The organism is Xanthomonas hyacinthi, from assembly GCF_009769165.1.
Taxonomy (GTDB): Bacteria; Pseudomonadota; Gammaproteobacteria; order Xanthomonadales; family Xanthomonadaceae; genus Xanthomonas_A; species Xanthomonas_A hyacinthi.
In genome coordinates this window covers 3,004,611-3,119,627 of sequence record NZ_CP043476.1, presented here as the reverse complement: position 1 = coordinate 3,119,627, position 115,017 = coordinate 3,004,611, and the positions used below count along the sequence as shown (strand labels likewise).

The 115,017-nt window shown below is 69.6% G+C and carries 94 protein-coding genes, 1 other RNA gene, 3 pseudogenes and 2 riboswitches (2 of these 100 running past the window's edge); of the genes and pseudogenes, 24 read left to right on the top strand and 74 right to left on the bottom strand.

What is annotated here, in order from left to right; all coding sequences use genetic code 11:
* The 18 genes from tkt to FZ025_RS13585 all read right to left on the bottom strand — a co-directional run.
* Positions 1-1,325: the 5' portion of a transketolase gene (gene tkt, locus FZ025_RS13670; RefSeq protein ID WP_046980603.1), read on the bottom strand. Its footprint begins 676 nt before the window's first position; the window shows 1,325 of its 2,001 coding nt (coding positions 1-1,325); the start codon lies at positions 1,323-1,325; the stop codon falls past the left edge of the window.
* A 167-nt stretch (positions 1,326-1,492) separates the two neighbouring features.
* The gene (locus FZ025_RS13665) at positions 1,493-2,788 is read right to left on the bottom strand and encodes a dicarboxylate/amino acid:cation symporter (protein ID WP_046980604.1); all 1,296 of its coding nucleotides are present in this window, start codon (positions 2,786-2,788) and stop codon (positions 1,493-1,495) included.
* A gap of 118 nt (positions 2,789-2,906) precedes the next feature.
* Complete coding sequence (locus FZ025_RS13660) at positions 2,907-4,634, bottom strand: BatD family protein (protein WP_046980612.1); 1,728 nt, start codon at positions 4,632-4,634, stop codon at positions 2,907-2,909.
* A 47-nt stretch (positions 4,635-4,681) separates the two neighbouring features.
* Positions 4,682-6,496, bottom strand: a complete 1,815-nt coding sequence (locus tag FZ025_RS13655) for a VWA domain-containing protein (RefSeq protein WP_046980605.1) — start codon at positions 6,494-6,496, stop codon at positions 4,682-4,684.
* Entirely contained in the window at positions 6,493-7,524 is a 1,032-nt protein-coding gene (locus tag FZ025_RS13650) for a vWA domain-containing protein (protein WP_046980606.1), read from the bottom strand. The genes FZ025_RS13655 and FZ025_RS13650 overlap by 4 nt, the downstream gene beginning before the upstream one ends.
* Positions 7,521-7,976, bottom strand: coding sequence for a DUF4381 family protein (locus FZ025_RS13645; protein ID WP_046980607.1), 456 nt, complete (start codon positions 7,974-7,976; stop codon positions 7,521-7,523). The genes FZ025_RS13650 and FZ025_RS13645 overlap by 4 nt, the downstream gene beginning before the upstream one ends.
* A complete protein-coding gene (locus FZ025_RS13640; RefSeq protein WP_046980613.1) occupies positions 7,973-8,902 on the bottom strand; it encodes a DUF58 domain-containing protein in 930 nt (309 codons plus the stop codon). Before FZ025_RS13640 ends, FZ025_RS13645 begins: the two co-directional genes overlap by 4 nt.
* Before the next feature lie 122 nt (positions 8,903-9,024).
* Positions 9,025-10,044, bottom strand: coding sequence for an AAA family ATPase (locus FZ025_RS13635; protein WP_046980608.1), 1,020 nt, complete (start codon positions 10,042-10,044; stop codon positions 9,025-9,027).
* Positions 10,045-10,383: 339 nt separating this feature from the next.
* The gene (thiL, locus tag FZ025_RS13630; protein WP_104558222.1) at positions 10,384-11,361 is read right to left on the bottom strand and encodes a thiamine-phosphate kinase; all 978 of its coding nucleotides are present in this window, start codon (positions 11,359-11,361) and stop codon (positions 10,384-10,386) included.
* Positions 11,362-11,515: 154 nt separating this feature from the next.
* Positions 11,516-11,983 (bottom strand): transcription antitermination factor NusB, encoded by a 468-nt coding sequence (nusB, locus tag FZ025_RS13625; protein WP_046979541.1) that lies wholly within the window; start codon positions 11,981-11,983, stop codon positions 11,516-11,518.
* Positions 11,980-12,447, bottom strand: a complete 468-nt coding sequence (gene ribH / locus FZ025_RS13620) for a 6,7-dimethyl-8-ribityllumazine synthase (RefSeq protein ID WP_046979540.1) — start codon at positions 12,445-12,447, stop codon at positions 11,980-11,982. The genes nusB and ribH overlap by 4 nt, the downstream gene beginning before the upstream one ends.
* Before the next feature lie 103 nt (positions 12,448-12,550).
* A complete protein-coding gene (gene ribB / locus FZ025_RS13615; RefSeq protein ID WP_046979545.1) occupies positions 12,551-13,714 on the bottom strand; it encodes a 3,4-dihydroxy-2-butanone-4-phosphate synthase in 1,164 nt (387 codons plus the stop codon).
* 94 nt (positions 13,715-13,808) lie between these two features.
* Positions 13,809-14,408: a riboflavin synthase gene (locus FZ025_RS13610; RefSeq protein ID WP_046979539.1), complete on the bottom strand. Its 600-nt coding sequence runs from the start codon at positions 14,406-14,408 to the stop codon at positions 13,809-13,811.
* Between the two features lie 78 nt (positions 14,409-14,486).
* A riboswitch (FMN riboswitch) is annotated at positions 14,487-14,663 on the bottom strand.
* A gap of 145 nt (positions 14,664-14,808) precedes the next feature.
* Positions 14,809-15,927, bottom strand: coding sequence for a bifunctional diaminohydroxyphosphoribosylaminopyrimidine deaminase/5-amino-6-(5-phosphoribosylamino)uracil reductase RibD (gene ribD, locus FZ025_RS13605; protein WP_046979538.1), 1,119 nt, complete (start codon positions 15,925-15,927; stop codon positions 14,809-14,811).
* Positions 15,924-16,415: a GNAT family N-acetyltransferase gene (locus FZ025_RS13600; RefSeq protein ID WP_046979537.1), complete on the bottom strand. Its 492-nt coding sequence runs from the start codon at positions 16,413-16,415 to the stop codon at positions 15,924-15,926. Before FZ025_RS13600 ends, ribD begins: the two co-directional genes overlap by 4 nt.
* Before the next feature lie 7 nt (positions 16,416-16,422).
* Positions 16,423-16,953: a transcriptional regulator NrdR gene (nrdR, locus tag FZ025_RS13595; protein ID WP_046979536.1), complete on the bottom strand. Its 531-nt coding sequence runs from the start codon at positions 16,951-16,953 to the stop codon at positions 16,423-16,425.
* A gap of 103 nt (positions 16,954-17,056) precedes the next feature.
* Positions 17,057-18,325: a serine hydroxymethyltransferase gene (gene glyA / locus FZ025_RS13590; protein ID WP_046979535.1), complete on the bottom strand. Its 1,269-nt coding sequence runs from the start codon at positions 18,323-18,325 to the stop codon at positions 17,057-17,059.
* Positions 18,326-18,449: 124 nt separating this feature from the next.
* Entirely contained in the window at positions 18,450-18,914 is a 465-nt protein-coding gene (locus tag FZ025_RS13585) for an RcnB family protein (RefSeq protein WP_046979534.1), read from the bottom strand.
* Positions 18,915-19,143: 229 nt separating this feature from the next.
* On the opposite strand from FZ025_RS13585, the gene ettA reads away from it, so the two are divergent.
* Positions 19,144-20,805 (top strand): energy-dependent translational throttle protein EttA, encoded by a 1,662-nt coding sequence (ettA, locus tag FZ025_RS13580; RefSeq protein ID WP_046979533.1) that lies wholly within the window; start codon positions 19,144-19,146, stop codon positions 20,803-20,805.
* Positions 20,806-20,921: 116 nt separating this feature from the next.
* Here the strand turns inward: ettA and FZ025_RS13575 are convergent, their stop codons facing one another.
* The 6 genes from FZ025_RS13575 to olsF all read right to left on the bottom strand — a co-directional run bounded on the left by FZ025_RS13575 (position 20,922) and on the right by olsF (position 29,499).
* The gene (locus tag FZ025_RS13575; protein WP_046979532.1) at positions 20,922-21,971 is read right to left on the bottom strand and encodes a hypothetical protein; all 1,050 of its coding nucleotides are present in this window, start codon (positions 21,969-21,971) and stop codon (positions 20,922-20,924) included.
* A gap of 61 nt (positions 21,972-22,032) precedes the next feature.
* Positions 22,033-22,683 carry a hypothetical protein gene (locus tag FZ025_RS13570; RefSeq protein ID WP_046979531.1) on the bottom strand — a complete coding sequence of 217 codons (651 nt, stop codon included), beginning with the start codon at positions 22,681-22,683 and terminating at the stop codon, positions 22,033-22,035.
* Between the two features lie 311 nt (positions 22,684-22,994).
* A complete protein-coding gene (locus tag FZ025_RS13565; RefSeq protein WP_104558217.1) occupies positions 22,995-25,844 on the bottom strand; it encodes a serine/threonine-protein kinase in 2,850 nt (949 codons plus the stop codon).
* Between the two features lie 3 nt (positions 25,845-25,847).
* On the bottom strand, positions 25,848-26,444 hold the full coding sequence (locus FZ025_RS13560; protein WP_244292379.1) for an ECF-type sigma factor: 597 nt from the start codon (positions 26,442-26,444) through the stop codon (positions 25,848-25,850).
* Between the two features lie 530 nt (positions 26,445-26,974).
* Positions 26,975-27,784: a UDP-2,3-diacylglucosamine diphosphatase gene (locus FZ025_RS13550; RefSeq protein ID WP_046979527.1), complete on the bottom strand. Its 810-nt coding sequence runs from the start codon at positions 27,782-27,784 to the stop codon at positions 26,975-26,977.
* Positions 27,781-29,499 (bottom strand): bifunctional ornithine lipid synthase OlsF, encoded by a 1,719-nt coding sequence (olsF, locus tag FZ025_RS13545; protein ID WP_208803648.1) that lies wholly within the window; start codon positions 29,497-29,499, stop codon positions 27,781-27,783. Before olsF ends, FZ025_RS13550 begins: the two co-directional genes overlap by 4 nt.
* Before the next feature lie 205 nt (positions 29,500-29,704).
* Between olsF and metK the strand changes: the two genes are divergently transcribed.
* Positions 29,705-30,916, top strand: a complete 1,212-nt coding sequence (gene metK, locus FZ025_RS13540) for a methionine adenosyltransferase (RefSeq protein ID WP_046979526.1) — start codon at positions 29,705-29,707, stop codon at positions 30,914-30,916.
* 242 nt (positions 30,917-31,158) lie between these two features.
* Here metK and FZ025_RS13535 read toward each other — a convergent pair whose 3' ends face one another.
* The 5 genes from FZ025_RS13535 to ppc all read right to left on the bottom strand — a co-directional run bounded on the left by FZ025_RS13535 (position 31,159) and on the right by ppc (position 39,158).
* Entirely contained in the window at positions 31,159-32,403 is a 1,245-nt protein-coding gene (locus FZ025_RS13535; protein WP_046979543.1) for a histidine-type phosphatase, read from the bottom strand.
* A gap of 359 nt (positions 32,404-32,762) precedes the next feature.
* Positions 32,763-34,703, bottom strand: a complete 1,941-nt coding sequence (locus FZ025_RS13530; protein WP_046979525.1) for a lipase family alpha/beta hydrolase — start codon at positions 34,701-34,703, stop codon at positions 32,763-32,765.
* Positions 34,703-35,704 carry an Lnb N-terminal periplasmic domain-containing protein gene (locus FZ025_RS13525; RefSeq protein ID WP_046979542.1) on the bottom strand — a complete coding sequence of 334 codons (1,002 nt, stop codon included), beginning with the start codon at positions 35,702-35,704 and terminating at the stop codon, positions 34,703-34,705. The genes FZ025_RS13530 and FZ025_RS13525 overlap by 1 nt, the downstream gene beginning before the upstream one ends.
* Before the next feature lie 80 nt (positions 35,705-35,784).
* Positions 35,785-36,351: a TetR/AcrR family transcriptional regulator gene (locus FZ025_RS13520; protein WP_046979524.1), complete on the bottom strand. Its 567-nt coding sequence runs from the start codon at positions 36,349-36,351 to the stop codon at positions 35,785-35,787.
* An 89-nt stretch (positions 36,352-36,440) separates the two neighbouring features.
* Positions 36,441-39,158 (bottom strand): phosphoenolpyruvate carboxylase, encoded by a 2,718-nt coding sequence (gene ppc, locus FZ025_RS13515; protein WP_104558215.1) that lies wholly within the window; start codon positions 39,156-39,158, stop codon positions 36,441-36,443.
* 356 nt (positions 39,159-39,514) lie between these two features.
* Positions 39,515-39,613: riboswitch (S-adenosyl-L-homocysteine riboswitch) on the top strand.
* 35 nt (positions 39,614-39,648) lie between these two features.
* On the opposite strand from ppc, the gene ahcY reads away from it, so the two are divergent.
* The 3 genes from ahcY to FZ025_RS13500 all read left to right on the top strand — a co-directional run bounded on the left by ahcY (position 39,649) and on the right by FZ025_RS13500 (position 42,423).
* Entirely contained in the window at positions 39,649-41,094 is a 1,446-nt protein-coding gene (ahcY, locus tag FZ025_RS13510; protein WP_104558213.1) for an adenosylhomocysteinase, read from the top strand.
* 232 nt (positions 41,095-41,326) lie between these two features.
* On the top strand, positions 41,327-41,941 hold the full coding sequence (locus tag FZ025_RS13505) for a LysE family translocator (RefSeq protein ID WP_046982063.1): 615 nt from the start codon (positions 41,327-41,329) through the stop codon (positions 41,939-41,941).
* Between the two features lie 77 nt (positions 41,942-42,018).
* Positions 42,019-42,423 (top strand): hypothetical protein, encoded by a 405-nt coding sequence (locus tag FZ025_RS13500; protein ID WP_104558211.1) that lies wholly within the window; start codon positions 42,019-42,021, stop codon positions 42,421-42,423.
* A gap of 44 nt (positions 42,424-42,467) precedes the next feature.
* Here the strand turns inward: FZ025_RS13500 and FZ025_RS13495 are convergent, their stop codons facing one another.
* Both FZ025_RS13495 and FZ025_RS13490 read right to left on the bottom strand, forming a co-directional pair.
* A complete protein-coding gene (locus FZ025_RS13495) occupies positions 42,468-43,025 on the bottom strand; it encodes a DUF3228 family protein (protein WP_104558209.1) in 558 nt (185 codons plus the stop codon).
* 266 nt (positions 43,026-43,291) lie between these two features.
* Positions 43,292-44,202: pseudogene (locus FZ025_RS13490) on the bottom strand (M14 family metallopeptidase); the annotation flags it as partial.
* 229 nt (positions 44,203-44,431) lie between these two features.
* On the opposite strand from FZ025_RS13490, the pseudogene FZ025_RS13485 reads away from it, so the two are divergent.
* From FZ025_RS13485 to FZ025_RS13475, 3 genes and pseudogenes are all read left to right on the top strand, one after another.
* A pseudogene (locus FZ025_RS13485) lies at positions 44,432-44,717 on the top strand (alpha-amylase); the annotation flags it as partial.
* Between the two features lie 80 nt (positions 44,718-44,797).
* Positions 44,798-45,622 (top strand): methylenetetrahydrofolate reductase [NAD(P)H], encoded by an 825-nt coding sequence (metF, locus tag FZ025_RS13480; protein ID WP_046979237.1) that lies wholly within the window; start codon positions 44,798-44,800, stop codon positions 45,620-45,622.
* A gap of 528 nt (positions 45,623-46,150) precedes the next feature.
* Positions 46,151-46,792, top strand: a complete 642-nt coding sequence (locus FZ025_RS13475; RefSeq protein ID WP_046979236.1) for a DUF4124 domain-containing protein — start codon at positions 46,151-46,153, stop codon at positions 46,790-46,792.
* A 224-nt stretch (positions 46,793-47,016) separates the two neighbouring features.
* On the opposite strand, the gene FZ025_RS13470 is transcribed toward FZ025_RS13475, so the two are convergent.
* The 4 genes from FZ025_RS13470 to FZ025_RS13455 form a co-directional block, all read right to left on the bottom strand.
* Positions 47,017-47,979, bottom strand: a complete 963-nt coding sequence (locus FZ025_RS13470) for a Nudix family hydrolase (RefSeq protein WP_046979235.1) — start codon at positions 47,977-47,979, stop codon at positions 47,017-47,019.
* Between the two features lie 221 nt (positions 47,980-48,200).
* Positions 48,201-48,575: a VOC family protein gene (locus tag FZ025_RS13465; protein WP_046979239.1), complete on the bottom strand. Its 375-nt coding sequence runs from the start codon at positions 48,573-48,575 to the stop codon at positions 48,201-48,203.
* Positions 48,576-48,860: 285 nt separating this feature from the next.
* Positions 48,861-51,599: a preprotein translocase subunit SecA gene (secA, locus tag FZ025_RS13460; RefSeq protein WP_046979234.1), complete on the bottom strand. Its 2,739-nt coding sequence runs from the start codon at positions 51,597-51,599 to the stop codon at positions 48,861-48,863.
* Positions 51,600-51,769: 170 nt separating this feature from the next.
* On the bottom strand, positions 51,770-52,717 hold the full coding sequence (locus FZ025_RS13455; protein ID WP_046979233.1) for a peptidoglycan DD-metalloendopeptidase family protein: 948 nt from the start codon (positions 52,715-52,717) through the stop codon (positions 51,770-51,772).
* A 10-nt stretch (positions 52,718-52,727) separates the two neighbouring features.
* Between FZ025_RS13455 and FZ025_RS13450 the strand changes: the two genes are divergently transcribed.
* Positions 52,728-53,204 (top strand): DciA family protein, encoded by a 477-nt coding sequence (locus FZ025_RS13450; RefSeq protein ID WP_046979232.1) that lies wholly within the window; start codon positions 52,728-52,730, stop codon positions 53,202-53,204.
* Between the two features lie 147 nt (positions 53,205-53,351).
* On the opposite strand, the gene lpxC is transcribed toward FZ025_RS13450, so the two are convergent.
* From lpxC to FZ025_RS13375, 15 genes are all read right to left on the bottom strand, one after another.
* The gene (gene lpxC / locus FZ025_RS13445) at positions 53,352-54,263 is read right to left on the bottom strand and encodes a UDP-3-O-acyl-N-acetylglucosamine deacetylase (RefSeq protein ID WP_046979231.1); all 912 of its coding nucleotides are present in this window, start codon (positions 54,261-54,263) and stop codon (positions 53,352-53,354) included.
* Positions 54,264-54,640: 377 nt separating this feature from the next.
* Complete coding sequence (gene ftsZ, locus FZ025_RS13440) at positions 54,641-55,861, bottom strand: cell division protein FtsZ (RefSeq protein WP_046979230.1); 1,221 nt, start codon at positions 55,859-55,861, stop codon at positions 54,641-54,643.
* A 303-nt stretch (positions 55,862-56,164) separates the two neighbouring features.
* Positions 56,165-57,400, bottom strand: a complete 1,236-nt coding sequence (ftsA, locus tag FZ025_RS13435) for a cell division protein FtsA (RefSeq protein WP_003465508.1) — start codon at positions 57,398-57,400, stop codon at positions 56,165-56,167.
* Positions 57,397-58,239 carry a cell division protein FtsQ/DivIB gene (locus tag FZ025_RS13430; RefSeq protein ID WP_046979229.1) on the bottom strand — a complete coding sequence of 281 codons (843 nt, stop codon included), beginning with the start codon at positions 58,237-58,239 and terminating at the stop codon, positions 57,397-57,399. Before FZ025_RS13430 ends, ftsA begins: the two co-directional genes overlap by 4 nt.
* 121 nt (positions 58,240-58,360) lie before the next feature.
* Complete coding sequence (locus FZ025_RS13425; RefSeq protein ID WP_046979228.1) at positions 58,361-59,320, bottom strand: D-alanine--D-alanine ligase; 960 nt, start codon at positions 59,318-59,320, stop codon at positions 58,361-58,363.
* Positions 59,317-60,753, bottom strand: coding sequence for a UDP-N-acetylmuramate--L-alanine ligase (gene murC, locus FZ025_RS13420; protein WP_046979227.1), 1,437 nt, complete (start codon positions 60,751-60,753; stop codon positions 59,317-59,319). Before murC ends, FZ025_RS13425 begins: the two co-directional genes overlap by 4 nt.
* Positions 60,750-62,045, bottom strand: coding sequence for an undecaprenyldiphospho-muramoylpentapeptide beta-N-acetylglucosaminyltransferase (murG, locus tag FZ025_RS13415; protein ID WP_046979226.1), 1,296 nt, complete (start codon positions 62,043-62,045; stop codon positions 60,750-60,752). Before murG ends, murC begins: the two co-directional genes overlap by 4 nt.
* Complete coding sequence (ftsW, locus tag FZ025_RS13410) at positions 62,042-63,361, bottom strand: putative lipid II flippase FtsW (RefSeq protein ID WP_046979225.1); 1,320 nt, start codon at positions 63,359-63,361, stop codon at positions 62,042-62,044. The genes murG and ftsW overlap by 4 nt, the downstream gene beginning before the upstream one ends.
* Positions 63,361-64,446, bottom strand: coding sequence for a phospho-N-acetylmuramoyl-pentapeptide-transferase (gene mraY / locus FZ025_RS13405; protein WP_046979224.1), 1,086 nt, complete (start codon positions 64,444-64,446; stop codon positions 63,361-63,363). Before mraY ends, ftsW begins: the two co-directional genes overlap by 1 nt.
* Positions 64,436-65,974: a UDP-N-acetylmuramoyl-tripeptide--D-alanyl-D-alanine ligase gene (locus tag FZ025_RS13400; protein ID WP_046979223.1), complete on the bottom strand. Its 1,539-nt coding sequence runs from the start codon at positions 65,972-65,974 to the stop codon at positions 64,436-64,438. The genes mraY and FZ025_RS13400 overlap by 11 nt, the downstream gene beginning before the upstream one ends.
* Positions 65,971-67,479 (bottom strand): UDP-N-acetylmuramoyl-L-alanyl-D-glutamate--2,6-diaminopimelate ligase, encoded by a 1,509-nt coding sequence (locus tag FZ025_RS13395; RefSeq protein ID WP_046979222.1) that lies wholly within the window; start codon positions 67,477-67,479, stop codon positions 65,971-65,973. The genes FZ025_RS13400 and FZ025_RS13395 overlap by 4 nt, the downstream gene beginning before the upstream one ends.
* Positions 67,476-69,344, bottom strand: a complete 1,869-nt coding sequence (locus FZ025_RS13390) for a peptidoglycan D,D-transpeptidase FtsI family protein (RefSeq protein WP_104558207.1) — start codon at positions 69,342-69,344, stop codon at positions 67,476-67,478. Before FZ025_RS13390 ends, FZ025_RS13395 begins: the two co-directional genes overlap by 4 nt.
* Positions 69,341-69,604 carry a cell division protein FtsL gene (gene ftsL, locus FZ025_RS13385; RefSeq protein ID WP_009576670.1) on the bottom strand — a complete coding sequence of 88 codons (264 nt, stop codon included), beginning with the start codon at positions 69,602-69,604 and terminating at the stop codon, positions 69,341-69,343. Before ftsL ends, FZ025_RS13390 begins: the two co-directional genes overlap by 4 nt.
* On the bottom strand, positions 69,601-70,713 hold the full coding sequence (rsmH, locus tag FZ025_RS13380) for a 16S rRNA (cytosine(1402)-N(4))-methyltransferase RsmH (protein ID WP_104558205.1): 1,113 nt from the start codon (positions 70,711-70,713) through the stop codon (positions 69,601-69,603). The genes ftsL and rsmH overlap by 4 nt, the downstream gene beginning before the upstream one ends.
* A 14-nt stretch (positions 70,714-70,727) precedes the next feature.
* Positions 70,728-71,129, bottom strand: a complete 402-nt coding sequence (locus FZ025_RS13375) for a division/cell wall cluster transcriptional repressor MraZ (protein WP_003466125.1) — start codon at positions 71,127-71,129, stop codon at positions 70,728-70,730.
* Positions 71,130-71,502: 373 nt separating this feature from the next.
* Between FZ025_RS13375 and FZ025_RS13370 the strand changes: the two genes are divergently transcribed.
* The 4 genes from FZ025_RS13370 to FZ025_RS13355 all read left to right on the top strand — a co-directional run bounded on the left by FZ025_RS13370 (position 71,503) and on the right by FZ025_RS13355 (position 73,597).
* Complete coding sequence (locus FZ025_RS13370) at positions 71,503-72,294, top strand: NRDE family protein (protein ID WP_104558203.1); 792 nt, start codon at positions 71,503-71,505, stop codon at positions 72,292-72,294.
* Between the two features lie 97 nt (positions 72,295-72,391).
* Positions 72,392-72,758: RNase P RNA component class A (rnpB, locus tag FZ025_RS13365), an RNA gene on the top strand.
* Positions 72,759-72,905: 147 nt separating this feature from the next.
* Positions 72,906-73,136 (top strand): DUF4160 domain-containing protein, encoded by a 231-nt coding sequence (locus tag FZ025_RS13360; protein WP_046977346.1) that lies wholly within the window; start codon positions 72,906-72,908, stop codon positions 73,134-73,136.
* Positions 73,133-73,597: a DUF2442 domain-containing protein gene (locus tag FZ025_RS13355; RefSeq protein ID WP_046977345.1), complete on the top strand. Its 465-nt coding sequence runs from the start codon at positions 73,133-73,135 to the stop codon at positions 73,595-73,597. The genes FZ025_RS13360 and FZ025_RS13355 overlap by 4 nt, the downstream gene beginning before the upstream one ends.
* 77 nt (positions 73,598-73,674) lie before the next feature.
* Here FZ025_RS13355 and rsmI read toward each other — a convergent pair whose 3' ends face one another.
* Positions 73,675-74,499, bottom strand: coding sequence for a 16S rRNA (cytidine(1402)-2'-O)-methyltransferase (rsmI, locus tag FZ025_RS13350; protein WP_046977344.1), 825 nt, complete (start codon positions 74,497-74,499; stop codon positions 73,675-73,677).
* A gap of 81 nt (positions 74,500-74,580) precedes the next feature.
* Here rsmI and FZ025_RS13345 point away from each other — a divergent pair, with 81 nt between their 5' ends.
* Genes FZ025_RS13345 through FZ025_RS13330 form a run of 4 tightly spaced genes read left to right on the top strand, consistent with a single transcriptional unit; the run spans position 74,581 to position 78,415 of the window.
* On the top strand, positions 74,581-76,308 hold the full coding sequence (locus FZ025_RS13345; RefSeq protein WP_046977343.1) for a penicillin-binding protein activator: 1,728 nt from the start codon (positions 74,581-74,583) through the stop codon (positions 76,306-76,308).
* The gene (locus tag FZ025_RS13340; RefSeq protein WP_046977342.1) at positions 76,298-76,666 is read left to right on the top strand and encodes a YraN family protein; all 369 of its coding nucleotides are present in this window, start codon (positions 76,298-76,300) and stop codon (positions 76,664-76,666) included. Before FZ025_RS13345 ends, FZ025_RS13340 begins: the two co-directional genes overlap by 11 nt.
* Position 76,667: 1 nt before the next feature.
* Entirely contained in the window at positions 76,668-77,033 is a 366-nt protein-coding gene (locus FZ025_RS13335) for a metal-dependent hydrolase (RefSeq protein ID WP_046977341.1), read from the top strand.
* Entirely contained in the window at positions 77,030-78,415 is a 1,386-nt protein-coding gene (locus FZ025_RS13330) for an FAD-binding oxidoreductase (RefSeq protein WP_046977340.1), read from the top strand. The genes FZ025_RS13335 and FZ025_RS13330 overlap by 4 nt, the downstream gene beginning before the upstream one ends.
* 281 nt (positions 78,416-78,696) lie before the next feature.
* Here FZ025_RS13330 and FZ025_RS22430 read toward each other — a convergent pair whose 3' ends face one another.
* The 15 genes from FZ025_RS22430 to FZ025_RS13255 all read right to left on the bottom strand — a co-directional run bounded on the left by FZ025_RS22430 (position 78,697) and on the right by FZ025_RS13255 (position 96,511).
* Positions 78,697-79,674 carry a hypothetical protein gene (locus tag FZ025_RS22430; RefSeq protein ID WP_244292378.1) on the bottom strand — a complete coding sequence of 326 codons (978 nt, stop codon included), beginning with the start codon at positions 79,672-79,674 and terminating at the stop codon, positions 78,697-78,699.
* A 40-nt stretch (positions 79,675-79,714) separates the two neighbouring features.
* On the bottom strand, positions 79,715-80,122 hold the full coding sequence (locus tag FZ025_RS13320; RefSeq protein WP_053057104.1) for a hypothetical protein: 408 nt from the start codon (positions 80,120-80,122) through the stop codon (positions 79,715-79,717).
* A 379-nt stretch (positions 80,123-80,501) separates the two neighbouring features.
* On the bottom strand, positions 80,502-81,230 hold the full coding sequence (locus FZ025_RS13315) for a response regulator (RefSeq protein WP_104558201.1): 729 nt from the start codon (positions 81,228-81,230) through the stop codon (positions 80,502-80,504).
* Positions 81,220-83,910, bottom strand: coding sequence for a sensor histidine kinase (locus tag FZ025_RS13310; protein ID WP_104558199.1), 2,691 nt, complete (start codon positions 83,908-83,910; stop codon positions 81,220-81,222). The genes FZ025_RS13315 and FZ025_RS13310 overlap by 11 nt, the downstream gene beginning before the upstream one ends.
* 73 nt (positions 83,911-83,983) lie before the next feature.
* On the bottom strand, positions 83,984-84,625 hold the full coding sequence (gene kdpC, locus FZ025_RS13305; protein WP_046977659.1) for a potassium-transporting ATPase subunit KdpC: 642 nt from the start codon (positions 84,623-84,625) through the stop codon (positions 83,984-83,986).
* A 41-nt stretch (positions 84,626-84,666) separates the two neighbouring features.
* Entirely contained in the window at positions 84,667-86,727 is a 2,061-nt protein-coding gene (kdpB, locus tag FZ025_RS13300; protein ID WP_104558197.1) for a potassium-transporting ATPase subunit KdpB, read from the bottom strand.
* Between the two features lie 10 nt (positions 86,728-86,737).
* Positions 86,738-88,579, bottom strand: a complete 1,842-nt coding sequence (gene kdpA, locus FZ025_RS13295) for a potassium-transporting ATPase subunit KdpA (protein ID WP_046977661.1) — start codon at positions 88,577-88,579, stop codon at positions 86,738-86,740.
* Between the two features lie 16 nt (positions 88,580-88,595).
* On the bottom strand, positions 88,596-88,688 hold the full coding sequence (locus FZ025_RS13290) for a potassium-transporting ATPase subunit F (protein ID WP_046977662.1): 93 nt from the start codon (positions 88,686-88,688) through the stop codon (positions 88,596-88,598).
* 17 nt (positions 88,689-88,705) lie between these two features.
* On the bottom strand, positions 88,706-89,434 hold the full coding sequence (locus FZ025_RS13285; RefSeq protein ID WP_046977663.1) for a TorF family putative porin: 729 nt from the start codon (positions 89,432-89,434) through the stop codon (positions 88,706-88,708).
* Positions 89,435-89,615: 181 nt separating this feature from the next.
* Complete coding sequence (locus tag FZ025_RS13280) at positions 89,616-91,193, bottom strand: CocE/NonD family hydrolase (protein WP_046977664.1); 1,578 nt, start codon at positions 91,191-91,193, stop codon at positions 89,616-89,618.
* 387 nt (positions 91,194-91,580) lie between these two features.
* The gene (locus FZ025_RS13275; RefSeq protein ID WP_386269842.1) at positions 91,581-93,350 is read right to left on the bottom strand and encodes a type IV pilus secretin PilQ; all 1,770 of its coding nucleotides are present in this window, start codon (positions 93,348-93,350) and stop codon (positions 91,581-91,583) included.
* Positions 93,351-93,472: 122 nt separating this feature from the next.
* Positions 93,473-93,997: a pilus assembly protein PilP gene (locus FZ025_RS13270; protein ID WP_386269840.1), complete on the bottom strand. Its 525-nt coding sequence runs from the start codon at positions 93,995-93,997 to the stop codon at positions 93,473-93,475.
* 11 nt (positions 93,998-94,008) lie between these two features.
* A complete protein-coding gene (locus FZ025_RS13265; protein WP_046977666.1) occupies positions 94,009-94,683 on the bottom strand; it encodes a type IV pilus inner membrane component PilO in 675 nt (224 codons plus the stop codon).
* Entirely contained in the window at positions 94,680-95,453 is a 774-nt protein-coding gene (locus tag FZ025_RS13260; RefSeq protein WP_046977667.1) for a PilN domain-containing protein, read from the bottom strand. Before FZ025_RS13260 ends, FZ025_RS13265 begins: the two co-directional genes overlap by 4 nt.
* On the bottom strand, positions 95,453-96,511 hold the full coding sequence (locus tag FZ025_RS13255; protein ID WP_104558193.1) for a pilus assembly protein PilM: 1,059 nt from the start codon (positions 96,509-96,511) through the stop codon (positions 95,453-95,455). The genes FZ025_RS13260 and FZ025_RS13255 overlap by 1 nt, the downstream gene beginning before the upstream one ends.
* A 217-nt stretch (positions 96,512-96,728) precedes the next feature.
* Between FZ025_RS13255 and FZ025_RS13250 the strand changes: the two genes are divergently transcribed.
* The 4 genes and pseudogenes from FZ025_RS13250 to FZ025_RS13235 all read left to right on the top strand — a co-directional run bounded on the left by FZ025_RS13250 (position 96,729) and on the right by FZ025_RS13235 (position 100,754).
* A complete protein-coding gene (locus tag FZ025_RS13250) occupies positions 96,729-99,161 on the top strand; it encodes a penicillin-binding protein 1A (RefSeq protein ID WP_104558191.1) in 2,433 nt (810 codons plus the stop codon).
* A 192-nt stretch (positions 99,162-99,353) separates the two neighbouring features.
* Positions 99,354-100,001, top strand: a complete 648-nt coding sequence (locus FZ025_RS13245) for a hypothetical protein (RefSeq protein WP_046977670.1) — start codon at positions 99,354-99,356, stop codon at positions 99,999-100,001.
* Between the two features lie 59 nt (positions 100,002-100,060).
* Positions 100,061-100,252: pseudogene (locus tag FZ025_RS22935) on the top strand (hypothetical protein); the annotation flags it as partial.
* A gap of 100 nt (positions 100,253-100,352) precedes the next feature.
* Complete coding sequence (locus FZ025_RS13235) at positions 100,353-100,754, top strand: hypothetical protein (RefSeq protein WP_146093510.1); 402 nt, start codon at positions 100,353-100,355, stop codon at positions 100,752-100,754.
* A gap of 170 nt (positions 100,755-100,924) precedes the next feature.
* Here FZ025_RS13235 and FZ025_RS13230 read toward each other — a convergent pair whose 3' ends face one another.
* The 8 genes from FZ025_RS13230 to gmk all read right to left on the bottom strand — a co-directional run bounded on the left by FZ025_RS13230 (position 100,925) and on the right by gmk (position 110,141).
* Entirely contained in the window at positions 100,925-102,214 is a 1,290-nt protein-coding gene (locus tag FZ025_RS13230) for a citrate synthase (protein ID WP_046977671.1), read from the bottom strand.
* Between the two features lie 295 nt (positions 102,215-102,509).
* A complete protein-coding gene (locus tag FZ025_RS13225; RefSeq protein WP_046977672.1) occupies positions 102,510-102,752 on the bottom strand; it encodes a type B 50S ribosomal protein L31 in 243 nt (80 codons plus the stop codon).
* 164 nt (positions 102,753-102,916) lie between these two features.
* Positions 102,917-103,855 carry a nucleoside hydrolase gene (locus FZ025_RS13220; protein WP_104558187.1) on the bottom strand — a complete coding sequence of 313 codons (939 nt, stop codon included), beginning with the start codon at positions 103,853-103,855 and terminating at the stop codon, positions 102,917-102,919.
* A gap of 138 nt (positions 103,856-103,993) precedes the next feature.
* Complete coding sequence (recG, locus tag FZ025_RS13215; RefSeq protein WP_104558185.1) at positions 103,994-106,150, bottom strand: ATP-dependent DNA helicase RecG; 2,157 nt, start codon at positions 106,148-106,150, stop codon at positions 103,994-103,996.
* A gap of 9 nt (positions 106,151-106,159) precedes the next feature.
* Positions 106,160-106,543 (bottom strand): RidA family protein, encoded by a 384-nt coding sequence (locus FZ025_RS13210; RefSeq protein ID WP_046980890.1) that lies wholly within the window; start codon positions 106,541-106,543, stop codon positions 106,160-106,162.
* Between the two features lie 281 nt (positions 106,544-106,824).
* Positions 106,825-108,996, bottom strand: coding sequence for a RelA/SpoT family protein (locus tag FZ025_RS13205; protein WP_104558183.1), 2,172 nt, complete (start codon positions 108,994-108,996; stop codon positions 106,825-106,827).
* 103 nt (positions 108,997-109,099) lie between these two features.
* Complete coding sequence (rpoZ, locus tag FZ025_RS13200) at positions 109,100-109,399, bottom strand: DNA-directed RNA polymerase subunit omega (RefSeq protein ID WP_003470812.1); 300 nt, start codon at positions 109,397-109,399, stop codon at positions 109,100-109,102.
* A gap of 112 nt (positions 109,400-109,511) precedes the next feature.
* On the bottom strand, positions 109,512-110,141 hold the full coding sequence (gene gmk, locus FZ025_RS13195) for a guanylate kinase (RefSeq protein WP_046980815.1): 630 nt from the start codon (positions 110,139-110,141) through the stop codon (positions 109,512-109,514).
* 403 nt (positions 110,142-110,544) lie between these two features.
* On the opposite strand from gmk, the gene FZ025_RS13190 reads away from it, so the two are divergent.
* The 3 genes from FZ025_RS13190 to FZ025_RS13180 all read left to right on the top strand — a co-directional run.
* A complete protein-coding gene (locus FZ025_RS13190) occupies positions 110,545-111,090 on the top strand; it encodes an RNA polymerase sigma factor (protein ID WP_046980814.1) in 546 nt (181 codons plus the stop codon).
* A 110-nt stretch (positions 111,091-111,200) separates the two neighbouring features.
* Positions 111,201-112,250, top strand: a complete 1,050-nt coding sequence (locus FZ025_RS13185) for a FecR family protein (RefSeq protein WP_104558181.1) — start codon at positions 111,201-111,203, stop codon at positions 112,248-112,250.
* Positions 112,251-112,389: 139 nt separating this feature from the next.
* On the top strand, positions 112,390-115,017 hold the 5' portion of the coding sequence (locus tag FZ025_RS13180) for a TonB-dependent receptor (RefSeq protein ID WP_046981348.1). 522 nt of this gene lie beyond the right edge of the window; only the first 2,628 of its 3,150 coding nucleotides appear in the window; it begins with the start codon at positions 112,390-112,392; its stop codon lies off the right edge, out of view.

Below are 115,017 nucleotides of genomic sequence, written 5' to 3'. Positions count from 1 at the left end.
TCGCTGAACACCAGGAAGGTGGCGTCGAACGGGATGAAGCCGCCGTGCAACGCAAGACCATTCGCGATCGCGGTCATGCCGAACTCGCGCACGCCGTAGTACACGTAGTTGGCGTTCGGGTCGTCAGTGGCGACCGACTTGCTGGCCTTCCACAGGGTCAGGTTGGAATGCGCCAGGTCGGCCGAACCGCCGATCAGTTCCGGCAGCAGCGGCGCGAACGCTTCGATCGCCATCTGCGAAGCCTTGCGCGAGGCGATGGTCTGCGCCTCGCTTGCCTGCTTGGCGATGTAGGCATCGGCCTGGGCGATGAAGCCGTCCGGCAGCTCGCCGTGCGAGCGGCGGGTCAGCTCCGCGGCCGCGGCCGGGTATTGCCTGGCGTACTTGTCGAACGCCTGCTCCCACTCGGCCTGGCGCAGCGTGCCGGCGCCACCGGCGCGCCAGCCGTCGTAGATCTCCTGCGGGATCTCGAACGGGCCGTACGGCCAGTCCAGCGCCTTGCGCGCGCCTTCCAGCTCTTCCTTGCCCAGCGGCGCGCCGTGCGCGGATTCCTTGCCGGCCTTGCTCGGGGCACCGAAGCCGATGGTGGTGCGGCAGCAGATCAGGGTCGGCTTGTCGCTCTCGCCGATCGCGGCCTCGATCGCGGCCTTGATCGCGTCGGCATCCTGGCCGTCGACATCGCGCAGCACGTGCCAGCCATAGGCCTCGAAGCGCGCCGGGGTGTTGTCGCTGAACCAGCCGGCGGTGTTGCCGTCGATGGAGATATGGTTGTTGTCCCAGAACGCGACCAGCTTGCCCAGGCCCCAGGTGCCGGCCAGCGAGGCGGCCTCGTGCGAGATGCCTTCCATCATGCAACCGTCGCCCATGAACACCCAGGTGCGGTGATCGACGATCTGGTGCTCGGGGCGGTTGTAGCGCTGCGCCAGCAGCTTCTCGGCCAGCGCGAAACCGACCGCGTTGGCGAAGCCCTGGCCGAGCGGACCGGTGGTGGTCTCCACGCCCGGGGTTTCGCTGCGCTCGGGGTGGCCGGCGGTCCTGCTGTGCAACTGGCGGAAACGCTTCAGCTCGGCCAGCGGCAGCTCGTAGCCGGACAGGTGCAGCAGCGCGTACTGCAGCATCGAACCGTGGCCGTTGGAGAGCACGAAGCGGTCGCGGTTGAACCACTGCGGATTGTTCGGATTGTGGCTGAGGAAATCGTTCCACAGCACTTCGGCGATGTCGGCCATGCCCATCGGCATGCCGGGATGGCCGGACTTGGCAGCCTCGACCGCGTCGGCGGCGAGGAAACGGATCGCGTTGGCGAGCTGGCGGCGGGTAGGCGTCGTCATGAGGGTTCTGTTGGAAGCGGGCGCGGGGCGTCGGGTTCGCCATTGTCCCACAGGCGCGGGACTCGGGACTCGGGACTCGCAACAGGCTGGCGGCCACGGATCCCGATCGCCTATCGCATTAACCACATACCCCAAACGGTCACGGATAGCGCTTCACGAGTCCCGAGTCACGAGTCCCGCCCACCTTCCTCGCCCTTCGCCACCAACGTGGTCAACGCCAGATCGCCGGTCACGTTCAGCGCCGTGCGGCACATGTCCAGGAAATGGTTGACGCCCAGGATCATGCCGATGCCGACCGGGTCCACCCCGACCATCGCGCAGATCAGCGCCACCACCGGCAGCGAGCCGGACGGCACGCCGGCGGTGCCGATGCCGCCGAGGATGCACACCAGCATCACCATGAACTGCTGCGCGATGCTCAGTTCCACGCCGAAGAACTGGGCGAGGAAGATCACGGTGACGCCTTCGAACAGCGCGGTGCCGTTCTGGTTGGCGGTGGCGCCGACCGTCAGCACGAAGCGCGAGACCTTGTTCGGCAGGCCCATCTCGTCGGCCACGCGCAGCGCGGTGGGCAAGGTGGCGTTGCTGGAGGCGGTGGAGAACGCCATCACCGTGGCCTCACGGGTGGCGCGGAAGAACCACAGCGGCGAGCGCCCGGCGAAGCGCACCGCCAGCCCGTAGGTCACCACCATGTGCAGGCCCAGCGCCAGCACCACCACGCCGACGTAGGCGCCGAGCCGGACCAGCAGTTCGAAGCCGAACAGCGCGGCCAGGTTGAACATGAAACAGGCCACCGCGTACGGCGCCAGGCGGATCACCAGCCCGATCAGGGTCATCGAGATCTCGAAGATGCCCTCGATGCCGCGCCGCAGCGTGGCCACCTTGGCCTCGTCGCTGAGCACCATGCCCACGCCGAACATCACCGCGAAGAACATCAGCGACAGGATCGCGCCGTTGCTGGAGGCGGCGGCGACCACATTGTCGGGCACGATCGACAACAGCATGTCCATGCCGCGCGGCTGCTGCTTGCTCTGGTCGACGATCTGCGCGGTGCGCTCCACGTTCTGCTGCAACAGCTGCTGCGCCAGTTCGCGGTCCACGCCCATGCCCGGCTTGAGCAGGTTGACCAGGACCAGGCCGAGCAGCACCGCGATGCCGGACAGCACCACCGTATAGCCCAGCGTCTTCCAGCCGATCCGGCCCAGCGCGCGGATGTCGCCCATCTCGGAAATGCCCATCACCAGCGCCGAGAACAGCAGCGGCACGATCAGCATGAAGATCAGATTGAGGAACAGCTTGGACAACGGCGTGGTCAGGTACTTGGTCAGCGCCTGCACCCAGGCCGCATCGCCGCCCACGCTCAGGTGCACGGCCAGGCCGAACACCAGCCCGAAGACGAAGCCGATCGCCATCTTCCAATGCAACGGCATGCCGGTCTTGGCCTTCACGGGGGTGTCGGTCATGGCGTGCGCCTTGCGAGGGGAAACGGCGAGCTTAACAAACCCCTACCGGCGGGCCGCAAGCCCGCATCGCCCGGCGAGTGACCTGCAGGCGTCGCCAATCAGGGCCGCGACGACGTCCTCACGCGTCGCGCGGATACAGCGGCGGCAGGTCGTCGCTCGCCTTCTTGCGTTGCACGCCACCGCGCCAGTGCGGCCCGGCCCAGAACGCGGCGCGCAGCGCGGCACGCGCGCCGGGCACGTCGCCTTCGCCGCCCCAGCGTGCGCGCTGCAGGCGCAGCACCGCCTCGCGTTGCGCCGGGTCGTCCAGGCGGGTCAGCAGCCCGTCGAGGTCGGCGACGCCGGCCTGCGCGCACAGGATCGCGGCGACCTCGTCCAGGCCGCCGCCGTCCAGCGCCTTGCGCAGGTCGGGCAGGCCGTAGCGCGCGCGCGGCGCAGCCGGTGCCGAGGCTGGAACGGGGTACGCGGCCGTCGGCACATGCGAACCGCGGCCGCGGCGCCAGGCCCAGACCAGCGTGGCGAGCCACAACAGTGCGAACAGCGCGGCGAGCGCCATCCATAGCGGCACCGAACCGAGCCATCCGGGCACCGCGTGGGTCGACGTCGCCGCATTGCCGGCCGGGGCCGCCGCATCCACGCTCGGCACCGGCGCGCTGGCCGGGGCCGCGGGCGCGGCGGGCACGCCGCGTCCGGGCAGCACCTGCAGGGTCAGATCGGGCAACGTGGCCTCACGCGCGGTGCCGGTGGCCACGTCCCACCACGGCACGCGCAGCCCGCTGACCCGCAACGGCCCCGCGGTTTGCGGCACGATCGAGTAGCGCCGGGTGATCTTCAGTTGCGGGCTGCCATCGACGAACGTCTCGTCGAACTGCGGCGGCTCGGCGAATACCTGCGCGCCATCGACGCTCGGCGTCGGCAGCTCCGGGAACTGCGCCTGGGTGGCGCCGCGCGCGCTGGCCTCGACCACGATGTCGGCCGCCTCGCCCACCGCCGCGCGCTGCGGCGTGGCGGTGTAGCGCAGCCGCAGGTCGTGCAGCGGCAGCCACGGCTGCGGCGCATTGGCCGGTTGCGCGCGCACCTGCAGGGTCTGCGCCGCGCTGCGCGCGCTGAGGTCGCCGCCGCGGCCGAAATAATCGTCGAAGAAGCCGCTGGGGCCGCGCCCGCGAAAGCGCGCGCCGGGCAGGGTCAACGGCCCGCTGCGCTCGGGCACCAGTAGGAAACGGCGCTCGACGATGGTGAACATGCGCCCGTCGATCTCGCGCCGGCTCTGGATGTCGTCGCCGATGCGCTGCAGCGCGGCGCCGGCCGGCGGATCCAGGTCCAGTTCGCCCGAACTCAACGACACGCCCAGGTACAGCCGCACCACCACGCCGACGCTCTGCTGCACGTACGGCTGCGCGTCGTCGGCCACGGTCTGCACCAATACGTCGGCATTGCCGAGTTGCGCCGGATCGCCGGCGCGGGTGCTGCCGGCCGGCGCCGCGGCGGCCGCGGCGACCTGCAGCCGCAGCGGCGCGGTGCGCTCGTTGCCCACGTGCAGCGACGGGATTTCCAGCGTGCCGGTGGCGCGCGGGGTCAGCGCCACGCCGAACAGCGACTTGGCCGCGACCTGGCCGTTGACCATCTGCATCTGCCGGCTGTTGACCGCGTCGCTGAGCGCGAACTGCGCGCGCAGCGGCGCGTACTCCGGCGCCGCCAGGCCCTGGTCGGTCTCGATGTTGAGGGTGACGCTCTCGCCGGCGCCGATGCTGTCGCGGTCCAGCCAGGCGCGGGTGGCGGCCGACGCCGGCAGCGCCAGCGCGGCCAGCAGCGCCAGCGTTGCCCACCGCGCCAGCCTTGCCGACCGCATCTGCGCGGCGCACCCGCATCCGCGCCAGCGGCGTTGCTTGCGTTCGATCATGGTCCTTCCCGCTGCCTGCGTTCGTGTTCGAGCTTGAATTTGGCGCGCAGCAGGTTGCCCGGATCGTCCGGCACGCGCCGCAGCCAGGCCTCCACCGCCTGCCGCTGCTCGCGCTGCTGCGGAGTTTCCGCGGCAGCGGCGGCGGCGCGTGCGGCCGCCTGCTTGCCCGCCGTGCCCTGCTGCGCCATCGCCTGCTGCATCTGCTGGCGCTGCGCCGCGTCGGCCTGCTGCTGCGCCTGCGCATCGCCCGGCTTCGGTGGCCCTGGCGGCGACGCATCCTTCTCCTTGGACCCCGCCTGCGACTGCGCATTCTTCTGGCCCGGCTGGCCTTGCGCATCCGCCGGCGCCGGCGCCTTGGCCTGGGCCGGGTCCTGGCCCTTGGGCCCGCCGCCGGCGCCCGGCTGCGACTGGCCCTTCTGGTTCTGCTGCGCTTGGTCCTTGCCCTGCTGTCCCGGCTTGTTCTGCGCGGAGTCGTTCTGCCCGGACTGGCGCTTGCGCGCGGCATCGACCGCGGCGCGGTTGGCGCGCGCATCGGCCATCTGCGGATGCTGTCGCAACGCCTTGTCGTAGGCGTCGATCGCCTCGTCGTAGCGGCCCTGGCGGGCCAGCGCATTGCCCAGGTTGTACCAGCCCTGGTCGCTGTCGATGCCTTCGAACTGGTGCTGCGCGGCGGCGAAATCGCCCTTGCGGTAGGCCTGCACGCCCGCGTCCAGACGCTGCTGGCGCACCTGGTCGGGACGCCGCCACCAATCGCCGCCGACCGCCTCGGCGGCCGCCGCATGCGCCGGCAGCGGCATCGCCAACGGCAGCAGCAACAGCAGCAGCACGGCGCCGCCAGCGCGGCGGCGGAACGCGGACAGGGCCAGCAGCAACAGCGGCGGCAGCAGCCAGTAGCCCTGATCCAGCCAGACCCGGCCGCTGTGCTCGCCGGCGGCCGTCGCGTCCTGCTGCTGCGCCGGTTGCAGCACGCCCAACTCGCGCAGATCGGCATCGGTGGGCGCCAGCGTGGCATAGCGGCCGCTGCCGGCGGCGGCCAGCGCGCGCAGCGACGCCGCATCCAGCTGCGCGTGGCCGACCCCGCCCTGGCCATCGCGATAGGCCGCGCCCTGCGCGCTTCCCAGTCCCAGCACCGACACCCGGTAGCCCTGCCCGGCCGCGCGCGCCGCGGCCTGCCGCGCTGGCGCATCGGCCTGGTCGCTGAGCAGCAGGATGTCACCGCGGGTGAACCCGGCCTGGCGCAGCAGCTGTGCCGCCCAATCGATGGCCAGATCGGTACGCTGTCCAGGCGCCGGCATCACCTGCGGCGACAGCGCGTCCAGGAACAAGGCGACGTTGGCCGCGTCATCGGTCAACGGCGCGACGGTATAGGGTTCGCCGGCGTAGGCCAGCAGCGCCACTTCGCCGCCGGCGCGCTCGCGCAGCAGCGTCGCCAGCTTGGCCCGCGCCTGCAGCAGCCGCGACGGCGGCAGGTCGCCGGCCTCGATCCGCGGCGACAGGTCCAGCGCGATCACCAGCGGCGTGCGCGACTGCCACAGCGGCTGCTGTTCCTGGCGCCAGCTCGGCCCGGCCAGCGCCACGACCGCCAGCAGGTAGCCGAGCGCGGCCAGCCACAACCCGGACAGCGATTGCCGCCCATCCTCCTTCGCCAGCAGATGCGGCAGCAGGTGCGCGTCCACCGCGTGCCGCCACACGTTGCGGCGCCGGCGCCGGCGCAGCCAGCTCCAGCCCAGCAACGGCAGCAACGCCAACGCCCACAGCCACTGCGGACGCAGCAGATGCAACGTCTCCAGGAAACCGAGCACCGCGTTCATTGCCGCCTCCAAGGCCACACGAAGGCGATCAGTCCCAGCAGCAGCGCCGCGCCCAGCGGCCACGCATAGCGCTCGATCCGCGGACGCACCGCCGGACCGGCCGAACGCACCGGTTCCAGGCGCTCCAGCTCGGCATAGATCGAGACCAACTGGTCGGTGTCGCGGGCGCGGAAGAAACGCCCGCCGGTGTCCTGCGCGATCTTGCGCAAGGTGTCCTCGTCGACCTGGTCGTCGCCGCCGCCACCGGGCATCGGCAAGCCGAACAGCGAATAGCCGCCGGTGCCGCCGAAGGCGATGGTGTAGACGCGCACCTGCTCGGCCTTGGCCAGTTCCGCGGCCTTGGCCGGTTCCAGCACGCCGGCGGTGTTGACCCCATCGGTGAGCACGATCAGCACCCGGTCGCCCTGCGGCTGCTCGCGCAGGCGCTTGACCGACAGCGCGATCGCGTCGCCGAGCGCGGTCTCGCGCCCGGCCAGGCCGACCACGCTGTCGCGCAGCTGGTCGCGCACCGTCGCCAGGTCGGCGGTCAGCGGGGTCAGCGCATACGCCTGCTGGCCGAACACCAGCAGGCCGATGCGGTCGCCGTCGCGGCGGTCGAGGAAGTCGGCCAGCACCGCCTTGGCCGCGGTCAAGCGGCCCACCACGCGCCCGCCCAGGGTCATGTCCGGCTCGCTCATGCTGCCGGACAGGTCCACCGCCAGCATCAGCTGCCGTGCCTGCTGCGGCGGCGAGATCGGCTCGCCCAGCTGCAGCGGCCGCGCCGCCGCACCGCACAGGCAGAACCAGGCCAGCCAGGTCAGCCACAGGCCGACCCGCCACAGGCCACCGCGCGCCGGCGCTGCGGCCACCGCCTGCAGCTGCGCGGCATACGGCACGCGCAGGGCCGGCGCGCTGCCGCGCTGCGCCGGCAGCAGCCGCCCCGCCAGCAGCGGCAACGGCGTCGCCAGCCACATCCACGGCCAGGCGAAGCCGGCGAGCAGGTCGCTGAGGCTTTGCCAGTGCTGCGAGAGCATGCTCATCGCGATCATCCCCGGCGCCCGTCCATCAGCTCGAGGAAGCGGCGCCGCGCCAGCGGCAGCAAGGCTTGCAGCTGCGCATGGTCCAGTTCGCGCCGATAGCCGCCGTCGAGCAGCACCCGGCCCGGACCGACGGAGAACTCCTGGCGCTTGCCGCCGTCGAGGAAGTGCAGCCATGGCTCGCCCTGCAACGCGGCGGCGGCCGGGTCGCGGCGCCGCGCCGCGCGGCGCAGCAGCTCCGACACCGCGGCCACCTGCGCGGGCGCAGCGCCGCGGCCGAGCGCGGCATCGAACTGGCGCTGCCAACGGCGCCGCCGTGCGCGCCGCCAGGCCCACAGGCCGAGCGCGATGCCCAGCGCCAGCAGCAGCGCCGCGCCCAGCAGCCACCAGCCCGGCGCCGGCGGCCACCACGGCGGCGCCGGCGGCAGATGCACGTCGCGCAGCGGCAGTTGTTGCGGCGTCATCGCGGCGCGCTCCCGCCCGGCGCCGGCAGCAGCCAGGATTCGCTGCTCGCATCGCTGCGCAGCACGCGCACCTGCACGCCGCGGCCGGGCAGTTCGGCCGCCAGGGCCTCCAGCGGCGCGACGAACTGTTCATGCCAGCGCTGCTGCGCGCCGGCCGCCTGCAGGTCGATGTCCACCCGGCGGCCGCCGGCCCAGAACGGCAGCGCCGCGCGCGGCGGCTGCAGTTCCAGCGCGTCGGCCAGCAACAGCAGGACCACGTCGTTGTGCAGCGCCAGCCCGGCCCAGCGCGTCGCCGGAATCGCGTGCGCGCTGGCCGGGTCGGCAAGCACCACCAGCCGCGAGCCGGGCCGCAGCAGCTTGGCCGCGTGCTCCAGCGCCACGCCGAGGCCGGCATCGTCCTGCGGCGGCTGCGCATACCAGCGCGCCAGCGCGTCGAGCACGCGCAACGCGCCGCGCGGTCCGGCCGCCGGCGGTACCGGCGCCTCGCTGCGGCTGCCGCGCAAGGCGGCGAGGCGATCGCCCTGGCGCTGCGCGGTCCACGCCGCCACCGCACCGGCACGCGCGGCCTGCACCGACTTGAAACGCACGCGGGTGCCGAAATACAGCGTCGGCGCGGTATCGGCCACGATCAGGCTGAGCCGCTCGCGCTCGGCCTGGAACAGCTTGGTATGGGTGCGCCCGCTGCGCGCGGTGAGCCGCCAGTCGATATGGCGCACGTCGTCGCCGGCCACGTATTCGCGCGACTCGGCGTATTCCATGCCGCGCCCGCGCAATGCCGCCGGCGCGCTGCCGCTGAGGCCGTGACGTCCGCGCCGCGGCGGCGGCACCCGCGCCACGCTCGCGCGCAGCGCCACCAGCTCGGCCAGGGTCGGGCGCACGCCGTCGCCGCCGCTCGCGGCGTCGGCGCGTGGCGTCGGCGGAGGCATCGCCTGTACCGCCATCGTCGCTTACCTCGCCTGCGGCACGCTGCCGCAGGCTGGCCGCACAGCGGCGCGACACGCCGGCGTGCTGCGGCGCTGCGGCCGCCCGGATTGGCGCTGCCGCTCGCTCAAGGCGGCGGCACCTTGTCCAGCAGCGCGGCGACCAGACGATCGCCATCCCAGCCCTCGGCCGTGGCTTCGTAGCTGGGCAGCACGCGATGGCGCAGCACGTCCGGCGCGACCGCGCGCACGTCGTCCGGGGTCACGAAGTCGCGCCCGGCCAGCCAGGCACGTGCGCGCGCGCAGCGCTCCAGCGCGATCGAGCCGCGCGGGCTGGCGCCCCAGGCGATGCGCCGCGCCAGCGCCGGGTCGTAGCCGCTGGCGTCGCGCGAGGCCAGCACCAGTTCGATCAGGTAGCGCTCCAGCGGCGGCGCCATGTGCAGCGACAGCAGCGCACGCCGCGCGGCGAACACGTCCTCCAGCGGCAGGCGCGGTGGCGCGGCCTCGCCGTGGTCCAGGGTCTCGCGCGCACGCTCGCGCGCCAGGCGCAGGATCTCGGCCTCGGCGGCCGCCTCCGGATAGCCGATCCGCACGTGCATCAGGAAGCGGTCCAGCTGCGCTTCCGGCAGCGGGAAGGTGCCTTCCTGCTCGATCGGGTTCTGCGTCGCCATCACCAGGAACAGCTTCGGCAGCGCATAGGTATGCCGGCCGACCGTGACCTGGCGCTCGCCCATGGCTTCCAGCAACGCCGACTGCACCTTGGCCGGCGCGCGGTTGATCTCGTCGGCGAGCAGGATCGGATGGAAGATCGGCCCGGGCAGGAACTCGAAGCGGCTTTCCTGCGGCCGCCACACCTCGGTGCCGGTCAAATCGGCCGGCAACAGGTCCGGGGTGAACTGGACACGGGCGAAATCCGCTTCCAGCCGCGACGCCAGCGCGCGGATCGCGGTGGTCTTGGCCAGGCCGGGGGCGCCTTCGACCAGCAGGTGGCCATCGGCGAGCAGCGCGATCAGCAGGCGTTCCACCAGCGCGGACTGGCCGACGATGGTTTCCGACAGGCCGTCGCGCAGGGCCAGGAAGGCCGCGTGCAGGCGCTGCTGCTCGGACGCGGCGGGATGAAGGTCGAAGCTCGAGGGCGTGGTGTTCATGCGCCGAGTTTGACCCATCGGCGATGAAATGGTTCTGCGCGCCGCGCGCCAGGTGTCAGGAAATTCAGATTGTCGTCAGCGGCGCCCCGACCTAGGGCGTGTCATCCATTCCCGTGTGGGCCGGGGTGCCGTGTGCGGCGCCCAGCCTGCCACGCCGCCACGCACCACCACCTGGGCGCCGGACACGGCAACCTGGCCTCCGGTGGGCATCGGCCAGCGGCCGGGCAGGTTCGAGCAGATGGCGTGCTGCAACAGTCCGGCCGAGAAGCCACGGCGACCGTGCATCCGCAGCGACGCGTAGATCGCCGGTTCCCGGCCACGCCGGTCTCGCCGTTTCCGCTAGCCGGCGAAAAAATGCTCGTAGCCGCGCCGCGGCGGTTGCCAGGGCTGGCCGTGCGCATCGCGCACGACGATGCCGCCACCGGCGACGATGCGACCGATCGGCGTGGCTTCCTCGCCGATCGCCTGCAACGCCTGCACGATGGCCGCGCGCTGCGCCGGCGCGGCGGTGAAGCACAGTTCGTAGTCGTCGCCGCCGCCCAGTTGCCAGGCGTGCACCTGTGCGGCGCTCGCCTGTGCCGGCGCGGCGGCGGCCGGCAGCGCAGCCAGCCACAGTTCGGCGCCGACGCCGCTGCGCACGCAGATGTGCTCCAGGTCGGCCAGCAGGCCGTCGGAGATGTCCACGCAGGCGTGCGCCAGCCCGCGCAGGCGCAGCCCGGCCTGCACCCGCGGTATCGGCCGCAGCAGGCGCTGGCGCAGATGCTCGTGGATCGGATCGGCGACGACACGGGCCACGTCCAGGCGCCCGGCCTGCCACAGCGCCAGCGCCGCGGCGGCCTCGCCCGGACGGCCGCTGACCCAGATCTCGTCGCCCGGCTGCGCGCCGTCGCGGCGCAGCGCGGTGCCGGGCGCCACGCTGCCGATCGCGGTGACCGACAGTGACAGCGGCCCGCGCGTGGTGTCGCCGCCGGCCAGCACGATGGCGTGCGCGTCGGCCAGCGCGAAGAAGCCGTCGGCGAAGGCGTCGACCCAGCCCGCATCCTCGTGCGGCAACGACAGCGACAGCGTGCACCAGCGCGGCTGCGCGCCCATCGCGGCGAGGTCGGACAGGTTCACCGCCAGGGTCTTCCAGCCCACGTCGGCAGGCGCTGTCTCAAGCGGAAAGTGCACGCCGGCATTGAGCGTATCGGTGGTGATCGCCAGCTGCTCGCCCGGCGGCGGCTGCAGCAGCGCCGCATCGTCGCCGATGCCCAGCGGTACGTCCGCGTGCGTCCCGATCCGGGCACGCAGGCGATCGATCAGATCGAATTCGGGCATTGGGGGGGCCGGGAATGGGGAATCGAGAAAGGGGAATGGTAAGAGCGAGGGCAACAGCCGGGGCGTCAACGCTCGCAGGGGCATTCGCCGCGGCTGTAGCTTCTAGCTTCTAGCTCTTGCCATTCCCCATTCCCTGCTCCCCATTCCCAGCCTTTCAGCCACCCGACTCGACCGTGCGCCACTCCAGCGCGGCGCGATCGAGCACGCCGTTGACGTAGGTGTGGCCGTGTTCGGAGCCGAAGCGCTTGGCGGTCTCGATGGCTTCGTTGATCACCACGCGGTACGGCACGTCGTGGCGGTGCAGCAGTTCGTAGGCGGCCAGGCGCAGTACCGCGCGCTCGATCGCGTCCACTTCCTCGACCGTGCGGTCCAGGTAGCCGACCAGCGCCGCGTCCAGTTCGGCGCGGTGCTTGAGCACGCCTTCGACCAGGTTCTCGAAATAGACCAGGTCGGCGAGCTCGTGCGCCTGCTCGTGCGCGAACTGCGCGATCACGTGCGGTGCGGTGCCACCGGCGATCTGCCAGGCATAGATCGCCTGCAGCGCACGCCGGCGCGCGCGCGAACGCAGCACCGGATCGACGCCGTCGCGGCGGATGTGCCTGTGGCCAGCGGACTTGTTCATGGCAGCAGCTCCAGCAGATTGACCATTTCCAGCGCGGTCAGCGCTGCTTCCTCGCCCTTGTTGCCATGGCTGCCGCCGGCGCGCGCCTCGGCGTCCTCGACCTGCTCCACCGCCAGCACGCCGTTGAGCACCGGGATGCGGAAGTCCAGCGACACCCGCAGCAGGCCTGCGGCGCAGCCATCGGCCACGTGTTCGTAATGGCGGGTGTCGCCGCGGATCACGCAGCCCAGCGCGATGATCGCCACGTGCCGGCCGGCGGCGGCCAGGCGCGCGGCGGCCAGCGGCAGTTCCCAGGCGCCGGGCACGCGGATCACGTCCACCACCTCGTCGGCGATGCCGTTGCCGGACAGGCTCGCGCGCGCGCCGGCGACCAGCACGTCGGTGATGCGCGCGTTCCAGCGGCTGGCGATGATCGCGAAACGGGCCGCGGCAGGAGCACGGAGGTCGCCTTCGTAGTGGGTCATGGCGGTGGCGGGTTCAGGGGGTGGGAGAGTTTAGCAGGCGGCGTGTTGGGGACTCGGGACTCGCAAGAGCTTAAGACGCCGATCGCCGAGCAGCGCACGCGAGTCAGCCTTTTCCGAATCCCGCTCGCTCTTCGACAGCCGCAGGCTGGCCATCCCGAATCGCGAATCCCGGCTCCAACTCCACATGCTCCACCACTTCCAGCCCGAACCCGGCCAGGCCGATCTGGCGGCGCGGGGTGCCCAGCACGCGCAGCTTGCCCAGGCCCAGGTCGGCCAGGATCTGGCTGCCGGCGCCGTTGCGCCGCCACTGCCCCACGTCCTTGCTGTTGGCGGCCACGTCCGGCTGCTTGCGCAGCCGCGCCAGCAGCGCCTGGCTGTCGCGCGGCGCCGACAGCACCACCATGACCCCGTTGTCGGCCGCGGCGATCGCGCGCAGCGCGTCGCTGGCGGCCACGCCGAAATCGTCGCGGCGCCAGTGCAGCAGGTCGGCCAGCGGGTTCTCCACCTGCACCCGCACCAGGGTCGGCGTGGCCGCGTCCGGGATGCCGCGGACCAGCGCGAAATGCAGGTCGTGGGCGATGCGGTCGCGGTAGGTGACCAGGGTGAAGCCGCCGAATTCGGTCTCGATGCTGCGCTCGTCGATGCGCTCGACGGTGTGCTCGGTGGCCAGGCGGTAGGCGATCAGGTCGGCGATCGAGCCCATCTTCAGCCCATGCAGGCGCGCGAATTCCTCCAGCTGCGGGCGCCGCGCCATGCTGCCGTCGGGATTGAGCACCTCCACCAGCACCCCGGCCGGCTCCAGCCCGGCCAGCAGTGGCAGGTCGCCGGCGGCCTCGGTGTGGCCGGCGCGGGTCAGCACGCCGCCGGGCTGGGCGATCAGCGGGAAGATGTGGCCGGGCTGGCTCAGGTCGTGCGGCTTGGCGTCCGGCTTGACCGCGGTACGCACGGTATGCGCGCGGTCGTAGGCGGAGATGCCGGTGGTGACGCCCTCGGCGGCCTCGATGCTGACGGTGAAGTTGGTGTGGAACTGCGCGGTGTTGTGCTGGACCATCGGCGCCAGCCCGAGTTGCGTGCAACGCTCGCGGGTCAGCGACAGGCACACCAGGCCGCGCGCATGGGTGACCATGAAATTGATGTCCGAGGGCTTGACCAGCTCGGCGGCCATGATCAGGTCGCCCTCGTTCTCGCGGTCCTCGTCGTCGACGATGACCACCATGCGGCCGGCGCGGATTTCCTCCAGCAGCTCGGGGACGGGGGTGAAGTTCAGGCCAGGGGTGGTGGATGGCGACATGAAGGGACTCGCAGAAGACGGAGGGCGCCGCGCGCGGCGGCGATGACGGCGTGCCTCGGGCGCGGCGGACTCAGTCCTGGCGGCCGTGCAGCAGGCGTTCGACGTAGCGCGCGACCAGGTCGATCTCCAGGTTCACCGCCGCACCGACCGCGGTGCGCGCGAACGCGGTGTGCGCCACCGTGTGCGGGATCAGCGCCACCTCGAAGCCGGCAGCGTCGACGGCGTTGACGGTCAGGCTGACCCCGTCCACGCAGATCGAGCCTTTCTTGGCGATGTAGCGCAGCAGCGCCGGCGGCGCGGCGAAGCGCCAGCGCTGCGCGCGCGCGTCGTCGTGGATCGACAGCACCGTGCCGAGGCCATCGACATGGCCGCTGACCAGATGCCCGCCGAGCCGGTCGCTGGGGCGCATCGCCCGCTCCAGGTTCAGCGCCGCGCCTTCGGCGAGCGCGCCGAGCGTGGTCAGGGCCAGGGTTTCGGTGGATGCGTCGGCCTGGAACGCGGCCGCGTCGAAGGCGACGACGGTCAGGCACACGCCGTTGACCGCGATGCTCTCGCCGAGCCGCACGTCGGCGAACGGCAGGCTGCCGGTGGCGAAGCTGAAGCGGATATCGCCGCCCTGCGGCTGGCGCGCGGCCAGGCGGCCAACGCCTTCGATGATGCCGGTGAACATAAACGTTTCTCGCAAAAATGGTGAGCGAAAAACGCCACAAGGCAAACAGGCGCGCGCGCAGCCGCGAGGCTGCGCGAAGGCCGTCTTCTTTCATCCGGACTATACCGTCGGCTCCGGCATCGCACCGGATCTGCTGACCTTGCGCATCCGAATCCGCACCTGCGTGCCGGTTCCGACTACCCAAGCGCTCGCGGGCTCGCACGCTCGCGCATGCATACCGCCGGTGGGGAATCGCACCCCGCCCTGAAGACGTTCGTGGTTGCCGGCGAACCGGCGTGCGCATTCTAGCAGGGCGCGGCACGGCACCCGCTGCGGCCGGGCGCGCCACCGGTGGGACGTAGCGTCGCGGCGAAGGCGGCAACCTTGCGCCGTGGCGGCAGCGCGTGGCCGCCTGCTGCGGCTACGCGGCGTCCGCCGCGGCCGGGCGCAGCAGCAGGCGCAGGTCGTCGCCGACCTGGCGCGTCTCCAGCAATTGCAGCGGCACCCGCTGCGCCATCGTGTCGATGCCCAGCCCGGCCAGCAGCGGGCGCCCGCCATCGCCGAGCAGCAACGGCGCCAGGTAGACCAGTAGTTCGTCGACCAGGCCGGCGCGCAGCAGCGCGCCGCTCAGGGTCGCGCCGGCCTCGACCTGCACCTCGTTGATGCCGCGCGCGGCCAGCAGGCGCAGTACCTCCTCCAGGTCGAAGCGGCCCGCCTGCAATGCGACTGCAGCGAACTCGACCCCCGGCAGCGATGGCGGCGCCACGCCCGGCGCGTGCAGGTACAGGGTCGGCGCCGCGCCATCGCGCACCTTCGCCTGCTGCAGCGTGCGCAGCTGCGCGTCGAGCACCACGCGCAGCGGCGCCACGACCTCGGCGGCGGCGTCCAGGCGCACGCTCAGCGATGGATCGTCGGCCAGCACGGTGCCGGCGCCGCTGAGGATGGCCCCGGCGCGCGCGCGCCAGCGCTGCACGTCCTGGCGCGCGGCCGCACCGGTGATCCACTTCGATTCGCCGCTGGCCAGCGCGGTGCGCCCGTCCAGGCTGGCGCCGAGCTTGACCCGCAGCCACGGCCGGCCGCGCTCCACCCGCGCCAGGAAGCCGCGGTTCAGCGCCCGCGCCTGCGCCTGCATCAGCCCCGAGCCGACCGCGATGCCGGCCTCGCGCAGCAGCGCGAAGCCGCCGCCGTTGACCTGTGGAAACGGGTCGGCCATCGCCGCCACCACCCGCGCCACCCCGGCCTCGATCAGCGCCAGCGCGCACGGCGGGGTGCGCCCATAGTGCGCGCACGGCTCCAGGGTCACGTAGGCGCTGGCGCCGCGCGCGCGCGCGCCGGCGGCGCGCAGCGCGAACACCTCCGCATGCGGGCCGCCGGCACGCTGGTGGAAGCCCTCGCCCACCACCTCGCCGTCGCGCACGATCACGCAGCCGACCATCGGATTGGGACGCGTGGTGTAGGCCCCGCGCTCGGCCAGGCGCAGCGCCTGCGCCATGTGCCGATGGTCGTCGGCGGAGAAATCGCTCATGACGTCCGCGCTCATGCGGTCTGCGCCCGTGCCGCCAGCGCGCCGGCGTCGATGCGCATCACCGTCACCTGCAGCGGCCCCAGCGGCAGCTGCACATGCGGTTGCCAACCCAGGCCCTGGTAGTACGGCACCAGCCGCGGTTCGCAATACAGATACAGATACCCCACCTGCAGCCGCGCCGCGGCCTGCACGCAATGCGCGACCAGTTGCGCGCCGACGCCGCCGCTGCGCGCCTGCGGGCGCACGTACAGCGTCGCCAGCCACGGCGAGAACTGGCGGATGCGCGCATCGTCGTTCTGCAGCAGGCTGACCGAACCGAGCCAGTCGTCGCCATCCAGCGCGATCCAGCTGGTCGGGATGCGGCTGTCGCAGCGATGGCTGCGCAGGTCGGCCTCGGCCTCGACCGCGCTCCACTCCGGCAGCAGTTCGCCGAAGGCCTGCAGGTGTTCGCGGGCCAGCGCCGGGATGTGCTGCGGCGCCTCGGCCAGGCAGACGATACGCATGCGGCGCTCAGCGCTTGCCGGACTTGTCGGCCGGCTTGTCGGCGCGGACCAGCTCCAGCAGCGGCAACTGCTCGCTGCCCACCGGCAGCTCGCGCTCGAGCTTCTCGATCTCCTCGCGGAAATCGGCCACGTCCTGGAAGCTGCGGTACACCGAGGCGAAGCGCACGTAGCCGACATGGTCGAGCTTGCGCAGCTCGGCCATCACGTATTCGCCGACCCGGATCGACGGCAGTTCGCGCTCGCCGGACATGCGCAGCTGGTGCACCACCGCGCGCACCGCCGCCTCGATCTGCTCCTCGGCCACCGGCCGCTTCTGCAGCGCGCGATCGAAACTGGTGCGCAGCTTGCGCGCATCGAAGGCCTCGCGGCCGCCGTCGCTCTTGATCACCGTCGGCAGCTTCAGCTCGATCGTCTCCAGCGTGCTGAACCGCTCGCCGCAGGCCTCGCACTCGCGGCGGCGACGGATCGTCGCGCCGTCCTCGGACACCCGCGAATCGATCACGCGGGTGTCGGTGTGCTGGCAGAAGGGGCAATGCATTCAGAGCGCCGGGAATAGGGAAACGGGAATGGGGAATGGGAACGTCAACAGCGCCAGCTTAGCGCTTCTGACCATTCCCGATTCACCATTCCCCATTCCCGTTTCAGCCATACACCGGATACTTCCTGCACTGCGCGGTCGCCGCCTCGCGCACGCGGGCGATGACCGCGGCGTCGGCGGGGGCGTCGAGCACGTCGGCGATCCAGTGGGCCAGGTCGATGCTGTCCTGCTCCAGGTAGCCGCGGGTGGTGATGGCCGGGGTGCCCAGGCGCAGGCCGGAGGTCACGAATGGCGAACGCGGGTCGTTGGGCACCGCGTTCTTGTTGACCGTGATGTGGGCCTTGCCCAGCGCCGCTTCCGCGTCCTTGCCGGACACGTCCTTGCCGATCATGTCGACCAGCATCAGGTGGTTCTCGGTGCCGCCGGAGACGATCTTGTAGCCGCGCGCGATCAGGGTCCTGGCCATCGCCTGCGCGTTCTTCACCACCTGCTGCTGGTAGTCCTTGAACTGCGGCTCCAGCGCTTCCTTGAACGCCACCGCCTTGGCCGCGATCACGTGCATCAGCGGACCGCCCTGGATGCCCGGGAACACGATCGACTGCAGCTTCTTGACCAGCTCCTCGCTGGCGCCCTTGGCCAGGATGATGCCGCCGCGCGGACCGCGCAGGGTCTTGTGGGTGGTCGAGGTGACCACGTGCGCGTGCGCCAGCGGGCTCGGATACACGCCGGCGGCGACCAGCCCGGCCACGTGCGCCATGTCCACGAACAGCACCGCGCCGACCTGGTCGGCGATGGCGCGGAAGCGCGCCCAGTCGATCTTCTGCGAATACGCCGAGAACCCGGCCACGACCATCTTCGGCTTGTGCTCCAGCGCCAGCCGCTCGACCTCGTCGTAGTCGATCAGGCCGTGCTCGTTGACGCCGTACTGCACCGCGTTGAACAGCTTGCCGGAGACGTTGACCTTGGCGCCGTGGGTCAGGTGGCCGCCGTGGGCCAGCGACATGCCCAGGATGGTGTCGCCGGGCTGCAGCAGCGCCAGGTACACCGCCTGATTGGCCTGCGAACCCGAGTGCGGCTGCACGTTCGCGTACATGTCGTCGTAAGGCGGGGCACCGAACAGCTGCTTGACCCGGTCGATCGCCAGCTGCTCGGCGATGTCGACGAATTCGCAGCCGCCGTAGTAGCGCTTGCCCGGGTAGCCCTCGGCGTACTTGTTGGTCAGCTGGCTGCCCTGGGCTTCCATCACCAGGGGGCTGCAGTAGTTCTCGCTGGCGATCAGCTCGACGTGGTCTTCCTGGCGGGCGGCTTCGGCGGCGATGGCCTGGGCCAGTTCGGGATCGTAGGTTTCGATGCGGGCGTCGCGCGGGAACATCGGGTCTCCGGGGGCATGGACAAAAGGCAGACCGCTAGTTTAAGCCCCGCGCAGGGCCGGCGGCGAACCAGAACCACGACGGCCTCCCGCAGGAGGCCGTCGCGGCGTGCCATGCGGCCCGGATTCAGCGGCCGTTGAGCACCAGGTCGGCGATGATGCCGGTGGCGATGGCGACCATCAGCAGGTTGCCGCGGTCGTCGCGCACCCAGCGGTAGCCGTACGGCGGGCGCCGCACCTGGTAGCGGTCGTAGTCGTAGACCACGTAGTTGGGACCGTAATAGGGCTGGCCGCGTGCCCACGGCGGCGGACCCGGAGGACCCGGGCGGTAGTCGACGACGTCCGGACGGCCGCGGTAGCCGTCGCGATAACCCTGGCTGTAGTAGCGGCGGTCGTCATGGCGCTCGCGCTCGCGCCAGTAGCGGTCGCGACCGCGGTCGCGCCGGTCGTAGTCGCGCCGCTCGTGATCGCGGTCGTGCCAGCCGCGCGGGTCGCGGTCGTCCCAACCGTCGCGGGCGTAAGCCGCAGGCGCCATGAAACCCAGCGCCAGCAGAGACGAAAGGGCAAGGGTGGCAATGCGTTCGGTCTTCATGGGAACTCCGTCACTTTTTTGGTGTCACGACTGCATTAATGCGCCTTGCGTCTGAACCGCTTCCTGCTGGAACCGGTTACGTATTCAGCTTGCCAAACCGGATTAAGGGGGCGTTAACCAACACCCGCCGGGAACGGCTGAATGGCCTTCCCGCTATACTGTTGCGCATCCCTTTTCTGCTGCCGTCCGACCGCCCCGGTTGGGCGCCGGCATGCGCTACGGAGCCCCCATGTCGCAATACATCTACACCATGAACGGCGTCAGCAAGACGGTGCCGCCGAAGCGCCAGATCATCAAGGACATCTCGCTGTCGTTCTTCCCCGGCGCCAAGATCGGCCTGCTCGGCCTCAACGGTGCCGGCAAGTCGACGGTGCTGAAGATCATGGCCGGCGTGGACACCGATTTCAGCGGCGAAGCGCGCCCGCAGCCGGGCATCAAGGTCGGCTACCTGGCGCAGGAGCCGGAGCTGGACCCGGCCAAGAGCGTGCGCGAAGCGGTCGAGGAAGGCGTGGGCGAGGTGCTGCAGGCGCAGGCCGCGCTGGACAAGATCTACGAGGCCTATGCCGAGGAAGGCGCCGACTTCGACAAGCTCGCCACCGAGCAGCAGCGGCTGGAGGCGATCCTCGCCGCCGGCGATGCGCACCTGCTCGAGCAGCAGCTGGAAGTGGCCGCCGACGCGCTGCGCCTGCCGCCGTGGGACGCGCTGATCGGCCCACTGTCGGGCGGCGAGAAGCGTCGCGTGGCGCTGTGCCGGCTGCTGCTGCAGAAGCCGGACATGCTGCTGCTCGACGAACCGACCAACCATCTGGACGCCGAGTCGGTGGAGTGGCTGGAGCAGTTCCTGGCGCGCTATACCGGCACCGTGGTGGCGGTGACCCATGATCGCTACTTCCTCGACAACGCCGCCGAGTGGATCCTGGAACTGGACCGCGGCCGCGGCATTCCGTGGAAGGGCAACTACACCGACTGGCTGATGCAGAAGGAAGAGCGCCTGAAGCAGGAAGACAACCAGGAGAAGTCGCGGCAGAAGGCGATCCAGAAGGAACTGGAATGGTCGCGGCAGAACGCCAAGGGCGGCCGCACCAAGGGCAAGGCGCGCCTGGCGCGGCTGGAAGAGCTGCAGTCGGTCGATTACCAGCGCCGCAACGAGACCAACGAGATCTTCATTCCGCCGGGCGAGCGCCTGGGCAACGCGGTGCTCGAGTTCAAGCACGTCACCAAGAAGTTCGGCGACCGCCTGCTGATCGACGACCTCAGCTTCCTGGTGCCGTCCGGCGCCATCGTCGGCATCATCGGTCCCAACGGCGCCGGCAAGTCGACGCTGTTCAAGATGATCATCGGCAAGGAGACCCCGGACGCGGGCGAGATCGTGCTCGGGCCGACGGTGAAGCTGGCCTACGTGGACCAGAGCCGCGACAAGCTGGAGGGCAACCACAACGTGTTCCAGGAAGTCTCCGGCGGCCTGGACATCCTCAACATCAACGGCGTGGAGATCCAGTCGCGCGCCTACCTGGGCCGCTTCAACTTCAAGGGCCAGGACCAGCAGAAGCTGGTCGGCAGCCTGTCCGGCGGCGAGCGCGGCCGCCTGCACATGGCCAAGACCCTGCTGCAGGGCGGCAATGTGCTGCTGCTCGACGAACCGTCCAACGACCTGGACATCGAGACGCTGCGTGCGCTGGAAGACGCGCTGCTGGAATTCCCCGGCAACACCTTCGTGATTTCGCACGACCGCTGGTTCCTGGACCGCATCGCGACCCACATCCTGGCGTTCGAAGGCGACTCGCACGTGGAGTTCTTCCAGGGCAACTACCGCGAGTACGAGGCCGACAAGCGGCGGCGCATGGGCGACGACGCCGGCCCGAAGCGGCTGCGCTTCAAGGCGCTGAAGTAGGCTGACGGCAACGCCGCCCACCGCTTCCGGATCGGGCGTGAAAGCAAAGGGTGGGCGCCTGCCGTGCCCACCCTGCGTCTACTGCCCGGGCCAGGTCCGTCGTGGCCGCAATGCGCTCACGGCAATCCCAGGTCGCGTTTGAGTGCAGCCGATGGAGGTGGGCCGGCAACATGGACGACGCGGCCCGATGCATCGGCCTGCAGCCATGTCGGTGCGCCCTGGCTATCGCTCCCCGACCAATGGGAAATGCCGATCAAGCGCGCGCCGCGCGCGTTGGACTGGGGAGTGATCCCGATCCGGGGATCGGCCTTGACCGTGTACTTCGTGACAGGCGCACGCGTTGCGCAAGCGTTGTACTGCGCGACGTTGCCGGGCGCGCAGTGCGTGCCGCTCTGGCGCGTACTGCAGGTTCCGTTGTAGCAAGAGGTCTCGTAGGTAGGCGCCTGTGTGGCACAACTTTGGTACACCATGACCGTACCGGGGATGCAGGTCATCTCCGTCTCTGCCTCGGCCTGACCAGCCACGGAGAAACCGCTGTCGGCCGGACCGCCGATCGTGGCCTCGACGATAGTCCCATCGATTCCTTCGCCAGCGAGCCGGTCCTCCAACATGGCGTCGTAGCCCCCGCCCGAACTCATCCACATCGCACGCACCAGCGATCCCTTGCCGTCGACGATGAATGGTTCGAGGTTCCATACCTTGAGCGGCAGATAGACATAGGTGCGACCACCGATCTCGCGCAGGCTGGCCGAACCCGACGACCGCGAGACCTTGCTGTTCGCCTCCCCTACCCGCACGGCTTCCGCGATCGCCGGCATCAGCCTGGACTGCAATTGCTGCACCCGTGCAGTCTGCGCAGGCGCGCGGACCGCGCTTTTCTCCGCTTTCAGACTTGCCTTGACGTGACTTGGCCCGGCCGAAACTTCCAGCGTGGCGCCCTCATGGCCAGCCAGCTCGAAACCAAGCCGCAGCACGGAACGGTCGCTGTGGAAATCGGCCTGCCAGTCGCATGGGGTCGTCGCGCAAACCTGCTTGCGGCCGCCTCCTTGCAACAGGAAGACTTGCGCGCCGACCGGAGCGGATTCGAGCCTGATCGACTTGGCCAGCTGGGCGCCTGCCGTTCCCGCCGCCAGTGCTGCGCATATCGACAGGAAGACCCCGCTCAACCGGAACCTGGCCACGACGCCCCTCCGCCGTCCAGGCCCGTGGACAGTCGCATCACCATGGTCATAGCAATCCCGCAGCCAGCAGGTTGTTGCGCATGAACACCTGGAACTGGCCCATCTCCAACGCCGCCGTCCACGTGCCCTGCGCCCACCGGGTGTGCGTGATCCGCTCGCAGGCATGACGGATCGGCGCTAACGCGATTTCGCTCATACCAAACGAAAGGGCGCCCAACAGCGCCCGATTGCCGCCCTCCACGCTGTTCTGGCATTCCGCCTGCACTTTGGCGACGACGCGTACCTGGCTGCGCTTGGCATCCAGCTCCGTTACCGAGATGACGTAGAAGAAGCGGTGCGGCGACGGCTGGTCGTAAGCGGAAATGCCCGGCAGCAGCATGGCATCGCGGGTGGCGAAGATCAGCCCGTTCTTCTTGTCGACCTGCTCGACATTGAGCTGGGCCTGGCTCGCCGAGACGCTGGCCACACGGAAGACATCCTCGAATCCAGCCTCATAGACCGCGACCTTCATCGCCTCCGCCGGCGCTTCATTGCCCGACACCGCTTGCGACAGGTCGGGAAACGCCTCGCGGGCGCTGCTCTGCAAGGGCCGGTTCGGCGTTGACGCGCAACCGGAAAGCGCGAGCATGATTGCCAGTCCGCACGCGATCGCGACATGCGGACGATTCGGCTTGAAGCGGCTGTTGCTGCGTTTCATGTGTACTCCTGGGTTTTCCTGTCGACAACATCACGGTTGGCCAAGCTGCACGGTTGCAGGACGGCCGCCGGCGGCGGCCAGTCCCTGCAGCCTCATCTGCGGGAGCGGCCCAGGCCTGCCAGAGCCGGGCTCACTGCCGCCGTCGGTGGAAACGCTTCATGGTCTGCCTGCTCCGCTGACGGGCCGGCCGGAACGGGGCCCTGTACCTAGACATCCGCAAAACGGGGCCATGAACTGCCAGGCAGGCCTGCCATGCCGGCGCTTCCGCCAGGAGCAATGCGAACCTTGCTGGTGCCGCCCTGCGCTGGGGGTCAGCGGCGGATCGCGGCCGCCGTGTCGTCGAGCGCGGCGATCAGCAGCAGGCGCGCACGTCCGGCGAGGTCTTCGCGCCGCAGTTCGACGGCCGCCAGCTGGCGTGCCTCGGCACACCCCGTCGGGGCGGCCGGCGCAGTGGCGCACATGGCCCGCACATACGGGGCCAGGGCCTGACCGTAATAGAGTGGGTGATGGCGGGCCTTGGCCTGGATTTCGTCCAGTGCGGCGCGCGCGGCTTCACGCGCTTGATCGACCCGGCCGAGTTGCAGCAACGCGTTGCTGCGGGGGGCGGCAATCACTGCCGGCAAGGGGTTGTCGGCAGGCAGGCTGACGCGATAGATCGCCACCGCGCGGTCGTAATGCGCCAGTGCGGACGCACCATCGCCGACGGCGACTTCGGTGGCCGCCAGGCGACTCAGGCCACGGGCGACGTACAACGAATCGGCCCCGAGCAACCGTTCCATCGTTGCCTGCGCCTGCCGTTGCAGCGGCAGCGCCTCGTGTGGCCGGCCACGTTCGCGCAGGGTATCGGCGTAGAAGAGCAGGTTGGCCATCGCAAAGGCCGAATCGGCGCCGAACATCGCCGCGTAGATCGCCCGGCTGCGCTGCCAGTCTCTGGCGGCCTCCCGGTAGCGGCCCATGTCGTACTCGGCCAGGCCCTGCGAGCACAATGCATACGCCATCTGCGCGCTGCCTTCCCCAAGAACGGACCGGATCTGTCCGGTCAGTTCGCCGAACTGCTGCAGCGCGCGTGGATAATCTCCGGACTGGCTCAGGGCCTCGGCCAGGCTCTGCTGGGTCAAAAGCATTTCCTCGGTCGGTCTGGCGTAGATGCGGCGCTGCTGCGCCAGGATCCGCGCGAGCAGCGGCACCGCCTTGGCGCCGGCGCCGGACCGGCTGTAGCTCATTGCCAACAGGCTGGCCACCTGCAGGGTCTGTGCGTCGTCCGGGCCCAGGCGCTGCCGCTTCAGCTCCAGCAACCTGCTGAACCCCGCGATCGCCGCCTGGAAGTGCCCCAGGCGGAACTGCAGGTCGGCGCGGCGGAACAACGGCCTTTCGCAGAAGGGATGGTCATGCACGCGGCGATCGCAGATCGACTGGGCCTCGTCGGTCAGCGCCCACGCCCGCGCCGTGTCGTCGCGCTCCATCTGCAGCAATGCCAGATGGTCCAGCGCCATCACCAGTTGCGGCGTGGCGGCGGCGTGGCGGCGCAGGATCGCGGTGGCACGCTCGGCCAGTAGCAGCGCTTCGGCCCTGTCTTGCGCCGTGTTCTTCTGCCGTAGCGCAAACGACATGGTCTGCATCGCCTCGGCGGTTTCCGGTGCGTCGTCGCCGAAACCGGCGCGTCGACGCGCCAGGGCGCTCCGGGCCAGTTCGGCGGACTGGGGATAGTCGCCGCTATCGGCGGCCACACCGGCCAGGGCGTTTTCCACCCGCGCCAGCGCTGCATCGCGTCCGGCCAGATCCTTGCGCGCGCGCTCGGCCACCCGCCGCACCAGCGCGCCGACGTCGCGCTGCTGCGCCGGCGCGTTGCTGGGCACCACCAGCAGTTCCAGCAGGCTGTCCACGTAGGTGAGCTGGGCCTCGGACTCGGCAGCGGCCGCGCGCGCGCGTCGGGCTTCTTCTCGCGCCCAGCGCGCCTGCCACCCGGCCATGGCGACCCCGCCCAGCAAGGCCACCGCCAGCGCCGCGCACGCGGCAGCACCCCAGCGATTGCGGGACAGGAAACGACGCAGCCGATAACCAAGGCTGGGCGCACGCGCCTGTATCGGTCGTCTGACCTGCCAGTGGCGCAGGTCCGTGGCCAGGGCGTCGACACTGGGGTAGCGGCGTTCCGGCTCCGGCGCCAGCGCCTTCATCACGATCAGATCCAGGTCCCCACGCAGTTGCCGGGCCCAGCGGCGCGGCGCGGCGTCGATGGCGGCACACGCGGCGAGTCGTGACGGGGGCGCCAACAACGGGCCCGGGCCCGGCCGCCCCGGCGGCCGGCCACCGAGCAGGCGGTACAGCAGCGTGCCCAGGCCATAGACATCCATCGCGGTGGTCGGCGTGGCACCAGCGAACTGCTCGGGCGCGGCATATTCGGGAGTCAACGCATGCAGGCCGGTAGCGGTGCGGTCGTTGTGCTCGGCATCGACCAGTGCGCCGATGCCGAAGTCCAGCAAGCGGGCGTGGCCGTCGGCGTCCACCAACACGTTCGACGGCTTGATATCGCGATGGATCACCAGGTTGCGGTGCGCGCAAGCCAGCGCCTCGGCCACCTGCAGGACCAGGCCAACACGTGCGTCGAGGCCGGCATCATGGCGCTCGCACCAGTCGTCGATGCGCTCGCCTTCGACCAGCGCCATGGCCAGCCACGGGGTGCCGTCGGCGGCCACGCCGGCGTCGTACAACGGGGCGATGTAGGGGTGGCGCAGGCGTGCCAGCAGGCGCTGCTCGCGCAGGAAGCGCTCACGCCCACCCCGCGCCAGTGCGCCGAGGGTCAGCAGCTTGACCGCGGCCTGCTGGTCCAGTGGCGGTTCGCACGAGACCGCACGATAGACCACCGCCATGCCGCCTTGGCCGATCGGTTCGAGCAGACGCCAGCGGCCCAGCCGGTGCCCGCCGAGATCCGCAGCAGGTCTGGCAGCGGCTTCGGCCAGCGTGACCCATTCGTGCAGCGGACCGGTATCGAGCGGACCGCCGGTTTCCTCGTACGCGGCCAGCAGGCGTGTCACGCATTCGCGCAGCGCCGGCGCCAGCGGGAGGTGCCGCAACCGCGGCACGCGTTCCAGCGCGGGCAGGTCGAGCAGTTCGTCGAGAATCCGGTCGGCCTCGTGCCAGAGCTCCTTCTCGCCGGCGTCCATGCGTCACGGCTCGCGCAATTGCGCGTGCAGGAACGCGCGCGCGCGTTCCCATTCGCGGTAGACCGTGCGCAACGAACAATCCAGCAGCTCGGCGATTTCGGCGAACTCGAGCCCGGCGAAGAAGTGCAGTTCGACCACTTCGCGCCGCTGCGGATCGATTTCGCCCAGCGCCTCCAGCCCTTCGAGCAATTCCAGCACCCGCGGCTCCGGACCGTCGTCGACAGCCAACGAGACGGTGAGCGTGACCGCCACCTGCCCGCCACCGCGCTTCTCGCTGGCGCGACGCCGGACATGGTCGATGACGATCCAGCGCATCGCCTTGGCCGCGGCGGCGAAAAAGTGCCGGCGATCGACGGTGGACAGCGGCTCGCCGGTGGTCGCGCGCAGGTACAGTTCGTGGACCAGCATCGTCGGGCTGAGCGTGCGCTCGCCGGCCCCCAGCCGCGTGGCGGCCAGCCGGCGTAGTTCCGGATACAACAATTCGAAGACCGCCGAGAGCCGCTCCGGCGCACCCCCACGCGCCTGCACCAGCAGGTGGGTGATCTCGTGTTCCATCGGCGTCCCCGGACCATGCCTGAACTCGCGGCTAGGGTAGCGCACGGAACCTCCCCCTGTGCTCCCGGCGTTGGCCGTTGGCTCGGCATGGGAGGTGCCCCGTTGCAATACTGCCCGCTTCTGCACGGACACCGAACCACCGACGCGTGTCGACCTCTTCGCGAAGCGACGCCCCCGGCACCTGTTGCCGGTGTCGCTTCACCCTGCATCCGCACACTCCCGGCTTCCGCGTCGTTCGGCCGCCTCGAGGCGATGGTCGACAACGCCGGCCTCGGCCCGACCACGCCGCTGGAGGACATCACCCCGGAGCTCTAGCGCAACCTCGGCAACGCATATCCTGGCGTTCGAAGGCGACTCGCACGTGGCGTTCTTGCAGGGCAGCCACCGCGCGTACGAGGCCGACAAGCGGCGGCGCATGGGCGACGATGCCGGCCCGAAGCGGCTGCGTTTCGAAGCGGCTGCGCTGCAAGGCGCTTGAAGTAGGCGGTCGCGAAGCAGGCGCACGCACCTGCCACGGCCCGCGCACAGCGGGCCGTGTGCATTTCGGGCGGGGTCGCCGCCGCGACAGGGGCGCGCTACGCCGCCTGCGGCAGGCGCAGCACCCGCGGTGCCAGGGTCTCCAGCACCTGCCCGGTATGCGACAGCAGCTGCAGCCGGCCCTGATGGTCCTCGCTCAGCGCGGTCAGGCTTTCGACCCAGTCGCCGTCGTTGGCGTAGACCAGGCCGTCGCGCTCGAACAGGCCGGCGCGGTGCACGTGGCCGCAGACCACGCCGTCCAGGCCGCGGCGGCGCGCGTCGTCCAGGCCGGCGTCGACGAAGCGTTCGATGTAGCGCTCGGCGGCGCTGCTCTGCCGCTTCAGGTAGTCGGCCAGCGACCAGTAGCGCATGCCGAAGCGGCGGCGCACGCGGTTGGTCAGCTGGTTGCCGGTGAGGATGCGGTAGTACAGCCAGTCGCCGAACTTCTCCTGCAGGCCGCCGAACTGGGTGACCGCGTCGTAGTCGTCGCCATGCACCACCAGCAGCCGGCGCCCGTCGGCGGTCACGTGCACCGCGCGCCGGCGCACCTGCATCGCCGGCAGCGCCAGGCCGCAGAAGCGGCGGATCGGGCGGTCGTGGTTGCCGGGCACGTAGATCAGTTCGGTGCCGCCGCGCGCCAGCGCGTGCAGTGCATCGATCACGCGCTGGTGCGCCGCGCCCCACACCGCGCGGCGCTGCGCCATCCACCAGAAATCGACGATGTCGCCGACCAGGTACAACTGCCTGCAGTGCAGGTCGCCGAGGAAATCGGCCAGTTCGCGCGCATGGCAGTGCGGCGCGCCCAGGTGCACGTCGGACACGAACACCGCCCGCCGCGGGGGCGGGGACAAGCTGCTCACATTGTTCATGCCATCACCTCTGCTTCGCTGCGGGGCCGTTCCAGGTAGCGCACGCGCTTCTTGCTGCGGATGCGCTGCAGATCCAGTTCGATCAGGCCATCGACCGCGTCGTTGAACGCCGGATCGACGCCGAAGGCGAGGAAGCGCGCGCCGCCCGGCTCGCACAGCTCGGTGTATTGCTTGTAGAGCATCGGCACCGCGGCGCCGAGCGCATCCAGGTTGCCCTTGAGCACCTTGAACGCGGTGTCCGCGTCCAGCGCGTCGAACGCCGGCGGCGCCTGCGAATAATCGAACGGCCGCGCCGAGGCGGCTTCGCCCAGCGCATCGCCGTAGTAGCGCGCGTAGTAGGCCACGATCTGTTCGCGCGCCTGTCGCGGCAACGCCGCGCTGATCGAGACCGCGCCGTACAGGTAGCGCACCTGCGGGTAGTCGCGCAGGTAGGCGCCGATGCCCTGCCACAGGTAGTCGATGCTGCGGCTGCCCCAGTAGTCGGGGACCACGAAGCTGCGGCCCAGCTCCATGCCGGCGGCGATGCGCGGCAGCAGCGCTTCGCCATAGCGGAACAGCCCGGCGGTGTAGAAGCCGGCCAGGCCGCGCGCGGCCAGCACCGGCGCGCCGCGGGCCACGCGGTAGGCGCCGACCACGCGCGCGGCGGCGCCGTCCCACAGCACGATGTGCTCGTACCAGGTGTCGTAGTCGTCCAGGTCCAGGCGCCGGCCGGTGCCCTCGCCGACCGCGCGGAAGGTCAGTTCGCGCAGGCGGCCGATCTCGCGCAGCAATGCCGAGCCGACGCGCAGCCGGCCGACCCGGATCTGCTTGCCGTCCACGGTCTGGCCCAGGCTGCGCAGCGCGGCGATCTGCGCCGCCACCGCGGCCGGATCCTCCGCCGCGACCAAGGGTTCCTCGCTCGGCGCGGGCGCGTCGGCGCCGGCACGGCCCAGCGCATACAGCTCGCGGCGCAGGCCACGCATCAGTTCGGCATCGGACTGGCCCGGCGGCAGCGTGCGCGCGCGGCCCAGGCTCAGCGCGATGCGGCGCTCGCGGCGGGCGAACATCTCCCGCGCCAGCAGCGCGGTACCGGCCGGCTTGAACAGCGCCGAGGCGCCGTAGAACAGCGCCGAGTTGCGCGCATGGATACGTACCGGCAGCACCGGCGTGGCGGTGCGCAGCGCGAAGCGGGTGAAGCCGCGGCGCCAGCGCCCGTCGGCCACCCCACCCCAGCCCAGCCGCGACACTTCGCCGGCCGGGAACACGATCACGCACTGCTCCTGCGCCAGGGCCTGCTCGATCGCGCGCACGCTGGCCGGCGACGGCGCGCCGCCGAGGATGCGCACCGGCAGCAGCAGCTCGCGCAGGCCTTCCAGCGCCCACAGGAAGTCGTTGGCGACGATCTTCACGTCGCGCCGCACCTGGCCGACGCAATCCAGCAGCGCCAGCGCGTCCAGCGCGCCGGAGGGGTGATTGGCGACGATCAGCAGGCGCCCGCGCGCCGGGATGCAGGCGGCGGCGCTCGGTGCGACCACGTAGCGCGCCTGCAGGAAATCCAGCCCGGCCTGGACCAGGGCGAAGCCACGCAGTTCGTGGCTGGCCTCCAGGAATGCCTCCAGCGCGTCCAGGCCCGACCATTTCTGCAGGCCGCGCAGCAGCGGCCGCAGCAGCCGCGAGCGGCGGCCGGCGAACCAGTGCGGGTAGCGATCCTGCAGACGACGTTCGAGTGCGAGCACGGCAAGCCCCCTGGCTGACTGCGCACAGCTTCGGCGCCCGCGACGACACCGATCTTGCAATATGACGACGGCACGATGACGCAGGCGGCGCCGCCGGCTGAGCGGTCAACCTTGCCCAACGCCGCCAGCGGCACGATGCGCAGCTGCGCGCGCCCGTGTATCATGCGCGTCCATCTTTTCATCCGAATACAAGGATATAGCCGCGATGTCCAGCTATCTCTTCACCTCCGAGTCGGTCTCCGAAGGCCACCCGGACAAGATCGCCGATCAGATCTCCGACGCGGTGCTCGACGCGATCCTGACCCAGGACAAGCGCGCCCGCGTGGCCTGCGAAACGCTGGTCAAGACCGGCGTGGCGATCGTCGCCGGCGAGATCACCACCAGCGCCTGGATCGACCTGGAAGCGCTGACCCGCAAGGTGATCCTGGAGATCGGCTACAACAGCTCCGAGGTCGGCTTCGACGGGGAGACCTGCGGCGTGCTCAACCTGATCGGCAAGCAGTCGCCGGACATCAACCAGGGCGTGGACCGCAAGAAGCCGGAAGAACAGGGCGCCGGCGACCAGGGCCTGATGTTCGGCTACGCCACCCGCGAGACCGACAGCTTCATGCCGGCGGCGATCCACCTGGCGCACCGCCTGGTCGAGCAGCAGGCCAAGGTCCGCAAGAAGAAGAACTCGCCGCTGGCGTGGCTGCGCCCGGACGCCAAGAGCCAGGTCACCCTGCGCTACGAAGACGGCGTGGCGACCGCGATCGACGCGGTGGTGCTGTCCACCCAGCACGATCCGGACGTCAAGCAGAAGCACCTGATCGAAGCGGTGCGCGAGGAAATCCTCAAGCCGGTGCTGCCGGCCAAGTGGCTGCACAAGGGCACCAAGTTCCACATCAACCCGACCGGCAAGTTCGTGATCGGCGGGCCGGTGGGCGACTGCGGCCTGACCGGGCGCAAGATCATCGTCGACACCTACGGCGGCTGGGCGCGCCACGGCGGCGGCGCGTTCTCCGGCAAGGACCCGTCCAAGGTCGACCGTTCCGCGGCCTACGCGGCGCGCTACGTGGCCAAGAACGTGGTCGCCGCCGGCCTGGCCGATCGCTGCGAAGTGCAGGTTTCCTACGCCATCGGCGTGGCCGAGCCGACCTCGATCTCGGTCACCACCTTCGGCACCGGCAAGATCGCCGACGACAAGATCGAGAGGTTGATCCGCAAGCACTTCGACCTGCGTCCGTTCGGCATCCTGCAGATGCTCGACCTGATCCACCCGATGTACCAGCAGACCGCCTCGTACGGCCACTTCGGCCGCACCCCGAAGGCCTTCACCTACACCGACGGCACCGGCGCGCAGCACAGCGCCACCGCGTTCTCGTGGGAAAAGACCGACCGCGCCGACGCGCTGCGCACGGACGCGAAGCTGAAGTAAGCCGGCGCTGCGGCGCCTGCACGAAAACGGGCCGCATCGCGGCCCTTTTTTTGGTTCGTCCGAGTGCTGCGGCATGCACACCGCAGCCGGAAAGCACGACTGCGACAGCAGGGGAATTTCTTCTGTGGGACTTCAGTCGCGACGGGCTTTGTCGGTAATGCCCGTCGCGACTGAAGTCGCTCCCACAATGTCTCCCTGCGCGGAATGCAGACGCAGGCCTCAGGCCGCCTGCCCGCACCGATTCAGCCGCGCCGCTGCAGCGATTCCTGCACCACCTTCTGGAACTGCTGCAGCGTGCACAGCTGGGTCCTGGCCTCGCTGCAGCCGGGCACGCGCAGGGTCTGCAGCAGCGGCGGCTTGCGCAGGCTCAGCGGGGTCAGCGCGCGCAGCTGGTCCAGCGATTGCGCCTGGTAGCGCAGGCGCACGTAGCGCTGGCCGCTGCGCACGTCGCGCAGTTGCTCGAGCACCAGCGCGCCGCCCGGCGGCGAATCGTCCTGGCCGTAGCCGGGCAGATGGAAGTGCAGGTCGAGCAAGCCGCTGAGCGCGGCGATATGGGTGTCGCTGGCGACCAGCACGCTCAACTTCGGCGCGTCCGCCACGCCCAGCGTGTCCAGCACCCGCCGCGCCAGCGGCGCGCCGGCGCGCGCGGCCATGTACTGCGGCCGCGCGTAGATCTCGAACAGCAACGCATGCAGCCGCGACACCACGCCGATGCGCGCGCGGGTGGCGCGGCCCCAGCCGACCTGGTCCAGCGGCAGGCCTTCGGCGTATTGCAGGATGAACACCTCGGCGGTGCCGGAGGTCAGGTCCAGCGGACCGTGCATGGCGATGCCGCGGCCATTGGCGCTTGCGCTCAGCGACGACGGCATCTGCGCGAAATCGCAGGTCTTGGCGCTGCAGCCGAGGATCTGCTGCATCGTGCGCAGTTCCTTCGCATAGGGCGCGAGCACCGCGCCCGGACCGCCGGTCTGGCGCTGGATCGAGGCCACCGCGGCGGCCGCATCGAAGTCCACCGCGCCGGCCTCGACCGGACGGAACAGCGGATCGTCGCTGCCTTGCGCCTGATGCCCGGCCTGCAGCCCGCAGCCGGGCGCCAGCGCCGCGGCCAGGATCTCGCCGCTGGCGATGGTGCGCTGGTCGGTGTTGGCGTAGACGCTGACCGTGCCGGCGGCAGGACAGCCGGTGGCCGGCAGCACGCCGTCGCGGACCAGCCATTGCCGGGTGTAGTCGCCGCTCAGTTGCACACCGATGCGGCCGTGCGCGGTGAGCAGGCTCGCCGGCGTGTTCCACACCGGCCAGGGACGATCGGCCAGCGCCGCCGCCGCGGCCTCGCCCTGCAGCGGCGCGCGCACGCCGTGGCGGAACAGCATCAGCACCTGCTCGACCCGCAACTGCGGCGACGGCGCCGCCTGCTGCGACGGCCGCGCCTGCGCGCCCGCCGTCACCACCACGACTGCCCACACCATCCAACGCATGCGTTTGCTCATCATCGTTCCAGGAAAAAAGAAAAGGGAAACTCGTTCGCGCTGCGGCCTCGTCGCGACGCGCAGCGACCCAGTCGCAGCGCAGTCCTGCGCCGACGCGCGGCCGCTACGGGCGGACGTGCCGGCGTAGCGGCCGCTGCCGATCCACCGCGTGCCGCAGTCCAAGGCTGCGCGCGCGCCGGCCATCATGCGGCCGCGCATGCGCGCCACCGCCCGCGCCGCGGCAGTCCGCCGCGACGCGCGAGGAAGGCCGACTCCCGGTGGCCTTGGGCCATCCGTCGCGACGGGCTTGGTAGTGCGCGTCGCGACTGAATCGCTCCCACAGCGGCGCGCGCTGGCCCAGCCGCATCCACTCCGCCGCATCACTCCGCCGCGATCTGCGCGTGCAGGATGCGGCGTATCTCCAGGATCGCCTGCGGCGTCTCCTGCACGCTGTGCCCGGAGGTGACGACCAGCTCCGATTCGGCGCCCTCCAGGTGCGCGCTGCGGTACGGCACCAGGCCGTCGTCGGCGTCGGCCAGCGGCACCGCCGGATCGCGCCGGGCGATGATCGAGTTGTAGCGCACCGTCGGCGCAATCGGCAGCTCGGCGGCCGCGCGCACGAACGGGTCGGTGTCGCGCAGGTTGTCGATGCCGTTGGGCAGGCGCGGCGGCACGCCGTCCTCGCCGCCGATATCGCGCATCACGTCGGCGAAGCGCTCGAGCAAGGTCACCGGCAAGCGGATCAGGTGGCCGACGAAACGGCCGATGCGGCCCTCGGCGAAGGAGGTGCCGCGCTGCGGCGCGGCGATGAAGATCGCGCGATCGACCTGCGGCAGCGGCGTGAAGCGCAGCAGTGGCTGCAGGCGTTCGCGCACCCGCGCGCCGCGTTCGCCGTGCAGCGGGCGATTGGCGAGCAGGCCGTTCCAGATGCGGTCGCCGGACGTGCTGACCAGCAGCCGCGCGATCACCCCGCCCATGCTGTGCCCGACCAGCACCATGTGCCGCGACGCCGGCGCCTGCCCCTGCGGATCGAAGTCGTGCAGGGTCTGCTGCAGCAGCGTCTCGATCTGCGCGCGGTTCCAGGCGATCGGCATGTTGGTCGGGTAGTAGACCTGCCAGATCTGGTAATGGCGGCGCAGTTGCTCGTCGCCCATGATCTCGTTGGCGACGTTGACCCAGGCCTCGGGGCTGCTGGCCAGGCCGTGCAGCATCAGCACGATGCGCCGGTTCGGATCGTAGGGCTGCATCAGGTATAGATGCGGCTGCTCGATGCCGTACTGGCGCCCGAGCATCGAGCGCAGCGACTGCCTGGCGAAACCGGAACGCGCCAGCCACAGGCCGTAGGCGGCGGTGAAGTTGGCCGCCAGCGGCAGCCGCTGGCCGTGCACGACGACCGCGTTGTCGCGATACGGATCGTAGGGCGTGACCACCACGCTGCGCGTGTCCAGCACCTGCGCCAGGCTGTCGCCGTCGAAGCGCAGCAGCACCGTGGTCGGCGCGTACGCCAGTTCGCTGTAGCCGGCGGTGTCGCGGGTCTCCTGGCGTGGATCCGCGGCGGCCGCGGCCGCGGTCGGATCGCCGACCTGCGCCGGCGACACTTCCGCCACCAGCTCGGCGCCGAAACCGTCGCGGCGGTAGGTGCTGCGCAGGCCGTCGAAGCGCAGCGAGGCAGCCGGAACCATCGCATTCGGCCGCGCCACCCCGCCCGGCAGGCGGAAACTGTCCAGCTGCGCGCGCACCTGCCAGCCGGCGGCGGCCAGCGTGTCGTCGTCGCGCAACTCGCCGCTGGCGCTGCGCGCGCGCCAACGCTCGAACATGGCGCCGACCACATGCTGCACCGCGTAGTTGTAGTAGTCGCGCACCTGCGTCTGCCGGTCCTCGAAGGCGCGGGCGCTGGCCGGGCGTTCCGTATAGAACAGGTAGGCATAGGCGTAGCGCGCGGTTTCCAGCCACGCCTGCAGGGCCGCATCGTCGAGCGCGACGGTCGCCTTGGGCGTACGCGTCGTCGCCGCGCGCAGCCACAGTTCCGACAGCGCCGCCAGGCGCCGCTCCTCGTCCAGTCCCTGTACGCTGCGCAGTTGCGTGGCGCAGGCGGGGATGTCCGCCTCGCAGGTCTTGCGCTCGATCGCGACCACGCGCAGCGTTTCCTGGCTGGCATCGCTGAGTTCGCCGGTGCTGAGCACGTCGCCGCGCTTGGTCGCGATGTAGTCGCCGGCCGCGCGCGACTGCACGGTGACCATGGCGCAGCCGGATCCGGCGAGCAGGCCCACGGCCAGCAGCACGCGCGCCGCCAGCCGCCGCACCGCGTGCGCGGCGCGCATCAGCGCGGCGCTCCGGGCGGTTCTTCGCCGGGGATGCCCTCGCGGATGCGCTGCGAAAAATCGGCGCCGATGCCGGCCTGGCGCGCGCGCGCGCCGATGCGTCCGCGCGCCTGCAGCGTGGCCAACGTATAGCCGGGCACGAAGCCGTGCTGTGCGTACACATACGAGGGCAGATAGCCGGACAGCAGCAAGCGGTAGTCCAGCGGCAACTGCGGGTCGAACTTGCGCACCAGTTCGAACACGATGGTGGTGCAGTTGCTGGTGGCGGTGTTGTAGAACTGCGGCGTGCGCTGCAGCTGCTGCGCCTGCGCCACATAGCCCAGGAACAGCTGGCGCAGTTGCGCGCGCGGAATGTTCAACCGGTACAGGTAGACGTCCTCGCCGCGCACGTTGCTGCGCACCGCCAGGATGTCGCGCTCGTCGGCGGCGACCATCACCTGCTCGAAATTGCGGAAGAACCCGGCCAGCGCGGAGAACGCTTCGCCGCGCTCCTTGCGGATCTCCAGCGAAAACACCACCCGGCGGCCGTCGTCGAAACCGAACGAGACCAGGGTGTGGGCGATCGCCGGACCCATCCAGTAGGACAGCGCCAGGTCCGCCGAGACCAGCCGGTCCAGCGCGTACTGGCGGGTTTCCCAGCGCGGCGTGTAGTCGCCGTCGCTGCGCCAGGCGAAGTTGCGCACGTTGTGCAGGGTGACCAGGTGGCCCTCGACCTGCGGCAGCAGCGGCTGCGCGACATCTTCGGCCCAGTCGCGATTCTGCTCGGGCAGCAGCTGCGACCAGCCGTACACCAGGCCGGCGCAGGCGATGGCGAAGATCCACGGCAGCACGCGGTAGTCGCGGTGGTGGCGCAGGCCCCACAGCGCGGCGCCGCCCATCGCCAGCCACAGCAGCGCCGAGGCGTGGCGCACCAGGCTGCCGGTATGCGGCAGGTAGGCCAGGAACAGCGCGCCCCAGACGCTGGCCAGCACAGTCGCCAACGCCGCCGCGGCACGTAGCAGACGTCGCGGCCAGCGTCGTGGCGTGGCGTCGGGTGCGACGGCGCGGGTAGCCTGGCCCTGCCCCCGCCCGGGTTGCGGGCTCATAGCGCCGCGGCCGCCGCCGGCGTGGCCAGCGCATGGCACAGCAGCCGCCAACCGCGCAGCGCCAGCGCCTTGCGCTCGGCTTCGTCGCTGCCGCGCTGGCAGGCGCCAAGCATGTCCATCAGCAAGCCCAGATCGTCGCCGTCCAGTTGCGCGCGGCACAGGCCGGCGTCGATCGCGCGCTGCAGGAACGGCAGCAGGATCGCCATCACCCGCGTGTGCGCCGCGGTGATGGGGGGACGCTCGCGCGGCATCGAGCGCCAGTAGTCGGTCAGCGGCGCGGACATCGCGATGTGCTCGGCGACGTCGCGCAACAGCAGGAACAGGCCGTCGGGGCGCTCGCCGATGGCGCGCGCGCAGCCGTCCAGCCCGTCCAGGCCACGCTGCAGCAGTGCCGCCATCAGCGCGGTGCGGTCGGCGAAATTGCGGTACAGCGTGGCCCGGCCCACGCCGGAGCGCTCGACCACCAGCTCCAGCGGCGCCAGCACGCCGTGCTCGCAGAACACCTCGTCGGCCGCGTCGAGCAACAGGCGGCGGCGTTGGGCGGCATCGGTGCGCAGGTCCATCCGCGCATTATCGGACAAATTTGTCCGCTGGCGATAGTACCGTCGCTCCGAATGCCTCCGGCGCGCCGCATTGTGCTGCCCGGCCACCGTCAGCCGGTATTCTGCACGCCCTGCGAGACGCCGTTGACGCAGGCCACCAGCGCCCGCAGCAACTCTTCGTCTTCGCCCTCGGTGGCCCGCCAGCGCTGCAGCAGGTCCACCTGCAGCACGCTGATCGGGTCGATGTAGGGATTGCGCAGGCGGATCGACAGCGCCAGCCGCGGGTCGTGCTGCAGCAGCGACACCTGCCCGGTCAGCGATTTCACCCAGCCCTTGGTCAGCGCCAGCTCGTCGCGGATGCGCGGGAAGAAGCGCGCGTGCAGCGGCCCGGCCAGGCGCGAGAACATCTCGGCGATGTTGAGGTCGCCCTTGGACAGCACCATCGCGATGTCGTCGAGGAAGGTGCGGAAGAACGGCCAGTCGGCGGCCATCTCGCGCAGCGTGTCCTCATGGCCGGCCTCCACCGCCGCGCGCAGACCGCTGCCGACGCCGTACCAGCCCGGGATCACCGCGCGCGCCTGGCTCCAGGCGAACACCCACGGGATCGCGCGCAGGTTGTCCAGCGCCGCGTCCTGGCCCAGCCGCCGCGACGGCCGCGAGCCCAGGGTCATCCGCTCGATCACGTCGATCGGCGTGGCCAGGCGGAAATAGCGCATGAATTCGGCATCGCCGACGAAGCTGCGGTAGGCGCCGGTGCTGTGCTCGGCGACGATGTCCATCACCGGCCGCCACGCGTCCTCGCGCGCGTCCGGCGCGCGCGGGCGCAGGCTCGACAGCAGCACCGCGCCGGTCATCTGCTCCAGCGAGCGCAGCGCCAGCGCGCGGATGCCGTACTTACGGTGGATCACCTCGCCCTGCTCGGTCACCCGCAGGCGGCCATCGACGCTGCCGCGCGGCGCCGCCTCCAGCGCACGCGTGGTCTTGCCGCCGCCGCGCACGATGGAACCGCCGCGGCCATGGAAGAAGGTCAGGCGGATGCCGAGTTCGGCGGCCGCATCGAGCAGTTCCACCTGCGCGCGCTGCAGTCCCCAGCGCGAGGCGGCGATGCCGCCGTCCTTGCCGCTGTCCGAATAGCCGAGCATCACCATCTGCACGTCGGCGCGCGCGGCCAGGTGGCGGCGGTAGACCGGGTCGGCGAGCAGGTCGCGCAGCGTGTCGGTGCCGCCGCGCAGGTCGTCCACGGTCTCGAACAGCGGCACGATGTCCAGCGGCACCGCGCCCTGCGCATCGACCAGGCCACCGCGCCGCGCCAGGGCAAGCACGGTCAGCACGTCGGCGCGGTTGTGCGCCATGCTGATGATGTAGCTGCCCAGCGCATCGGCGCCGTGGCGCGCGCGCGCATCGGCGAGCGCGGCGAACACCGCGTCCAGGCGTGCGTTGCCGGCATCCTCGGGCGCTGTCGGCAGGGTCTGCTCGCCGCCGGCGTAGGCGCCGAGTACCGCGGCGCGCTCCTCGGGCGAACGCGCGTCCCAGTCGTCCTCGCCCAGCGCCGCGGCGACCGCGCGCGCATGCACGCTGGACTCCTGGCGCACGTCCAGCCGCGCCAGGTGGAAGCCGAAGCTGCGCACCCGCCACAGCAGCCGCCGCACCGCGAACCAGCCGGCGTGCAGGCCCTTGTTGGCCTGCAGGCTGTCCAGGATCAGCTGCAGGTCCTGTTCCAGCTCGGTCGGCGCGGCATAGGCGCCCGGTGCGTCGTCCAGCGCTGCCTGCAGGCGCGCGCGCATCAGGTCGTTGAGCAGGCGGTACGGCATGTCGCCGTGGCGCGGCCGCGAGCGCGCCGCGGCCGCGGGCAGCAGTTGCCGGTAGCGTTCCAGTTGCCCCAGCAGCGGCGCGCTGACCGCGACCAGGGTGGTGGACTGGCTGAGCAGGCTGGCCAGCTGCCACAGCTCCTTCAGATAGCGGTTCAGCACCGCGCGGCGCTGCGCGTCGAGCGTGGCGGTGATGGTGCCGGCATCCACGTTCGGGTTGCCGTCCATGTCGCCGCCGACCCAGGTGCCGAAGCGCAGCAGCCGCGGCAGCGGCAGCGGCGTGCCGTAGGTTTCCTCGATTGCGTGCTCCAGGGTCTCGTACATCACCGGGACCACCCGGTACAGCACCTGGGTCAGGTAGAAGCCGACGTGCTCGCGTTCGTCTTCCACGGTCGGCCGCACCGGCGAGGAATCGGCGGTCTGCCACGACGCGGTCAGCGCCATGCGGAAGCGCGCCGCATCGGTGGCGCGCTCGCCGGGCGTGCGCATGCCGTCGAGGTTGTCGACCAGGCTGGCCACCATCAATTGCTCTTTCTCCAGTAGCGCGCGGCGCACCGCCTCGGTCGGGTGCGCGGTGAACACCGGCTCCACGTCGATGCGCGGCAGCCATTCGCCCAGCTCCTGCGCGCTCACCCCCTGCGCCTTGAGCCGGCGCAGCGCGTCGTGCAGGCCGTCCGGCTGCGGCGTGTCGGCGCTGTTGCGCTGGTAGTCGCGGCGGCGGCGGATGCGGTGTACGCGCTCGGCGATGTTGACCACTTGAAAATAGGTGCTGAACGCGCGCACCAGCGCCTCGGCGTCGCGCGGCGCACGCCCGGAGAGCTGCTGGCTCAGCGAGGACGGCGGCGCATCGCTCTCGCGGCGCGCGATCGCCGTGGTGCGGATGGTTTCGATCTCGTCGAGGAATTCCGCAGACACCTGCTCGGCGAGCAGGTCGCCGACCAGCGCCCCCAGTCGGCGGACGTCGTCGCGCAAGGGGATATCGGGCGTGGCAAACACGATGCTGCTGCGGTACTCGTTCATCGGAAAACGCATGGCTCGGCAGTGGAGGCGCCGCCAGACTAACCCAAAAGTATTAGTCGCTCGCCGGGCATGGCGACGGTTTCAATGCGAACCATCGTGGCCTGCGCAGGGTGCCGACTGTGGGAGCGACTTCAGTCGCGACGACGCCATGCAGGACGCGTCGCGACTGAAATCGCTCCCACAAAAAGGCTGGACCCACTGCGCAGCGCAGGCCGAGCGCCCCTCGGCCGAAGTGGCCTCGCCGCGGCGCAGGACGGCCGCCGCCACGTGTCGATAGGGCGCCAGCCTGCATTGCGCCCAAGCCGCACGCGCCCATTCAAGCACCTCACGTCGCAGCCGCTATAATTGGTTACCCCTCCGCCGAGGGGCGCTGCGACCGTGTCGATGCGGGGCTCCCGCCTCCAGACCCGGCCAGGCTCGGCGGCAGGCTTGAGCGACAACGGCGCCCGGACCTTCGCGAGTTTTCTCGCCATTGACCGGAGCACGACCGATGAACGCTGTACGCAAGAGCTTTTCCACCGAGGGCGACTACAAGGTCGCCGACATCTCCCTGGCCGACTGGGGCCGCAAGGAGCTGGACATCGCCGAGCACGAGATGCCGGGCCTGATGTCGATCCGCCGCCAGTATGCCACCGCCAAGCCGCTGGCCGGCGTGCGCGTGACCGGCTCGCTGCACATGACCATCCAGACCGCGGTGCTGATCGAGACGCTGAAGGACATCGGCGCCGACGTGCGCTGGGCCTCGTGCAACATCTTCTCCACCCAGGACCACGCCGCCGCCGCGATCGCCGTCACCGGCACCCCCGTGTTCGCCTGGAAGGGCGAGAGCCTGGAGGAATACTGGGACTGCACCCTCGACGCGCTGACCTTCACCCTGGCCAACGGCACCCAGACCGGCCCGGAGCTGGTGGTGGACGACGGCGGCGACGTCACCCTGCTGATCCACAAGGGCTACGAGCTGGAGAACGGCTCCAAGTGGGTGGACGAACCCGCCTCCTCGCACGAAGAGCAGGTGATCAAGGACCTGCTCAAGCGCGTGGCGGTCGAGCGCCCCGGCTACTGGACCCGCGTGGTCAAGGACTGGAAGGGCGTGTCCGAGGAAACCACCACCGGCGTGCACCGCCTGTACCAGCTGGCCGAAGCCGGCACCCTGCTGGTGCCGTCGATCAACGTCAACGATTCGGTGACCAAGAGCAAGTTCGACAACCTGTACGGCTGCCGCGAGTCGCTGGCCGACGGCCTCAAGCGCGCGATGGACGTGATGCTGGCCGGCAAGGTCGCGGTGGTCTGCGGCTACGGCGACGTCGGCAAGGGCTCGGCGCATAGCCTGCGCGCCTATGGCGCCCGCGTCATCGTCACCGAGATCGACCCGATCTGCGCGCTGCAGGCGGCGATGGAAGGCTTCCAGGTCAACACCGTCGAGGACAGCCTGGGCCAGGCCGACATCTACGTCACCACCACCGGCAACAAGGACATCATCCGCATCGAGCACCTGACGCAGATGAAGGACCAGGCCATCGTCTGCAACATCGGCCACTTCGACAACGAGATCCAGGTCGAGGCGCTGTACAAGTACCCCGGCGTGCAGAAGATCAACATCAAGCCGCAGGTGGACAAGTTCGTGTTCCCGAACGGCAACGCCATCTTCCTGCTGGCCGAAGGCCGCCTGGTCAACCTGGGCTGCGCCACCGGCCACCCCAGCTTCGTGATGTCCAACAGCTTCGCCAACCAGACCCTGGCGCAGATCGACCTGTGGCAGAACAAGGACAGCTACGAAAAGCAGGTCTACCGCCTGCCGAAGAAGCTGGACGAGGAAGTGGCGCGCCTGCACCTGGAAAAGATCGGCGTGAAGCTGACCACGCTCAGCGACGACCAGGCCGCCTACCTCGGCGTCTCGGTCGATGGTCCGTACAAGCCGGAGCATTACCGCTACTGAGCGGTTGGCGGGTTATCGCCGAACGCGAGGAGCCGAAAGAACGGGCGCCGCAAGGCGCCCGTTCTTGTTGGGGCCCAGCTGCGCATCAGGCATGATCCGGAGCGACAGCCACGCTTGGGCGGCTCCGGGATATGGTCGGCATGATCAGACACGGGATTACGTGCCGATTGTCAGGCGTCGGGTTTCGCGGCACCTTACTCGTCACCACGCAGATTCTCAGCACGGAGCGTCCATGATCAGCCTCGAGTTCCTCGTCACTTCGCTCGTGGTCGTACTGATCCCCGGCACCGGCGTCATTTACACCGTGTCGACGGGCATCGTCCAAGGTCGCAAGGCCAGCATTTACGCAGCGCTAGGATGTACCGCCGGGATCCTTCCACACCTCATGGCGACGGTGCTTGGTCTGGCGGCGGTCATGCATGCCAGCGCGCTGGCCTTTCAAACGCTCAAGTACGCGGGCGTCGCGTATTTGTTCTACGTGGCATACGCGACCTGGCGCGACAAGTCCGCGTTTGCAGTAGACGAAACCATGCCCAGGACTTCCACAACCGGCTTGGTTGCCAAAGCCTTCCTGCTCAACATTTTGAACCCGAAGCTGACCATCTTCTTTTTGGCGTTCCTGCCCCAGTTCGTCGAACCCGGCGCCGACCGACCGCTCATGCAGCTGCTTCTTTTGAGTGCGATCTTCATGGCCATGACCTTCGCCGTTTTTGTTGTCTACGGCTTGGTCGCGCATGCCTTCCGCAGGCGGGTCGTAGATTCCACTCGCGTGCAAGGCTGGCTGCGCTATGGGTTTGCCGCAGCCTTTGCCGGGCTTGGAGCGAAGCTGGCACTCACCGAAAAGTGACACCCGCGCATCGAGGGCACGTCGCCGGAACCGCTTCGTCACGTTGCCGCCATCCCCCGCATCAGGCGCAAAGACCCATGCTGAAACGCCACTGGCTCGCGGCGGGCCTGGGCTGCATCGCCGCCCTGGCCATCGCCGCCATCGCAGGCTACAAACCGCTAATGACTTGGTGGATGCATAGCCGTCCGTTCTCTGCCGAAGCGTTCGATGCTGCGCGTTGGCGCGCCGGCCTGGCGACATCGGACGAAGAAGAAGGGAAATGCGTGCGTGGGCGCATGGCGAACGACATCATCGCCGGGATCGCTCGCCCGGGCCAGCCGAAGTCCGCCGTGGAAGCCGCGCTCGGCAATCCTCAGGACATGCGGGGCGAGATCGCGAAATACGATCTTGGAATGTGCAGCGGCCTGCGCATCGACTTCGATTGGCTCTACGTCGAATACGCCGACGGCAGAGTTCAGCGGGCTTATCACGTACAGCACTAACCGGCGACGACAATCCGTCCAAACCAGTGCCGAATCGGGCGCGGCTATGGCCGCCAATTCGCATTGCGTTCCCAGAACGCCACACTGCGCCGGTAGGCATCGCGATCCAGCGCCACGCCCGAGCCGCCCTCCTCCACGCCCAGCGCGTTGCGCAGCATGGTGATCGGCGCCATCGGGATCTCCTGCGGCTCGGCGGTGTAGAGGCAACCGACCACGCCCCAGTCGGCCTCGATCGGCGCGCCCTCGCGCGCCAGTTGCTCGCGGCTGTAGAGGATCGGCAGCAGGTACGCGGCAACCGGCGGCTCGACGCCTTCGAACCAGCGCACCAGCACCGGCAATTCCTCCCTGCTGCGCGCTTCGTAGCCGGAACGCAGCAGCTGGCGATTGGCCTCGGTGATCGGCACGGTCAGGCAGCGGGTGGAGGTCCAGTTGGGATGCACGTGCAGCTTGCAGAACGGCGCGTAGCCGTCCAGCACCCGGAGCGGCGTGGCGTCGTTGAGTTGGCGCTCGAACTGTTCCGGAGTGCAGTCCTGGATCGCGTTGCGGCGAGCGTCGCGCGGGAACAGGCGGGTGCGGGCGAAGGGGGTGAGGACGATGGACATGGCGGGGACGGGCACGAGGAGCGGGCAAGCGTAGCGCGCTCGGTGGGCGATGGACACCGTGGCCGGCGCATGCCATTGGAACCGACCGGCAGCGCTGATTCTTCCGCTTTGCCTTCTGTGGGAGGGGTTTCAACCCCGACGCCTTACCGGTAGAGCGTCGGGGTTGAAACCCCTGCTACAGAAAAGCGGTCGTGGCGCTGCGCTGCCTGCCATCGCGCCAACACGCAGCATGTACCCTCCTCCACATCTGGCGCCGACTGCGGATGCGCCAACGCATAGTCGATCGCGGCACGAATCGCCGCCAGCTGCGCGGCATTGCACTGCTCCGGCGTGGCGGTCGGACTATCGGGATAGACCTCGGTGGTCGTGGTGTAGCGCGCATCGCTGATGCCTGCGCACAGCCCAAGTTGCTTCACCGGATAGTGGATGACCCCATGCGCCACCACCGGCGAGCCGATGAGCCTGCCCTGCGCATCGGCCGGCGCGATATGCGTGACCTGCGCCACCGCCGCCATCACCGCCTGCTGGAACGCCGGCTGCGGGTTGTCGCTGTCGCCGACCAGGTAGAAGCCGTCGGGAATGCCATCGGGCACATAGGCGGCGCCGTCGCGCGCGGCCAGCGCCGGCCGGAACTCGGATTCGTCGCTGTCGGTGGTCTCGTGCAGATCGATGTGCATCGCGATGCGCCCGCGCAGCGGCGCGACCAGCCGCAGCAGCGCGGCCGATTCCTGCACCGGGCTGCCCTCGCGGAACGAGCGGTTGGGATCGATGGCGTCCGCGTTCCAGCGATGGATGCGCTCGTAGGCCCATGGGCTCACGCACGGCGCCACCAGCAGGTTGGCGCGGCCGGCGTAGTCGGCGCGTGGCGTTCGGCGAACTGCAGCGCGCCATGCACGCCGCTGGTTTCGTAGCCATGCACGCCGCCGGTCACCAGCATGCACGGCAGTACCTCGTGCCATGCGCGGCTGCGCAACGCCAGCAGCGGATAGCGCTCTCCAGCGTAATCCAGCGCGCCGTACTCCATGCTGTCCAGCTGCCCGCGCAGGCGTTCGATCGCCGCCACCACGTCTTGCCGATAGCTGCGCTGGCGTCGTTGCCGCGACAGCCAGAGCGCCCTTTCCGCTGGCCCCCAGGGCGTACCGGGAATGCCGATCGGATAGAAAGCATCGGATGGCATCGTGCGGCTCCGCGTGTGTCGATGAGGCCGACGACTTTAGCATCGGCAAACGCCAGGCATTGCGTATCCGCAGCGTCATGGCGGATCGATGGGCAGGTCCTGCATATTCCGCATCGCGCATCGATACCGGCATGCGTTTGCATCGCTCCGCAAGGCCGCGACAACCGCGCAGCGCAGGCCGCGACGGCGCAGCGCGCGCGGCCGGCCGCCACGGCTTCCGCATTGCTGTATCGCCGCGGCCGGCTATCGCAAGGTGATGGTGGCGCCGGCCTATCGCTCGCAGGGCAGCGCCTGGTGGGCGCGCTATCAACCGCAGGACATGCGCGTGATCGACCACCCGCTCGGCGCCACCGAGGATTTCGCCAGCATGGTGCAGGCGCCGGCCGATGTCGGCGTGGAAACCCATGCCGACGTGGCGCTCAACCACATGGCCAACGAGGCGGCGACGCGCCCGGACCTGAACTATCCGGGCAGCGCGGTGCTGCGGCCGCCAGGCCTCGCAGCCGGGCAAATACGCCCGCCGGACGCCCATCCAAATTTCACATCCATCCGGATGAAGAGATATACTCTACGCATCACCTGACGCGCCGCGCCCATGACCGCCATCAGTTTCGAGTTCTACCCGCCCAAGACCGACGAACAGCGTGCGCAGCTGGACCGCACCGCCGCGCGCCTGAAGACCTACGCACCGGAGTACGTGTCGTGCACCTTCGGCGCCGGCGGCTCGACCCTGAGCTACACCTCCGAGACGGTGCGCCACCTCAAGCAGCATCATGGCTTCGAGGCGGCACCGCACCTGTCGTGCGTGGGCGGCAGCCGCGAAGAGATCCGCGAACTGCTCAAGCTGTACCGCGCGATCGGCTGCCGGCGCCTGGTCGCGCTGCGCGGCGACCTGCCCTCGGGCATGGGCCATCCCGGCGACCTGCGCTACGCCGCGGACCTGATCGCCTTCATCCGCGCCGAGCACGGCGACGCCTTCCACCTGGAGGTCGGCGCCTATCCGGAGACGCATCCGCAGGCCAGCGACGCGCTGAGCGACCTGCGCCACTTCAAGGCCAAGGTCGAGGCCGGCGCCGATGGCGCGATCACCCAGTATTTCTACAACGCCGACGCGTATTTCCATTTCGTCGATGCGGTGCGCAAGCTCGGCGTGCAGATCCCGATCGTGCCGGGGATCATGCCGATCTCCAACTTCAGCCAGCTGCGGCGTTTCTCCGAGCAATGCGGCGCGGAGATCCCGCGCTGGATCGGCAAGCGCATGCAGGCCCATGGCGACGATGCCGACGCGATTCGCGAATTCGGCGCCGACCTGGTCGCGGCGCTGTGCGCACGCCTGCTCGCTGGCGGCGCGCCGTCGCTGCACTTCTACACGCTCAACCTGGCCAAGCCCACCACCAGCGTGCTGTCGCGTTTGGCGTAAGCGCCATCCGCGCCCGGCGCGCGTGCCTGCGGTGCGGGGGCGGCAATCGGCGAGGCGGCAGACCACTCGATGGCGTATAGCGTCGGGACTAAAGTCCCTCCCACAAGAAGCCTCTGCGCGGCGCCTCGCAGAGCTCCTTGTAGGAGCAACTTCAGCCGCGACAAACGGAATCGGAAGCTTGACTGGCTTCGGAACCGGTTGGGACTGAAGCCCCCTGCAAGAGCCTTGGCGCTTCGCCTTGCCGACGTCCCTGTAGGAGCAACTTCAACCGCGACAAACGGAATGGGAACCTCGGCTGGCTTCGGAACCGGTCTGGGCTGAAGCCCCTCCTACAGGAGCCTTGGCGCCTCGCCTATGCCCCTGTGGGAGCGACTTCAGTCGCGACGAGCGAAGCAGCCAGGCACCCTGCCCTCGCGAAGGATCGGGACCGATGCCCTAACCGCGCGCCCCATGCCTCGCCCGCGCTGTTGCCTTCGCCTGTACCTTCGGCAGCTTCCCAGACGCCAGGCCTGCGGCTAGGCTGGCGCGATGCGCGCGCCTTCGTCGATCCTGCTGTTGCTCTGCCTGTGCGCCGCGCCCGCCGTCGCGCAGAAGGTCAATCGCTGCACCGGCGCCGACGGCGCCACGGTGTTCAGCGATCGCCGCTGCGAAGACCTTGGCGCGATCGACCGGCTGCCGCCGCGCGCCGCGCCCAGCGCGGCCAGCGAGGGCGCCAGCGGCCTGTACCGGCCGCAGTGCGTGCGCCGGCTCAGCGAACTGGCGCAGCAGATCCGCACCGCGGTGGACGCGCGCGACGTCAATCGCCTGTCCACGCTGTATTGGTGGAACGGCGTCTCGGACGACGCGGCGCGGCGCATCCTCGACCGCCTCGATGCGATCGTCCAACGGCCGCTGGTCGCGATCGTACCGGTGCTGCCGGAACCGGCGGCTTACCCGCCAGCCGCGTCCTCCGCGGCCGACGCCTTGGCCACTGCAGAGCGACGCATATCCAGCCCCACGCCTGCGACAGCGCAGGCATCGACCGACGCCGCGTCCGGCGACAGCGCTACACCGCCGCGCGCACGCGCGACCGGCTTGCGCCTGGAGCAGACCCTCGGCGGCAGCGCGACGCCGACCTCGACCGTGCTGGGCCTGCGCCGGCAGTACAACTGCTTCTGGATCAGTTTCTAGCGCCTTTCCGAGGCGGCGCTTTGCAGCCGGCCGGGCGTCGTGTGGGCGACGTCGGTCACAACGAGCCGTGCCGGTAATGCCCGTCGCGACTGAAGTCGCACAACTATGGCGTCTCGATCGGAACATGTGCTGCGCTGCGCACGCACGGGCACTATCGGCATGCGTCAAGCCGGCAACGCCTTTGCATCGCGCAGCAGGCGGCGATCGACGGCGCCGCACCCCGCTCAGGCCGCGTCCACTTCCACCGGCCACAGGCCGCGGATCGCGGCGATGCCCTGGCCGCCATGGCGGCGCGCTTCGGCCACCTGCGCCGGCAGCAGGCCGCCGATCGGGTACAGCGGCAGCGCCACTTCCTCGCGCAGGCGTTCGAAGGCACCCCAGCCCAGCGTCACCGCGCCGGGATGGCTGGCGGTGGCCGCCAGCGGGCCGACCACGGCGAAGTCGCAGCCGAGCCGCTGCGCCGCCTGCAGTTCCGCCACGCTATGGCAGGACGCGGCGACGCAGTGCCCGGGCGGCAACGGCCGCGCCTGGTACTGCAGCAGTTGCTCCGCGCCGAGGTGTACGCCAACGCCCAATTCCCGCGCCAGCGCCAGATCGCGATTGACCAGCACCTGCGCGCCGCGCGCCGCGCACAGCGCCGCCGCGGCCCGCGCCAGCGGCTGCCATTGCGCCGCCGGCAGGCTGCGCGCACGCAGCTGCACGCGCTGCACGCCGCCTTGCAGCGCGCGCTCCAGCGCCGCCAGCCAGCGCTCGGGGGCGACCGGCTCCGGCGTCACCAGGTAGCGATCGGGCTGGCGCAGCATCGCCACCACCGGCTGGTCGGCTGGCGGCATCGCGTAGCGACCCAGCTTGTCCGGCACCACCCAGGTCAGCGCCTGGCCTTCGCGACCGCGCGCGTTGCCCTTCCACGACAGCACCCGGCGCATCTCCAGGCGCAGCCGCTTGTCCGGATAGCGCTGCGGCACCTCCATCAGCTGCGCACCGACCGTCGCCTCGATGCCCAGCTCCTCCTGCAGTTCGCGCACCAGGGCCTGCTCGGAGGTCTCGCCCGGCTCGCGCTTGCCGCCGGGGAACTCCCACAGGCCGGCGAGGTCGCGGCCCTCGGTACGCCGGGTCAGCAGGATACGGCCGCGGGCATCGGTGATGACCCCGGCGACGACATGGATGGATCTGAGCGGTTCGGACATGGCGCAAGCTTGCCGTCTTCGGCGGTGCCAACGCAATGAACGCGATTCACATCGCCGCCGACCCGCGCGTCAGCGCAGCGCTGCGTGCGTCCCCGGCCAGCGCGCGGCGCGGAGACGGCTCTGGACGACGCGCCAGCAACGTCGCAACCAACCACATGCGGCCATGCATGGGACGCCACAGAACGGCAGCACCGGCGCCAGCGGGGACGCCGATGCCACGCTCAGCTCGCCAGAGCGTGGCCGATCCGCCACAGCACCCCGCCCGGATCGTGCAGGGTGAAGTCGCGCATGCCCCAGGGCCGATCCTCCGGCACGCCGACGCGCGCACCGTAGCGGCCGGCCAGATCGGCAGCGTCGAGCCGCCGCCACCAGGCATCGGCATCCTCCACCCACAGATGCAGCATCAGGTTGTGCGCCAGCCCCTGCTCGTAGAAATCCTGCAGCAGGAACGCACAGCGCTCGCCATGGCGGAAGCAGGTCAGCCCCGGATCGATCTCCTCGGGCACGAACCCCACCTCCCGATAGAACTGCACGGACAGCGCATAGTCGCGCGCCGGCACGAACACCTTCAATTCAAGACTGGCGGAAGGCTCCACGGCATGCACCCAACGGCAATGGCGACACCCGGCACCCTACCCGCAGAACGCGCGCCACGCCACGCCGGCGCGCACGCCCCCAGCCTTCCCCGCAAACAAAACGCCCCGCGCAAGGCGGGGCCATTGATACAAGGTTTTGACCAATCAGCGCACCCCATCTGGAGCACAGCCCCCTTTAGTAAAGGGGGCGCGCCGATAGGCGCGGGGTTTTGGGGAGTGATGAGCCGGGGCCCACGTTTTGCGAAGCCAAACGTGGGGCTGTTGCGCGATTGCGCAACAGCGCTCCTAGCTCAACTGCCCATGGCAATGCTTGTACTTCTTGCCGCTGCCGCACGGGCACGGATCGTTGCGGCCGACCTTGGGCGCCTCGCGGGTGACCTGCGCCACCTGCGGCGGGTTGGCGCCCAGTGCCAACTGTTCGGCTTCCTCCTCGGCGCTGTAGCCGCCGGCGTCCTGGTGCTGGAACTGCGCCTGGCGCAGCTGCGCCTCCATCTGCTGCCGTTCCTGCGCTTCCAGCGCCGCCACTTCTTCCTCGCTGCGGATGCGCACGCGCGCCAGCAAGGTCACCACCTCGCGCTTGGCGTGCTCGAGCATCTCCGAGAATAGTTCGAAGGCTTCCTTCTTGTATTCCTGCTTGGGCTGCTTCTGCGCGTAACCGCGCAGGTGGATGCCCTGGCGCAGGTAGTCCATGCGCGCCAGATGCTCCTTCCAGCTCTGGTCGAGCACGGTCAGCATCACGTGCTTCTCCAGCGCACGCATGGTCTCGCCGCCGACGGCCGATTCCTTCTCCTGGAAGTGGCGATCGACTTCCTCGCGCACCTTCTCGGCGATGCCGGCCGCATCCAGTTCCTCGTGGCGCTTGACCAGGTCGGTCAGCGACAGCGGCAGGCCCAGGTCGCTGGACAGGGTCGCTTCCAGGCCCGGCAGGTCCCACTGCCCGTCGACAGAGTTCGGCGGCACGAAGCGCGCCACCAGGTCGTAGATCACGTCGTCGCGGATGCCATCGACGTTGTCCTTGACCGACTCGGCGTCGAGCAGTTCGTCGCGCTGCGCGTAGATCACCTTGCGCTGGTCGTTGTTGACGTCGTCGAAGTCGAGCAGGTTCTTGCGGATGTCAAAATTATGAGCTTCTACTTTGCGTTGCGAATTCTCGATAACACGAGAAACCATCTTGTCTTCAATGACGTCGTCCTCTTTCATACCCATGAAACGCATCATCTTCACAACGCGTTCACCACCAAAGATGCGAATCAGGTTGTCTTCCAGCGACAGGTAGAAGCGCGAGGAACCCGGATCGCCCTGGCGGCCGGAACGGCCGCGCAGCTGGTTGTCGATACGCCGCGACTCGTGGCGCTCGGTGCCGATGATGTGCAAACCGCCGGCGGCCTTGACCGCGTCGTGGCGCTCCTGCCAGGCCGCCTTCAGACGTGCGCGCTCGGCCTCGCTCAGGTCCTCGCCCAGCGCCTGCAGCTCGGCTTCCAGCGAGCCGCCGAGCACGATGTCGGTACCGCGGCCGGCCATGTTGGTGGCGATGGTCACCGCGCCCGGCTGGCCGGCGTTGGCGACGATCTGCGCCTCGCGCTCGTGCTGCTTGGCGTTGAGCACCTCGTGCCTGACCCCGGCCTTGCGCAGGTGCTCGGACAGCATCTCCGAGGTCTCGATCGAGGTGGTGCCGACCAGCACCGGCTGACCGCGCTTGGCGCAATCCTCGATGTCGGCGAGCACCGCGTTGAACTTGCCCTGGCGGTTGAGGAACACCTGATCCGGCCAGTCCTTGCGGATGGTCGGGCGGTTGGTCGGGATCACCACCACTTCCAGGTTGTAGATGCTCTGGAATTCGTAGGCTTCGGTGTCGGCCGTCCCGGTCATGCCGGACAGCTTCTGGTACATGCGGAACAGGTTCTGGAAGGTGATGCTGGCCAGCGTCTGGTTCTCGCGCTGCACCGGCACGCCTTCCTTCGCCTCCACCGCCTGGTGCAGGCCGTCGGACCAGCGCCGGCCCGGCAGCGTGCGTCCGGTGAATTCGTCGACGATGACCACTTCGCCGTCGCGCACGATGTAGTCCACGTCGCGCTGGTAGATCGCATGCGCGCGCAGCGCGGCGTTGAGGTGATGCACCACGCTGAGGTTCTGCGCGCCGTACAGGCGGTCCTCGTCGTTGCTCAGGATGCCGGCCGCGCGCAGCAGTTCTTCGGCGTGCTCCATGCCCGCCTCGGACAGGTGCACCTGCTTGCCCTTCTCGTCGACCCAGAAATCGCCCTCGCCCTCCTCCGACTCCTGCTTGCTCAGCTGCGGCACGATGCGGTTGACGCGGATGTACAGCTCCGGCGAATCGTCGGCCGGGCCGGAGATGATCAGCGGGGTGCGCGCCTCGTCGATCAGGATCGAGTCCACTTCGTCGACGATGGCGTAGTTCAGGCCGCGCTGGTAGCGGTCGGCCTTGGACAGCGCCATGTTGTCGCGCAGGTAGTCGAAGCCGAATTCGTTGTTGGTGCCGTAGGTGATGTCGGCGGCATAGGCGGCGTGCTTGTCGCCGTGCGGCATGCCCGGATAGACCACGCCCACGCTCAGCCCCAGCCAGTTGTACAGCCGGCCCATCTGCGCGGCGTCGCGGCGCGCCAGATAGTCGTTGACGGTGACCACGTGCACGCCCTTGTCTTCCAGCGCGTTGAGGTACACCGGCAGCGTCGCCACCAGGGTCTTGCCTTCGCCGGTGCGCATTTCCGCGATCTTGCCCAGGTGCAGGACCATGCCGCCGATCAGCTGCACGTCGTAATGGCGCATGCCGAGCACGCGGCGGCTGGCCTCGCGGCACACCGCGAACGCTTCCGCCAGCACCTTGTCCAGGCTCTCGCCGCCGGCGATGCGCCCGCGCAGTTCCGGGGTCTTGGCCTGCAGCTGCGCGTCGGAGAGCTGCTCCATCTCCGGCTCCAGCGCATTGACCTTGGCGACGATACGGTGGAGCTGACGCAGCTGGCGTTCGTTGCGGCTACCGAAAACGCGAGTAAGCAGACTGTTGATCATTGAAGGAACCGGTTGGAAAGGAACGCCCGTACGGCCCAATCCCCCAGGGAATCGGCGGGGCCGCAAACGAAACAGGGCGCGAGGCGCCCTGTCGTGGCAAAGCGCATTGTAGCTTGGGGCGGGCTCCGACGATTCAAGCGCCGGCATTGCCGCTCCAAGCGCGGCCGCACTCAGCCGCGGCCGCGGCGGCCCACCGGGGTGGCGCCGTCGCCGAGGAACTTGGCCGGATTCATCACCACGCCGTCCTTCCAGACCTCGAAATGCACGTGCGCGCCGTTGGAACGGCCGGTGGAGCCGGCCTTGGCCACTTCCTGGCCGACCCGCACCAGATCGCCGACCTTCACCGACAGCCGCGAATTGTGCGCGTAGCGGGTGACATAGCCGTTGCCGTGATCGACATCGACCACGTTGCCGTAGCCGCCGCGCACGCCCGAGTAGCTGACCACGCCGTCGGCCACGGCCAGCACCGGATCGCCGACGTTGGCGTGGAAGTCGATGCCCTTGTGGTTGCCGGCGCCACGGCCGAACGGATCGGCGCGGCCGCCGAAACCGGAGGTGATGTAGCTGTTGCGGATCGGCATCCGCGACGGCACCGCGTTCTGGTCGAGCTGGTGGTCGAACAGCAGCGATTCGAGCACCGACAGCTGCTGGCCGGAGGTGGCGAACTGCTGCTGCAGCCCGTCCAGTTCCTTGCCCAGCTGCGGCGCCGGCATGTCCTGGCTGACCTCATCGTCGCCGCCACCGACGCCGACCGGCTGCTCGAAGTCGAATTCGCCGTCCTGCAGCTTGCCCATGCGGGTCAGGCGTTCGCCGAGTGCGTTCAGCCGGGTGGCCTGCGCCTGCAGTTCGCCCAGCCGCGCGGCCAGCGCGTTGACCTGGGTCTGCGCGTCGCGGCGCACCTGCGCCAGCTCCGCGTCCTGCCGTTGCACCTTGGCCCGCAACTGCGCCGAGCCGACCAGGCCGGTCGCGGCGCTGACACCGATGCCGAGTACCATGCCCACGCCGAGCACCGCGCCCAGCATGGCCAGGGGACGCCGGTCGGCGAACTCGCGCAGCCGCCACGGCAGGTTCTTGATCCCCTTTTCACGCGAATTGATTACGATCTTTTTAAACGCCATATGAGTTTTCATGTCTAAGCGAAAGTCCGGCGAGGGCCATACCACCGTGCCGATGCCGGCGTTGGACGCCGCATTGGCAGACAAGGTGGGCGACCCGTTGCGGCGTGCCTTGTGGCTCGATGCGCTGGACCGACAGTTGCGCCCCCATCTGCCGCCGAACCTGGCCTCCCGTTGCCGGTTGGCCAATGTGAACGGCGAACAGCTCGTTTTTCTGGTTGATTCTCCGGTCTGGCATGCCCGGGTCAGGCTCGCCGAGGCCGATATCCTCGCTGCGGCCCGGTCCCTCGGGCTGAAGGCCACCAGGGTGACCGTCAAGATTGCCACTGCACCTGCGCATTCCCCAATGCAGCAGGCAAGAAACAAGCCAGCACCGGTCTCCGCGGCGACGCAGAAGGGATTGCGCGACGCGCTGGCATCCTTGCAGGACGTCGACTCCACGACGCCTGAAGCTTCCACGGCCTCCGGCCGCGGCGGTCTGCGGTCGTAGACACGCACGTCACAACCCGACGCATCCTAGCGGGCGCCGGCCTCGAGGTCGTTACCGATTCGTTAAATGGAAGTTAAGACGGGCCAAAGGCGCGACGCATCGCCCATTCCGTGATCCCGGACGGCCCCGGTTGCGGGGCGCGAAACTTCAGGCGTAAGCCACGGCCCCGTAGGCGACCGGCGCCGGCATCGCGCCGGCATCGAAGCTCACCCACTCCCACGCCGCCTGCTCGGCGAGCAGCGCGCGCACCAGTTTGTTGTTCAGCGCATGGCCGGATTTGTAGCCTTCGTAGGCGCCGAGGATGGCGCCGCCGGCCAGGTACAGGTCGCCGATCGCATCGAGGATCTTGTGCCGCACGAACTCGTCGGCGTAGCGCAGGCCGTCGTCGTTGAGCACGCGGAACTCGTCGAGCACGATGGCGTTGTCCATCGACCCGCCCAGGCCCAGGTTGCGCTCGCGCATGTATTCCAGGTCGCGCATGAAGCCGAAGGTGCGCGCGCGGGAGATTTCCTTGATGTAGGCCATGGTCGAGAACTCGATCTCCTGGCGCGACTGCTTGGCCGGGATCATCGGGTGGTCGAACTGGATGGTGAAGCCCAGCTTGTAGCCGTCGTACGGGTCGAAGCGGGCGATCTTGTCGCCGTCGCGCACTTCCACCGGACGCTTGATGCGGATGAAGCGCTTGGGCTTGCCCTGCTCGACGATGCCCGCGGACTGCAGCAGGAACACGAACGGGCCGGAGGAACCGTCCATGATCGGCAGCTCGGCCGAGGACAGCTCGACGATGGCGTTGTCCACGCCGAGGCCGGCCATCGCCGACATCAGGTGCTCCACCGTCTGGATCTTGGCCTCGCCGCGGCTCAGCCCGGTGCACAGCGTGGTCTCGGTGACCAGCTCGGCAGCGGCCGGCACTTCCACCACCGGCTCCAGATCCACGCGCCGGAACACGATGCCGTGGTCGGCGGGCGCCGGGCGCAGCGTCATGTATACCTTGTTGCCGCTATGCAGGCCGACGCCGGTGGCGCGGATCGTGTTCTTGAGGGTGCGTTGCTGGGTCATGGGAGGCAGTCTGGGAACGTCCGCTCAGACGGGAACTGAACGGGATTGAGAATATCACGCGCTTAGCCAAATTTTAACAATACGGTCACAGCGTCCCATTTGCGCAACGCTGGCGGATGCCGGCGTCGGGGTCGCAAAAACCTGCCGGGTCGAGGCGACCCGGCAGCAAAGGACACGGCGCGCCGAGCAGGCGAACACTCTCCCGATCGGCGGTGTTGCGGGCGGCGCAGAGCCCGGCCTGGCGAGGCGTCAGTCGGCCTGGCGGCGCAGGGCGGGCGGCGTGCTTGCGAAGCACTGCTTCGCACGCGGACCCGCGCCTGGCCATGGATGGCCAGGCTGGGCCATCCGCAAGCCGCACTGTCGCGCCAGGGACGGCATCAGTCGGCCTGGCGGCGCAGGAACGCAGGAATGTCCAGGTAATCGTTCGGCAGATCGGCCGCCGCCGGTGCCGGCGCGGACGCGCCCATCGCATCGCTGCTCGGACGCCGCAGGCCCAGGCCCATCGCCCCGCCGACCGCCTTGGACACGGCGTCGCCGCCATGCTCGAAGTCGCCGAATTCCGGCTGCCCGGTGGTGGCGTTGCGCACCAGCTTGATCGGCGCGCGCTGCTCCGGACGCTGGGTCTGGCGCGACACGGCACGGTTCAGGCCGGTGGCGACCACGGTCACGCGCACTTCGTCCTGCATGTCCGGGTCGAGCACGGTGCCGACCACGACGGTCGCGTCTTCCGAGGCGAAACCTTCGATGGTGCGGCCGATCTCGTCGAACTCGGCCATGGTGAAGTCCGGACCGGCGGTGATGTTGACCAGGATGCCGTTGGCGCCGGCCAGGTTGACGTCGTCCAGCAGCGGGTTCTGGATCGCCGCTTCGGCCGCGGCCTGCGCGCGGTCGTCGCCGCGGGCCGAGCCGGTGCCCATCATCGCCAGGCCCATTTCCGACATCACCGTGCGCACGTCGGCGAAGTCGACGTTGATCAGGCCCGGACGCACGATCAAATCGGCGATGCCCTGCACCGCGCCCTGCAGCACGTCGTTGGCGGCGCGGAACGCCTGGATCATGGTGGCGTTGCGGCCGAGCACGGTGATCAGTTTTTCATTCGGGATGGTGATCAGCGAGTCGCAATGCTGGCTCAGTTCCTCGATGCCCTTCAGCGCCACCTGCATGCGCCGGCGGCCTTCGAACGGGAACGGCTTGGTGACCACGGCCACGGTCAGGATGCCCATCTCCTTGGCCAGCTGCGCGACCACGGGGGCGGCGCCGGTGCCGGTGCCGCCGCCCATCCCGGCGGTGATAAACACCATGTCCGCGCCCTGCAGCGCGTCCATGATGCGTTCGCGGTCTTCCAGGGCTGCTTGACGACCAACCTCCGGGTTCGCGCCGGCGCCCAGGCCCTTGGTGACGTTGGTGCCGAGCTGCAGCTGCAGCTTGGCGCCGCAGTTCTTGATCGCCTGCGAGTCGGTGTTGGCGGTGATGAACTCCACGCCGTCCACGCTGCTGCTGACCATGTGCGCGACCGCGTTGCCGCCGCCGCCGCCCACGCCGACCACCTTGATTACCGCGTTGGGTGCCATCTTTTCAATCAGTTCGAAATGCGCCATGTCCGTGTCCTCTTTGAGCTGTGAATGGGGAATCGGGAATGGGGAATCGGATCGCTCCGTTCGCCGGCCCGACACCCGCATTTCAGCGAGTGTTGTTGTTTGAAAGCTGGGAGTGGGAAATCGGGAATGGGGAATCGCAATAGCGCATCTCCAATCCCGTGCCCGCTCCTCAGCGGAATCACTAAAAAGCTAACCTTGCTTATCGTCTCTCTCTCACCGCTCTCCACCTATCTCCACCGCAGCACCGCTTTTTTTGCTTTTGCTCTTACCCATTCCCAATTCCCGATTCACCATTCCCGGCCGTCAAAACTCGCCGCGATACCAATTCTTCAATTTCTTGAACAGGCTGCCGGCGCGCCCGGTGGGCAGCGACGGACGCCGTGGGTGTTCGATCTGGCTGCCCATCAGCAGCAGGCCCACGCCGGTGGCATGCACCGGGTTGCCGACCACTTCGCCCAGGCCGGTGACGTGCTGCGGGATGCCCACGCGCACCGGCATCTGCACCATTTCCTCGGCCAGTTCGACCACGCCTTCCATCTTCGAGGCGCCGCCGGTCAGCACCATGCCGGCGCGCACCAGCTCCTCGAAACCGGAGCGGCGCAGTTCGGCCTGCACCATCTCGAAGATCTCCTCGTAGCGGCCCTGCACCGCCTGCGCCAGCGAATGGCGCGGCATGCGCCGCGGCGGGCGGTCGCCGACGCTCGGCACCTGGATGCTTTCCTCGGCGGTGGCCAGCTGCGCCAGTGCGCAGGCGTAGCGCACCTTGATCTGCTCGGCTTCCGGGGTGGGCGTGCGCAGCATGTGCGCGATGTCGTTGGTGACGTGGTCGCCGGCGATCGGCAGCGAGGCGGTGTGGCAGATCGCGCCCTGCACGAACACCGCCAGGTCGGTGGTGCCGGCGCCCATGTCGACCAGCACCACGCCCAGCTCGCGCTCGTCGGCGGTCAGCACCGCCACCGAGGACGCCAGCGAGGACAGGATCAGATCATCCACCTGCAGCCCGCAGCGCTGCACGCACTTGCTGATGTTGGCCGCGGCCGACTGCGCGCACACCACCAGGTGCGCGTGCACCTCCAGGCGCACGCCGGTCATGCCGACCGGATTGCGGATGCCTTCCTGCGAATCGTCGAGCACGTACTCGCGCGGGATCGCGTGCAGGATGCGCTGGTCGGCCGGGATCGCCACCGCCTTGGCCGCTTCCAGCACCCGGTCCAGGTCGTTCCAGGTCACTTCGCCGTCGCGGATCGGCACGATCCCGGGCGAGTTCTTGCACTGCACGTGGTTGCCGGAGATCGACGCGTACACCGAGCGGATCTCGCAGCCGGCCATCAGCTCCGCTTCCTCGACCGCGCGCTGGATCGACTGCACGGTGGATTCGATGTCCACCACCACGCCGCGCTTGAGCCCGCGCGATTCGTGCGAACCGATGCCGATCACCTCGATCGGGTTGCCGGGCGAATACTCGCCGACCAGCGCGACGACCTTGGAGGTGCCGATGTCCAGTCCAACGATGAGGGATTTGTCGCCTTTGCGGTTCATGTCTTGGAGCCGGGAATAGAGAAGGGGGAACGGGGAATGGGGAAGAGCGGGCTCATGCGCGGGGATGGAGGGTCGGCCAATGCCGCATGGCGCGCGTGCTGGGTCGGAGCCGTGGGCTTTTTCTCCATTCCCGGTTCCCGATTCTCGATTCCCCGCTCCACGGTGAATCCATTGGTGTAGCGCAGGTCGGCGCGCGCGATCGGCGCCTGCTCCGGGGTGGCCAGTTGCGGCAGCACGCGGGCGAAGCGCGCCAGGCGGGCGCGGGCGTCGTCGCGGCCGACCACGACCTGCACGCCGTCGCCCAGCTGCAGCGACCAGCTGCCGCGCGCGTCCATCGCCACGCCGTCGACCTGCAGCCCGGCCGGCGCGAACAGCGCGCGCGATTCGTTGTACAGCGCGACCACGTCCTGCGCCTTGGCGTCCGGCCCGGCCAGCTGCGGCAGCGCCATGCCGCGCAGCTCGCGCGGCAGCGCGAAGATGCGGCCCTGCTCGGACAGCATGCGATCGCTGCCCCAGCGCGCGAACGGGCGGTGTTCGGTGACGCGCACTTCCAGCACGTCCGGCCAGCGCTTGCGCACCCGCGCGCTTTCCACCCACGGCAGGCGCTCGATCGCGTTCTGCGCATCCTGCAGGCGCACCGCGAAGAAGCCACGGCGCGCATACGGCAGCAGCACCTGGCGCAACTGCTCGGCCGGCACGCGCTTGAAATCGCCGCTGACCTGCAGCCGGCTCAGCGGCCAGCGCTCGGCGCCGACCCAGCCGTTGAGCACCGCCACCACCGGCAGCGCGACCAGCGCCAGTGCCAGCAGCCAGGCGAGGATGCGCAGGATGGCGGTCATCGGCGCACCTCACGGTGCGCGGGAATGGGGAATCGGGAAAGGGGAATCGGCAACGCGAAAGCCGGCGCGCACAGCGCACCGCTCTTCCCCATTCCCCTTTCCCGATTCCCGATTCCCAGCTTCACAGCGTCTGCTCCAGCACGCGCCACACCAGTTCTTCGAAGCCGATGCCGGCCTGGCGTGCGGCCTTGGGTACCAGCGAGTGGCTGGTCATGCCCGGCGCGGTGTTGGCTTCCAGCAGCGCGAAATCGCCGCTGGCGCCGTCGCGCATCAGGTCGACGCGGCCCCAGCCGTGGCAGCCGGCGGCGCGGAACGCGTCCAGCGCGAGCTCGCCCAGGGCGCGCTCGTCCTCGCCGTCCAGGCCCGGGCACAGGTACTGGGTGTCCTCGGCCACGTACTTGGCGTGGTAGTCGTACCACTGGCCCTTGGGCACGATGCGGATCGACGGCAGTGCGGTGTCGCCGAGGATGGCCACGGTCAATTCGTCGCCGACGATCATCTGCTCCATCAGCAGCTCGCCGTCGTAGCGCGCGGCCAGCGCCACCGCCGCATCCAGCTGCGCCGGCTCGAACACGCGGGTGACGCCGACGCTGGAGCCTTCGTTGGCCGGCTTGACGATCACCGGCAGGCCCAGTTGCTCGGCCGCGGCGCGGATCGCCGGCGCCTGCGCGGTCGCCGCCAGGCGCACGTAGCGCGGGGTCGGCAGGCCCAGCGCCAGCCACACCTGCTTGGTCCGCACCTTGTCCATGCTCAGCGCCGAGCCGAGCACCGACGAGCCGGTGTAGGGCACCCCGAACGCGTCCATCAGGCCCTGCACGATGCCGTCTTCGCCGCCGCCGTTGTGGCCGTGCAGCACGTTGAACACGCGATCGAAGCGCTTGTCCACCAGCGCCTGCGCCAGTGCCGCAATGCCGTCCACGGCGACCGCATCGACGCCGCGCGCGCGCAGCGCCTCGAGCACGTTGCGGCCCGAATCCAGCGATACCTCACGTTCGCTGGAGGTGCCGCCGAGCAGCACCGCGACGCGGCCGAACACGGCCGGGTCGGTGTGCCGCGGCGGCGGGAAGTTCGGCGCGCTCATGGCTTGGCTCCGCCGCCGAAGCCGTCCCGGGCGATGTGCTGGGCCACGTAGCCGATGTCGCCGGCGCCCATCATCAACAGCAGGTCGCCGTCCTGCAGCACGTCCGGCAGCACCTCGGCGAGCTGGGAAATCTGTCCGACCACCACCGGCTCGCTGCGCCCGCGCGCACGGATCGCGCGCGCCAGCGCGCGCGCGTCGGCGCCGGGGATCGGCGCTTCGCCGGCCGGGTAGACCTCGCTCAGGACCAACGCGTCCACTTCCGACAGCACCGCGGCGAAGGCATCGAACTGGTCGCGGGTGCGGCTGTAGCGGTGCGGCTGGAACGCGACCACCAGGCGCTTGTCCGGCCAGCCGCCGCGCGCGGCGGCGAACACCGCGGCCAGTTCGCGCGGATGGTGGCCGTAGTCGTCGACCAGGCGCACGCGCGCGCCGCTAGCGGTGACCACTTCGCCCAGGTCGTTGAAGCGGCGGCCGATGCCGGCGAAGCTCTGCAGCGCACTGGCGATCGCCTCAGGCGCCACGCCCAGCTGCCAGCCGATCGCCGCGGCGGCCAGCGCGTTGAGCACGTTGTGCCGGCCCGGCAGCGCCAGCGTCACCGGCGTGCTGCTGCCTTCCGGCAGGCGCAGGGTGAAGCGCATGCGCGAGCCGTCCTGGACCACGTCCTCGGCGCGCACGTCGGCGTTCTCGCTGAGGCCGTAGCTCATCACGTGGCGCGGGGTCTTGGCGGCCAGCGCGGCCACTTCCGGATCGTCGATGCACAGCACGGCCAGGCCGTAGAACGGCAGGCGCTGCAGGAATTCGGCGAACGCGGCCTGCACTCGGGCGAAATCGTTGCCGTAGTTCTCCAGATGATCGGCGTCGATGTTGGTGATCACCGAGATCAGCGGATTCAGGCGCAGGAAGCTGCCGTCGCTCTCGTCGGCCTCGGCGACCAGCCACTGGCCGCCGCCGAGCTTGGCGTTGGCGCCGGCGGCGAGCAGCTGGCCGCCGATCACGAAGGTCGGGTCCAGCCCGCCTTCGCTGAGCACCGCCGCGGCCAGGCTGGTGGTGGTGGTCTTGCCATGCGTGCCGGCCACCGCGATGCCACGGCGGAAGCGCATCAGCTCGGCCAGCATCGCCGCGCGCGGCATGATCGGGATGCGCTGGCTGCGCGCCTCCATCAGTTCCGGGTTGTCGTCGCGGATCGCGCTGGACACCACCACGCAGTCGGTGCCGAGCACGTTGGCCGCCGAGTGCCCGCGCATCACCCGCGCGCCGAGCGTGACCAGGCGCCGCGTCGCCGCGTTGTCGGCGTTGTCCGACCCGGACACCTCGTAGCCCAGGGTCAGCATGACCTCGGCGATCCCGCTCATGCCGGTGCCGCCGATGCCGACGAAGTGCACGCGCGGAAACGCGCGGACCAGGTCGCCGGTGTCGTGGAGGCGGCGGATCATTGTTTGCCTCCTGCGGAGGCGGGAATGGGGAATCGGGAATCGGGAATCGGGAAAAGCGAAGCGCCGACGGCGGCTCGTGCCTGCCGTGTGCTCGTGTCTGCGTGCATCACTGTGTGTTCCTGCTTTTGATCTGGCTTGTACCCATTCCCCATTCCCGACATCCCATTCCCAGCCTCTTCAAGAATGATGTCGGCAATGCGCTCGGCCGCATCCGGCTTGGCCAGGCTGCGCGCGGCCTCGGCCATGGACAGACGCCGCGCGGGGTTGCCGAGCAGGTCGCGCAGCACGCCCTGCAGATTGGTCGCCAGCGCGGCGTCCTGCTTCAGCAGCACGGCGGCGCCGCGCTCGACCAGGTATTCGGCGTTGCGGGTCTGGTGGTCGTCGACCGCGGCGGCGAACGGCACCAGCACGCTGCCGATGCCGACCGCGCACAGTTCGGCCAGGGTCGAGGCACCGGCGCGGCACACGATCAGGTCGGCCCAGGCATAGGCGGCGGCCATGTCGCCGATGAAGGCTTCGACGCTGGCGGCGACGCCGGCCTCGGCATAGGCCTGGGCCGCTTCGTCGCGCAGTTTCTCGCCGCACTGGTGGCGCACTTCGACCTGCGCGCCGAGCGCGGCCAGCGCGCGCGGCAGCGCCTGGTTCAGCGCGCGCGCGCCCTGGCTGCCGCCGAGCACCAGCAGGCGCACCGCGCCGTCGCGCGCGGCCAAGCGCTGCGCCGGCGGCGCCAGCGCGGCGATCTCGGCGCGCACCGGATTGCCCACCGCTTCCTCGCGTGCGGCGAAGCTGCCCGGGAACCCGGTCAGCACGCGCCGTGCCACGCGCGACAGCACCTTGTTGGTCAGGCCCGGCGCGCGGTTCTGTTCGTGCACCAGCAGCGGCAGTTTCATCAGGCGCGCGGCGATGCCGCCGGGGCCGGCGGCGAAGCCGCCGAAGCTGACCACCGCGCGCGGCATACGCCGGCGCAGCACGAAGCCGGCGGCGCGGATCGCGCGCATGACCCGCAGCGGCGCGCCGAACAGTGCCAATGCGCCCTTGCCGCGCAGGCCGCCGATCTCGATGGTGTCGATCTCGATGCCATGCTGCGGCACCAGTTGCGTTTCCATGCGCCCGGCCGCGCCCAGCCAGACCACCGGCACGCCGCGCGCGCGCAGCACCTTGGCCACCGCCAGCGCCGGGAAGATGTGCCCGCCGGTGCCACCGGCCAGGATCATCACCGGGCGGCTTTCGCCTTGTTCGGTCCCCGCACATGGATGTGCGGGCTTTTGCGAGGGATTCGCATACACACTCATCCCAGCCTCCCGAAGGTCGGCTCGACCCGCGGCTGCATGCGGCTGGTGCCGCGCGCCGGGGTGCCGGCCTGGATCGCCGCGGCCACCGCGCTGGCGCTGGCCTCGCGCGCGGCCTGCAGGTCCTCGGCGCTGTCCACGGTCTGCCTGACCGGCGCGGCGTCGCTGCGCACCCGCGCCACCTGGCGCTCGGCACGGTCGAGTTCGTAGGACACGCGCAGCAGCAGACCCATCGCCACGCAGGTCATCAGCACGCTGGAACCGCCGGCGGAAATCAGCGGCAGGGTCAGGCCCTTGGTCGGCAGGATGCCCAGGTTGACGCCGACCGAGACGAAGCTCTGCAGGCTGATCCACAGGCCGATGCCGAAGGCGATGTAGCCGGAGAAGTGGCGCTTCATTTCCACGCAGCGCATGCCCAGCCAGAACGCGCGCCCGACCAGCAGCGCGTACAGCGCGATGATCAGGCACACGCCGGTGAAGCCCAGCTCCTCGGCGATCACCGAGAAGATGAAATCGGTGTGCGCTTCCGGCAGGTAATTGAGCTTCTGCACCGAGCCGCCCAGGCCGACCCCGAACAGTTCGCCGCGGCCCACCGCCATCAGCGCGTTGGACAGCTGGTAGCCGGAGCCGAGCTGGTCGGCCCACGGGTCCAGGAACGAGGTGATGCGGCGCAGGCGGTAGGGTTCCAGGATCGCGATGAAGGCGAACACCGGCAGGCCGATCACGATCGGCATCGACATGCGCGGCAGGTTGACCCCGCCCAGCACCAGCATGCCGGCGGTGATCGCCAGCAGCAGCGTGGAGGAACCGAAGTCCGGCTGCAACAGCAGCAGGCCGACCAGCGCCACCGCCACGCCCAGCGGCTTGAGCATCGCCGGCCAGGTCGCGTTGACCTCGTCGCGGAAGCGCACCAGATAGCTGGACAGCCACACGATGTACAGCACCTTGACCGCTTCCACGGTCTGGAACTTGGAGATGCCCAGGTTGATCCAGCGCCGCGCGCCGTTGACGCTGCTGCCCAGCCCGGGCACGAACACCACGATCAGCAGGCCGAAGCAGGCCAGCAGCAACAGCTGGTTGTACTGCTCGATGTTCTTCAGCTCGGTGCGCATCGTCCAGATCGCCAGGCCGATGCCGCCGGCCAGGAACAGCAGGTGCCGGGTCAGGTAGTAGAACGGGCTGACGGTCAGCTCGATCGAGCTGGAACCGACCATCACCACGCCCAGCGAGGCCAGCGCCACCACGGCGCCGAGCAGCCACGGGTCGTAGCGGCCGCCGATGGCCTCGAGTCGGGTCGCCTGGTGTGCGGTGTCGTTCATCAGCGCACCTTCAACGTGGCCAGGCCGACCAGCACCAGCACCACCGAGATGATCCAGAAGCGTACGATCACCCGCGGCTCGGGCCAGCCCTTCAGCTCGAAGTGGTGGTGGATCGGCGCCATGCGGAACACGCGCTTGCCGGTGAGCTTGAACGAGGCGACCTGGATCATCACCGACAGCGTCTCGATCACGAACACGCCGCCCATGATCACCAGCACCAGTTCCTGGCGCACGATCACCGCGATGGTGCCGAGCACCGCACCCAGCGCCAGCGCGCCGATGTCGCCCATGAACACCATCGCCGGGTAGGTGTTGAACCACAAAAAGCCCAGGCCCGCGCCGGCGATCGCCGCGCAGATGATGATCAACTCGCCAGCGCCGGGGATCGAGGGAATTTTCAGATAGGCCGAGAACACCGCGTTGCCCGAGGCGTAGGCGAACACGCCCAGCGCGCAGGCCACCAGCACCGTGGGCATGATCGCCAGCCCGTCCAGGCCGTCGGTCAGGTTGACCGCGTTGGAGAAGCCGACGATCCAGAAGTAGGCGATGGCGACGAAGCTGATCCCGGCCAGCGGCAGCGCGATCGACTTGAACATCGGGATGTAGAAGGTGATCGCGGCCGGCACGTCGGCGCTGTAGTACAGGAACAGGCCGGCGGCCAGGCCGCAGATCGACTGCAGCAGGTACTTCCAGCGCGACTTCAGCCCGTTCGGGTCGCGGCGCACGATCTTGATCCAGTCGTCGTACCAGCCGATCACGCCGAACGCCAGCATCACCGCCAGCACCAGCCACACGTAGCGGTTGCGCAGGTCGCCCCACAGCAGCACCGACAGCAGCACGGTCAGCAGGATCATCGAGCCGCCCATGGTCGGCGTGCCGGCCTTGGAGAAATGGCTCTGCGGGCCGTCCTGGCGGATCGGCTGGCCGCCCTTGAACTGCGCCAGCTTGCGGATCACCGCCGGGCCCAGCCACAGCGACAGGAACAGCGAGGTCAGCGCCGCGAGGATGCCGCGGAAGGTGAGGTAGCCGAACAGCCCGAACAGGCTCTCCAGCTGCTGCAGCCAGCGGGACAGTTCAAGCAGCATGCGGCGCCTCCTCTCCCTGCGCCAGCAGCGCGCTGACGATCTTGTCCATGGCGCTGCCGCGCGAACCTTTGACCAGGATGGTGGGAGGAGCCAGGACTCGGAAATCGGGAGTCGGGACTCGTAAAGGCGCAACGCCATCTGCTGCCGCGCCGGTGTTCTCATACATTTGCTTTGGTTCCCGCTCTTGATCCCGCTGTTCCCGAGTCCCGCGTCCCGCGTCCCGAGTCCCGGCCGCGCGGAGGTCGGCACGCAACGCCGCAATCAACGCCGCATGGCTGTCGAACACGCGTCCGTTCTCGCCGAATGCCTGCGCGGCGACGGCGCTGAGCGGACCCAGCGCGTATAGCCGGGTCAGGCCGGCGTCGCGGGCGCGGCGGCCGCCGCTGGCGTGCAGCGCCTCGGCACCGTCGCCGAGCTCGCGCATGTCGCCCAGCACCAGCCAGCGCTCGCCGCCGGCCGCGGCCAGCGCGTCGATCGCCGCGGCCAGCGAACCGGGGTTGGCGTTGTAGCTGTCGTCGATCAGCACCGCGCCGCCGGGCAGCGTGTGCGCGATCTGCCGGCCCGGCACCGGCTGCACCTGCGCCAGGCCCGCGGCGATCAGCGCCGGCGCGATGTCCAGCGCCAGCGCCAGCGAGGCGGCGGCCAGTGCGTTCATCAGGTTGTGCCGGCCCGGCAGCGGCAGCGTGGTCTCGACCTCGCCGTGCGGGGTGACCAGCACGAACTGCGAGCGGTCCGGGCGCAGGCGCAACTGCGTGGCGGTCACCTCGGCACTGGCCTGCAGGCCGAAGCGCAGCACGCGCGGGGTCAGCGGCGCCGGCAGGCGCTGCTCGAACCACAGCCCGAACGCGTCGTCGGCATTGATTACCGCGGTGCCGTCGGCCGGCAGCGCGGCGTAGATCGCGCCCTTGGTCTGCGCCACGCCGAGCAGGCTGCCCATGCGTTCCAGGTGCGCCGCGGCGATGTTGTTCACCAGCGCCGCATGCGGGGCGACGATGTCGGTCAGGTAGGCGATGTCGCCCGGCTTGCCGGCGCCCATCTCGTAGATCGCGTAGTCGGCCGCGTCCGGCGCTTCGATCACCGCCAGCGGCAGGCCGATCTCGTTGTTGCGGTTGCCGGGGTTGGCGTGGACGCTGCCGCCGTTCACCCGGCAGGCGTGCTGCAGGATCGCCAGCAGCAGCGCCTTGACGCTGGTCTTGCCGTTGCTGCCGGTGATCGCCGCCACCCGCGTGGCGCGGCCGCGCTGCATGCCGGCGGCGATCCGCGCCAGCGCCAGCTGGGTGTCGGCGACCAGGATCTGCGGCAGTTCGCTCTGCGGCTGCAGCAGTTCCACCAGCAGCGCGCTGGCGCCGCGCGCGGCGGCGTCGGCGGCGAAGTCGTGGCCGTCGAAGCGCTCGCCGTGCAGCGCCACGTACAGGCTGCCCGGCGCCAGCGTGCGCGTGTCGTGGGCGATCGCGTCGATCGCCACATCGTCGCCGTGCAGCTCGGCGCCGGCCCAGTGCGCGATCATCGACAGCGGCAGGCGCTTCATCGTGCGCCCTCCCCGGTCTGGGCGCGGGCAGCCTGCGCGGCGCGCGCCTGCAGCGCCTGCGCGGCGACCTCGGTGTCGTCGAACGGATGCTGGATGCCGGCGATCTCCTGGTACGGCTCGTGGCCCTTGCCGGCGATCAGCACGATGTCGTCGGGGCCGGCTTCGGCCACGGCCAGGGCGATGGCCTGCGCGCGGTCGCGCTGCACGCGCACCGCGTGCAGGTCGGTGAACCCGGCCAGGATGTCGGCGACGATGCGGTCGCCGTCCTCGCCGCGCGGATTGTCGTCGGTGACGATCACCGCATCGGCCAGGCGCTGCGCGATCGCCGCCATCTGCGGACGCTTGCCGGTGTCGCGCTCGCCGCCGCAGCCGAACACGCACAGCAGGCGGCCGTGGGCGTGGCCGCGCAGGCTGTCCAGCGCCTGCTCCAGCGCGTCCGGGGTGTGCGCGTAGTCGATCACCAGCAGCGGCTGCGCGTCGCTGCCGCCGAGGCGGTTCATGCGTCCGCGGATCGGCTGCAGCTGCGCCAGCGTCGCGGCGATGCGCGCCGGCGCCACGTCCAGCGCGTGCAGCGCGCCGGCCACCGCCAGCAGGTTGTCCACGTTGAAACGGCCGAGCAACGCCGACTGCACCGGATGGCGCGCATCGCCGATCAGCAGGTCGAAACCGATGCCGCGCGCGTCCAGGCGCAGCGCCTCGGCGCGCAGCGTGGCGCCGGCCTGGCCGCGCGAGCTGACGCCGATGCGGCGCAGCGCCGGGTCCAGCGTGGCCAGCAGCTCGCGGCCGAACGCGTCGTCGAGGTTGACGACTGCGGCCTTCAGCCCCGGCGTGGCGAACAGGCGCGCCTTGGCCGCGCCGTAGCCGGCCATGTCGCCGTGGTAGTCCAGATGGTCGCGGGTGAGATTGGTGAACACCGCCACGTCGAAGTGCACCGCCGCCACGCGGCCCTGGTCCAGCGCGTGCGAACTCACCTCCATCGCCACCGCCTGCGCGCCGGCGTCGCGCAGCTGCGCCAGCAGCGCGTGCGTCTGCAGCACCAGCGGGGTGGTGAAGCCGGTCGGCACCACGTCGCCGTACAGGCCCACGCCGAGCGTGCCGATGCTGCCGCTGCGCGTGCCCAGGCACTGCCAGGCCTGCGCCAGCAACTGCACGGTGGAGGTCTTGCCGTTGGTGCCGGTGACCCCGACCATGGTCATCGTCTGCGACGGATGGCCATGGAACTGGTCGGCCATCGCGCCCATGCGCGCGCGCAGGCCCGGCACCGCGATCGCCTCGGCCGGGACCGGCAGTTCGGCCGGGGCCGGCGGTTCGAACAGGATCGCCGCCGCGCCATTGGCGCGCGCCTGCTCGACGAAGCCCAGCCCGTGCGCGCCGAACCCGGCGATCGCCACGAACGCATCGCCGGCATGCACCGCGCGGCTGTCCATGACCAGCCCGGACACCTGCACGTCGCGCGCCAGCGCCAGATCCGGCAGCAGCTGCGACAGCGGCAGTGCGCGGCTCACTGGCGGGTCTCCTGCAACGGCACCGGTTGCGCGGCCGGCGGCGGCGGCGCGACGGCGCGCGCGCTCGGCAGCGCGGCCTCGACCTCGGCGGCGGCGTCGGGCACCACGGCCGGATCCGGTTCCACCGCCACCGGCGGCGGCGCATGGCCGCTCTTGCCGGCGGCCTGCGCCGCCAGCCACGCCTGGATGTCGTCCGGCGGCACGTCCATCAGCCGCAGCGCGCCTTCCATCACGTTGTGGAACACCGGCGCCGAGACCAGGCCGCCGTAATACTTGGCGCCCTGCGGATCGTTGATCACAATGACCGTGGCGAAGCGCGGATTGCTCGCCGGCACCAGGCCGGCGAACAGCGCGTTGTAGTGGCCGTGGATATAGCCACCAGGACCGTTCAGGCGCGCGGTGCCGGTCTTGCCGGCGACGTGGTAGCCGAGGATCGCCGCGCCCTTGGCGCCGCCCTGGGTCACCACGGTTTCCATCATCGACACCACTTCCTTGGCGATCGCCGGGCTCAGCACGTCCTTGGTGTCCTCGTGCTGGCCCTTGACGAAGGTCGGCGTGACCAGCTTGCCGCCGTTGCCGAGCGCGCAGTACGCGCGCGCGATCTGCAGCGGCGTCACCGACAGGCCGTAGCCGTAGGACATGGTGGTCTTGGACGACCCGCTCCAGCGTCCCGGCGACGGCAGCACGCCGGCCGATTCGCCGGGGAAGCCGCTGTGCGGGGCGCTGCCGTAGCCGTAGCTGTGGATCTGGTCGTAGAAGGTCTGGTCCGGCAGCTTGGCCGCGATCTTGGCCGCGCCGATGTTGGAGCTGCGGGTGATCACGCCGGTCACGGTCAGCACGCCGTTGTTGCGCGGCACATCCTTGATGGTGAAGCGGCCGATCGCCATGTAGCCCGGGTTGGTGTCGATCAGCGTGTCCTTGGTCACCACCCCGGCCTTGAGCGCGGTGGAGATGGTCAGCGGCTTCATCGTCGAACCCGGCTCGACCAGGTCGGTGACCGCGCGGTTGCGGCGCGCATCGGAATTGACCCCGGTGACCGAGTTCGGGTTGTAGGTCGGCAGGTTGACCATGGCCATGATCTCGCCGGTGGCCACGTCCATCACCACGATCGAACCACCGGCGGCGTTGTTTTCCACCAGCGCGTTGCGCAGTTCCTTGTAGGCCAGGAACTGGATGCGGCGATCGATGCTGAGGGTCAGGTCCTTGCCCGGCTCGGCCGGCTTGACCAGGTCGATGCTCTCCACGATCGCGCCCTTGCGGTCGCGGATCACGCGCTTGGAGCCGGGCTTGCCGCGCAGCCATTCGTCGAACGCCAGCTCCAGCCCTTCCTGGCCGCGGTCGTCGATGTTGGTGAAGCCGAGCACGTGCGCCATCGCTTCGCCCTGCGGGTAGAAGCGGCGGAACTCGCGCTGCGAGAACACGCCCGGGATGCCCAGCGCGACCACCGCATGCGCCTTGTCCGGATTGATCCGGCGCTTGAGGTACATGAACTCCTTGTCCACCTTCTGCGACAGCTTGGCGGCCAGTTCGTCGCTGGGCAGTTCCAGCGCCTGCGCCAATTGCGGAATGCGGTCGGGATTGCGCAGCAGTTCCTGCGGATTGACCCAGATCGACTCCACCGGCGTGGACACCGCCAGCGGCTCGCCGTTGCGGTCGGTGATCATGCCGCGCGAGGTCGCGATCGGCAGCTCGCGCAGGTAGCGCGCCTCGCCCTGGCGCTGGTAGAAATCGCTATTGATGATCTGCACGTAGGCGGCGCGGCCGATCAGGGTGACCGAGCACAGGCTCAGCGCCGCACCGACCAGCACCAGCCGGCCACGGAGATTGAAGTTGCTGCGCGGGCGGTTGCGGCCGGTCTTGCTCATGGCCGCACCACCACGATGTCGCCGGTTTCCGGGAACTTCATGCCCAGCCGCTCGCGCGCGACCTGGTCGACGCGATTGCTTTCGGCCCAGGTCGCCTGCTCCAGCTGCAGCCGGCCGAATTCGATGTTCAGCTCGTCGCGGTTGTGCTCCAGCCGCGACAGCTCGACGAACAGCTGGCGATGGCGGTGGCGCATGTACACCACCCCGATCGCCGAGGCAATGGTGCAGGCGAGCAGCACGATGAGCAGCAGCCGGCTCATGGCGCGCTCCTGTGGAGCGCGTCATGAGTCGGCGGGAATGGGGAATGGGGAATGGGGAATGGGGAAGAGCAAGTCGCCTGCGCGCTGGAACCTTCCGCGCCGGAAATGGGGCTCTTGCTTTCGCTTCTACCGATTCCCGATTCCCGATTCCCGATTCCCAGCTTTTCCGCCACCCGCAGCACCGCGCTGCGCGCACGCGGGTTGCCGGCCAGTTCGTCGGCGTCGGCCTTGATCGCGCCGCCATGCAGCTGCAGCGTCGGCACGAACGGCTGCGCCTCGGGCAGGCGGCGGTTGCTCGGCGGGGCCTTGGCGTGGCGGTTCATGAACTGCTTGACGATGCGGTCTTCCAGCGAGTGGAAGCTGATCACCGCCAGCCGGCCGCCGGGCTTGAGCCTGGCCAATGCCGCGTCCAGCCCGGCTTCGAGGTCGGCCAGTTCGCGGTTGATGTGGATGCGGATCGCCTGGAAGCTGCGCGTGGCCGGGTGGGTCTTGCTGTCGCCGCGCGGCATCACGCTGGCGATCAGCTCGGCCAGCTGCGCGGTGCGGGTCAGCGGCTGCTCGGCGCGGCGCGCCACGATCGCGCGGGCGATGCGCCGGCTCTGGCGTTCGTCGCCGTAGGTCCACAGCACCTCGGCGATGGCGCGCTCGTCGGCGCGCGCCAGCCACTGCGCGGCGCTCTCGCCGGCGTCCGGGTCCATGCGCATGTCCAGCGGGCCGTCCTTGCCGAACGAGAAACCACGTTCGGCCACGTCCAGCTGCGGCGAGGACACGCCCAGGTCGAACAGCACCCCGTCCAGGCCGGCGGCGGCGTCCCATTGCCCGAGTTCGGCGAAGCTGCCGCGACGGATGCGCACGCGCGCGTCGCCACCGAACGCATGTTCGGCTTCGGCGATCGCCTCGGGATCCTTGTCCATCAACAGCAGCCGGCCTCCCGGGCCGAGTTCGTGCAGCACCCCGCGCGCGTGTCCGCCACGCCCGAACGTGCCATCCAGATAGATTCCGTCTTCGATCACCTGCAGCCCGTCCATGACCTGCGCGAACAACACCGGCACATGCGCCGCCGGCGGTTGCGACACCGGAAGGTGACCGGCCTGCGCCTGTCCGCGCATCCGGACACCCCGGCTCACAACTTCAGATCGAGCAATCCATCGCCCAGATCCTCATCAGACAATGTCTGCTGGATCAGTGCGCGATGAGCCTGCTCGCTCCATAGTTCGAACTTGTCGCCCATGCCCAACAGCACGGCGCGCTTTTCAATGCCCACCGCGGCGCGATGGCTCGGCGGAATGGTGATGCGGCTGTTGGCGTCCAGCTCCAGCGCGGCCGAGGAACCCACCAGCTTCTGCTGCAGCACCCGCACCACGCGCTGGGTGTTGGGCTTGGCCATGACGTCGTCACGGACCCGCTCCCATTCCTTTTCCGCGTACAGCCACAGGCATCCGGCCTCGAACGGGTTGTAGGTCAGCACCAGCCGATTGCCGCTCGCACGCACGACGAGGTCGCGGTACGCGGTGGGAACCGCCATACGCCCCTTGTCGTCCACTGTGATTGCGGTCTCGCCCTGAAACACGACGCCTACACCTTTTCAAATCCGCCTGGACGGTCATTGAACCACGAAAAACCACAAAAAACCCGGTTTTCCCTCGAGTGCCCACCTTAGCAGCGCCCGAAAGGTTGTCAACACCTTTGCGAGCGATAAATCGCTAGCCACATCAATGGCTTGCGCCATTCCTTAGAGACTTGTTCAAAGCTTATCCACAAGTTGCTGTTTCGTCTCATATTTTGAGATTGAGCGGAAATTCAGCCCTGTGCACCAGGCGTTAAGACAGCGGCCAGCTGCCGCGTCCGCCACCGGCCACCGCGCACGGCCCTGCGCAAAGCCGCACAATTCGCCGCCTATGTGCCTGGTCGCCCTCGCCCTCGAATCGCACCCGCGCTGGCGCCTGCTGCTGGCCGGCAACCGCGACGAATTCCACGCCCGCCCGACCGCGCCGCTGCAGCGCTGGGCGGCGCCGGCGCAGCGCGTGCTGGCCGGGCGCGACCTGCGCTCCGGCGGCAGTTGGGTCGGCCTGGACGCCGCCGGCCGCTGCAGCGTGGTCACCAACGTGCGCGACCCGCTGGCGTCGATGTCCGGCGCCTCGCGCGGCGCGCTGGTCGCCGACTACCTGGCCGGCGCCGCGTCGGCGGCCGCCTTCGCCGACGCGCTGGCGCTGCGCGCCGACGCCTATCCGCCGTTCAACCTGCTGCTGGCCGACGCCGACGGCGCGGAATACCTGGGCAACCATCCGCCTGCCCGGCAGCGCCTGGCGCCCGGCATCCACGGCATGTCCAACGGCGCGCTGGATGCGCCCTGGCCGAAAACGGTACGCCTGTGCGAGGTCCTGGCGGGCTGGATCGCTGCCGACGACGAGGACCTGTCCCCGCTATGGCGGGCGCTGGCCGACGAGACCATCGCCGCCGACGCGCGGCTGCCGGACACCGGCGTGGGCCTGGCGCTGGAGCGGCGCCTGTCGCCGGCCTTCATTCGCGGCCACGACTACGGCACCCGCGCCAGCACCATCGTGGCGGTGGACGGCGCCGGACGCGGCTGGATCCACGAGCGCCGCTTCGGCCCCGATGGGGTGTTCCTGGGGGAGACGCGGCTGGAAACGCCCGTCGGGACCAGGATCCCGGGAGCAGGGATCCGGTAGGAACAAAAGCAAAAACGAGGCGTGTCGCTCCCGTCGCTTTCCGGGCACCCGATCCCGCGCGGCGCAGCCGCACCACACGTGCGACAATATCTATGGCGGAGTCGGCCAGGCAGTCGCGTCATCCCGGTGCATTTCGGTGCAGCGGGATGCCGAGGAAAGTCCGGGCTCCATAGGGCAAGGTGCCAGGTAACGCCTGGGCGGCGCGAGCCGACGGATCAGTGCAACAGAAAGATACCGCCTAAGTCTGCGCAAGCAGACCGGTAAGGGTGAAATGGTGCGGTAAGAGCGCACCGCGAGTCCGGTAACGGACCGGTACGGCAAACCCCACCTGGAGCAAGACCAAATAGGGACCTCATGGCGCTGCCCGCGTCGGGTCCGGGTAGGTTGCTCGAGCGCCGCGGTGACGCGGCGCCTAGAAGAATGACTGTCCACGACAGAACCCGGCTTATCGGCCGGCTCCGCCACTTTTTCCAAATCTCCAGACTCCCGCGCCGGCTCCCGGGTTTGGAGGCTTTAGCCTCGCTGTGAAAAAACACCTTTTCAGGCTGACCCACGCGCACAGCAAGGCCCTCACCCTTGCGCCGATGCAATGATTGCACTATTTTGGGCGCATGCCGACAATCGTCCGTTTCGCCAACAGCGTCGTCACGATGTATGCGGCCGACCATCTTCCGCCACATTTCCACGTCCGCACCAAGGATGGTCGAGAAGCCCTGATCGTCATCGAAACCCTTGCGGTTCTCTCCGGCCGACTAAGCCGACGCGAGCTGAGTGCGGCACTCGAATGGGCCGCCGCGAACAAGGCCGACCTCGTCACCCGATGGCAGGAGTTGAATCCATGAACCAGCCTCAATTCGTCATTACCCAGGTGAAGGCCGTAGATATCGGCGAACTTGCGTTGACCTTCGCCGACGGCTTCACTTGCAGGGTCGATCTAAGCGAAGTCCTGGCCTCGCACCCTTCCTTGAAGAAGGCGCGGATGCCGCATGTCTTCCACAAGGTCTCGCTCGATGAATGGAAACGTGGCGTCATCTTCGACGGCAACGATGACCTAGCGCTCGCCAGTGACAACCTGCGGGCACTCGCCATTGAGCAAGCAGGCGACTACTCACACCAGCAGATCATCGCCTGGATGCATCGCCACGACCTGACGCTGGATTCGGCCGCCGCGGCATTGGGCGTGAGCCGGCGCATGCTGGCCTACTACCGAAGCGGCGAGAAGCCCGTCCCCAAAAGCATCGGGTTGGCGATGCTGGGATGGGAAGCCGAGCAAGCAGGGTTCCGATACTCGGCCGTCGCCTGATAGCGCATTTGCCTGGGAACGCAGGTTGGCGATCGCACGCGGCAGGTCGGCCGGCATGCGCTCGGTATGCGGCCACCTCACCCCCCATACAACGCCTTGCGCGGCGCGCCGGTGATCTCCGCGGCCAGCTTGGCGGCGGTGGACGGCGGCAGGTGCGCGCTGAGCGTGGCATAGACGCGGCGGCCCTCGGCCAGCTGCGCGTCGGCATCGTCGCCGGCACCCTGCACGATCAGCACGAACTCGCCCTTGCGCTGGTTGTCGTCGGCTTCCACCTGCGCCTGCAGTTCGGCCAGGCTGCCGTCGAGCACGGTCTCGAACAGCTTGGTCAGCTCGCGCGCCAGCACCGCCGGGCGCGCGTCGCCGAACGCGGCGCGGCAGTCGGCCAGGGACTCGACGATGCGGTGCGCCGATTCGTAGAACACCAGGGTGCGCGGCTCGCCGGCCAGGCGCGCCAGGCGCTCGCGGCGGCCGGAGGCCTTGGCCGGCAGGAAGCCCTCGAAGCTGAAACGGTCGCTGGGCAGGCCGGCCACGCTGAGCGCGGCGATCGCCGCGCAGGCGCCGGGCACCGGGCTGACCCGCACCCCGGCCTCGCGCGCGGCGCGCACCAGCCGGTAGCCGGGGTCGCTGACCAGTGGGGTGCCGGCGTCGCTGACCAGGGCCAGCGAATCGCCGCCGAGCAGGCGCGCGACGATGCGCTGCGCCAGCGCGTCCTCATTGTGTTCGTGCAGCGCGACCAGCGGCTTGTCGATGCCGAAATGCGCCAGCAGCTGGCCGCTGCGGCGGGTGTCCTCGGCGCAGATCGCGGCGACCGCGCGCAGCACCTCCTGCGCGCGCGGCGTCAGGTCGGCGAGATTGCCGATCGGCGTGGCGACGACATGCAGGGTTCCGGGCTGGGCGCTCATCTACGGCTTTCCATGGTCAAGGGTAGAATCGTAGCGGTTTTCCCCGGCGCGCCTCGGCGTGCCCTGCCGAATGGACCAGAAATGAACAAGCGATTCGCAAGGATTTCCGCCCTGTCGCTGCTGGCGCTGCTGTTCACCGGTTGCGCCACCACCAGCGTGACGCAGAGCGCGTCGTCGCCGGCCCAGTCCGCGGCGCTGGCGCTGCTGGAGCAGGGCAAGCCGCGGGAAGCGGCGCAGCAGCTCGAGGCGCAGGCCGCCACCGCCACCGGCAGCACGCGCAACCAGTTGCTGGCCGATGCCGCCTTCGCCTGGTACGAGGGTGGCGATGTCGCGCGCGCGCGCAGCCTGGCCGCGCAGGTGCAGCCGCGCCAGCTGTCGGGCCTGAGCAAGGTGCGGCTGGCCCTGGTCAACGCCGAGCTGGCCCTGGCCGACCGGCAGCCGGCGCAGGCGCTGCAGGCGCTGGGCAGCGATCCGCAGGCGGTGCCGCAGAACCTGCGCGCGCGCTGGCACCTGGCCCGCGCGCAGGCGCTGGAAGGCACCGGCGACGCCACCGCGGCGCTGGACGAACGCGCCCGCGCCGACATCGGCCTGACCGGCCAGGCGCGCAGCGACAACCAGCGCGCCATCGTGCGCCAGCTGGCGGCGTTGAACGACGCCACCCTGCAGGCGCGCGCCGCCGCGCTGGCGGCCGGCGACCCGCTGTACAACTTCGCCGGGCGCGCGCTGATCAGCCGCGGCCTGGCGCTGCCGCGTCCGTTCGACCGCGGCGAGCAGTGGGGCTTCGACACCGGCAAGCGGCCGCCGGCCGAGCGCGACGGCTACCGACCGCCGGCCAAGCTGGCGGTGCTGCTGCCGCTGAGCGGCACCCTGGCCACCGCGGCCGCGCCGGTGCGCGACGGCCTGCTCGCCGGCTACTACGGCGAGACCCGGCGCCGCCCGGAGATCGACTTCATCGACACCACCGGCACCGCGGCCGGGGCGCTGGCCGCCTACCAGAAGGCGATCGACGGCGGCGCCGACTTCGTGGTCGGCCCGCTGGGCCGCGACGAGGTCACTGCGCTGTTCGCGCGCGACGCGCTGCCGGTGCCGCTGCTGGCATTGAACCGCGGCACCAGCGCCCCGCCCGCCGGCAGCGCTGGTTTCTCGCTGGCGCCGGAAGACGACGGCATCGCCGCCGCCGAGTACCTGCTGGCGCACGAGCGCCGCAACGCGCTGGTGATCGGCAGCAACGACGACAACGGCCGCCGCGCGGTGGCCGCGTTCCGCGAGCGCTTCGTCGAGCGCGGCGGCAAGCTCGCGGCCAGCGTCAGCGTGGCCGAGGTGCCGGGCGATGTCGGCGCGCAGTTGCGCAACGCCGGCGCCGCCGACGCGGTGTTCCTGGCGGTGAAGGGCGGCACCGCGCGCGCACTGGCGCCGCAGCTGGTGTTGGCCGGTTTCGCCGGCAAGAGCCGGGTGGCGACCTCGCAGCTGGTGCTGGGCACCGGCAAGCCGGAGGACGACCTGGTGCTGGACGGCATCGCCTACCCGAGCGAACTGTGGAACGTGCGCGGCGTCGGCGGCCTGCCGGCGGCGAGCAGCGTGGCCGAGACCCTGCCGACCGCGCGCGGCCCGGCCGCGCGCCTGTTCGCGTTCGGCTACGACGCCTGGCAGATCAGCGCCTATCTGGAGAAGCTCGCCACCGGCGCCGAGGCCAACCTGCGCGGCGCCACCGGCGTGCTGCATCTGGACGGCTTCGGCAACATCCTGCGCACCCCGGCCTGGTCCACCTTCAGCGGCGGGCGCGCGACGCCGCTGCCCGATGGGCGTTGACCGCCAGCAACGCGGCAACGACGTGGAAGCGGCGGCGCGCGCCGAACTGGAGCGCGCCGGCCTGCAGTTGATCGCCGCCAACGTGCGCTATCGCGGCGGCGAACTGGACCTGGTGATGCAGCAGGCGCAGTGCCTGGTGTTCGTCGAGGTGCGCTACCGGCGCAGCGCCGCGTTCGGCGGCGGCGCCGCGTCGGTCGACCTGCGCAAGCGCCGCCGGCTGGTGTTGGCGGCGCAATTGTTCCTGGCTGCGCATCCGCACTACGCGGACTGGCCGTGCCGCTTCGACGTGGTCGCGGCCGAAGGCGAACCGCCGCGGCTGACCTGGCTGCGCGACGCATTCCGCGCCGACGACTGCTGACGTGCCGAGCATCTTCACCCACGCCGCGATCCCGCTGGCGCTATGGGCCGCCGCCGATCGCGGACGCATTTCCACGCGCCTGCTCGGCGCCGGCATCGGTGCATCGATGCTGCCCGATCTGGACGTGGTCGCGTTCGCCCTGCACATCCCCTACGCCGATGCGTTCGGCCATCGCGGCGAGCAGCGCTGGTTCGCGCCGTGGCGGCCGATCCAGGTGTCGCCGTTCGCCAACGGCTTCTTCGGCGCGCGCGGCGTCGCCACCCTGTTGTCCGAACTGCGCTGGGTGTGGCTGCCGCTGGCGGCGGCGGTCGGCGCCTGGAAACTGCTGCAAGCGCCGCCCTCTCCCGCTTCGCGATCGCTGCCATGACCACGCCGCTACCCGCTTCCCTGGCCCAGACCCTCGCCGCCCTGCTCGGTACCGACGGCTGGCGCACCGACGACGCCGGCCGGCGCAGCTACGGCGAGGACGATTCGCGGCGCTGGGCGCTGGCCGACGCGGTGGCGCTGCCGCAGACCCGCGAACAGGTGCAGGCGATCGTGCGCGCCTGCCGTGCGCATCGCGTACCGATCGTCGCGCGCGGCGCCGGCACCGGCACCGCCGGCGCCGCGGTGCCGTTCGGCGGCGGCGTGGTGCTGTCGTTCGCGCGCATGAACCGCATCGTGCAGCTGCGCCCGCAGGACCGCTGCGCGGTGGTCGAGCCGGGCGTGCTCAACGGCGAGCTGCAACAGGCGCTGGCGCCGCACGGCCTGTTCTGGCCGCCGGACCCGTCCAGCGCCGAGATCTGCAGCGTCGGCGGCAACCTGTCGACCAACGCCGGCGGCCCACGCGCGGTGAAGTACGGCGCCACCCGCGACAACGTGCTCGGCGTGGTCGCGGTGACCGGTGCTGGCGAGCTGATCCGCTGCGGCGGCGCCTACACCAAGGACGCCACCGGCTACGACCTGACCCACCTGCTGGTCGGCAGCGAAGGCACCCTGGCGCTGATCGTCGAGGCCACGCTGAAACTGTCGCCGCGGCCGCTGGCGCAGGCCGGGCTGCGCGCGTTCTACCGCGATGCCGGCAGCGCCGCGGCGGCGGTTTCGCGGCTGATGGCGCAACCGACCACGCCGGCGATGCTGGAATTCATGGACCGCAGCGCGATCGCGCTGCTGCGCCGCAACGGCAGCGACGTGCCCGAGGCCGGCGCGATGCTGCTGATCGAGGCCGACGGCGACCACGACACCCTGCCCTATGCGCTGCAGGCGCTGGGCACGGCGGCCGAGGGCGACGGCCTGCTGTCGCTGGACGTGGCCACCGACGGCGCCGCCCGCGACCGGCTATGGGCCGCGCGCCGCGCGCTGTCGCCGGCGTTGCGCACGATCAAGCCGGGCAAGATCAACGAAGACGTGGTGGTACCGGTGTCGCGCATCCCCGAGCTGGTCGCCGGAGTCGAGGCGCTGGCGGCGGAATTCGAGCTGCCGATCGTCGCCTTCGGCCATGCCGGCAACGGCAACCTGCACGTCAACATCATGTACGCACCCGACGATGCCGCCGAGACCGCGCGTGCGCACGCCGCGCTGCCGCGCCTGTTCGCGCTGGTGCTGGCGCTGGAAGGCACGCTGTCGGGCGAACACGGCATCGGCGTGGCCAAGCGCGACTACATGGCGCAGGCCTTCGACGCGGCCACGCTGGACGCGATGCGCGCGGTGAAGCGCGCGCTGGACCCGGACGGCATCCTCAATCCGGGGAAGGTGTTGCCGGATGCGTGAGCGGGACTCGGGACTCGGGACTCGGGACTCGCAAGAATCGCCCGATACCATGTGCAAGCAACCGGCGACCGCTTTTTGTAGGAGCGGCTTCAGCCGCGACCAACGAAGTGGAAAAGGCTGACGACTTGGGAATCTGTCGGGGCTGAAGCCCCTCCTACAGTGCACCGGGCCAGCGCACTGACCGCCCTTGTGAGAGCGACTTCGATCACGACCGGTCTTGCAGGCAACGCCTGCCGCGACTGCAAGTCGCCCGCAAGTTGTAACAGCGGAGAGAACCACGCCTAGCGCGAAGGCCCACTCGGCTCTTGGGCCAGGCTCGCTGCGTTCTGCTGTTGGAGGGTTTCCTGCTGCGCCGCTCTCTGCAAAGAGTCGGACATCGAAGGAAGAGCGGAACTCAGATCGATCTGGATGCGCGTTCCAGGAGGAAACGATGCGGCCACCCAAGCCTGGTCATCCTTCATGAAAACCTGCGCGTCACGCTCGCGAATTCCTTCCGCCCTAGCCAGCACCGACGCATGCAGTACATGGGCATCGGAGACAGAAGCCGGGAACTGTTCGCGCAAGGCCGAATACATCGGGTAAGCGGCATGTCCTTGCGGAGGAGCCGCCACATCGAACGGTTCCGGAGTGCCGTGCGGACGCGTCCTGGGCGCGATGGCCCGGTCGTAATATCCGCCGTAGTACTGCTCGTAGGTCGAATGCGTGCTGACCGATGGCTGTTCGGTCTTGAACACCTGCCCGATCTGATTGAGCGCGGCGTCTCGCCCGAGCCGCCCCGCCAGATACTGATCCGCGATGGCCGCGTACTGCCGAGGCCTGTCGCCGCTACCGGAGATGCCGATGTCGGCACCGCCACCGGCAAGTATCTCTTGTCGGACCTGCGCATTGCTCAGCGTGGCCGCCGCCTCGCCACGCAACATGCTGGCGACGTAGGCCTCGCGCGACGACATGTCGGGCCGCTCGGCGAATCGATGATGACCCATTTCATGGGAAATGGAACGTGCGATCCGGCCACCATGACCCATCGCATTTTCGTCGATGACGATGGCGCGGCCAGGATCCAGATAGGTCCCGCCACCCGCCCTTCCCCAAATCACATCGATACGGTCGTGCCGCAGTTGCGCCAAACCGCCTCGCAGCGTCGCCGACTGTTCCAGGAAGGGTTGTAGCGACGGATCCTGCAATGGCGTCGCCGGTCGTGCCGGCGGTGCACTCGCCGACGCTTGCGACGCATTGGGCTCTGGCATTGATCCCGTCATTTAACGCAGCTCCTTTGCCTGTACAACGGCGATGCGGCGGTCAGTTCTTGCGGATCGTCATCTGAGTCAGACGCGTCTGATCCGGGGAAAGACCCAGGATCACTTGCGTGTCGTTCGCCACGTCCACGGACCAGTAGGCTGCCGAATCGGCGGCATCGGGCCGCGGCGGATACAACACCGCGTTCGGCCATGGCACCTCCTCGATCGGCACCCCTGGCGAAGGAAATCGCAGCAGCAAGGTGGCGTGCGACGCATCGTCCGTGGCGCTGCGCAACTCAATGTCGCTGACCAGGATCCCGCCCAGTACACCGCTGTCGCTCACGCGAACGTCGAAACCATCCCTCGGCTGCGCTGGACCCAACTGCGCATGCAACTGTGCGTTGACCGCTGCAATATCGTCGAACCCGGTACCAGCCAGGCGATCCACGCTTTGCTTGATGCGTTCCATCATATTTCCTCTGCTGGCTACGCTAGGTACCGCGGACGTCGCCGCACTGGAAGCAGCGTCTCGATGGACCTGCGCACAGGCGGCCGGGAGCATGCAAGCAATCGCGACGCCCAACAACCAACCACGATGCCGTTGGCCTGGCGAGATTGGCGAGATTGGCGAGATTGGCGAGATTGGCGTCCAGCATCTCATGGCCCAATTGCCCATATGCACGGCCTGCGTCCTACGATGCGGCTGAATTTATTGAAATGTTTCTGCCTGTGCAAGCAAGCAAGAGCGGCTTCAGCCGTGGCGAACGAAGCAGGCAAGGCTGACCTGCTTTGGAACCTGTCGGGGCTGAAGCCCTCCTACAGTGCACCAACCACCTTGCAGGAGCGCGTCAGGCGCTGCGTTCGCTCACGCCGATAAAGCGCAACCCCACGCCCGGTTCGGTGGCGATGTAGCGCGGCGCCACCGCGCTGTCGCCGAGTTTCTGCCGCAGTTTGCCGACCAGGATGCGCAGGTAGTGGGTGTCTTCCTGATGGGTCGGCCCCCACACTTCGCGCAGCAGTTGCGGCTGGGTGAGCACGCGTCCGCTGTGGCGCAGCAGCAGCGCCAGCAGCGCGTATTCCTTGCGGCTCAGCGGCAGCGGCTCGCCGTCCAGGCGCACTTCGCGCAGGCCGAGGTGGATGTGCAGGTGGCCGTCGTCGAACACCGGCTCGGCCTCGCCGGCGGCCGGTTGCATGCGCAGCAGCACGCGGATGCGCGCCATCAGTTCCTGTACGCCGAACGGCTTGGTCACGTAGTCGTTGGCGCCGGCGTCCAGCGCCTGCACCTTCTCCGCCTCGCCGGCGCGCACGGTGAGCATGATCACCGGCACCGCGGACCATTGCCGCAGTTCGCGCAGCACGCTGTGCCCGTCCTGGTCGGGCAGGCCCACGTCCAGCACCACCAGTTCGGCGCCGTGCGCGGCCAGCTGCGCCAGGCCGTCGCCGCCGGTGGCGGCCTGCAGCACGCGGTAGCCCTGCGCGCGCAGGCTGATGTCCAGGAAACGCCGGATCTGCGGCTCGTCGTCGATGACCAGCACGCGCGGCGGCGGAATCGGATCGGCGTGGGACTCAGTCGGCATCGGGGCGGGGCGGCGGGGCGGCGGGTTCGATCAACGGCAGGGTAATGCGGATCGTGGTGCCGCGGCCATCGGCGCCGGGCAGCGCCTCGACGCTGCCGCCGTGCGCGCCGATCATGCCCTGGCAGATGGTCAGGCCCAGGCCGGTGCCGTGGCGGCCGCGGTCGCCGCGCTCGACGCTGTAGAACATGTCGAAGATGCGCGCGCGTTCGTCCTCCGGAATACCCGGGCCGCGGTCGCCGATGTCGATGCGCAGGCGTCCGTCGACCATCGCCGCGGCGACCCGGATCGCCTCGCCCTCCGGCGAAAATTTCGCCGCGTTCTCCAGCACGTTGAAGATCGCCTGCTCGACCAGCGCCGGGTGCACCCACAGCGTCGGCAGCCCGGCCGCCAGGGCGATGTCCAGACGCACCTGCGGCTGGTAGCGCTGCAGCCGCCGCGCGGCCGAACCGATCAGTTCGTCCACGTCGATCCAGTCGCGGTTCAAGGTCAGCCCGGTGTGGCCGAGCCGGGTCATGTCGAGCAGGTTCTGGATGTAGCGGTCCAGGCGCTCGCCTTCCAGCTGGATCGTCTCCAGCAGGCTGCGGCGGTCCTCGGCGTCCATCGCCTGGCCGTAGCTGGCCAGGCTGCTGGCCGCGCCGATCATCGCCGCCAGCGGCGAACGCAGGTCGTGCGAGACCGACGACAGCAGCGCCGAGCGCAGGCGTTCGGTCTCGCCGCTGACCCGCGCGCTTTCCAGGTCGGCGACCAGGCGCGTGCGCAGCGCGGCCTGGCCGATGTCCTCGACCATGGCCTCGGCCAGGCGCTGCTGCTCCAGCCCGGGGCGCTGCACGCCGGCAGCGAATTTCAGCCCGACCACGCCGATCGCGCCGCGTTCGTGGCGCACCGGCAGGAACCACCAACTGGCGCCGGCCAGGGTGTCGGTGAAGCGGCCAGTGGCCTGGCCGTGGCGCTGCGCCCAGTCGGCGGCGCTGCGGTCCACCGCCGCCATCGATGGCGCGTAGTCGTGCGTGCCGTCCTGCGCTGCGGCGTGCGCCGCCTCCAGCGTTTGCAGCCGCACCCAGGCCTCGGCCTCGAGCGTGGCGGCCAGCGCGCGGCGCCCGGCCTCCAGCACCTGGCCGAGGTCGGCGGCGCTGGTCAGTTCGCGGCCCAGCCGCTGCAGCGCGGTGGTCTGCGCGTTGGCCGCGCGCAGCGCCAGCACCTGCGTGCGCAGCCGCGACGCCAGGCGTCCGGCGACCAGCGCGGCGACCAGGAACAGCAATACCGTGACCACGCCCTGGCGCGCGCCGATGTGCAGCGTGTAGCGCGGTTCGATGAAGAAGAAGTTGTAGGCGAAGAAGCTCAGCAGCGCCGACAGCACCGCCGCGGCCATGCGCGTCTTCGCCGCGACCATCACCACCGCGACGATGAACACCATCGACAGGTCGTCGATGCCGACCCAGCGCTCGGCGATCCAGCCCACCGCCACCGCCAGCAGCGAGGCCACCGTGGCGAACACCAGGTCGTCGCGCGACAGCCAGTGCCCGGGGCTGCGCCAGCGCCGCCGCGCGCGTGCGCGCGCCTCCGGCGAGCTGATGATGACCAGTTCGTAGTGCGCGCCGCGCTGCAGCAGTTGCTGGGTCAGGGTGCGGTTGATCATCCGCGCCAGCGGCCGCTCGCGGGTGCGGCCGAGCAGCAGCGTGGACACGCCGTTGTGCGCGGCATGATCGAGCAGCGCATCGGCCACGCTGGCGCCGTGCAGCAGCGCGGCGTCGCCGCCGAGCCGCCGCGCCAGCGCGAAGGCGCGATCGACCTCCAGCTGCCAGGCTTCCTCCGGCTGCGCCTGGGTCTGCACGGTGACCACGCTCCACGGCGCGCCGCGGCGCTCGGCCAGGCGCCGCGCCACCCGCACCAGGTAGTCGGACTGGCCGCGCCCGTCGATCGCCACCAGCACCCGCCGCCGCAGCGCCACGCCGGTGCGGCCCTGCGCGGCCTGCACGTCGCGCAGGTCGTTGTCGACGCGGTCGGCCGCGGTCTGCATCGCCAGTTCGCGCAGCGCCGCCAGGTTCGACGGCGAGAAGAACGCCTGCAGCGCCTGCCCCGCCTGCTCGGGCAGATACACCTTTCCCTGCTGCAGGCGTTCGATCAGCTCGCGCGGCGGCAGGTCGACCAGCACGATGTCGCGCAGGCGGTCGAAGATCGCATCGGGCACGGTCTCGCCGACGCGGATGCCGGTGATGCGATGGACCACGTCGTTGAGGCTTTCCAGGTGCTGGATGTTGACCGTGCTGTAGACGTCGATGCCGGCGTCGAGCAGTTCCTGCACGTCCTGCCAGCGCCGCTCGTGGCGGCTGCCGGGCGCGTTGCGGTGGGCGAGCTCATCGACCAGCACCAGCGGCGGGCGCCGCGCCAGCAGCGCGTCCAGGTCCATTTCCTCGAGCGTGCGGCCGCGGTACTCCACGCGCCGCCGCGGCTGCATGGTCAGCCCGTCCAGCAACGCCGCGGTCTCGGCGCGGCCGTGGGTCTCGACCACGCCGACCACCACCTCGCTGCCCTGCTGCTGCAGCTGGCGCGCGCGCGACAGCATCGCGTAGGTCTTGCCGACCCCGGGCGCCGCGCCCAGGAACACGGTCAGGCGCCCGCCGCGTTCGCGCTGGAGTGCGCCGATCAGGGCGTCGGCCTGTTGGGTGCGGGGATCGGGCATTTGAGGGCTGGGAATGGGGAATGGGGAATGGGGAATGGGGAATCGCAAAGCCTACATGGTCGGGCCACAGGCTTTAGCGCTTTTGCTCCTCCCCATTCCCGATTCTCTTTTCCCCATTCCCGGCTTCCTCGGCATCCAACGCCAGGTTCAGCGCCAACACATTCACCCGCGGCTGGCCGAGTACGCCGAACTGGCGTGGCTGCACCTGTGCGGCGAGCAGCGCGGTCACGGTCGCCACCGGCAGTTCGCGCGCCTTGGCCACGCGCACCACCTGCTGTTGCGCCGCGGCCACGCTGATGTCCGGGTCCAGGCCGCTGCCGGACTGGGTCAGCAGGTCCTCCGCCACCTGCGCCGCGGCCACGCCGTCGCGCGCGGCCACGCTGGCGCGCGCGTCGGCGATGCGCTTTTGCAGCTCGGGATTGCTGCGCGCCTGGTTGCTGCCGGCCGCGGCCATCGGGTCGAACTTGGCCGCCGACGGGCGCGGCTGGAAATAGCCGGGCGCGGCGAACGGCTGCGCGACCAGCGCCGAGCCGAGCACGCGGCCATCGCGTTGCAGCAGGCTGCCGTTGGCCTGCACCGGGAACAGCGCGCCGGCGACCACGGTGGCGAGCAGCGAGTACAGCAAGGCGGCGCCGAGCACCAGCAGCGGCAGCAGCAGCGCCGCACGCCAGCGCAGCGGTTCGCGACAGGAAGAGGAAACCGGGGAAACGTTCATCGCGGGAGGTCCGGAAAGGAAGCGGAAGATCGGCGCCGGGCTCAGCCCAGCGCCACCAGCAGCAGGTCGATCGCCTTGATCCCGACGAACGGCAGCAGCACGCCGCCGACGCCGTAGATCAGCATGTTCCGGCGCAGCAGCGAGGTCGCCGTGGCCGGAGTGAAGCGCACCCCGCGCAGCGCCAGCGGGATCAGTGCGGGAATCACCAGCGCGTTGAAGATCAACGCGGCCAGCACCGCATGCGCGGGGCTGGACAGGCGCATCACGTTCAGCGCCGCCATCTGCGGGATCGAGGCGGCGAACAGCGCCGGCAGGATCGCGAAATACTTGGACACGTCGTTGGCCAGCGAGAACGTGGTCAGCGCGCCGCGGGTGATCAGCTGCTGCTTGCCCACTTCCACCACCGCCAGCAGCTTGGCCGGATCCGAATCCAGGTCGACCATGTTGCCGGCTTCCTTGGCCGCCTGCGTACCCGAGTTCATCGCCAGGCCGACATCGGCCTGCGCGAGTGCCGGCGCATCGTTGGTGCCGTCGCCGACCATCGCCACCAGCCGCCCGCCGGCCTGCTCGGCGCGGATCCGGGCGAGCTTGTCTTCCGGCGTGGCCTCGGCGATGTAGTCGTCCACGCCGGCCTCGGCGGCGATCGCCGCGGCGGTGAGCGGGTTGTCGCCGGTGATCATCACCGTCTTGACGCCCATCGCGCGCAGCCGCGCGAATTTCTCGCGCACGCCGTGCTTGACCACGTCCGACAGCTCCACCACGCCGAGCACGTGGCGGCCCTCGGCCACCACCAGCGGCGTGGCGCCGCTGCGCGCGACCTGCTCCACGCGGCCCTTCAGTTCCGCCGGCACCAGCCCGCCCAGCGCGGTGACGTGGCGGATCACCGCATCGGCCGCGCCCTTGCGGATCGAACGTGGCGGGTGCTGCCCCTGCGCGAGCAGATCCACGCCGGACATGCGCGTCTGCGCGGTGAAGGCGACGAAGCTGGCGCCGTCCGGATCGGCCGGCGGCATGCCCTGCTCGCGCGCCAGGCGCACGATCGACTTGCCTTCCGGGGTCGGGTCGGCCAGCGAGGACAGCATCGCCGCCTCGCGCAGTTGCACCGCATCGACGCCGCTGAGCGCATGGAACGCGGTGGCCTGGCGGTCGCCGTAGGTGATGGTGCCGGTCTTGTCCAGCAGCAGCACATCGACGTCGCCGGCCACTTCCACCGCCTTGCCCGACTTGGCCAGCACGTTCGCCGACAGCGCGCGGTTCATGCCGGCGATGCCGATCGCCGGCAGCAGCCCGCCGATGGTGGTCGGAATCAGGCATACCAGCAGCGCGATCAGCAGCAGCGGATCGATGCGCACGCCGACGAAGCCGGCGATGACCGGCAAGGTCGCGACCACGATCAGGAAGGTCAGGGTCATCGCCGCCAGCAGCATGGTCAGCGCGATCTCGTTCGGGGTCTTCTGCCGGTTGGCGCCTTCGACCAGCGCGATCATGCGATCCAGGAAGCTGTGGCCGGGCTCGGCGGTGACCTTCACCACGATCTCGTCGGACAGCACCTTGGTGCCGCCGATCACGCCGGAACGGTCGGTGCCGGCCTCGCGCAGCACCGGCGCCGATTCGCCGGTGACCGCGGCTTCGTTGATGGTGGCAACGCCGTGCACGATCTCGCCGTCGGCCGGGATCAGTTCGCCGGCGGAGATCACCACCAGATCGCCGGGCTTCAGCTCGGCGGCGGGAAGGCTGGTTTCGCCCTCCAGTTGCGCGCTGCTCACCCGGCGCGCCACCAGGTCCTTGCGTGCGCGCCGCAGCGAGGCGGCCTGGCCGCGGCCACGCGCCTCGGCCACCGCTTCGGCGAAATTGCCGAACAGCACGGTGATCAGCAGGATCGCGGTCACCGCCCAGCCGAACGCGGGCGCGCCCTGCCCGGCCACGGTGATCAGGGCCGACAGCAAGGTGCCGGCGAACACCACCGCCATCACCGGACTGCCGAGCAGATGGCGTGGCGAAAGTTTCAGCACGCTGGCGCGCAGCGCCGCACGCAACGCGGGGCCGTCGAGCAGACCGGGCTTGTGGACGGAGGAAGAAGCTTGCGGAAGCGGGGTGCTCATGGTCGTGGTCTCAGTGCGCGGCAAGCGTCAGGTGATCGGCGATCGGGCCCAACACCAGTGCCGGCGTGAATTGCAGAACGGTCAGGACCGCGATGACCGCGATCAGGGTCAGCGCGAAGGTCGGCGTTTCCACCTGCAGGCTGCCGCCGGTTTCCGGCGCCACGCGCTTGCGCGCCATCTGCGCGGCCACGATCAGCGGCACGATCAGCGCCGGATAGCGGCCCAGGATCAGCACCAGCGTGCAGGTCAGGTTCCACCAGGGGATGCCGTCGCCGAGGCCTTCGAAACCCGAACCGTTGTTGGCGAACGCCGAGGTGTACTCGTAGAACACCTGGCTGATGCCGTGGAAGCCGGGATTGGAGGTGGCGGTGACCGCCGCCGGCATGGCCAGGGTCAACGCGGTGAAGCCGAGCAGCACCAGCGGCTGCAACAGGATCAGCAAGGCCAGCAGGCGCACTTCGCCGGCCTCGATCTTGCGCCCGAACAGCTCCGGCGTGCGTCCGGTCATCAGCCCGGCCAGGAACACGCTGAGCAGCAGGTACACCAGGAACTGCTGCAGGCCGCAGCCGATGCCGCCCCAGATCGCGTTGACCAGCATGTTGACCATGGCCACGCCGCCGGTCAGCGGCGCCAGCGAATCGTGCATCGCATTGACCGAGCCGTTGGAGGTCTGCGTGGTCAGCGACGACCATGCCGCCGACGCATCGGTGCCGAAGCGCACTTCCTTGCCTTCCATCAGTGCCGCGCTCGCGGTGCTGGCCGAATGGCCTTCGGACCACACCGACACCGCGGTGGAGGCCAGCGACATCGCCAGCATGCTGCCGAACACCAGCACGGTGAATTTGCGGCGGCCGGTGAACGGGCCGACCATGAACGCGATCGCCACCGGGATCAGCACGATCGCCAGCATCTCCAGCAGATTGGAGAACGGGGTCGGGTTTTCCAGCGCCATCGCGCTGTTGGGGCCATACCAGCCGCCGCCGTTGGTGCCGAGCTGCTTGATCGCCACCATCGCCGCGACCGGGCCGAGCGGGATCTTCTGCGCGGCCATGCCGGCGCTGGCATCCAGCGGCGCCGCGGTGGGGCCGGCGGCCAGCGTGGACGGCACGCCCTGCTGGGTCAGCAGCACGGTCCACAACAGGCACAGCGGCAGCAGGAAGCGCAGCGTCGGCCGGATCACGTCGGCCCAGTAGTTGCCGACGTCGGCTTCGTCGACACTGAGCGTGGTGTGCTGCAGCGCCGCGACCGCAGTCGCATGCTGCCGTCCATGGCGCGACGGCGTCGGCTCCGGATCCTCCGGCCCGGCCATCCATGGCCGGGCGCTCCCGGTCGCGGCCGATGCCGATGCCGATAGGGCATCGGCCGAGCGTGCGACCGGTCGCCCACCGAACAACGCGCGCAGCGTCGCCACCACCAGCGCCAGGCCCATCATCGGGGTGACGAACTGCAATCCGACCACGCCCACCGCCTGCGACAGATACGACAGCTGCGCCTGGCCGGAGTAATGCTGCTGGTCGGTGTTGGTGAGGAAGGAGACCATGGTGTGCAGGGCCACGTCCCAGCGCATGTTCGGCACCGCATCGGGATTCAGCGGCAACCATGCCTGGGTCACGAACAGGGCGAACACCAGCACGCCCAGCACCAGGTTGCTGGCCAGGAACGCGCCGGCATAGCCGCGCCAGCTCATGCCGCGTGCCGGGTCGGTGCCGAGCAGGCGGTACAGCGGCCGTTCGATCCAGCCGAACAGCGCGTCGCCGCGCATCGGCGCCCCGCGCATCACCTTGGCCAGGTACAGACCCAGCGGCCAACCCAGCAGCAACGCGAGCGCATAGACAAGCAATGTATCGATCATGGAAGTGGCACTCGGCTCAGAAATCTTCGGGACGCAAAATCACGTACAACAGGTAGCCGGCGGCGACGATCACCGCCACGCCGCAGATCAGCGATAGCCAGGTCGGCATGTCATCTCTCCTCGGGATCAGAATGTTGCTTGCAGCGCGGCTTCGACCCGCGCGCCGGCCATGTCGGGGAACAGCCGCTCGGCGGCGCGGTCGGTGTCGTGCGCGGTCAGCCGCAGCTCCAGCCCCGGGCCGCCCTGGCGGACGCTGGGCAGGGTGAACACGGCGCTGACCAGCCCATGCGTGTAGCTGTCTGCGTAGCTGCGGGCGAGCCAGTAATGGCCCACCGCCGCCTCGACGCGGAAGCGCGCGTTGAACGGGTAGCGCGCGCCGAGCTGCGCGTAGGTGCCGGTGCTGTCGCTGGCCAGCGCATCATCCGACCAGCCCAGCTGCGCCCACACGCGCTGCTTCCAGGTCACGGTGGCGCCCAGCTCGGTCCAGTTCAGCGCGGCGGCCGAGGGGTATTGGTAGCGGGTCAGGTTCGCGTCCCAGGCCCAGTCCGGGGTCCACTGGCCGCGCCAGCCGAGCACGCCATCGACTTCGGTGCTGGCGTGCGGGGTGCTGTCGAACCTGATCGACGAGGCCCACAGCGACGCGTACGCGCCATTGTCGGCGGCCAGCGCCAGGCCGGCCTGGACGGCCGGATCGCCGTCGCTCTGGGTGCTGCCGCGCCAGACGTAGTCGCTGGTCAGCGTGGCCGTGCCGCCGACGCTGGCGGCGTGCGCGCAGGCGGCGCCGGCCAGCAGGGAAAGCGCAAGCGCGCCGCGCGACATGGGCCGGCGGGCGCTGCGGGAAAGCGGGGAGAACATGAGCTGAGGTCCAAGGGCGGAACCGTTCCGCCGACCTGGTCATGTTCCGGCGCGGGGCCGTAAAGTCGCTATCGGCCGACGCCGCCGGCCGCGTAAATTCCGCGTAATTTCTGCTGCCGCCCGGGAGCGGCAAGGCGCCGGGAAGGCCGGCCTTGCACCGGCCTTCCCATCGAACGAAACCTCAGTGCAGCGGCACGCTCAGGCGCGACGGCGCCGACGCCGGCGAACTGAAGCTGACGCTGCCGCCGAAGCGGCTGGCCGAGGTGTAGCGCGGGTCGGTGGTGTCCACCACCAGCACCAACCGATTGCCGGCCGGGATCTCGGCGGCGCTCGCCTGCAGCGCAAGGTCGATCGTGGTCGCCACGCCCGGGGTCGCGTTGCGCAGCGAGTACGGCGCATGGCTCAGCAGTTGCGCCACGCCGAGTCCGTCCATGCTGTACAGGTAGGCGAACAGCGAGACGTTGGCCTGGCTCGGGGTCACCGTCACCCGCAGCGACGGGCTGCCGGCCAGGCGCTTGGCGCTGGCGTACACCGGCCCGCTCCACACCGCCGCGCCGTTGCGGTCCACCAGCGGGATCGAGGTGCTGACCGGCTGGCCCAGGCCCTGCAGCAGGCCGCTGACCAGCAGCACGCCCGAATCGGCCCAGGTCGGCATGCCGGTGGCGATGCGATGGCTCCAGCCATTGCTGACGCCGCTGCTCAGCGCCCCGGTCGCGATCAGGCCGCTCGGGCGGGTCAGCGCGTACTTGGTCGCACCGGCCTGCACGCTGTTCCAGTCGGCGTAGCGCAGCCAGGTGCCGTCGAGCGTGGCCAACTGCACCGGCTGCTCGCTGTCCACGCCGTTGGCCTGGCCCTTGAGGTAATGGTCGAACCAGCGGGTGGTCTCGGCGTAGATCTGGTTCGGCAGGCCGAGCGCGCCCGGCAGTTCGGCGGTGGCATGGTCGCCCTGGCTGAGCATCAGGCGCTTGGGCACGCTCAGGCGGTTGTACAGGTCGATGTACTGGTTCGGCGGAAACAGGCCGTCGTTGAACGCATTGGCCAGCAGCACCGCCGCGCCGTTGCGGTTGAGCGCCTGCACTTCGTTGATCACGCTGCGCTCGCCGGCCTTGGGCAGGAAGCCCTGCACCGCGCCGTCGTAGTCGCCGAGCGCGACCCGCGCGCTGATCTGCGCCAGGTCCGGCCCGGGCCGGCCGGTGATCGCGCCGGAGGCCACCAGCAGGTCCACGCCCTGTTCGCTGACCGTGGCATTCGCGTACAGCGCGGCCTGCAGGTCGGCCCAGCCGCTGAGCGCGGCGACCGCCTTGATCCGCGGATCGCGCGCGGCGGCGAGCAGGCTGGTGCCGGCGCCGTAGGAAATGCCGGACACGCCGATCGCCCCGGCATTGGCCGGCGTGTTCGCCAGCGCCCAGTCGATCACCGTGCTGACGTCCTCCACCGTCGGCGCCCCGGCGATGTCGATCTGCCCGGCCGAATCCCAGAACCCGCGCGAGGTGTAGCTGACCACGACGTAGCCGTCGCTGGCCAGTTCGCTGGCGCGGCCCACGTATTCCAGATTGGGCAACGACCAGCTGGCCGGCATCACCACCAGCGGGAACGGCCCGGGCCCCTGCCCCTGCGGCACCAGCACCAGCGCCCCGAGCTTGGTGCCGTCCCAACTGGAGATGGTCTGGTAGTGCTTGCTGAAACCGCCGGCGAAGGCGGCGGCGGAGAACGACAGCATCGCGCACAGGGCGATGCAGCGGGACACGGACGTACGCATGTACTGCCTCCCAGGCGGCGCCGGACCGGAAGGCCCAACTGCCAGAAACGGTGACGGGTACGCGACGTGGGGAGTCGGGCGTCGCGACCATACCAGCAGGTACGGAAAAGTTAACGCCGCAGTGCGGCACAGTATGGTGGCGCCCTTGCAACCGATGGCGGCGCGGAAGCAGACGTGTGCTGCCGGATCCCGGCAATCGCTGCCGAGGAGGCCCAGGCACCCGCATTCCCCCTCCTACAGTGCACCCAGCCGGAGGGGCGTAAGGCGCTTGATCGCGCGCGTTGGCATTGAGCCATCGCAAGGACTTGTGCATGCACGCGCCGATGGCGACCTTGGCGCTGTGGAGCTGGTAGATCAGGCGTTCCCTAGGCAGACACCACCTTTTCTTCAGGAAGCCCTTTTTGCAACGCGCATCACCTTCGGCGTCACGAAGATCAGCAACTCGGCCTTGTCCTTCTGGCGGCCGCGCTTCTTGAACAGATTGCCCAGGAACGGGATATCGCCCAGGAACGGCACCTTGGAAATGCTGTTGCGGTCGGTGAACTCGTACACGCCGCCGATCACCACGGTCTGGCCATCGTCCACCAGCACGGCGGTATTGATCTCGCGGCGGTTGATTTCCGGAACGGTGCCGTAGTTTTCTAGCGTCACGTAGTGATCCACTTCGTCCTTCTTCACGTTCATGTTCAGAAACACGCGACTGTCGTCGGTGATGGTCGGGGTGACCTTCAGCTCCAGCAGCACTTCCTTGAACTGCACGTTCGGCGTCGCCGCGGTCCCGCCGGTACCGCCGGTGATGGTGACGTAGGCGATTTCCTTGCCCTGCTTGATCACCGCTTCGCGCTGGTTGGAGGTCACGATGCGCGGATTGGAGATGACCTCGCCGCGGCCCTCTTCCTGCAGCGCCGTCAGTTCCAGATCCAGGTTGAAGTTGCTGCCCAGCAGGGTATAGGCCAGGCCCGACATGGTGCCGGTGGTGAAGGTGCTGCCGCCCAGGTCGACATTGAGTCCGCGCGTGGCCGCAGTGCCGCCGCCGGTCGCATCGCTGCCGATGGTCGCCGTATTGCCGCCGTAGGTCTTGGTGCCGCCGATGCCGAACTTGGCGCCCAGGTCGCGGGCGAAGGTATCGGTGGCGATGACGATGCGGCCCTCGATCAGCACCTGGTCGATCGGCCGGTCGATCACGTTGATCAGCTCGCGCATCTGCGCGATCTTCTTCGGGATGTCGCTGATCATCAGCGTGTTGGTGCGCTCGTCGGCGACGATGCGCCCGCGTGGCGACAGGAAGCCGTTGTCGGTCTGGCCGCTACCACCGCCGCCGCCAGAACCACCGCCGCCACCGATGCCCTTGGCCTCGGTCAGCGCTTTGAAGATGGTGGAGGCGCTGTGGTAATTGATCTGGATGTAGTCGGTGCTCAGGTCCTCGCGGTTCTCGATCGCGATCCGCGCGTCTTCCTTGTCCTGTTCGAACTTGGCCAGCTCCTGCTGCGGTGCGACCCAGACCACGGCGCCGTCGCGGCGCTTGTCCAGGCCCTTGGCGCGCAGCACGATGTCCAGCGCCTGGTCCCACGGCACGTTGACCAGGCGCAGGGTGACACTGCCCTGCACGGTGTCGGAGGCGACGATGTTGAGGTTGGATTCCTCGGCGATCAGCTGCAGCACGGTGCGCACCGGCACGTCCTGGAAGTTGAACGTCACCGGGCGGCCGCTGTAGCCGCGCGCGGCGACCTGCGCCGCCGCCTGGCTGACCGTGGCCGCACTGACCGCGCCCACCGCCGGCACCGAGGTCCGCGGCGAAATCTCCACCACGTATTCGTTCCCGGACTGGTAGGCCAGCGACTCGAATGCGCCATTGGTGCTCAGCACCAGCTGCGCGCCACCGGCGTACGGCCTGGCGTCGATGCGCTGCACCGGGGTGGCGAAGTCGGTAACGTTGAGCGGGTGCTGCAGCTCCGCCGGCAGCGATGCATTGCCGACATCCACCACCACGCCGTTGCCCTGGGTACGCAGGTCGGGACTGGCGCCGGTGCCGCTGAAGTGCAGGATCAGCCGCCCCGCAGCGCCGTCGCCGCGCTTGAAATCGATCTTCGACACCGTGAGCTTGGCCGGCGCCGGCGAGGCCGCAGCCGTCGGAGCCGCCGCGGGCGCCGCGCCCATCGCTGCCGAACTGCCCAGCAGCGCCGCCAACCCCAACGCGCGTAGCCGCACCGTCGCGCGGCGCCGGATGGGACGCAGGCTCAGGGCTTTGGAAAAAGTCATCGTGCTATCCCCATAATCAATCATTGATCGTCCAGCGCCACGGCGGCCGGACGTTCCAGCCAACCGCCAGCGCCATCCGGCACCAGTTCAATCAAATCGATGCGATCCTCGTGCACCCCGGTCACGCGGCCATCGCTCTGCCCCATGTAGATGCCGGGACGGACCCGATAGGTCACCTTGTCCGGCGCCATCACCAGCGCCACCAGGCCCGCGCCGTTGCCCAGCGTGCCGACCATGTCCAGGCTGTCCAGCGGGAACTGCTCCAGCGGTTCCTTGCGCCGGTTCGGATCCGGGCGCAGGCCGTTGTTGCCGTCCGGACTCGACCAGGCATCGCTGAACGGATCGCGCAGGCCCTGCGCCGCATATTCGAAGGTCTCGAACTGCTGCATCACCGGCAGCGGCTCCAGCGGCTGCGCCGGCCGCGCGCGCACTTCCTTCACCCAGTTCTCCAGGTTCGGCGCATCGCCCGGAGTGCTGCTCACCCCGCGCCCGCAACCGCCGAGCAGCGCCACCAGCGCCAGCCCCGCCAAGCACCTGAATACCATGCTCAGCCACTTCATGCGCCACCGCCTTGCTGGGAACCCTTTTTCGCCGCAGCCGCCGCCTTTTCCTGGTCCGCCATCTCCTTGTCGTCGAGATAGCGATAGGTCTTGACCGTGCCGGACAGTTCCAGCTCGCCGCGCGCGGTGATGCCGGCCGCCTTGTCCCGCGGCTTCAGATTGATGTCGTGCATGGTCAGGATCACCACCCGCGGCAGCGACGCCACGCCGCTGACGAAGGCGCCGAACTGGTGGTAGCTGCCGACCATGCGCAGCGCGATCGGCTTCTCCGCGTAGAACTCCTTCGGCGACTCCGGACCGGGCTGGAACAGTTCGTTGGCCAGGCCGCTGGACAACGCAGTCTGCGAGATGTCGATGATCAGGTCCGGCATCTCGGTCTTGCTCGGCAACTGCCGCAGCATCTGCTGCAACACCTGCTCCATCTGCGCCAGTTGCTGCTTCAACGGCTGCAGATTGACCGCGCGCCCCTGTTCCTTCTCGAACGAGGCGCGCAGCTCGGTTTCCTTCTGCTCCAACGATCCCAGTTCGTCGCGCTTGTCGCTGACCAACAGGAACCACGACAGGATCAGGATGAACAGCGTGAGCAGCACGCAGAAGCCGATCTTGGCCTGCTGCGGCCAGTTGCCGAGGTTGTTGAAGTCCAGGTCTTTCAGATTGACTTTCTTGCTCATGACGCCGGTGCCTGTTGCGCTGGGGTGGCGGCCGGCGCAGCCGCCGGCGGCGTCGCGGGTGCGGTCGGTGCGGTCGGTGCAGCAGGCGCGGGAGCAGCGGCAGGTGCCGGCGGCGCGGCAGCACCCGTTGCCGGCGGCGCGGCGGGCGGCGCCCCAGGTGCCGGCGCGGCAGCGCCCGGCGCCGATTCCGCGGCGTCGCCCGGGACCGGCAGCTTGACCTTGAGGGTGAACACGTAGGGCAGGGCCTTGGCGTCGACGATCGGCCCCTTGAGCTCCTTGTCCTGTGCCTTGGCCTCGATCACCGACAGCTCCGGATTGGTCATCCAGCCCGATCCTTCGAGGTTGCGCATGTAGGCGCTGACCCGCGCATTGGATTGCGAGCGTCCTTCCAGGGTCAGGACGTCGCCTTCCTGCTTGACCGCGGTCAACACCACGCCATCGGGGATGGTGCGCACCAGCGAATCGAACAGGTGCACCATCTGCGAGCGCTTGGCCTGCAGCTCCTCGATGACCCGCTTGCGCGCCAGCAGGCGCCGCTTCTGTTCGTCAAGCTTGTCGATTTCCTGGTTCTGCGCCTTGACCTTCTCGATCTCGGTCTGCAGATAGGCGTTGCGCTCGTTCTGCCCGGTGATCTGACGGTCGTAGTAGAACCAGATCAGCAACGCCAGCAGCACGCCGGCCAGCGCGGCGAAGCCCAGCATCGCGTAGAACTCGCGCTCGCGTTGCTTGCGCCGCTCCGCCCGCCAGGGCAGCAAATTGATTTTTGCCATCAGTCGAAGCTCCGCAGAGCCAGGCCGGTGGCGATCATCAGCGCCGGCGCGTCCTGGGCCAGCGCGTGCGCCTGGACCTTCGGCCCCAGGGTCATCTGCGCCAGCGGGTTGGCGACCACGGTCGCCACCCCCAGTTGTTCCTCGACCATCTCCGGCAGCCCGGCCAGCGCCGCGCAACCGCCGGCCAGCACGATGTGGTCGACCCGGTTGAATTCGCTGCCGGCGTAGAAGAACTGCAGCAGGCGACTGATCTGCTGCACCGTCGCCTCCTTGAACGGCTCCAGCACCTCGATCTCGTAGCTTTCCGGCAGCCCGCCCTGGCGCTTGGCCATGCCGGCTTCCTCGTAGGTCAGGCCGTAGCGGCGCATCACTTCGTCGGTCAGCTGCTTGCCGCCGAACACCTGTTCGCGGCTGTACAGGCTGCGCCCGCCGCGCAGCACGTTGAGCGTGGTCATGGTGGCGCCGATATCGACCAGGGCGACGACGCCATCGGCCGCCACCGGCAGCTCGCTGGCCACCAGCGCGAACGCGTTCTCGACCGCGAAGGCCTCCACGTCCATGACCCTGGCGACCAGGCCGCCGAGTTCCAGCGCCGACTGGCGCAGCTCGACGTTCTCCGAGCGCGACGCGGCCAGCAGCACCTGCACCATCTCCGGGTTGTTGGGGATGATCCCCAGCACCTCGAAGTCCAGATTCACTTCGTCGATCGGGTACGGGATGTAGTTGACCGCCTCCAGCTCGACCTGCGCTTCCAGCTCGTTCTCGTCGAGTTCGGCCGGCATCGGGATCAGCTTGGTGATCACCGCCGAACCGGCCACCGCCGCCGCGGCATGCTTGGCGCGGGTGCCGGAACGGGTCACGGCGCGGCGAATCGCTTCGCCCACGGCTTCGACCTCGACGATGTTCTTCTCGACCACGGCGTTGGGCGGCAGGGGTTCCACGGCGTAGTGCTCTACGCGGAACCGGTTGCCGCTACGCGACAGCTGCAACAGCTTGACCGCGGTCGAACTGATATCGACACCGATCAGCGGTTGCTGACTCTTTGGGATAAGCCCCACGGATTTTCCCCTGCCGACGGGCACTTGGACGCCAATGTTGCGTCCGCGCATTAATAACGACTTTTTTGCAATTGGCAACCGCCCCGGCACGTCGCGACCTCCCGTCACGGCATGTCCTGCGGCAGCAAACCCTTCGCATCCCCGGAACCGGTCCCAGCCGTTCCCCGGCGTACTCTATACTCTGCGCCCAAGAAATCTGCAATCGGAATCTCTCTCGATGCCCCGTTTTCGTCGTTGGCTGCGCTGGGCGCTGGTCACCTTTGTCGTCCTCGCCCTGATCGGAGCCGCCGCCGCCGGCGGGCTGTACTACGTCGTGTCCTCCAAGCTTCCCGACGTGCAGACGCTGCGCCAGGTCGAGCTGCAGGAGCCCATGTACGTCTATGCCGGCGACGGCAGGCTGATGGCCCTGTTCGGCGAAACCCGGCGCTATCCGATCACCATGAAGGACGTGCCGGAGCGGCTGAAGCAGGCGTTCCTGGCCACCGAGGACGCGCGCTTCTACCAGCACGGCGGGGTCGACTACAAAGGCATCGCCCGCGCGGTGTGGCTGCTCGCCACCACCAGCGACAAACGCGTGCCGGGCGGCTCGACCATCACCCAGCAGGTCGCCCGCCAGTTCTTCCTGAGTTCGGAATACAGCTATACCCGCAAGCTGGCCGAGATCCTGCTGGCGCGCAAGATCGAGGCCGAGCTGAGCAAGGACGAGATCTTCGAGCTGTACCTCAACAAGAGCTTCTTCGGCAACCGCGCCTACGGCATCGCCGCCGCGGCCGAGTACTACTACGGCAAGAAGCTCAACGAACTGAGCCTGGACGAGATGGCCTCGCTGGCCGGCATCCCCAAGTTCCCGTCCAGCGGCAACCCGATCAGCAACCCCGAGCGCGCCAAGCAGCGCCGCGACAACTACGTGCTCAGCCGCATGGCCGCGCTGGGCTTCGTCAGCCAGGCCGAGGCCGACGCGGCCAAGGCGGTGCCGATGCATGCGGTCCCGCACGAGCGCCCGGTCGAGGTCGAGTCGCCCTACGTGGCCGAGCTGGTGCGCCAGGAGATGATCGCGCGCTTCGGCGGCGACGTGCTCGACAAGGGCTATCACGTCACCACCACGATCGACACGGAGCTGCAGACCGCGGCCAACCATGCGGTGCGCCAGGGCCTGGTGATCTACGACCGCCGCCATGGCTGGAACGGCGTGGAGCAGCATTTCGAGGTCGCCGCCGATGCCGACGCGGCCGCGCTGGCCAGCCACCTGGCCGGCATCGATGCGCAGGGCGGCATGCTGCCGAGCATCGTCGCCGCCACCGGCAGCGACGGCAGCGCCACCGTGGTGCTGGCCAACAGGACCGAACTGGCGCTGCCGGTCGCGTCCAGCCGCTGGACCGGGCGCAGCCCGGCCACATTGCTCAAGCGCGGCGACCTGGTGCGGATCCAGGCCGGCGACACGCCGGGCGAGTGGGACATCACCCAGCTGCCGCGCGGGCAGTCGGCGCTGGTCTCGCTGGACGCCAACAACGGCGCGCTGCGCGCCCTGGTCGGCGGCTTCAGCTATGCCGGCAACAAGTTCAACCGCGCCACCCAGGCGCGGCGCCAGCCGGGTTCCAGCTTCAAGCCGTTCCTGTACGCGGCCGCGTTCGAGAAGGGCTTCAACCCGGCCTCGATCGTGCTCGACGCGCCGGTGGTGTTCCGCGATCGCCGCGGCAAGACCTGGTCGCCGCAGAACGACGGCGGCGGCTTCCGCGGCCCGATGCGCCTGCGCGAGGCGCTGGTGCAGTCGCGCAACCTGGTCTCGGTGCGCCTGCTCGACAGCATCGGCGTGGACTTCGCGCGCAAGTACATCAGCCAGTTCGGCTTCCAGGAGGCCGAGCTGCCGCCCAACCTGTCGATGTCGCTGGGCACCGCGTCGCTGACCCCGCTGTCGGTGGCACGCGGCTATGCGGTGTTCGCCAATGGCGGCTCGCGGGTGGACACCTGGATCATCGACAAGGTCACCGACCGCGACGGCAACGTGCTGTTCCAGGAGCATCCGCCCACCGCCTGCCGCAGCTGCGGCAGCGTCGGCGGTGTCGCCACCCCGGCCAGCCAGGTCGTCGACGGCTTCAACTTCGGCACGACGCTGCCGCCTGCGCCCAAGCCTGCGGCAACCGCTGCCGCGCCTGCGGCCCCGGCCGAAGCCGCGCTGGCGACCGATTCCGAGGCCACGGTGGCGCCGCGTGCGATCGACGAGCGCACCGCCTACCAGTTGGTGTCGATGATGCGCGACGTGGTCCAGCGCGGCACCGGCACCGCGGCCAAGGTCCTGGGCCGCGCAGATGTCGGCGGCAAGACCGGCTCCACCAACGACCACCGCGACGCCTGGTTCTCCGGCTTCGGCGGCCCCTACGTGACCACGGTGTGGGTCGGCCGCGACGACTTCCGCTCGCTCGGCTACCGCGAGTACGGCGGCAAGGCGGCGCTGCCGATCTGGATCGACTACATGCGCGTGGCGCTGAAGGACAAGCCGATCGCCAGCAACGACCCGCCGGCCGGCATGGTCCAGGCCACGCTCAACGGCGCCACCGAATGGATCAAGGTCGAGGACATGGATCGCATCCAGGAGTTCGACTACGGCCTGCAGGACCAGAAGACCGACGACGCGGCGTTCGATATTTTCTGACGGACGCTCGGGACTCGGGACCGGGGACTCGGGACTCGCCGAGTCCCCGTGGCGATGGGTGATGGTCTGCGCCATCGCCACTGGCGCCAATGCTGCGCCGGCGCGGTTTCTACGGTGCGCGTGAAACCGCGCTGCATGCCGGCCTCACGGCGCTGTTGTACAGTCGGGGCAGGCTTTGAGGGAGGCGGCCCCATGCACCACGCTCGGCAACATGCCCAGACCCGCACGCACGAACGCCGCCGCCGGCTGGCCCACGAAGCCGCCCGGCTGATGGCCGAAGGCGGCATCCGCGACTTCCACCAGGCCAAGCTCAAGGCCGCAGACCGGCTCGGCATCCACGACGACGCCTCGCTGCCGCGCAACCGCGAGATCGAGGATGCGCTGCGCGAATACCAGCGCCTGTTCGCCGGACCCGACCACGCCGGCGGCCTGCGCCTGCGCCGCGAGGCCGCGTTGCGCGCGATGGACTTCCTGCATGGCTTCGCGCCGCGCCTGGTCGGCGCGGTGCACGACGGCACCGCCGATGCCAACAGCCCGGTGCAGTTGCACCTGCACAGCGACGACGCCGACGCGGTGGCGCGCTTCCTCGAGGAACACCGGATCCCGGCCGAATCGCGCACGCGCCGGCTGCGCCTGGACCGCGAACGCAGCGAGGAGTTCCCGGTGTGGCTGTTCGCCGCCGAAGAGCTGACCTTCGACCTGACCGTGCTGCCCTACGATGCGCTGCGCCAGGCGCCGCTGTCGCAGATCGACGAGAAGCCGATGCGGCGCGCCTCGGAAAGCCAGCTGCGGCAGCTGCTGACCGAACAGGACATCGCCGACTACCAGCAGCGCCGCTGAGCGCCTTCGCGCTACGCGCGGCGCACCGATTCACTACCCGCCGCCAACGGACCCGCTGCATGCCCGCCATTCCGTCCGATGCCATCGTCGTCTCGCGCAGCAGCTTCGACAGCGACGAGGCGTACGCGCCGATCCAGTCCAACATCAGTTGCATCGATGCCCAGCTCGAGCAGTGGCTGCGTCCGGACGACATCGCCAGCGATGCGATGTGCAGCTACTACGTCGACTTCTACGTGGCGCAGGTGGAAAACGGCGGCTTCGCCCAGTTCGTCTACAACTGCAATGCCGATCCGGCGGTGCTCGACCAGGTCGGGCGCGGGCGGGCGCCGCGGCATGCGGCGCTTGGAGCAGATGGACGACGCCACGCTGCAGGCGTTCATGGACGGCGACTACTTCGGCGACAATCCGGCGCGCGACGCGCTCGACCGGCACAGCGAGGCCTTCTACGCGCTGGCGCAAGCGGAAGACCTGATCGCACTCAATTCAGCCTGGCTGCGCGCGCATCCGCAGCTGGTGGTGCTGTCGATTGCGCAGATGCAGGCCGAGGTCGAACGCCGCGCCGCCGCCCTGCCCGATCGCCTTGCGCGCGTCGCCGCAGCGCTGGAAAACGAGCCGCGCTACATGAAGCCGATCCGCCGCCTGTGCGCCGACCGCGGCCACTACTACCTGCTCGATCTCGACGGCGCGGCACGCATGCACGACGCCGACAGCCATGCGCTGGTGGCGCAGATCGCGGCGCCGACCGAGTCGTAGGCAGCTCGATCCGCTCCTGTCGCGGACGATGCCGTCCCTTGCAGCAACGACTTCTGTGGGAGCGACTTCAGTCGCGACGAGCGGCGCCCAACCGCCGCACCCCGGTTCGCGCCCCATAAAAAACGCCCCGCACAGCGGGGCGTTCTCGCGACGAACCGACGGCAGCACGATCAACGCTGGCCGTCGCCCTTGTAGTCGCGCTTGTCGTAGCCGGTGTAGATCTGGCGCGGGCGGCCGATCTTCAGTTCCGGATCGACCTGCTGCTCCAGCCAATGCGACACCCAGCCGGCGGTGCGGGCGATGGCGAACATCACGGTGAACATCTCCACCGGAATGTTCAGCGCCTTGTAGATCAGGCCCGAGTAGAAGTCCACGTTCGGGTACAGCTTGCGCTGCACGAAGTAGTCGTCCTTCAGCGCGGCCTCTTCCAGCTTCAGCGCCACTTCCAGCAGCGGATCGTTGACGCCCAGTTCGCCCAGCACCTTGTAGGTCATCTCGCGGATGATCTTGGCGCGCGGATCGAAGTTCTTGTAGACGCGGTGGCCGAAGCCCATCAGGCGGAAGCTCGAGTTCTTGTCCTTGGCCTTGGCCACGGCGCTCTCGACGTTGTCGGCGGTGCCGATCTCCTCCAGCATCTTCAGCACGGCTTCGTTGGCGCCGCCGTGCGCCGGACCCCACAGCGCGGTGATGCCGGCGGCGACCGAGGCGTAGGGATTGGCGCCGGTGGAACCGACCAGGCGCACGGTCGAGGTCGAGGCATTCTGCTCGTGGTCGGCATGCAGGATGAACAGCAGGTCCAGCGCCTTGGCCACGACCGGGTTCATCTCCAGCTGCTCGCTCGGCACCTCGAACATCATGTGCAGGAAGCGCTCGACGTAGCCGAGGTTGTTGCGCGGGTAGCGGATCGGCCAGCCGATCGAATAGCGGTGCGCCGCGGCGGCGATCGTCGGCACCTTGGCGATCAGGCGGATCGCGGCCAGGCGCCGCTGCTCCGGATCGTTGAGGTCCAGCGTGTCGTGGTAGAACGCCGACAGCGAGGCCACGGTGCCGGCCATCATCGCCATCGGGTGCGCGTCGTGGCGGAAGCCGCCGAGGAAGTTCTTCAGCGACTCGTGCATCATCGTGTGATGCGTCACTTCGTGGTCGAACTTCTTGAATTCATCGGCGGTGGGCAGCTCGCCGTTCATCAGCAGGTAGGCCACTTCCAGGAAGTTGGACTTCTCGGCCAGCTGCTCGATCGGGTAGCCGCGGTACAGCAGCACGCCGTTGTCGCCATCGATGTAGGTGATCGCCGACTTGCAGCTGGCGGTCGCGGTGAAGCCCGAGTCGTAGGTGAACAGACCGGTTTCTTTGGTCAACTTGGCGATGTCGACGCAATCGTTGCCCAAGGTGGGTTTGAGTACCGGCAGAACGACCGACTTGTCGCCGGCATTCAGCGTGACCTGATCAAGATCGGACACAGTGTGCGCTCCTCAGTGGAAGGCGCCTGCCCGTGCTTTGCGAACAGACGCGTGAAGGAAGTCCACGGCAATTACCACGGATCGCAGCATTATTGCACAGCAACATTTGAGTAGTCGCTCGTACTGCAGTCGCAGAGCGCGGGCGTGGCGGCGACACAGCGTTGCATCCTCGCCGCCGCCAGGACGGGAGAATCCGTGCCGACAGCCATCTGCCGGGAATCGATGCATCGGGGACGCCAAAATAAAGAAGGCCGCGCAGGGCGGCGCGGCCTTCTTTACCACTTCGACCGCTCGATCAGCGCGCGTAGCGCTTCTGGAACTTGTCGATGCGGCCGCTGGTGTCGATGACCTTGTGCTTGCCCGTATAGAACGGGTGCGAAGCCGAGGAAATTTCGACCTTGACCAGCGGATATTCTTCGCCGTCCTCCCACTTGACCTTGTCCTTCGAGGACATGGTCGAACGGGTCAGGATCTTGAAATCGGAGGTGACGTCGTGGAACACGACGTTGTGGTACTTGGGATGGATGTCGGCCTTCATGGGCTCGCACCGTAGGGGGCTGCTGGACAAGAGGGAAACTATAGCAACTCCCCCAGCCTTCGCGCAAGGACAACTTGCGCGAAATCCACACCACCGGGGTGCGGAACGCGGGCGCAGCGCTCCAGCCGCGGCCGCCCGTGCCCGGATGGCCGCCGCGCGGCGGCTCAGCCGGCGCCGACCGCCGCGCGCGCCAGCGCCTGAAAACGCGCCCGGTCGTAGCGGATCAGCATGGCCGCGTTGTCGGCCAGGCCGAGCTGGCGATTCCAGTCCACCAGGGTGGCGCCGCGGCTGTGGACCCCGGCCAGCTCGACCTGCAGCGGCCGCGACTGCACCTCCAGCGCGCCCTCGGGCTGCAGCGCCCAGGCCATCGCCAGCGCGTCGGCGGCATACCAGTGCTCACCGCGCGAATCCTCCGACCACAGCCGGGTCTTGCGCGAGATCGCATCGTAGAAGCGCGCCGTGTCCGCGTCCGCGGCCAGCCACTGCTCCACGTCGCGGTGCGGCAGGCCATGCGCGACGGTGGCCTCCCAGTCGGCGACCTCGATGTGCGGGAACCCGGAAAACACGATGTGCGCCGCCTCCGGGTCGAAGGCGATATTGAACTCGGCCGCCGCGGTGATGTTGCCATGGCAGGTGATCGCCCCGCCCATCACCACGAAGCGGCGCACCCGCTGCGGCAGGGTCGGATCCAGCTTCAGCGCCAGCGCGATGTTGGTCAACGGCCCGAGCGCGACCAGCAGCAGCGCGCCGGCGTACTGGTGCGACAGGCGCAGGATCGCCAGCGCCGCGTGCTCGCTCTGCGCGGCGCGCGCCGCCGGCGCCAGGCCGACATCGCCGAAGCCGTCCAGGCCGTGCACGTGGGCGGCGTCCACCGCCGGATGCAGCAACGGATCGGCGCAGCCGGCGAACACCGGCACCTCCTCGCGCCCGGCGACTTCGCACAGCTTCAACGCATTGCGCACGGTGTGCTGCAGGCCGACGTTGCCGGCGGCGATGGTCAGGCCGACCACGTCGTGGCGGTCGTCGGCGAAGGCCATCAGCAGGGCCAGGGCATCGTCCACGCCGGGATCGGTATCGATCAGCAGGGGAATCTTGTCGCTCATGCGTGATTCTTCATTGGTCCGTTCGGCCACCGAGTCTGGCACTGCAACGTGGCCGTGGAAAGCCGGGATCGGAGATCAGCAGAGAACGGCTTTTACGAATCCCCAATCCCCAATCCCCCAATCCCCGCCGTCAAACGGCTACGCCGCCGCAAACCGCGCCGCCCCGCCCACCCAGCGCGCGACGATGCGGTCGGCCAGCCCCGGCGACTCGGCCAGCAGGCGTTCGGCCAGCGCGTGCACCCGCGGCAGCAGGCCGGCGTCGCGCGCCAGGTCGGCGACGCGGAAGACGGCCAGGCCGGTCTGGCGGGTGCCGAGCAGTTCGCCGGGGCCGCGCAGTTCCAGGTCCTTCTCGGCGATGACGAAGCCGTCGCTGGTCTGGCGCATGGTCTGCAGCCGCTGCCGCGCCATCGCCGACAGCGGCGCCTGGTACATCAACACGCAGCTCGACGCGGCCGCGCCGCGTCCGACCCGGCCGCGCAGCTGGTGCAGCTGCGCCAGGCCCAGGCGCTCGGCGTTCTCGATGATCATCAGCGAGGCGTTGGGCACGTCGACGCCGACCTCGATGACCGTGGTGGCGACCAACAGGTCGATCTCGCCCTGCTTGAACGCGCGCATCGCCGCCTGCTTCTCGGCGCCCTTCATGCGTCCGTGCACCAGGCCCACTTTCAGTTCCGGCAACTGCGCCGACAAGGCCTCGAACGTGGCCTGCGCGGCGCTGGCGTCGATGCGGTTGCCGGCCCCGGCGCCCGGCCCCGGCGCGGGCTTGTCGCCTTCCTCGGTTTCGTCGATCAGGGTGCACACCCAGTACGCCTGGCGGCCTTCGGCGCAGGCCACGCGGATGCGCTGGACCAGCTCCGGGCGGCGCTCAGCACTGAGCACGATGGTCTGCACCGGGGTGCGCCCGGGCGGCAGTTCGTCGATCGCCGACACGTCCAGGTCGGCATAGGCGGCCATCGCCAGGGTGCGCGGGATCGGGGTGGCGGTCATCACCAGCTGGTGCGGCACGCCGGCACCGCTGGCGCCCTTGTCGCGCAGCGCCAGGCGCTGGTGCACGCCGAAGCGGTGCTGCTCGTCGACGATGGCCAGGGCCAGGTCGTGGAAGGCCACTGCGGCCTGCATCAGCGCATGCGTGCCGACCACGACTTGCGCCTCGCCCGAGGCGATCTGCGCCAGCACCGCGGCGCGCGCCTTGCCGGTGACCTTGCCGGCCAGCCAGGCGACGCGGATGCCCAGCGGCTCCAGCCAGGCGCGCAGGTTCGCCAGGTGCTGCTCGGCGAGCAGCTCGGTCGGCGCCGCCAGCGCCGCCTGCTTGCCCTTGTCCACCGCCAGCATCGCCGCCAGCGCCGCGACCACGGTCTTGCCGCTGCCGACGTCGCCCTGCACCAGGCGCAGCATCGGCGAGGGCTTTTCCAGGTCGGCGCGGATCTGCGCGAACACCCGCTGCTGCGCACCGGTGAGCTGGAACGGCAACGACTGCTGCAGGCGTTTGGCCAGCAGGCCGCGCCCGCGCAGCGACGGCGAACGCTGCCGCTGCAGCGCGATGCGCTGACGGCGCAGGCTCAGGTGGTGGGCAAGCAGCTCTTCCAGCGCCAGCCGCTGCTGCGCCGGATGCAGGCCGGCGGCGAGCGCACCCAGGTCGGCCTGCGGCGGCGGCCGGTGCGCGATCAGCAGCGCGCTGCGCAGCGACGGCAGGCCCAGCTCGGCCAGCATCGCGGCCGGCAACAACTCCAGCGACGCTTCGTCGGGCAGCCGGTCCAGCGCCTGCCCGATCAGCTTGCGCAGCGTCGCCGGGCCGATGCCCTCGACCGCCGGATACACCGGGTCCAGGCTGTCGTCCAGGCCTGCGATGTCATCGCCACCGAGGATCTGGTAACTCGGGTGCACGATCTCCAGGCCGTGCTGGCCCGGCTTGGGCGTGCCGAACGCGCGCAGCCGCGCGCCCACTGCGAACTGCGCCACCTGCGCAGCGCGGAACTGGAAGAAGCGCAGCACCAGCGTGCCGCGCGAGTCGTCGGCCACCGCCACGCGCAGCATCGGCCGGTAGCGGAAACCGCGATCCACCGCCTCCACCCGCACTTCGACCTGCGCCGGGATGCCCGGCTGCAGCGCCGCCACCGGGGTCAGCCGGGTGCGGTCCTCATAGCGCAGCGGCAGGTGCAGCCACAGGTCCTGCAGGGTCAGCAGGCCGCGCGCGGCGAACTTCTCGGCGAGCTTCGGGCCGACGCCCGGCAGCGCCGACAACGGCGCCTCGCCTGCCGCCGACAGCGCCGGCGCCGGAACCTGCACGCGCGGCACGGGCGACGGTCAGTCGAGCACCATCACCGCATCGACCTCGAAGCCGACGCCTTTCGGCAGAGCGGACACTTCGACGGTGGAACGCGCGGGGAACGGCGCCTGGAAATAGTCCTGCATCACCGCATTGACCTGGGCGAACTGGGAAAGATCGGTCAGGTACAGGCCCAGGCGCACGATCCGGTCGAGCGAACCGCCGGCCGCCGCGGCCACCGCCTTGAGATTGTCGAAGGCGCGCCGCGCCTGCGCGCCGACATCGCCGGGCACGACCTCGCCGGTGGCCGGATCCAGCGGAATCTGCCCGGAGAAATACACCGTGTTGCCGGCGCGCACCGCCTGCGAATACGGACCGATCGCGGCCGGCGCCTGCTCGGTGTGGATGATCTGGCGGGACATGGCGTGGCTCCGAACGGAAGAAGGGGGAAGTATTTTAGTCGGGAATCGGGATGCTGCCCGGTTACTAATCGCTGTCGGGCGATGCGAGGGGGAAAGCGCCACATGGACGCGGAAGCGAACAGCACCTGGGCAGCTAACGCCCGACGCTCTTTGCAGGCGGGGCTTCAACCCCGGCGCTTCACCGGTAACGCGTCGGGGCTGAAGCCCTTCCCACAAAAAGCACACCTGCCGCGCACTCGCGAAAATCCCCAATCCCCAATCCCCAATCCCCAATCCCGGCCTCACTGCCGGCGCACACTCTGCACCGCCGTCAGCCGCCGCAGCCGGCGCATCACCTCGGCCAGGTGGTTGCGGTCGCGCACCTGGATGTTGAAGCGCAGCACCGCGGCGTTGAAGTCGCGGTCCAGGTAGTCCACGCGCTCGATGTTGGACTGGCTCTGCGCGATCGCCGCGGCCAGCTGCGCCAGCACGCCGGTGCGGTTCTCCACGTCCACCACCAGCGCGGTGTCGTAGTCGCCGATGACGCTGGTGTCCCAGCCGATCGGCACCCAGCGTTCGGGCGACTTGCGCAGTTCGGCCAGGTTCGGGCAATCCAGCCGGTGCACGACAATGCCCTTGCCGGCGGTGTGGTAGCCCATGATCTCGTCGCCGGGGATCGGCTGGCAGCAGTTGGCGAAGCTGACCACGCCGCGCTCGGTGCCGTTGATCAGGATCTTTTCCTGCGAATGCTTGGAGTGGCCGCCGCCGCGCAGTTCCGCATAGGCCATCAGCGCCTGCGCGGCCTGGTTCGGCATCCAGTTGCCCAGCGCGATGTCGGCCAGCAGCGCCTCCAGGCGCGGATAGCGGTGCTCGCTGAGGAAGGCGTCCAGGCGCCCCTTCGGCAGCCGCTCCAGCGAACTGTCCATCGCCTCCAGCGCGCGGTCGAGCATGCGGTGGCCGAGCTGCACCGCATCCTCGTGCTCGAGCTGCTTGAGCTGGTGGCGGATCGCGGTGCGCGCCTTGCTGCTGACCACGAACTCCAGCCACTGCGGCTTGGGTGTGGCCGAACGCGCGGTGATCACTTCCACGGTCTGCCCGCTGACCAGCTTGGTGCGCAGCGGCACCAGCTTCTTGTCCACCCGCGAGGCCACCGCGCGGTTGCCGACGTCGGTATGCACCGCATAGGCGAAATCCAGCGCGGTGGAATTGCGCGGCAGCGCCAGGATCTTGCCCTTCGGCGTGAACAGGTAGACCTCGTCCGGGAACAGGTCGACCTTGACGTTGTCCAGGAATTCCAGCGACGAACCGGCGGCGCGCTGCGATTCGATCAGCTCCACGATCCACGCATGCGCGCGGCTCTGCGCGCTGTTGGGCGAATCGCCGCCGAACTTGTAGGTCCAGTGCGCGGCCACGCCGCGCTCGGCGATCAGGTCCATTTCCTCGGTGCGGATCTGCACCTCGATCGGCGAGCCGTAGGGGCCGAACAGCACCGTGTGCAGCGACTGGTAGCCGTTGGCCTTGGGAATGGCGATGAAATCGCGGAAGCGCGCGTCCAGCGGCTTGAACGTGGCGTGCACCGCGCCCAGCGCGTGGTAGCAGTCCGGCACCCCGCGCACCACCAGGCGGAAGCCGAACACGTCCATCACCTGGTCGAAGGATTTGTTCTCGTCGCGCATCTTGTTGTAGATGCTCCACGGGGTCTTGATCCGGCTGACCAGGCGGTGCTCCAGCCCCTCCTTGGCCAGCCGCTGCGACAGCTGCACCTCCACCTGCGCCATCGCTTCGCGGCGTACCACCGGCTGGCTGCGGATGTGCTTTTCGATGATCGCGTGGCGCCACGGATGCAGCGCGCGGAAGCCGAGGTTCTGCAGCTCGGACTTCATCAGGCTCATGCCCAGGCGCTGGGCGATCGGCGCGTAGATCTCCAGCGTCTCGCGGGCGATGCGGCTGCGCGCCTCGGCGCTCTGCGCGCCGAGCGTGCGCATGTTGTGCAGGCGGTCGGCGAGCTTGATCATGATCACGCGCAGGTCGCGCGACATCGCCAGCAGCATCTTGCGGAAGCTCTCGGCCGCCGCTTCCTGGCGGTCGCGGAACTTCAGCTTGTCCAGCTTGGTGACGCCATCGACCAGTTCGGCCACCGCCTCGCCGAATTCGGCGGCCAGCTCGGCGCGGGTCAGCGGCGTGTCTTCGATGGTGTCGTGCAGGATCGCGGCGATCAGCGCCTCCACGTCCAGGCCGAGCTCGGCCAGCACGCCGGCCACCGCCACCGGATGGGTGATGTAGGGCTCGCCGGACTTGCGGGTCTGCCCGGCATGCGCGGCCGCGCCCACTTGCCACGCGCGCCGCAGCAGCGGGATCTGCTCGGCCGGCAGATAGCTGGCGCTGCGCTCGAGTTGCAGGACGTAGTCGGGGATCGCCTCGCTGGCCGGCGACGGCGCGGCGGTGGCGACCTGGGCGGAAGGGCCTGGGTTCATGCGCGAAGACTATGCCAGCGGCGCAAGGACGGCAAACCCGCAAAACAAAACAGCCCGCAGATGCGCGGGCTGTTCGGCGAAGCATGGCCTTACGTGGACGAGATCAGTCGTCGTTCTTGGACATGTCCTCGTCGGCGACGACCTCGGCCGCTGCCCACTCCAGCGCTTCGCGCTCGGCGCGCTCGCGTTCGGACTTCTCGACTTCGTCGATCAGCGCATTGTCGATCTTGCGCGCGGCGATCTCGCGCAGCGCCAGCACCGTCGGCTTGTCGGCCGATTCGGTGTTGTCGAGGGTGGCCTGCACGCCGTTGGCCAGCTGGCGCGCGCGCTTGGACGCCATCATGACCAGCTCGAAACGGTTGTTAACGACTTCCAGGCAATCTTCTACGGTGATGCGGGCCATGCGGACTCCCGGCGGGCCAGTGACGGCCGCGCGCTCGAATGAGGGAAAGGGCGCCGAGTGTAGGGTGCGAACCGGCCGAAATCAAGCAACCGCCGTTCAGTTTCCTTTGGAATCAGCCAGTTGCCTGATCCTGATCGAGCAGCGCCGCGATCAAGTCGGCGTGGCGCTGCTGCTGCGGCAGGCGCCGCAGGCGGCTGGCGACGAAGATCGCGCACATCTCGTCCACCGCGGTGTCGAAGTCCTCGTTGACGATCACGTAGTCGAAGTCGGCGTAGTGCGACATCTCCTCGCGCGCCGCGGCCAGCCGCTGCGCGATCACCGCCTCGCTGTCCTGGCCGCGCTTGCGCATGCGCTGCTCCAGCGCCGCCCGCGACGGCGGCAGGATGAACACGCTGACCGCATCGGGCACCTTGGCCCGCACCTGGCGCGCGCCCTGCCAGTCGATCTCCAGCAGCACGTCGTGGCCGGCGGCCAGCTGCGGCTCCACCGATTGCCGTGCGGTGCCCTTCCAGTCGCCGTGGACGCGGGCGTATTCGAAGAAATCGCCGGCATCGATCATGCCCTGGAACGCATCGGCGGACACGAAGTGGTAGTGCTCGGCATGGCGCTCGCCCGGCCGCGGCGCGCGCGAGGTGAAGGAGATCGACAGGGCGATCTGCGGATCGCGCGCCAGGGTGGCGTTGACGATGCTGCTCTTGCCGGCGCCGGATGGCGCCGCAACGATGTAGAGAGTGCCGCGCATCGCTCAGGTCTCGCCGTCGATTGAAGTCGGGGCGGCGCACGATACCAGCCCCAGCCGCGACCGCAAGCGACCGCGCGTCCCGGCATCTGCCGGGCAATGCGCCGCCGGTTTGCCACCCGCCCGTCGCGTGCCGGCTTAACAGCATGATCCTCAAGCGCTTTTTCCCGAGCGACCGCATGTACCGGCCTGCCCGTCGCGCCGCTGGCGGCTACGTGCGCGGGCAAAACAGTGGCCGCGCGCGGCGCAGCGGCGCAGCGAGGCGCGCAGCGGCCTTCGGCATCCGCATGGCGGCGCATCCAGCGCCATGCGGCGGCGGCAGGCGCTCACCAAAGCCGGCTTAATTGAGAATAAATCTCATCCTCACTAAACTCACACACCTCTTCCGTGGTCCTGGACGGATGCCATGTCCACTCCTCCCTCTCCCGCCACGCCTGCCTCGCTGGCGGACGAACTGGAAAGCAGCTACGCGGAACTGCACCGCTATGCAACGCGCAAGTACGCCGGCGCCGCGGGCGACATCGTGCACGACGCCTGGATCCGCCTGGCATCGCGCCCGGCCGGTGGCGACGCCGCCGGCACCCATGGCGTCCGCGATCCGGTCACCTACCTGCGCCGCGTGGTCGACAATGTGGCGCTGGACCGGCAACGGCTGGCCGCATCGCGCGGCCGCTTTCTGGCCCCTGCGAACGCGGCGGAAGACGTTCCCAGCGCGGGCCCATCGCCCTACGACGCGACCCTGGGCCAGCAGGAATACGCTGTGCTGCTGCAAGCGATCCGCGACCTGCCCGACCAGGCCCGGCGGGTCTTCGTGCTGTTCCGCGGCCGCAACCTGAGCATGGCGCAGATCGCCGCGCAACTGGGCATCTCGCCGCGCACGGTGGAAAAGCACATCGCCGTCGCGGTCGCCCATTGCCGGCGCCGGCTGCGGGAGGCTGGCCGGGACAGCTGAGCCAGCGCGCGGCTACGGGATCGGCAGCGCTGGACCCGTCATGCTCGTGAGTGACCCGCGGATTGCCTTCATCGCGGCCGACAACCCCATTCCTTGCGGATAGGCAGACGATGCCCGAAAACTCCTCCGTCGACGACGACCTGTTCGACCAAGCCGTCCACTGGATCCTGCGCCTGGACGCAGCGCCCGGCGATGCCGACGCCTTGCAGCGCTACCGGGACTGGTTAGCCGTCGCTCCCGCCGCGCGGACGCAGGCGATGGCGGCGGCGCGCGCGCTGCTGGGCATGCTGCAGCGGCCCGCTGCCGACGTCGGCGACGAACTCGGCATCGATCCGCTGCAGACCGAGCCGTCGCCTTCGCACGCAATCGCGGCGGCGACGGCGGTCGCGCCGACGCGGCGCCGGTCGGCGCGACGGCACTGGCAGGCACTGGCCGCCGCGCTGGCCTTGGCGATCGGCGCCGGCACCTGGCTCGGTGGCGGCGGCCTGGATCGCCTGCGCAGCGATGCCTATACCCGGATCGGCGCGATGCGGCAGTTGCAACTTGAGGACGGCAGCGTCGTCACGCTCAATACCGACAGCGCCATCGCCGTGCACATGCGCAAGGACACGCGTTCGGTCAGGCTGCTGCGCGGCGAAGCGTTCTTCCAGGTCGTGCGCGACCCGCGCCGGCCCTTCGTCGTCGACAGCGCCGGCGGCAGCGCACGCGTGCTGGGAACCGCATTCAACGTCCGCCTCGACGACGACCGCGCGCAGGTCAGCGTGGTCGAAGGCCGCGTCGCCGTCAGCCCGCCGGCAGGAGGAACCGGCGCGGTACTCGGCGCCGGGCAAAGCGCATGGCTGGCGGGACATGCGGTGCGCCGCGAGGCCGGGCGCGATCCGTTCGCGGTGGCGGCGTGGCGGCGGCGGCAACTGGTCTTCTACAACACGCCGCTGTCGCAAGTGGTCCGCGAACTCTCGCGCTACCGCCACGGCAGCATCCAGTTGCGCGGCGACGACGTGCGCGCGCTGCCGGTCTCCGGTGCGTTCAGCATCGCCGATCCGGATGCCAGCCTGCAGGTGCTGCTGGACAGCCTGCAGCTGGACGCAGTGCACCTGGGCTGGGCGACCGTCGTGTACCGGCCGGCGACCCAGGCAACGCCAAGCCGCCAGAAAAAGTGAACCGAATATAAACAAAACACCGATCCGCAATGGGATCGGCAAACCGACTGGGTAGTTCGGCCGCGTCGGAACGTGTCATCAGGAAGAACGTAATGATTTTCGTTCGCATAACAACTTCTTCTTCCCGATACCCGACTCCATGTCCACCGACACCGTAGCCGTCCGCAGGCGCCACTTTCCTGCCTGCCGTACCTTGCTCTCCAGCACCATCGCGCTGTCCCTGCTCGGCGCCGCGACCACGGCATCCGCGCAATCGCCGGCCACTGCGGCGAGCACGCAGCCGGCACGCTATGCCATCGACCTGGACGCCCAGCCGCTGCCCGACGCGCTGGTGAAGCTGTCCGCCCAAACCGGATTGCAGGTGCTGTACAGCAGACAGGAGCCCTACGCCCTCGTCGCCCCAGCGGTGAAGGGCGACTACAGCGCCGAGCAGGCCCTGCAGCGGCTGCTGCAGGGCAGCGGCTTGGTGCCGCGCCGCACCGGCGCCAATGCGGTCACGCTGGAGGCCGCGGCCAACGACCCTGCGCCGGGCGAGCACGCGCCGGCGATCGTTACCGATACGCTGAACGTTGCCGGGGCCGCGCGCGGCGACGCCACCGGCAGCGCGCGCGATGTGCAGGGCTACGACGACGTCTACGACCTGGACCTGTCGACCGCCTACATCGGCCGCAGCGAGGTCGAACGCTACAAGGGCGCGACTCCATCTGACCTGCTCAACGGCGTCGCCGGCGTGTTCAGCGGCGACGCCCGCAACAGCGGCGCGCTGGACATCAACATCCGCGGCATCCAGGGCCCCGGCCGCGTGCCGGTGACGATCGACGGCACCGAGCAGGCGCTGACGGTCTGGCGCGGCTACAACGGCGCCAGCAACCGCAACTACATCGACCCGTTCCTGATCGGCGGCATCCAGATCCTCAAGGGCCCGTCGCTGACCCGCAACGTCACCACCGGCGTCGGCGGCGCGATGGTCATCGACACCCTGGACGTGGACGACGTCGTCGCGCCGGGCCAGCGCTTCGGCGGCGAAGTCAAGCTCGAAGGCAGCAGCAATGCGACCTCGCCGCGGCTGCCGACCCTGCACACCGGCGAGGACTACCGCACGGTGGAAGGCTTTCCGCAGGACACGCCGGCCATTCCGTATGCGGACCAGACGCTGCGGGTCACGCCCAGGACCGGCGGCGGTGGCTACAACGTCTTCGCCGGCGAGGACTACGCCTACCGGGTGGCCCTGGGCTGGCGCCCGAGCGACCGGCTCGACCTGCTGGCCGCCTATGCCTACCGCGAACGCGGCAACTACTACGCCGGCAAGCACAACACCGGCTACTACAGCGACGAACGCAGTTCCTATGCCGAGGACTACATCACCTCGATGGCGAACTACTGGAAACCCGGCAACGAGGTGACCAATACCTCCAGCCGGATGGAATCGTGGCTGTTCAAGGCCACCTGGCGCATCGACGACGCGCAGGCGCTGCAACTGGGCTACCGCGACAGCCTCTCGCACTACGGCGAGATCATGCCCTCGCGGATCATGAACTCGGAAGACCGCGGCGCGATCCAGTGGCCGCTGAGCCGGGTCGACGCCAAGGCCTACAACCTGGAATACAAGTGGCGCCCCGAGGACAGCCGCTGGATCGACCTGTACGCCAACCTATGGCGTACCGACACGGCCAGCGACACCTACACCGCCGGCGGCTTCCCCAACTTCGCCCAGGGCGATCCGCAGTGGGGCTACGACCCGACCCTCAAGAACACCGCGCTGGCCAACGCCAGCAACACGCGCAACGGCATCACCCTCAGCAACAAGATCCGCTTCAGCGATACGCTGGACCTGACCCTGGGCGGCAGCTGGCAGCGCGAGAAGCTGCGCTCGGACGATGCCTACTTCGGCACCAGCGACGGCTGGCGCATGTACCCGCGCGCCGGACGCCGCCAGGAATGGCAGGCAAACTTCAATGTCGAGTGGCGGCCGCTTGATGTCCTCAGCCTGAGTGCAGGCGCGCGCTACTCGTCGTACTGGGCCTACGACGATTTCCTTGCCGCCCACCCCGGACAGATACGGGCGAGCGCGACGACCGGATACAACGTGGAGTACGCCACCACGCAACCCTATACCCAGCAACAACGCGAGGCGATGGCCGGCGACAGCCTGGAGGTCTACAAGATGCTGCTGGACCTGGGCGCGATCACCCAGGACATCTACGACCAGCTCGCCAACGAACTGCTGGCCACGGTGCCGACCAGCTACACGGTGAACCACAGCGTGCCCTGGGAAGCCGACGCCGACGGCAACTACAGCAAGTCCGGCAATGCCTGCCTCAACGGCACGCTGGACGGGGTCGCGAACGTCGTCGATGGGCTGTGCCGCGCCAGCGCGGTCGGCACCAGCTACGTCGCGCAGGCGAGCAAGCGCAAGGACCATGGCTGGACGCCGTTCTTCTCGGCCACGCTCGACTTCGGCGACTACAGCCGCGCCTATCTGCGCTACGCCGAGACGCTGCGTTATCCGAGCATGTTCGAAAGCACGCTGGCGTTCTCCGCCTCGATCAATCCCTGGGGGCTGAAGCCGGAGCATGCCTACAACTGGGAACTGGCCTACGTCCACGATCTTGGCCAGTTGCTGGGGCCCGACGCCACCGCCGACGTCAAGCTGGCCTACTACGTCAACAAGACCCGCGACGTGATCGAACGCGATCCGCGCTTCAAGTTCGACAACGTCGACAAGCAGACGATCCGCGGCGTCGAATTGCAGGCGCGCTACGACGGC

Coding starts and splice junctions, on each gene's coding strand:
- FZ025_RS13665 (WP_046980604.1), bottom strand. CDS start 2,788: ATGACCGACACCCCCGTGAAGGCCAAGACCGGCATGCCGTTGCATTGG.
- FZ025_RS13660 (WP_046980612.1), bottom strand. CDS start 4,634: ATGCGGTCGGCAAGGCTGGCGCGGTGGGCAACGCTGGCGCTGCTGGCC.
- FZ025_RS13655 (WP_046980605.1), bottom strand. CDS start 6,496: ATGAACGCGGTGCTCGGTTTCCTGGAGACGTTGCATCTGCTGCGTCCG.
- FZ025_RS13650 (WP_046980606.1), bottom strand. CDS start 7,524: ATGATCGCGATGAGCATGCTCTCGCAGCACTGGCAAAGCCTCAGCGAC.
- FZ025_RS13645 (WP_046980607.1), bottom strand. CDS start 7,976: ATGACGCCGCAACAACTGCCGCTGCGCGACGTGCATCTGCCGCCGGCG.
- FZ025_RS13640 (WP_046980613.1), bottom strand. CDS start 8,902: ATGCCTCCGCCGACGCCACGCGCCGACGCCGCGAGCGGCGGCGACGGC.
- FZ025_RS13635 (WP_046980608.1), bottom strand. CDS start 10,044: ATGAACACCACGCCCTCGAGCTTCGACCTTCATCCCGCCGCGTCCGAG.
- thiL (WP_104558222.1), bottom strand. CDS start 11,361: ATGCCCGAATTCGATCTGATCGATCGCCTGCGTGCCCGGATCGGGACG.
- nusB (WP_046979541.1), bottom strand. CDS start 11,983: ATGAACAAGTCCGCTGGCCACAGGCACATCCGCCGCGACGGCGTCGAT.
- ribH (WP_046979540.1), bottom strand. CDS start 12,447: ATGACCCACTACGAAGGCGACCTCCGTGCTCCTGCCGCGGCCCGTTTC.
- FZ025_RS13610 (WP_046979539.1), bottom strand. CDS start 14,408: ATGTTCACCGGCATCATCGAAGGCGTTGGCCGCCTGGCCGCGCGCCAG.
- ribD (WP_046979538.1), bottom strand. CDS start 15,927: ATGAGCGCGGACGTCATGAGCGATTTCTCCGCCGACGACCATCGGCAC.
- FZ025_RS13600 (WP_046979537.1), bottom strand. CDS start 16,415: ATGCGTATCGTCTGCCTGGCCGAGGCGCCGCAGCACATCCCGGCGCTG.
- nrdR (WP_046979536.1), bottom strand. CDS start 16,953: ATGCATTGCCCCTTCTGCCAGCACACCGACACCCGCGTGATCGATTCG.
- glyA (WP_046979535.1), bottom strand. CDS start 18,325: ATGTTCCCGCGCGACGCCCGCATCGAAACCTACGATCCCGAACTGGCC.
- FZ025_RS13585 (WP_046979534.1), bottom strand. CDS start 18,914: ATGAAGACCGAACGCATTGCCACCCTTGCCCTTTCGTCTCTGCTGGCG.
- ettA (WP_046979533.1), top strand. CDS start 19,144: ATGTCGCAATACATCTACACCATGAACGGCGTCAGCAAGACGGTGCCG.
- FZ025_RS13570 (WP_046979531.1), bottom strand. CDS start 22,683: ATGAAACGCAGCAACAGCCGCTTCAAGCCGAATCGTCCGCATGTCGCG.
- FZ025_RS13565 (WP_104558217.1), bottom strand. CDS start 25,844: ATGGACGCCGGCGAGAAGGAGCTCTGGCACGAGGCCGACCGGATTCTC.
- FZ025_RS13550 (WP_046979527.1), bottom strand. CDS start 27,784: ATGAACAATGTGAGCAGCTTGTCCCCGCCCCCGCGGCGGGCGGTGTTC.
- metK (WP_046979526.1), top strand. CDS start 29,705: ATGTCCAGCTATCTCTTCACCTCCGAGTCGGTCTCCGAAGGCCACCCG.
- FZ025_RS13535 (WP_046979543.1), bottom strand. CDS start 32,403: ATGAGCAAACGCATGCGTTGGATGGTGTGGGCAGTCGTGGTGGTGACG.
- FZ025_RS13530 (WP_046979525.1), bottom strand. CDS start 34,703: ATGCGCGCCGCGCACGCGGTGCGGCGGCTGGCGGCGCGCGTGCTGCTG.
- FZ025_RS13520 (WP_046979524.1), bottom strand. CDS start 36,351: ATGGACCTGCGCACCGATGCCGCCCAACGCCGCCGCCTGTTGCTCGAC.
- ppc (WP_104558215.1), bottom strand. CDS start 39,158: ATGAACGAGTACCGCAGCAGCATCGTGTTTGCCACGCCCGATATCCCC.
- ahcY (WP_104558213.1), top strand. CDS start 39,649: ATGAACGCTGTACGCAAGAGCTTTTCCACCGAGGGCGACTACAAGGTC.
- FZ025_RS13505 (WP_046982063.1), top strand. CDS start 41,327: ATGATCAGCCTCGAGTTCCTCGTCACTTCGCTCGTGGTCGTACTGATC.
- FZ025_RS13500 (WP_104558211.1), top strand. CDS start 42,019: ATGCTGAAACGCCACTGGCTCGCGGCGGGCCTGGGCTGCATCGCCGCC.
- FZ025_RS13495 (WP_104558209.1), bottom strand. CDS start 43,025: ATGTCCATCGTCCTCACCCCCTTCGCCCGCACCCGCCTGTTCCCGCGC.
- metF (WP_046979237.1), top strand. CDS start 44,798: ATGACCGCCATCAGTTTCGAGTTCTACCCGCCCAAGACCGACGAACAG.
- FZ025_RS13475 (WP_046979236.1), top strand. CDS start 46,151: ATGCGCGCGCCTTCGTCGATCCTGCTGTTGCTCTGCCTGTGCGCCGCG.
- FZ025_RS13470 (WP_046979235.1), bottom strand. CDS start 47,979: ATGTCCGAACCGCTCAGATCCATCCATGTCGTCGCCGGGGTCATCACC.
- secA (WP_046979234.1), bottom strand. CDS start 51,599: ATGATCAACAGTCTGCTTACTCGCGTTTTCGGTAGCCGCAACGAACGC.
- FZ025_RS13455 (WP_046979233.1), bottom strand. CDS start 52,717: ATGGCGTTTAAAAAGATCGTAATCAATTCGCGTGAAAAGGGGATCAAG.
- FZ025_RS13450 (WP_046979232.1), top strand. CDS start 52,728: ATGTCTAAGCGAAAGTCCGGCGAGGGCCATACCACCGTGCCGATGCCG.
- lpxC (WP_046979231.1), bottom strand. CDS start 54,263: ATGACCCAGCAACGCACCCTCAAGAACACGATCCGCGCCACCGGCGTC.
- ftsZ (WP_046979230.1), bottom strand. CDS start 55,861: ATGGCGCATTTCGAACTGATTGAAAAGATGGCACCCAACGCGGTAATC.
- ftsA (WP_003465508.1), bottom strand. CDS start 57,400: ATGAACCGCAAAGGCGACAAATCCCTCATCGTTGGACTGGACATCGGC.
- FZ025_RS13430 (WP_046979229.1), bottom strand. CDS start 58,239: ATGACCGCCATCCTGCGCATCCTCGCCTGGCTGCTGGCACTGGCGCTG.
- FZ025_RS13425 (WP_046979228.1), bottom strand. CDS start 59,320: ATGAGCGCGCCGAACTTCCCGCCGCCGCGGCACACCGACCCGGCCGTG.
- murC (WP_046979227.1), bottom strand. CDS start 60,753: ATGATCCGCCGCCTCCACGACACCGGCGACCTGGTCCGCGCGTTTCCG.
- murG (WP_046979226.1), bottom strand. CDS start 62,045: ATGAGTGTGTATGCGAATCCCTCGCAAAAGCCCGCACATCCATGTGCG.
- ftsW (WP_046979225.1), bottom strand. CDS start 63,361: ATGAACGACACCGCACACCAGGCGACCCGACTCGAGGCCATCGGCGGC.
- mraY (WP_046979224.1), bottom strand. CDS start 64,446: ATGCTGCTTGAACTGTCCCGCTGGCTGCAGCAGCTGGAGAGCCTGTTC.
- FZ025_RS13400 (WP_046979223.1), bottom strand. CDS start 65,974: ATGAAGCGCCTGCCGCTGTCGATGATCGCGCACTGGGCCGGCGCCGAG.
- FZ025_RS13390 (WP_104558207.1), bottom strand. CDS start 69,344: ATGAGCAAGACCGGCCGCAACCGCCCGCGCAGCAACTTCAATCTCCGT.
- ftsL (WP_009576670.1), bottom strand. CDS start 69,604: ATGAGCCGGCTGCTGCTCATCGTGCTGCTCGCCTGCACCATTGCCTCG.
- rsmH (WP_104558205.1), bottom strand. CDS start 70,713: ATGCGCGGACAGGCGCAGGCCGGTCACCTTCCGGTGTCGCAACCGCCG.
- FZ025_RS13375 (WP_003466125.1), bottom strand. CDS start 71,129: ATGGCGGTTCCCACCGCGTACCGCGACCTCGTCGTGCGTGCGAGCGGC.
- FZ025_RS13370 (WP_104558203.1), top strand. CDS start 71,503: ATGTGCCTGGTCGCCCTCGCCCTCGAATCGCACCCGCGCTGGCGCCTG.
- FZ025_RS13360 (WP_046977346.1), top strand. CDS start 72,906: ATGCCGACAATCGTCCGTTTCGCCAACAGCGTCGTCACGATGTATGCG.
- FZ025_RS13355 (WP_046977345.1), top strand. CDS start 73,133: ATGAACCAGCCTCAATTCGTCATTACCCAGGTGAAGGCCGTAGATATC.
- rsmI (WP_046977344.1), bottom strand. CDS start 74,499: ATGAGCGCCCAGCCCGGAACCCTGCATGTCGTCGCCACGCCGATCGGC.
- FZ025_RS13345 (WP_046977343.1), top strand. CDS start 74,581: ATGAACAAGCGATTCGCAAGGATTTCCGCCCTGTCGCTGCTGGCGCTG.
- FZ025_RS13340 (WP_046977342.1), top strand. CDS start 76,298: ATGGGCGTTGACCGCCAGCAACGCGGCAACGACGTGGAAGCGGCGGCG.
- FZ025_RS13330 (WP_046977340.1), top strand. CDS start 77,030: ATGACCACGCCGCTACCCGCTTCCCTGGCCCAGACCCTCGCCGCCCTG.
- FZ025_RS22430 (WP_244292378.1), bottom strand. CDS start 79,674: ATGACGGGATCAATGCCAGAGCCCAATGCGTCGCAAGCGTCGGCGAGT.
- FZ025_RS13320 (WP_053057104.1), bottom strand. CDS start 80,122: ATGGAACGCATCAAGCAAAGCGTGGATCGCCTGGCTGGTACCGGGTTC.
- FZ025_RS13315 (WP_104558201.1), bottom strand. CDS start 81,230: ATGCCGACTGAGTCCCACGCCGATCCGATTCCGCCGCCGCGCGTGCTG.
- FZ025_RS13310 (WP_104558199.1), bottom strand. CDS start 83,910: ATGCCCGATCCCCGCACCCAACAGGCCGACGCCCTGATCGGCGCACTC.
- kdpC (WP_046977659.1), bottom strand. CDS start 84,625: ATGAACGTTTCCCCGGTTTCCTCTTCCTGTCGCGAACCGCTGCGCTGG.
- kdpB (WP_104558197.1), bottom strand. CDS start 86,727: ATGAGCACCCCGCTTCCGCAAGCTTCTTCCTCCGTCCACAAGCCCGGT.
- kdpA (WP_046977661.1), bottom strand. CDS start 88,579: ATGATCGATACATTGCTTGTCTATGCGCTCGCGTTGCTGCTGGGTTGG.
- FZ025_RS13290 (WP_046977662.1), bottom strand. CDS start 88,688: ATGCCGACCTGGCTATCGCTGATCTGCGGCGTGGCGGTGATCGTCGCC.
- FZ025_RS13285 (WP_046977663.1), bottom strand. CDS start 89,434: ATGTTCTCCCCGCTTTCCCGCAGCGCCCGCCGGCCCATGTCGCGCGGC.
- FZ025_RS13280 (WP_046977664.1), bottom strand. CDS start 91,193: ATGCGTACGTCCGTGTCCCGCTGCATCGCCCTGTGCGCGATGCTGTCG.
- FZ025_RS13275 (WP_386269842.1), bottom strand. CDS start 93,350: ATGGGCGCGGCGCCCGCGGCGGCTCCGACGGCTGCGGCCTCGCCGGCG.
- FZ025_RS13270 (WP_386269840.1), bottom strand. CDS start 93,997: ATGGTATTCAGGTGCTTGGCGGGGCTGGCGCTGGTGGCGCTGCTCGGC.
- FZ025_RS13265 (WP_046977666.1), bottom strand. CDS start 94,683: ATGAGCAAGAAAGTCAATCTGAAAGACCTGGACTTCAACAACCTCGGC.
- FZ025_RS13260 (WP_046977667.1), bottom strand. CDS start 95,453: ATGGCAAAAATCAATTTGCTGCCCTGGCGGGCGGAGCGGCGCAAGCAA.
- FZ025_RS13250 (WP_104558191.1), top strand. CDS start 96,729: ATGCCCCGTTTTCGTCGTTGGCTGCGCTGGGCGCTGGTCACCTTTGTC.
- FZ025_RS13245 (WP_046977670.1), top strand. CDS start 99,354: ATGCACCACGCTCGGCAACATGCCCAGACCCGCACGCACGAACGCCGC.
- FZ025_RS13235 (WP_146093510.1), top strand. CDS start 100,353: ATGGACGACGCCACGCTGCAGGCGTTCATGGACGGCGACTACTTCGGC.
- FZ025_RS13225 (WP_046977672.1), bottom strand. CDS start 102,752: ATGAAGGCCGACATCCATCCCAAGTACCACAACGTCGTGTTCCACGAC.
- FZ025_RS13220 (WP_104558187.1), bottom strand. CDS start 103,855: ATGAGCGACAAGATTCCCCTGCTGATCGATACCGATCCCGGCGTGGAC.
- FZ025_RS13210 (WP_046980890.1), bottom strand. CDS start 106,543: ATGTCCCGCCAGATCATCCACACCGAGCAGGCGCCGGCCGCGATCGGT.
- FZ025_RS13205 (WP_104558183.1), bottom strand. CDS start 108,996: ATGAACCCAGGCCCTTCCGCCCAGGTCGCCACCGCCGCGCCGTCGCCG.
- rpoZ (WP_003470812.1), bottom strand. CDS start 109,399: ATGGCCCGCATCACCGTAGAAGATTGCCTGGAAGTCGTTAACAACCGT.
- gmk (WP_046980815.1), bottom strand. CDS start 110,141: ATGCGCGGCACTCTCTACATCGTTGCGGCGCCATCCGGCGCCGGCAAG.
- FZ025_RS13190 (WP_046980814.1), top strand. CDS start 110,545: ATGTCCACTCCTCCCTCTCCCGCCACGCCTGCCTCGCTGGCGGACGAA.
- FZ025_RS13185 (WP_104558181.1), top strand. CDS start 111,201: ATGCCCGAAAACTCCTCCGTCGACGACGACCTGTTCGACCAAGCCGTC.